Below are 115,343 nucleotides of genomic sequence, written 5' to 3'. Positions count from 1 at the left end.
TGGGAACGATTTTGTCCGCAGCAATGAGCGGGTGACGTCCTCTTTTGATTTTCAGAAAGCCCCGATCATTCATGCGCGGCAGCGTAGCCTTCATCTCATGTCCAAGTCGCGCCTTTGCAAAAGCAAAATCCAACTTGCCGAGCAGCTCCTGATTATACAATAAATCCTCTACATGCTCAGCCGCTTTGGCCGTCAGCATTTGCAAAATTTTCTCGATTTCACGCAGTTCCGCCGCTCTCAGCTCACGCAGCTTGTTGTTCATGACAACCGTCGCTTCCGGCTCAATAAACAGCGTAGCGCCCGAGCCAGACTGGTCATGCACAATGCCGCCAAAATGCGAGCGGTATTCCTGCTTCACCGGAATGACATAACGGTCGCTGCGCAGCGTAATAATGGCGTCCTGGAGCATTTTCTGCACCGAGGAAGAACGGATCATTTGCTCCAGCTTCTCACGGATGCGCGATTCGCCTCCGCGAAGCTCCCTGCGAATCGAAGCGAGCTGGACGCTCGCGCTATCCATAACCTCACCCTGATCGTCAATGCAATCAAAAATCGCATCCTCAAGCTCCTTATGCTCGCTGAGCTGGTCAGACGTTTCATGCAGCAAAGGAATCGGATCATCATCATGAAGATTTTCCAGATGCCGCTTAACCCGCCTAGCCCCTCTGGACGTCGAGGCAATTTCCATCAGCTCCACCGGATTCAGCGTGCCGCCAATACGCGATCTGTGCAGCGAGCTGCTGATGTTGGTGATGCCGCCAAACGGCGGATTGCCCTTAAGACGGTCTGCCTTATAAGCCTCGTCTGTCGCTTGAAGCATCAGCTTAACCGTTTCCAAATCGGAGCTTGGCGCAAGCTCTTCCGCTTCCGCTTTGCCGAGCGATGTCGCTGCGTGCTGTGTCAATTTATGTATAATTTTGTGAAATTCAAGTGTTGTTAATATTTTACTATCCAAACGTAACACTCCTCTCGCCCTTATATTATAGCCGAATCGGCGCTTTGATGCACGACATGACGTTACCTTCCATACATGTTCCGGCGAAAACTGGCTACAATACGAAGGAATCACAATATCCAGCCTGGTCGACATGTAAAATCCGTTGATAATCACAGGCCGTAATGAAGGATTTCAAATCATTTGAGGAGGTAGTATACATGAGCTTTCTAGGGCATGTTGTTCGGTTCATCGTAGCAGCTCTTGTGTTAATGCTGGTGGGCTTGATTGTGCCACAGTTCAGCGTAGGCGGTTTTTGGAGCGCCTTAATGCTGGCTATCGTCATTGCCGTGCTGGGCTGGATTATCGAAGCGATCTTTGGCAAAAAGGTTACACCGTTTGGTCGGGGCATCGTCGGCTTCGTCGCCAGCGCCATCGTTATCTGGCTTGCCCAATTCATCGTCGGCGGCGTTTCGGTCACTTGGCTGGGTGCCATTCTGGCTGCGCTCGTTATCGGGATTATCGACTTGTTCATTCCCGTCAGCACGCCGTATGAAGCCGGACGCTCCGATAACAACCGCCGCAGCAGCGATCATTAATTAACCGCCATGCGTCGTTAACGAAAAGCCGATTAATGATCAGCCCTTGCCTGTCGCTCCTTGAGTGATGGACAAGGGCTTTTTCATTAAGCCATTCAACAATTTGTCACCTTCTGATGCTGTCAGTTTGGGAAAATTGGGTTACAATAAAAACGATGCGAAAAAAATTCCGATCTTGAAGTATGTAATGTAATCTCATCAACAGATTGTAAGCAGAAAGGGAGCCGAACAAGATGAAAAAGTGGATTTATCTTGCTGCCGTGGTGTGCTTCGTTGCAATCATTGCCGCGTGCGGGACAAGCGGAGGAACGAGCGAGGCGGGCGGCGTTATAGATACAGATGCCAGTGCAGCCGAAGTCGTTGTCAAAGCAAAAAGTTGGGAATTTGAGCAAGCCGAATACAAAATCAAGCAGGGCGAAGCCATTAACCTCAAGCTTGAATCAACGGATGGCGTCCATGGCATCCAGGTTACCAAAACCGATATTACGATTCCAAACAATAAATCCAAAACCATTTCGCTGAAAGCCGGCGAATACACTATTGTATGCAATGTGCCATGCGGCACAGGCCATACTAAAATGCAAGCGAAGCTTATTGTTGAATAAATTTGTATGGATTCAAGCTATTTGAATCCAACATCCAGCCGCCGGACGCTCATCTTTGTTTGAGTACCGGCGGTTTTTGTTGTTTGTGAAGGAACGCTAGCCATTCATGCGTAATTATTCGCCAGGTTTGTGATCGATAAGCGTTTGTTTCAAAGTATCGATCTGGCCAACAATAGAAATCGGATCGAAATAAAAATACGTCTTATAATCAACAGGAATCAAGTTGCCATTTTTCACAGCAGGCAGACTTTTCCAAATTTGTCCATCTGTCAATTCCTTGAACTGTTCCTCCGTTGTTTCTGTGTAGGTGGACAAGAAAATATAATCTGTGTTCGCGAGCTCAGCCAGCTTTTCTTCCGATATTTCCACGTACTGTGCTCCGTTGTCAATGACGTTTTCCTGCACCCAATCTGGGGCCTTGAACTTGAGGGCATTGTAGATCACTTCTCCACCGCGGCCGTAATTATCGCCTAGAACCGCAAGCGTCTTTCCGTCTACCTCAAGCAGGACTGCTGTCGCTCCTGGCTTAACCACGTCCTTCAGCTGATTTCTTGCTTTTTCCGCTTTGTTTTCGTACTCTGCCAGCCATGCATCCGCTTCTTTGCTTTTGTTCAGCAGTGCTCCCATTTGCTTCACTTCTTCACGAACGTTTTTTGTTGAGCCGTACTCGATAAACAACGTCGGCGCAATCTGAGCAAATTTATCGTAATTATCGGCAAGTGTATCGTTAATAACGATCAGATCAGGCTCCATTTCCAGCACTTTCTCCGGGGAAGCTGGGGATCCGATGTCAGTTATAGCGGCTTCCTGCTCCTTCAGGAACGGGCTGCCCATCCACCACTCTTTGCTCCCTCCAATAGGCTGAATGCCAAGAGCAAGCAGCGTACCATGATAGTAACCGGCAATGACTCGCTTCGGATTAAGCGGAAGCTCAATATCTCCCTTGATTGTCTTGACGGTTTTTGTCGCAGGCTCGTCTGCTTGAGCCCCGTTGTCGCTTGGCGTTTCTGAAGCGGCAGTCGACGGAGCCGTCGTATTGGACGAACTTGGCGTATTCGAAATCGAATTACCGCCACACGCGCTAAGGATTAACATGACGCACATGAGCGGACCGATAGATGCGGAAATTTTTTTTGCCAAAACCAACATTGAAACAGCCTCCTAATTGAAATTGATTATCATTCGATCAAATGATAACAATTCTCGGCAGCTAACGTCCATACACAATCATGACGAAAAATCAGTCCGAATGTGCGGACAATAACCTTACAATCTCCTCAAGCTGATATTCCAAGGACAACGTGTCATAGCCATAAAACACCTCGCGGTTCGGCGTGTAAATGCGGCCCTTCCGGACGGCTTCAAGCTTGTGCCATGCATCGGTATTCATCCAGGTCCGCTGATTCGGAAGCCATTGCGAGCCGTAGTCGAACAAGATGAGATGGTCTGCAGAAAATGTAGGCAGCTCCTCTGCAGAGAACGCTTTGTTTGGGATATTCCTGTCTATCAGCTCGCGGCTAACGCTTGCAGGAGGTTTGAGCCCTAGCTCCTCGTATAGTAGAATGCCTCCCATGCTCGTGGATCGGCCATAAACGTAGAGCTTGTCGGACACGATCTTAATTATAGCTACGGTCTCGTCACGCCCGATGAAAGAGGTCAATTGTCGTTTCCCTTCAACTAATTTCTGCTCGAATCGGGTTATCCAAGCTTCTGCCTCACGCAGCTTCCCAACTGCCTCTGCCAGCAGGAAAAACGGCTCGCGCCAGTTGTCGTCCAAATCAGGTATTTCGCACACGGAGCTAATTTCTCGAAGACGCTCCGAATGTGCTGTTTGCTCCCTCGCCAAAATGAGGTCGGGACTTGCCTGAGCCAGCTTTCGAAGTGATTCTTTGCTCATGTCTCCCACCACTTCAAGTACAGTTAAGTCTATACGCTTGGCATGTGCTTCCTTCATCCACGGCTCAATTAGGCCTAGCGCAGGAACGACACCTAACGTCAACATGCACGAGGCCGCGTAGGAAGACAACGCTGCGTATACTTTCGGCTTGGCTCGGTAGGATGACGGCGCCAGCCCGGTAATTTGTTTAAACTTACGGCTGAAATAATATTCGCTTTGAAAACCACTCAGCTTAGCTATCTCGCCTATACTCCTCAACGGAGAAAGCTGAAGCAGTTCTTGGGATTTTCGAATTCTCATCCGGCACAAATAATCTAAGAAGCTTTGGCCCGTTTCCTGCTTGAACACACGGGAGAAATATTCCGGGCTGATGCCAATCATCGCCGCAAGCCGATCTCGCGTCAGTTTTTCCTGGTAATGGTCGCGAATATATTGGACGACGTTGTCTATCCAACGACCCCCATTTTCTTCATCAGCCTGTACAGATTGTTTATTAAACACTAAGCTCAGCAATTGATAAAATATAAGCTGGCTTCTAAGCGAATTATGCTGGCTATTCAGGGATGCCGCTTCATGCAGCTCTGCTCCCAGCTGTAAAGCGCGCTCTGGGGCAAGGAGCGGTATCTCCCCACCCATCCAATGCGCATCGGCTACCCGGCCATACACACCTTCGCTTTCTAAGCGGCCTGCAGCATCAATCGGGGCAATCGTGATAAAGGTTATCCGATCCAGCTGCAGCGTCTCTTCATAAGGATTGTTGACGTGCATGCCGCTACCCGCCGGGCAATAGAAAGCCGTTCCTGCCTTGAGAAAAAATTTACTTCCGCCCATCTGAATCTCACCGCGCCCCTCGCGAACGAGCAGCAACATGTCTGTGCTGGTAACATTCCATTCCCTAGGTGATTGAGGCGCATAAGCGAAGGCATTGATTTCTTGAAAAACGAACGTTACCGAAGTCACGACGCTCCCAACGCTCAACTGTCCTTGTACGGAAAGGGTCGTTCGATTCCGCAGCTCCGCCTTGACTCTCGATACTTCCTCACTGCTCAGCGCTCCAAGATATTTCTCCGTTCGATGCTTCCTCCGTCCCAATTCGTCGCGGTATGTTGAAACGATCCGAAAGTATTCGTAAGTTTTTCCGTTTTTGCTAATCGTTTGTTTTTTAAGAAACATAATCCGGCTCCTTATACTCCATATTTTAGGGACTACCTGAGGGACTAACTTTACTTTATCATATTTGATGAACTTCTAAATCATCGCAATGTATTCATGACTTTTTCGATAATGGACTGAAATATCATTTTTCTTTTGCTACCCTGTAAGAAAAATTGATAACTGCCGCACTTTCACTTCCCGCTTCCCTTTGATAAGATGGTCATTATAGCTAAAAGTTAGCGCTTACGGTGTTTATCTCGCAAAAGCCGGAGGGAGAGATACGATGAGCCTTTTAAATGGGCGTGTGGCAATTGTAAGCGGCGCAGGCAGCGGGCTCGGAAGGGCCGCTTCTCTATCGTTCGCAAAAGAAGGCGCAGAGGTCGTGTTGCTTGGCCGTCGATTGAACAAGCTCGAAGAAACATTTGAGGCGATTAAGGAAGCTACCGGACGGGAAGCGCTTGTTATACCTACGGATGTCACCGACGAACAGCAAATTAAGCAAGCCGTTATTCTGGCTGTGGACAAATGGGGCAAAATTGACATTTTGCTCAATAATGCCGCTGTGCTGGAGTCTGGACATGTCATTGAGCTGACTTCTGAAAACTGGCATACGCAGGTCGCTACAAATTTGACAGGACCCTTTTTTTTATCCAGAGCTGTCATTCCATATATGCGTAAAGAACGTTATGGACGCATCATTAACATTACATCGGGCCTTTCCTGGAACGGTGCAGGAGGTTATGGCGCTTACAGTGCAGCCAAAGCTGGCCTTGAGTCGCTAACCCGGACACTCGCTGATGAAGAACATGAATATGGTATTCTCATTAATTTATACAATCCTGGCACGCTTCGCACCGAAATGCATGCCACGGGCAAGGACCCGGCAGTCGTCACACCAGATTTGCTGCGTCTCGCAAGCCTTCCTCGCGGCGGCCCAACAGGCAGTACGGTCAGCTATGGATAATCAGATGATCCGCTCTATAAAAATCCCTTGAATAAAGTACGGGCAAATGGCTCGCGGCTTGATTCAAGGGATTTTTTTGCACTATCGCAGCGTAATATGCAAAAAAAATCCGTTTATCTTCGCTATTCCGGCGCACCGGGCGAGATATACGGATCATTTGTGATAGGCTAGCTTTGCTCGATTAGCTCAATCCATTCATTGTATTCGTTTTGCAGCAAGGAGTACTCGTGTGCCAGCTTGCCATGCTCGATAGCAAGCTTCTCGTGCTCTGCTCTCAGCTGCTCCGTCGATTGAACGGCCTCAGACCACTCAAGCTCAAGCTGCTGCCTGCGCTGATCTACTTGTTCGCTCTGCAGGGCTGCCGCAGCGGCTTGCGCCAAAGCTGCCTCCAGCTGCTCCTTCAAATGCTCCTCGCCAGCTTGCCGCTCGGACTCCTCCGCAACCATACGATTTATTTCATCTGTCAATTGCTCGGAGCGCTTGCGCTCTTGCTCCATTTGCTCATCCAGTTCCTGCTGTTTATGAAGTAAAACATCGAGCTGCTGAGCCGCAATTCGCTCTCGTGCCGCAATCAATTCAAGCTGCTCTGTAAGCTCCTGCTCATGTCGAGCCAGCTGTCCCAGCCTTTCGTCCATCTCCAGCTCATGGAACTCTGCCTGTTCTACTTTCGCCTGAAGCTCCTCCAGCTTGCTTTGCCAAGCAGCCTGTTCATCCTTGCGGTGCTGCTGCGCTCTCAGCTCCTGTTCACGGTAATGCTCGTCGAACTGCTGCTTCTGCTGCTCTATTAGACTAGCATATTCAGCTTGCTTCTCATGAAGCTGCTTCCTTAACTCCGAGCAATCACGTTCCAGCTGCTCCGACTGCTCCAGTTGTTCAAGCTTCAACAACTCCAGCTGGTCGGCAAAATCCTGCTTGAGCTGGCTCGCAACCTCATCCCGCTGCTGTTCAAGCATAGCAAGCTGCCGCTGATGCTCCTGTGCAAGCTCTGCTTGAACAGCTTCGCTTTCCCGCTGCTTGGCTTCGAGCGCTTGTTCCTGCTCACGAAGCTTGAGCGTAAGCTCTGCCTGAGCAGCATCTCCCTCACGCTTTCTAGCCTCCAGTGCTTGCTGTTGTTCACGAAGCTGCAGCTCAAGCGCTTCACGCTCTTCTTCATGCTGGATTTCGAACTCCAGCTGTTTTTCTTCCGCATTGTTTTTCCATTCTTCATGAAGCCGCGCTTGGGCCTCAAGCTGCTGTTCAAATGCCGCAAGCCGCTCCCGATACTGCTGCTCCTGCTCGCTTCTAGCCTGCTCATAGTGAGCTTGAAGATCTTGCTGCAACTGTTGAAGCTTGCTGAGTTCTTCCTGCAGCTCCATAACACGCAATTCAGCCTCATCCGCTTTAGCCGCTTCATTCGCCAAATATTTAGCCTGCTCAGCGATTTGTGCTTCTGCTTCCTTCAATCTGTTGCCTAGCTGTGCACGCGTTGCGACATGCTGCTCATTTATAACATGCAGCTCGTCCAGCTGCTGACGTATTTCGCTAAGTTCGGCGTCACGCTCCTGGCGCTCTTGCTCTAGCACTGTAAGGGATGAGCGCAATGCTTCTTCCTGTTCCATAGCTTGCAATAAGTGGTCATCTGCCACGGTAATACGCTGTTCAAGCGCGGCTTTTTCCTTGGCTGCGGTTTCTTGAAGCTCCGAAACAGCTGCTTGCAGCTTAGCCCGTTCTTCTTCCCAATTTTTATATCGCAGAGCGAGATCAGCCTTCAAGGCTTGCTCCTGCTCCGTTAACTCTTTCATATGTGCGGAAACCAGCTTTTCAACGTTAGCAGATGCTTCTGCAAGCAAACGCTGCTCATACTCGTCAAGCTGTTGCTGCTGCTGTTCAGCCGTATTAGACAGCTCCAGCTTCCATTCCTCTTCACGCTGCTCAAGCTTCGCCTGCCAGCCTTGCTCCAGTTGCTTCACACGCTCAGCTAGCTGATGTTCAGCAAGCTCTATCGCTTGGGCTTTAGCTGCACGCTCAGCAGACAATATCGCTTCCGCTTCTTCAAGCAGTTCTGCCGCGGTTGCCTGCTCGCGTTGCAATTCTGCTTGTGCTGAAGCTCCCAGTTCCGCTAGCTTCGCTGCTGCTTCTGCACGTTCACGTTCGACCTGTGTTCGCGAAGCCGCTTCGGCTTCTGCCAGCTTCGCTGCTGCTTCCGCTTGTTCGCGTGCAAGCTCTGCCTCGGCAAAGCTCTTCGCTTCCACTAGTTTAGCTGCAGCATCAGCCTGCTCACGTTCCATTCGCTCTTGCAAAGCTTTCTCGACTTCAGCGAGCTTAGCCGCCGCTTCGGCACGTTCGCGCTCCAACTGCTCCTGTGCAGACGCTTCCGCCTCTGTCAAAAGCTCCGTTGCTGCCGCGCGTTCTTGCTTCAGCGTCTCTTCCGCTGCCGCTATTGCTTCCATCAGCTTCGCTTCGGCTTCTACACGTTCGCGCGCCACTTGCTCTTGAGCGGCATGTACTGCCGCTTCCGCTGCTGCCAGCTTGGCCGCTGCTTCCTCACGCTCACGCTTCAGCATCTCTTCCGCTACGCTCTGCGCTTCTGTGAGTTTCGCAGCCGCAGCCTCGCGCTCCCGCGCAACCTCTCTTGCTGCGATGCTTCTTGCTTCGCTGGCTTTCGCTTCGGCTTCCGCCAGTTTAGCAGCTGCTTCTGCACGTTCGCGCTCCATCTGCTCCTGCGCAGACGCTTCCGCCTCTGTCAACAGCTCCGTCGCCGTCGCGCGTTCCTGCTCCAGCGCCACCTCCGCTGCCGCTTTTGCTTCCAGCAGCTTCGCTTCGGCCTCTGCCAGCTCACGCTCCAGCTCCGCCTTCGCAGTCGCTTCCGCCGCCGCTAAACTTGCGGCCGCTTCCGCACGCTCTTGAGCAAGAGCGGCTTCTGCTGTGGTCAGCTTCTCCACCGCTTCCGCACGCTCATGTGCAAGCTTCGCTTCCGCTGCCTCGCGCTCACGCGCCAGCTGCTCCTCGGCGATCAGTTCCGCCTCGATCAGCTTTTCCTCTGCTTCCGCTATTTTCGCTTCATTCTCGGAAATTCTCGCTTCCGCTGTGGTCAACTTCGCTGCTGCTTCAGCACGTTCACGCGCAAGCTTCGCTTCTGCCCCACTCTGCGCTTCCGCAAGCTTCGCTGCCGTTGCTTCACGCTCAAGCAGAAGCTGCTCCTGCGCAGAGACTTCGGCTTCGGTCAACTTCTCAACCACTTCCGCGAGCCGCTCTGCCGCTTCGGCACGCTCGCGTTCCAGTTGCTCCTCGGCGATAATTTCCGCCTCGATCAGCTTTTCTGCTGCTTCCGCACGCTCCCGCGCAAGCGCCTCATCTGCGGCACTCTTCGTCTCCGCCAGCTTCGCCTCTGCTTCCGCACGCTCCCGAGCAAGCGCCTCATCTGCGGCACTCTTCGCCTCCGCCAGCTTTTCTGCTGCTTCCGCACGCTCCCGCGCAAGCGCCTCATCCGCGGCACTTTTCGCCTCCGCCAGCTTCGCTTCTGCTTCCGCACGCTCCCGCGCAAGCGCCTCATCTGCGGCACTTTTCGTCTCCGCCAGCTTCGCCTCTGCTTCCGCACGCTCCCGCGCAAGCGCCTCATCTGCGGCACTTTTCGCCTCCGCCAGCTTCGCTTCTGCTTCCGCACGCTCCCGCGCAAGCGCCTCATCCGCGGCACTTTTCGTCTCCGCCAGCTTCGCCTCTAATACTCCAAGCTTCGCTTGGGCTTCGGCACGCTCACGTTCCAGCAGCTCTTCCGCAACGATTTCCGCTTCGATCAGCTTTTCGGCTGCTTCCGCCAGCTTCGCAGCCGCCTCAACGCGCTCGCGCGCCACTTGCTCCTCGGCAGCTGCTTCGGCTTCCGCGAGCTTTTCCGCTGCACTCGCCTGCTCCCGCGCAAGCGCTCCTTCAAGCGTCAGCTTCTGGGCAGCAAGCGTCTCCGATGCTTCCTCGCGCTGACGCGCAAGCGCTTCCGATGCTTCCTGCTGCTGCGCAGCCAGCCGTTCATCCGCTTCCGCCAGCATATCCTTCAGCTGGTTTTCCGCTTCCGCGAGCGCATGCATCAGCTCCTCGGCAGCCTTCTTTTTCGCCTGCTCCAGCTCTGATTCAAAAACCTCCTGCAGCTCCTGCAGATCGATTTCCGCCTTTACCTGCAAAGCCTGATACTCCTCGCGCAAGCTTGCCATCATCCCTTGGAGTTCTCCAAGCTGCTCGGCAAGCACAAGCCGCTTCGCCTCAGCGTCATGCAGCGACTCATTATCGCGGCGCAGGCGAAACACTTCCTCAGTCATCTGCACAGCCGCAAGCACTGCGATTCTCGGCAGGTCCAGCTGTGGATAACCTTTGGCAATTTTATTCATGCTATCATCTATCATTCCGGCAATACGCCGCATATATTCTGAGTTGGAATGGCCCTTCAAACGATATTGGTGCCCATATATATCAACGGTTACTACAGTTTGCTCAGTATCCATAAAACATTATCCTCCTATAGGTGTTTCTCGCTCCCTTATCAATCAGCAGGATTGTTTCCCAATCCTTATATATAGAAGAACATATCACATAGAGTCTTATATTATAGTTGTATTATATCAAGGTGAAACGGCTGTCGCCATCCTTTGGCGGCGCGATTCATTCCGAGAAATATAGAGAAAGGATAGCTTTAGGACATACCTTCCTATATTTCAAAAATAAGCGTAAACGACTGCTTCTGTCTCAGACATAAAGCTTGCCACATCATTATATTTCAACCTAAAATCCAACACTGACTCACAAGCAAATATTTATCCATGTTTCGACTAACAAAAAGAACAAGTTTTGATGGCATGACGACAAGGGCTTTCACCTGGAAAAAACGTCCAAAGGCCTGCTCCTGCTGAAAAACAAAGCAAAAAGCCGTATCGATAGTCCACAAGGAACTATTTCGATACGGCGTGGAAGGTTTCCTGCCTATTTTCTTAATTCTGCTGCAAAAGATTGTTCTAATCCAGCAACGACCTTGCCATGCAGCTCGGTCACTTCTTCATCGGTCAACGTGCGTTCTGCATGACGGTATACGAGTGAGAGCGCTACGCTCTTTTTGCCCGCTCCCAGCTTCTCGCCCGTGAAGACGTCGAACACGCGTACGGACTCGAGCAGCTCGCCAGCCGTTTGCCATGCAAGGGCAGTCAGCTCGCCTGCAGGCACTCCCATATCCAGCACGACGGCAATGTCACGCTGCATAGCAGGATAACGCGGCAGCGCCTTGTAGACGATTTCGTCGCCAGCCAGCTGATAAAGCGGTGCAAGCTCGATTTCCAGCACATACGTATCCGCCAGATCGCTTTCCAGCTGCAGTGTTGGGTGAAGCTGACCAACGTAGCCGATGACTTCTGTTCCATGCTCGGTTTCCAACTGAACAGCCGCCGTTCTTCCCGGGTGAAAATGTTCCGGCTGCGCCGCGGCATAGCTTACCTTATCGGTAATGCCGAGAACGGCAAACACCGTTTCCAGAACTCCCTTGGCATCATAAAAATCAACAGCAGCCGCCTTGCGGTTCCACTGCGGCTCTACACGGTTTCCTGTCAGCAATGCCGCGAAGCGATGCTTCTCCTGAGGAAGACGCGTCAGCTTCTCTTCTTCTGTATGAAACACGCTGCCGATTTCAAAAATGACTGCCGACTCGTTTTTGCGATTGCGATTGTATGCTGCTGTTTCCAGCAGCTGCGCGATCAGTGTCGTCCGCAGCACGCTGCGCTCCTCGCTCATCGGCATCGACAGCTTCACAGCCTTCGTCGATTCGCCCGACAATGCAGGGAACAGCTGTGTCCGTTCAGGGCCTGTAAACGAATAGCTGATGACTTCATGAAGCCCAGCATCCGTCAGACGCTTGCGCAGCTCGCGGCGAATCGCTTGCGGCTTCGTCAGCGCACCTGGCGTTACATCGCCGAAAATCGGTGTAGTCGGAATGTTGTCATAGCCGTAAAGGCGGGCAACCTCCTCAATCAAATCCACGTCATACGAAATATCGCCGCGGCGCGACGGCACTTCCACTTGGAATACGTCTTCCTCACTCACGCTGTAGCCGAAGCTTAGACGATTCATAATCGTTTGCACTTCAAGGCTGGACAGCGAGGTGCCGAGGTAACGGTTGATTTTAGCCAAAGCTACTTCAACGACTTGCTGCTTCGCCGGAGCTGTCGTCACTTCTACGATGCCCTCCGTAGCGAGTCCGCCTGCAAGCTCCGTAATCAAGGCTGCTGCACGGTTTAACGCCGGAATAACGCGGCCCGGGTCCACTTCCTTCTCGAAACGAATGCTGGATTCTGAGCGAAGGCCGAATTGGCGCGATGTTTTGCGAACCGTTCCACCATCAAATCTGGCCGATTCCAGCAAAATATTAACCGTATCGCCCGTTACCTCTGAATTGGCTCCACCCATCACACCCGCAAGCGCAATTGGCTTCTCGCCGTCTGTAATGACGAGCATATGCGGCTCAAGGCGGCGCTCTTGGTCATCTAGCGTCAGCATCGTTTCGCCTTCATGTGCCAAACGCACATCGATCCGTCCACTTTTGACCTGATCTGCATCAAAGGCGTGAAGCGGCTGGCCATACTCCAGCAATACAAAGTTCGTTACGTCAACGACGTTGTTAATTGGACGAATGCCTGCGGCAATGAGGCGGTTTTGCAGCCATAGCGGAGACTCGCCAATTTTCACGCCTTTAATGTATCGTGCACTGTAGTGGAAGCACTGCTCAGGAGCGCTGATCGTAACTTGAACGTGACTGTCTGTACGCTCGGATGCGTGAGCAATAGCCGGCTCAGGAATACGCACCTCGCGCCCAGTCAAAGCGCCGATTTCATACGCTGTGCCGATTACGCTGAGGCAATCCGAACGGTTCGGCGTCAAATCCAGCTCCAGCACTTCGTCGTTCAGCCCAAGCACGCCCTCGATTGGCGTTCCGATTACCGTGTGCGGCGGCAATACGAGAATGCCTTCCTGCTGCTCCTTCGGCAGCAGCTTGTCGTTAATGCCAAGCTCTTTCGCCGAACAGATCATGCCCTGCGATTCTACTCCGCGAAGCTTTGCGCGCTTAATATGCAAATCGCCTGGCAGCTTTGCCCCGACGGTAGCGACTGGAACGAGCTGTCCCGCATCGACATTTTTGGCTCCGCAGACGATTTGCAGCTCTTCGCCCGTGCCTACATCTACTTTGCACACATTCAGCTTATCCGCATCCGGATGCTTCTCGCGCGATTTGACATAGCCGACAACGACGCCTGTCACTCCCTTATTGCGGGATTCCACTTCGTCGATCTCAATGCCTCCGCGCGTCATTTTTTCTGCAAGCTCTGCGCCCGTAAAGCCCGATAAATCAATATATTCATTCAACCATTGATACGAAATTTTCATCGCTTTGCTCCCCTTCCTTTCCTGCTACATTCTCGCGAATTGTTGTAAAAACCGAAGATCGTTCGTATAGAAATGACGAATATCGTCAATGCCGTATTTCAGCAGCGCAATGCGCTCTACACCCATACCGAAAGCAAATCCGCTTACTTCGTTCGGATCGTAGCCGCCCATCTCCAGTACGCGCGGATGCACCATGCCGCAGCCGAGAATTTCCAGCCAGCCCGTCTGCTTGCACATCCGGCAGCCATGTCCGCCGCATTGCGCACAGCTTACGTCAACCTCTGCGCTTGGCTCCGTGAATGGGAAGAAGCTTGGACGAAGACGGATTTGCGTTTGCGAGCCGAACATTTGCTGGGCAAATTGCAGCAGCGTGCCTTTCAGATCGCTCATGCGAATGTTCGGCGCAATGACAAGTCCTTCAATTTGATTGAACTGGAAGGAATGCGTCGCATCGTCATCATCGCGGCGGTACACCTTGCCCGGACAAATAACTTTAATCGGCTTGCCCTTCATCGCCTGCATCGTTCTCACTTGAACGGGCGATGTTTGCGTACGCATCAGAATATCATCTGTAATGTAAAACGAATCCTGCATGTCGCGAGCTGGATGGTTTTTCGGCAAATTCAACGCCTCGAAGTTGTAATAATCCGTCTCAACTTCCGGGCCTTCCGCGATCGTATAGCCAAGTCCAATGAAAATATCTTCAATTTCCTGCGCTACCTTGTTAAGCGGATGTACGGCTCCAGTTGGCAATGCTTTGCCCGGCAGCGTCACATCGATCGTTTCTCCGCGCAAGCGAGCTTCTGTCTCGGCTTGTTGGAAAATCGCCTGCTTCTCTTCAATAACCGCTTCAATCGCTGCACGCACGTCATTGCCGACTTGGCCGATAATTGGACGCTCTTCTGCGCTAAGTCCGCCCATGCCGCGCAAAATTTCAGTCAGCGCGCCTTTTTTCCCTAAATATTTTACCCGCAGATCGTTAAGCACTTGCGGATTGTCTACCTGCTGCAGCTCCTGCAGCGCTTCGCCGCGCAAAGCCTCCAAACGTTCCTTCATCTGATGCTCGCCTCCTCATTCTTTTAAACAAACAAAAAAGGCCCCTTCTTCCCGCAAGGGACGAAAGAACCGTGGTACCACCCTAATTCGAACAATCTGCTTTCTCCCCTCTATACAGACAGGGACAGCAATAGCTTGCTCCTCAATCCCGTTAACGGCGGGAACCGAAACATTCCTACTTGCGGGCATGCAGCACCTGCTGGCGCCACGCCGGGTTCAGAAGTCTGCTCAGGAGCGAACTTCAGACAGCCTATTTTCACGAAAGACGCTCTCAATCCATGGCGACTTCTCCCTGTGTGAAGGCACTGCTTACTTTTCTCCGTCTCAGCATTTCAACTCATATGGATACAATATCTTTTACATTATAAGCAAATGCATGGCGCGATGCAATAACTGCCTTGCGATTATTGTTGATTTAGGCTCCCGAAATCGGAATCCTGCCTTTAGTAAAGCTCACGCTATCCGCCTTCCATACGCCATTCACCTTGATTATTTTGGTGTCTCGCATAATGTATTCCGTCTCCCAGGCATCATGGCCAATGTCCAGCGATTGAAGGAAGCTTCCTGTTGTTTTGGTCCTATAGCTGCCAGTCGTTACAGGATCTTTAAACGTATAATTATACTCTAGGCCTTTATTTTGAATGATGACATTAATGAGACGGTCTGTAAAATAAGGCTTGAAATAAGTGCGAATCTGCTTAATCGATGACACATCGGCTGCTTCGTTTAATTTGTCGGACAGCTGCTTCAAGCGGGCTGCGGATGCTTTTTCAGCGGCAAGAAGCTTAACTGGCTCAACATATACAACAATCTGTTTCCCTTCGAGCACAATCGTTGCCGCTTGGCCATATGAATTCCAGTCCACACTGGCCCCTAGTATTTGGCTGACGAACCTTAAGGGAACATAGGTCGTGTTATTGATTAATTGTGCCGGCACATCGAGCTCCGTTTCAACCTGATCGACAAGCACCTTTTTAGAGTTGATGGTGAGCAGCATTTCGATATCTTCTTTTTGGATTTCAATCGTCTGGAGCTTCTGGTTCCACTCTACAGCAGCCCCCATATTTTGTGCAACATCGCGTAGCGGAATAAGCATCCGGTTGTCCTTCAATTTTCCATTGTTAAGCTCTACCGGCCGATCAGCAGCAAAAACAGGCGCGGAAAAGGCCGGAAGAGCCAGCAATGCCGCTGCCATTAAGCCCAAAGCGAATTTTTTCAACATCATAACCTCCGTCATCAAAAAATAGCTGTTGTCTTTACCTCTATTTATTTAGACGTGGAGCTTCTAAAAAAGTTACTTTGCTAGCTACTAAAGGGGATTATTCCTTATTTGGACCTCAAGCTATTTTTCAGCATCGCCAAAATTTTATTTCTCGGCTTGGATGCTTTTTGTACCAATTGCGATACTGCACCATCCGAAAAAACAATCTTTTTCATGCTCCCCCAGCGTTCCTGCTCCATCTCGAATGACGCTCTTGCTTCCTCGAAAGCAACCGCCTCATAGAAATGAATGCTTAGAGGTTCTATATTCAAAAACCGGGAGCAAAATTCCACTACACATTGACGTATCGTTTCTTCGTTTATTCGCTCATCAGGATGCCACATTTCAAATGATCTGGGCTTTACTCCCTTTTCATTAAGAGGCAGATTGTTAAAGGGGAGTTCATAAAAATCCTCGTCGCCAGTCTTGTCATAATAATAATGATAGCTGATGCTGTTACCCAATAAACACTTGTTTATTTTCTCAACAAAAGCCTTTTCTGATCTATCTTTTTTCAAGTCTTTAACGGCCGATTCTAAATATACCCTTGTGCAAATACAGGTGCTGCCTAGCCTGTTATATTGCTCATCTTTCTTCTCATACAGGATAATATCCTCCCATCCCGTCAAATCATCTAAGCCATAAACTCCCCACCAATAGTTCATCGAGGTTACTTTAACATAAATCTCTTTTTTTATTTGATTCAAACTTCATCCCACCTTTAATTTGCAATTCGACAAGAAAAATCTTCTTCCTTATCATAACAGGCTCACAAAAAGCGCCATCTTTGAAAGATGACGCCAATTGCTTCAAGCAACTGTTAGCTTAACAGCGTTTGCTTGACATATTGATTGAATTTCCTGAACTGCTCGATTTCACGCTCATGTGTCACTTTGAAATCTGATGCTTTTTTCGAGCGGCTTTTCAGCGTAATATCCAGCCCTTCGAGCTGCAAATAATAGCGGGTGCCAATATGATAATGACGGCCCTCATAGAGACAGGATGCCCCGAGATAATTTTGCAGCCACTCTGCCTTAGCCGGCTGCTTGTCCCAGTTGTCCGTCAGCCAAGCATACAAATCAGGCTGGAAACTGGCGAGCATGCCGCTATATCCGCCACCACCCAGCTGCATCACTTCGAGTACATGAGGGTTGTTCGCTACAAATATGTTAAGCGGAGTGCCTTCAGCTGCCTTGATTTTCTCCTTAATTTGCTCAAGATTGTTGCTGCATTCCTTCATAAAAGTGAATCTGCCCGTATCTGCGCACCATTTAACGAGCTCAGGCGACAATAGGCGATGATAAGGAATCGGACATTCATAAAGCCCGAAGGTCACGTCAGGGAACGTTTCCAAAATCGTTTGCGCACGCTTTTTCCAAGCTTCTTCATCTTCATCCTCGGCAGCCAGGCGATTCGTCACGAGTACGAATGCATCCACACCCGTTGCTGAAATTTGCCTAATTTCCTCAAGCTGCTGCTGAAAGGATTCTGAAATATGGCCTGAAGCAACAACTGGCACCCTTCCCGCCGTCTTTTCCTGTACGAAGCGTGCTACAGCTACCCGTTCCGTAAGAGAAAGATGAAGCATTTCACTAGACAAGCAAACCGCAAACAATCCATGCACGCCATTGTCTATGTACCAATTAATCAGTTGTTCCAGAGCCGGATAATCAACCTCATTATCCTTGGTAAACGGTGTAAGCATAACTGGCCAGACGCCTTTCGGCGCTTGCTTCACTTGCATTTAAACCCCGCCCTTCACATTTTTGATCCCTTACATGGTACAACAGAAGTATATGCTTTGAAACCGCTTTAACTTATTTGCACTGATTTTTAAACAAGACCTCCGAAAATATATTCATCAATAAAAAAGAACAAATAAAAACAGCTCCCGCCCCATCTTTACGATGAGCAAGGAGCTGTTCTTTAGACTCGTCTATTGCTGAATAATAGCTTCGGCCTCGATTTCGACCAGCAGGAGCGGATCAATGAGTGCTTTGACTTCTACCATCGTTGCTGCTGGCTGAATCGTGTGAAAAAACTCGCCATGTGCTCTGCCAATTTCTTCCCACTTCGAAATGTCAGTAACGAACATTCGGGTCCGAACGACATCCGACATGCTTGCCCCTAGTTCAGACAAAGCTTTCTCGATCGTTTGCAGAACAAACCGAGTTTGCTCGTAAGGGTCTCCTTTACCCACTACTTCGCCATCTTTCATCGCCGTTGTTCCTGCGACCTCAATCCGATTGCCAACGCGAATCGCGCGGCAGTAGCCCACAAGCGGCTCCCATGGGGAACCCGTGAACACCTGTTTTCTGCTCATCATGATCTCTTCCCCACTTTAAAATTTATGCTTCCAGCGTTCGCTGTCTTCATGCTAAATGTCACTTAACGGCTCCGTCGCTATTTCCACACGCGTTCCTAGGTCCCGCTCGCTCTTTACACGGAGCGACCAGCCCATCTGCTTCGCTCGTTCGCGCATCATGCGAATGCCATAGCGGCCTTTCGCCTCTAACTGCTCGGCGTCCGCACCACGTCCTGTATCCGCTACGATACAGTGAAAGCTGCCCCATGCTCCGCCTTCAAGCGGATAACAGGCAATGCTCACATGCGCCTCATGCGTATGCTTGCGAACATTCATCAGTGCCTCACGCACAATCGCCATCAGCTCAACCTTCTCTTTATCTGACAGTGCATGCTCGGGCAATTGCCAATTGACCTCAGCGGTATAGCCGCCCCCAGCCGCCCGCAGCTCTTCGGCAAGGGAATGAATCGCCGTAAGCCAAGGCCCTTCTGCAGGACTTGCAGCTGTTGATGATTTCAAGTTGGCAATGGACTGGCGAACGTCCTCATAAACGTGCCGGACTGTCCCGCGAATTTGCTCAGTCGTCTGACGAACACCTTCCGGTGTATGGGCATGCTCCAAACTGTCCAGCTTCACGGAAAGCAGGAACAACGACTGCGAAATGCCGTCATGCAGCTCGCGCGCCAGCTTCTCGCGCTGCTCAAATGAAGATTTCGATAGCCGTTCGCGCTGCAGCGCATCCTGCATCAGCTCCAAACGCTTAAACAAACCGCGCAGCAGCGTTAGTGTAACTATAAAAACAAGCACAGGAGCAAGCACATTGCCCAAATCCATTGAAATGTATGGCAGCAGGAACGCATGCCGGACATATTCCCATAGGCCGATTGTAAGTGTCGGAATCCACAAAATCAACCATTTCAACCATCGATAAGACATTTGCTACCGCTCCCTGCTTGCATTAATAGTTTTCAAAATCGATGCTTTCGTCCAGCTTGCCCCCGTTCTTATCAACCACCTGCAGCTCGACCGTCCATTTCCCGGGGAATGGAATGGCCATTTGCTCTGCATGGTATGACGTTCTCACAAAACCAGGAAACGACTCATACGACGTATCCTCAAAAATCGCCAGTGGCACCTCAAGTGGCGCAAGCTGCTCCTTCTCACGGGAATGCAGCACCAGCTTCACCTTTGAAGGCTCCCCCAGCTGCTCTGGCAGCCATATTTTCACCTCGAATTGATTATTTCCTGGCTCATTCGGCGTTATATTAACGGTAAAATGGCGCGTTTCGCCCATCTTATGGAATCGAACTGGCGTATTGTCCGGTATCGGGCTCATATAAGTGAACACGCCGACGATGATCGTTATCGCCAGCATTAGACTTGCATCCACTTTCAGCATAAAGCCGTGTGGCAGCTCTCCCCGCCGAACACGGGCACGAAGCAAAGCGCCTGTGACGATGACGAGTGCGACCAGCGCGATTTTCACCAGCAGCCAAATACCCCAGCTTGTATAAAATAAATAGGACAAGCTTGGCAGCAGCAGCCCTGTAATCGCCGCACCCGTAATGACAAGCAGCGCCATGGAGATCCACGCTGCTGTCGTGAAGCGCTCTGCAAAGCGCCCCGCTTCCTTCCGATCAGCAAGCCATAGGCCAAGTAAAATCATCAATCCCCCGCTCCATAAAGCAGCACAAGCGAGATGGATGAAATCAAGTACGATGCCCAAATTCATATTCGACTGCAATGCAGCCACATGGCCGCTCCAGCTCTCAATAGCGAGCAATACCAGCGCCCATATGAGCTTCAAAGTATCGCTTGCCCTAATAACGATAAAGCCTAGAAGCGATAATATAAGCAGCGCAAGCCAAGCTTGACCGGTATTCGTTTCGGTGAACAGCCTCACCCATTCCGGCCCTCCGCCTCCGTAGCCCTCCATCAAGCTTCGCGCACTGGAGAATACATACAAAATAGAAGCCAGCAGCAGCCCCCGCATCAATGGCAAGCTCCACTGCTGCATCCGTTTGCGCTGCTCATCGCTTCCTAAGCGAATCCCGCTGAACCACAACATCAGTCCTGCCGCCAGCAGCAGCGCGGTGTAATATACGATTCTTGCTGTATAAAATAAGGCTGCTCCTACACTTAGTCCACTGTCGTGGCCGTGATCCATATTTTCCATCTGGTCATGTCCAACCTGCTCATGCGGATTAAAGCTCGCTAGCTCAACCGATTGTGCTGCATGAGCATCAGCAGGCATGATGCCAACTAGCAGCGCAGCACTAAACAGAAGCAAAGCTAATGCTGCATACAAAGTTGTTATTTTGACGGATGAATGCTGTACAAGCTGCTTGCTCCAGGAAATTAAACTTAAAAACATACTGCAAATCCCTTCCTTCAGTTATCCTCTTGTAACAGTTTACCTTACAAGGCAGCAAAGGACAATTCGCAAGACACGGCCGCAACGTTGCATAACCTAACCCAGGAGCGTGCATCATGAAAGAGAAGGAACTGCATTATATATGAAGAAGCAACTATGCACAGGAGGAGGGAATGCCTACATGGTGTTTAACAGCAGCTACACAATCGCTGATTTGAATCATAACGAGGACGCACTTGCAGAAATAAAACAATTAGAGCAACGGCTGTCCGAACAAACCGGAGCAGCCATCACTCTAATTGCTTATAACTATGAGCACGATATTAAGGCTGAACGAACCGATTGATCATTTCAACGAGCAAATCATTAAGCGGCTTCACCTCGTATTCCCCGGCAGCAGGCTCCAAGTGGTCGCCGCCTATTCCGCTGTCATCCGTCAAAAACAAGTACGTCCCTCCCGTCGCCACTGCCATAAAGCGCAGCAAATATTCCGTTTGTACATCTACGCCGCTGGAGGCGACGGGAATAATACGAATGCCATCCGCCGCTGCCGTTTGGATCAGCTCCTGAATTTCATTAACCACTTTAGTGTTATAGTGCGGCGGAGCATCCAATACGAGGAATAACAGCCTTGCTCGCGCCTGCTCGCTCCAGTCATGGCTATGAACGGCATCGCGCAGCGCCGCATCAACCGCTTCTGGATAATCCCCACCGCCATCTGCCTTTTCCGCTGCTAATTGGCGGACAACCTCATCCACATCCTTCGTAAACGGAAATGACTTTACCGTATAATCATCAGATTTATCCTTATAAAAGTTGGCACTGAGCCGTATATCCAATTGTTGTCCATGCTGCTGGCCTACCCTGCCGATTACATCCTTCAGCTCAGCTTCCAAATATCGCAGCTCATCCTCCATCGAGCCGGTCGTATCCACAACAAACATAATATCGACCTGATTGGCGAGCTCAGCTTCGCCTCCCAGATCAACCTTGAGCGTGCCTTGCTCCGGCAAGCTAATCTGGCTTAGGCTCTTTTTGTACTGGCCTGCCTGCACATCGACCCTATAATTGCTTTGCTTATCATTTTGTCCTTTGTTATAGAGTCCGGCAAATAGATATGCTTTTCCATCCGTATTTGTATGCGCTTCCCATACAAGCTGGCGTTGATTGTCACTTAGCTTCACGATGGCATCGGATACTGCACGTCCGCCTGATGTCACAACGACCTCCAACCGGTTAAAAGCCTGAAACGACCAATAGCTGAGATTGTCATCTCCCTCTTTGCTATTGAGCAAATTGCCGAAGCGCTGCCATGCGGCCAAATCATCCCATTCACCAGCTGTAAGCTGACCTGCCTTCACCTCCGCCTGTTGCGAAGTATAGCGTCTGTCTCCACCTTCTGTGCGTTCACTTTCAGTAGCAGGCTCCGAGGCTTCTCCTTTGCTTTGTGAACGGTCTTCTTTGGTGTTGCTGCCTTCTGCACTTTCCGTTGCCGTATCTCCCGTTGCCGTATCTCCCGTTGTCGTGGAATGACTCGTATCGGGGCCGTTGTTCATACTGCTAGAGCATGCTGCTGCCAGCATTAAAACCATAATAATGACCACTGTTCGAAATAAGATGAGTTTGTTTGTCTGCTGCATCTTAAATCCCCCTTCTATCTTTTCCATTTAGACGAAACAGGGGCAATGATTGTTGCATTAATGTATATTCAACATTAAAATGATTAACAGGCTGCAGCGCTGGCTCGTCCAGACTATGTGCGGCGTTTTCTTAGGAGGATAGGCGGATGGAAACGATAGCGTTAACCAGTATTGAAATGACATATCAGCAGGGGACTCGCCAGCTTACTTTCACGAATGCCGACTTATTTTTAGTGACAGACTTCGGCTCTGTATTATGGTATGTCGATGCCAACGGCATTGCGGATGCTGATTTATTGAAATGGTTCAATCAAAGCGAGGACATTCGAATTGAGCTGCGCGTCACGTCACTGGACAATCGCACATTCGAAGGTACTGCTTATTTCCACCCCAATGAGAAGCACTATGCAGCGGCGATTCGCGGCGAAGGCGAATTGCGTCTTATAAATAACGAGCAATAATCGTGGAAGTACCGGAAAAAGAGTCTTCACTGCTTGAAAAAGCCCGCTTCCGATCGCCATTGCCCCCGAAATGATTATCCCCATTATTTATCGAAAAAAGGAGGTACTATCTAACATGTCTATCACTACACGTCTGGTTCAAAATCAGGAAGACCGGGATGCCGTATTTGAAGTAAGGCGTAACGTCTTTGTTGACGAGCAGGGCGTGCCTGCTGCGAATGAATACGATGAATTTGAAGATACGGCCCAGCACCTGCTCGCCCTCAGCGGTCAAGTCCCGGTCGGAGCAGGAAGGCTGAGAGTAGTTGGCGGTGTTGCCAAGCTGGAGCGTATTTGCATTTTGGCAGACTACCGCAAGCTGGGCATTGGTAAAATCATCGTCGAAGCGATCGAGCAAGCAGCCGCGGCCCAAGGACTTACCGCTGCCAAGCTGAATGCGCAAACGCATGCAGAAGGCTTCTACAGCAAGCTAGGCTATCGCACGGTTTCGGACATTTTCTTTGAGGAAGGCATGCCTCATGTCACGATGACCAAGCAGCTTGCGCAGCAGGGTTAAAGCCTGCGCAAATCAAATAAAAAAGCCCTGGACAGCCGCCATTTCAACATGGACGGACTTCCAGGGCTTTTCAATGATTCAGCTGCTGTGAGGCAACTATTATTTGCTATGCGATAATTCTGGCGTTGTCATACGATCGTAGAAATCAACTGCTTTATCCTTGTCTTCGGAATCGCGAAGCGCCATTGCCGAACGTGGATGCTCGTCCAAAATGCCAGTAATCATGTAAGGAATAATGTAGCCCCACTCTTCCTTCTCACGAAGCGGAATCATGTATTTCTCGATCATATCGAGAACTGGGCGTGTTTTGTATCTTGGGTTTTGCAGTTGGGATACGAGCAGCTCTGTGTTGCAGTTGCCTGCTGCGCGGCCCATGCCATATACGGACGAATCAAGCAGCTCAACGCCGCCTTCAGCAGCAATAAGCGTATTTGCGAATGCAAGCTGCAAATTGTTGTGCATATGTGCGCCCAGACGTTTGTTCGGAAGATACTTGCGGAATTTTTCCGTCAAGTAGCTTACATCATTCGGCTTCAGGCTGCCGTAGGAATCAACGATGTATACAACATCAACGACGCTGTCATTGATCAATTCGAACGCTTCCAGCAGTTGGTTTTCCATCACATTCGACAAGGCCATAATGTTCAGCGTCGTCTCATAACCACGGTCACTGAATAGTTTAACAAGCTCAAGACCCTTGTCCACATCTTTCGCATAACAAGCAACACGGATCAGATCAAGCAGGCTTTCACTGCGCGGCAAAATATCGTTCTCGTCTACACGGCCTACGTCAACAAGTGCCGACAGCTTCGTAGTTCCTTTATTAGGGATAACCGTTCTGAGAAACTCGTCATCCAGAAAACGCCAAGGGCCTGCACTTTCTGCGCCTTTGAGCAGCTTTGGCGAGTTTTTATAGCCAATTTCCATATAATCAACGCCAGCATCGTTCAGGCTTTTGTACAAGTGCTGGACAAACTCTACGCTGAAATCCCAGTTGTTTACTAATCCGCCATCGCGAATAGTGCAATCGACGATTTTACAATGACTTGTTTTTGAATTCATGTAAAGGCTCCTTCTGACTGTACGTCGCTAATCTTTAACATCCATCATACTTGAAATGCCTAGGAAACGCAAAAGAAATTTGCCCATTTCTGCTGCCTTAAATCGGCCCATTTAGCCACCAAGAAGCTCCTCTGCTTTCGCCTGAAAACGTTCATGAAATTGCTTGACAGCTGGGATATCCATCTGCTGTCCATTGATCCGGTTGTAAACTTGCTCATCCGTCGTCGCCAGCACGTCCAGAAACTGAGAAACAATTTTGGCCGTTACCGTTTCCGGGTGCTCCTTCACCAGCTTTTGATAGCTCGTTTTCACCTCGCTGAGCAGCCGATACGTTTCCATATCGAATATGGGCGTATTGTTGAGACCATAAATATACATCGATAAGTAGCTGTTTAAATAAAGCTGCTCGATTTCCGGGCGCTCCGCCGAGTTTGGATATGTCTTAATGTAGGTTTCCGACAAAACCGCGCGATTCGCCAGCTTATCCCACGTAATGATTAGCCCGGCATCCTTCGCTGATACCTCATTCGATTCTACCGCCCGCAGAAAAATATAATCATTCATCTGCTGTGATACATAATTTTTGTAAACCTTTTGCAATTCAAAATCAATGATCGGATAAATGGAGCCCTCCACCATAATCAGCTTGTAGCCGCCCATCAGCTTCGTAATAACGAGCTGCTTCACAGCGGCATCCTGAATTTCGGCGGCGTTGGAAGCCGTAATCGGCCATTGCTGCTGGAGCAGCACCTCCTGCACATTTTTTTCAAAAAAAGCGTCCTGCGTACGTTCCAGATCATTGTTATAATACGCATTCAGCTCGCGTATCATCGTATCCGCCCGCTCCTGACCCGCTTTCGACATATTTTCATTCAGGAACGAAACAATTTCGAACGGTTCCTTCGCATTTTGCACCGTCTGGCGGTATTGCTCCAGCAAATTGTCTTTCTCTTGGGGGACACCTTGACCAACTGGCGAAACCTGTGCACCAGCATGGTTCTCCCGCCGTTCCTCTGTATTTTTATTGTTGCCACTGCAGCCGGCAATAAATAATGCAAATATAAGAACAAAAATATTCCATCTATAGTTACGACTACGCACGTCGTTATTCACCTCAATCGTCATGTTCACCTGGCCCTCTCACCCTAATAGTATATGCCACATTATCGTCAATATCCAATAGACGCATGAACAGAGCGGAAGTTACGGCAAAAAAGCGCGGAAGCAGGCCTCCGCGCAAACTTTTTTTCGAAACACAACCGTATCCTTTACTTATCTTCAAAATATCTCCTGATATTACAGCGCTTTGACCTGATTAACCTCATGCTGGGCCTCGGCCGAATAATGCCCCGACTTCACAACCTTCGTTGTCAAATATTTCTCGTTATAGACAGAGGTTTGACCCCAAAGCGGAACACGGCGGGCAATGTGCATACCAGCTTCACGAAGCGCCTCCATTTTGCGCGGATTGTTCGTAATAATCGATACAGGCTGCGAGCGAAGCAGCTTCAAGATAGCTATGGATTCGCTGTAATCGCGAGCGTCCTCGGCAAAGCCCAGCTCCAAGTTCGCATCAACCGTATCCAAACCTTCCTCTTGAAGCAGGTAAGCCATTGCCTTGCTGAACAAGCCAATGCCACGGCCTTCATGATTGGCCAAATAAAATAATGCGCCCGTTCCATGCTCGGTAATCATTCGCATCGACTGCTTAAGCTGAAAGCCGCAATCACAGCGATGGCTGCCAAAAATATCGCCGGTATGGCAAATGCTGTGCATCCGAATCAGCGCATCTTCGCCTTCGGCAAAATCGCCATAGACGAGCACGCTGGATTGCTGAAGCTCCGCATAATGCCCATTCGCCAGCTCGTTGTAAAGATCCGCGTCGCCTTGGATGCTATTTTTCTCCCGCTTCAGCCAGCTGTACCACTGAAAAATCTTCGTCTCGCCGTCAAGCTCGACAGGAAGCTGAATCGGTCCGACAACATGGATATCGTGCGAATCGCCTTCAATTGTTTTTATTTTGTCATTTATAATAGAACGAATGGATGGTTTAATCATTAGTGTGCACCTTCTTCATCTGTATTTGATATAATAGGTTGAAAGGCTAAGCTTCATCTGCTATAAATGCACCTTGCCTTATTAACAATCATAGGGGAACAAACTTTCGCTTACCATTAGTAACTAATTATATATTCGAAATTCCATTACGTCAAGTTATGTGCATTCAAAAAGTTTGCTTGTATATAAATATTATTAAAGCTATACTTAATAGCAAGTTATAATGAGGTGATCTACATGGAGAAATCCGGGCTTTGTCCGCGACTGCACAAAGGAATGGACATTATAAGCAAACGATGGACCGGCTTGATTGTTTATCAGCTGCTGTCCGGGCCGCAGCGTTTCAGCTGCATTCAAGGCGCCCTTCCCATTAGCGGCAGACTGCTGTCTGAGCGGCTCAAGGATCTTGAGAATGAAGGCATTGTAAGCCGCGCCGTCTTTCCAGACATTCCAGTTCGCATCGAATATTCGCTTACCGAAAAGGGACACGCACTGGAGCCGGTCATTCGCGAATTGCAGCAATGGTCATCCGATTGGGTAGCGCCTATGTCCATATCCAAGTAAAATGATAACGAAGCAACCTCGGTCCGTCATTGGGCCGGGGTTGTTTTGCATTTCCGGGGACGCTTCGCGGAATTATAGCAATCTACTACAGCAACAAATAAGCGTTATGACAACAGTCGCATAGATGCCGCTCAGCATGCTGCCGCTGCCGCAAACGAATAACCCGTCCCTGCTCCATTATGAATTTAACGATGAATTCGAGGTGATTAACATTTGATCTCGCTACCTTCCATTATCGTTTCCCTGTTTGCTTTCCTCTTCACGATTTTGCTCGTTTTGTGGCGTCCCAGAGGGCTGAATGAAGCGATTCCTGCTACGTTCGGCGCCATCCTCGTCCTATTGAGCGGAACCGTCTCGTTGACCGACCTTGCGCATGCAGCCGCTTTTTGAAATCGATTCTGCTTTTCGTCTTCTCTGTCCGACTCAGCTTATTTGCCGCCTCATTTTCGCCTTCGCCATGTATATCATTATTTATGGCCTGTACAATATCGGCCTGACGAAAGGACTCGTGCAGGTGTTCGAGCCACTCGTCACTGGCAGCCTGACGAACGCAAGCATTTTGATCGGAGGACTCGTCTCCTCCATGTCTACGCTTGTCAACAATCATCCCGCGCTCATGATCGGCACGACCACGCTCACTGAAATGAACCTCGATTCGCTTACACTCAAAATCGCCTACCTCGCCAGCGTCATCGGCAGTGATATCGGCTCGCTAATTTTACCGATAGGCACGCTAGCCTCTCTCATTTGGATGAATCTCGTGCGGAAAGCCAAAGTAAAAATCAGTTGGATGGATTATGTTAAAGTAACGATTGTCATCACTCCTCCTGTGCTGCTGTTTACCCTCATACTTCTTGCTTTATGGGTTGGATGGATTTTCCCTATGCACTAGCTCACGATAACTTGTACTTGAGCGGACAGGCCGCAAATAAGCTCCTTCTTATAAACCCGCAGCTATTTCTGCGGGAAACGGGCGCTGCCGCCAAAAGATGACAGCGCCCGTTTCCGCTTGAGGCAGCAGCACTAACCTTTTAATTTACTACTAAAGGTTTACAAATGAGCAATAACGGTTTAATATATACCCCTAGCCGAATTCTGGCACTCTATTATTAATCGCTTAATTTTTCAATTGAAAAAGCGGGGGAACCAACAACGTGGTTGAAGCGATAGCTTGAATCGCAAGGGGTGAATCCGGTGCACTCGCGCACTGGTAGGGCAGCTCTCTGGCCCGAATCCGACAGCTAACTCCGTAAGCGAACGTGAGGAGAGATGAATATGATTGTCCTTCATGCGCCGGACGCTCCGCCTAAGGCGAAGCACGCAATGAAGCTTACGGTCAAACGTATTGAGCTGTTTGTCATTCCAGCGCTCAATGTAGACGCCGCTGGAAGTCGCGCCTGCTTGCGGGTAACGACAGACAAGGGCATTGGCTTTGGCGAAACATTTGTGGACGAGGTGGAACGCCCTAACGATTGGGGTCTGTGGTGCAGCGCGCTCAGCAGCTTTATCGGCACCTTGTCCATTACAGGACGTTCGCTTCGAAGCGAGCAAGCCGATCATCACAGTGTGTACAACCTGTTCGATCACGCGATTCATCATCTCAAAAATTGGACGACAGAAATTGAATCGGATGACAACGCTTCCGAGGAACCTATTTTACTTAGTCGCTCATTATTCTACCTATCTATTTTTTAGCATACTTTGGATTACCTTAACACAAAGGAACCTTCCCCGCCTTGTTTCAGTCGGCAGGAAAGGTTCCCTTTTTTTTCTATCGGCTATCCATCCTCTTAAATAAAATCGGTCATCGAATGGACAGCCAGCTTGCCCGGAGAGGCGGCGATAAAGGCCTGATCCCCTTGCGGATTTCGCGCATAAAACGTTATCGTACGTGGTTCGTTCGGCAGCAGATCGAAATAGTTGTCACTGAAAATGCCTTCGATCGATGAAGATAGCCTAACCTGCTTTGCCAGCGTATCCGTCTCCAGAACATAGGCGGTACCACCACTGTCCTTCACTTCGCTTACCTTAATAGCAGGGGCTGTAAGTTCAAGCTCATTCATCGGCCTGAAATAATGCTCCTTCTCTTCTACAAGCAGTCCACCATGCTTCAGCTTCGCCGCGAGAACGACCGAGCCTGGCTCAATCCCTTCCGAAAGCAGCCCCTTCAGCTCGAAGGAGCAGGCAATGTGGCCTTTATTCGGCTGAAGCGATACCGGAACGGAAAACTGCTTCAGCACCTCGCCGCCGAATGAACGCAGCTCTAGCGTAAGCTCGCCGATGAAAGGCTCATTTTGATCTGACAATACATAACAATCGACGCGACTGCCGTTGGTATCGTCAAAGGACAGCATAATGTCGCGGAAGCTGCGCCCCGCATAATATTGCAGCGCCTTCCAGCGCCCGTAATAGTCCATTCCCGCCCATGATGCGACAGGCCAGCAATCGTTCATTTGCCAATACAATGACCCCATGCAAAATGGCTTTTTCCGGCGGTGCGCCTCAATCGCCGTCTTCATCGCCTCCGCCTGCAAAACCTGGCTCAAATACAGAAACGCCGGAAAATCCTTCGGCTGGCGCAAATACATATCCATATATTCCTTGATCAGTTGGTTGCCGCGCGCGTTTTTCTGATGCGCCAGCATGACCTCCGATTCAATCGCCATATCCGCTTCCTCCGCATACTGCTGCACCGTTTGCAGCTCAGGGAACGATTGGAAACCGTATTCGCTCATAAATCGGCCGACATGGACGTTGTATTTTTCAAAAGGCTCTACGTTATGCCAGACGCCCCAGTAGTGAATATCGCCGCTTTTGGACAAATTGAAAGCATGCTGCTCCCCGTCTCCGCTCAGCCCGCGCATCGGCGATGAAGGCCAGTACGCGATACCATTGCCAAACCCCGCGACCGCCTGCGGCAATATCCGGTGGAAAATCGCCTCATAATCGGCCCACAGCTGCTCTCGCTGCTCCGGCGTATAATCGCGTTTCCAGCCCCAGCCCATATTTTCATCATAATGCGACCATGCCGTATCGATTTCATTGTTGCCGCACCATAAGGCGATACATGGATGATTGCGCAGACGCCTTACGTTTTCCTCCGCCTCCAGACGAACATTTTCTAAGAAGGCCTCATCTCCGGGATACATGCTGCAAGCGAACATGAAATCCTGCCAGACGAGCAAGCCATACTCATCGCACAGCTCATAAAACGCATCCGCTTCATAAATGCCGCCACCCCATATACGGAGCATATTCATATTCGATAACGCAGCACTCGCAATTTCATGACGGTAGCGCTCATACGTCACGTCAGGCAGAAAGCTGTCATTCGGAATATGATTAGCGCCTTTGGCGAACACCGGAACGCCGTTTAGCTCGATATAAAAAGCATGGCCCTGCTCGTCTTGATCGGTTACCAGCCTCACTGCCCGCAAACCCGTCGTTACTCTGCGGCTGCTAACGGACTGCTCGACTCCATCCTTTGCTTGCACAAGCTGCGCTTCAAAATGATACAGCTCCGGCTTGCCGAGACCTCTGCACCACCAAAGGCGCGGCTGCGCAATAGTAGCCGCCAGCTCCACTGTCTGCAAGCCCGCTGCCAGCTGAACCTGCTGCTCCCAGCGCCTGCCGTCTGCATTTATCCGCAGCAGCCCTTGCCAAGCCTGCTCGCATTCGACCTCTACGACAATTTTTAGACTCGCTTGGGCAGACGTTATTTCCTGCTGCTCGATATATAGATCGGTCAGTCGCACATCTGACCAGGCAACGAGCTTAACTTCCTTCCAAATCCCGCTCGTCACAAAGCGTGGACCCCAGTCCCAGCCATAATGATACGGAGCTTTGCGGGCAAAAACACTGATTTTCTTGTCGCCAAGTCCGCCAAGTTCTGACTGGTCATTCGCCGCCGGAAGCGGGTAACCCAGCTTCTCAAGCTTTGGCAAATCCTCGTGAATAGGCGAACGAAATTTGACTGTTATCACATTGCCTTCCAGCTGCAAAACCGGCTTTACATTGATTTTCCAGCTGCGGAACATATTATCCGCCGACAGCATATGCTTGCCATTTACGTACACATCCGCATACGTATCAAGTCCTGTAAAAACCAGCTCAAGATGCGATTGTTCCAGCATTTCCGGCGTTACGCCGAACGTCGTCTCGTATTCCCAATCCTGCTTATCAATCCACTGCAGTCCATGCTCATTTGTACCGTAAAACGGGTGGCCTATTTTCTCATGCTGCAGAAGATCCATATGCACGTTGCCCGGCACAATTGCGGGCAGCCACTCCGTCTCGCCGCAGCCTCTAAAGCTCCAATCGGACAAAATCGTATTCGCTTCGTTCATCGCGTCCTCCAAAATCGTTATATAAGTTTAGTTAAAATGAAGTTCAGCCTTGCCAGCGTTGAGCGCTGACACTTCCAGCGTCTTAGATCGCAGCGGCTGTCCGTCTGCTTGCTGCAAGGTGACCGTAACCGATTCACCCGGCAGCAGATCAAAATAATTGTCACTGAAGCGGACGTTGCCCTGCAACACAGCGATTTTTACCAGACGCGCTGCTGCGCCCGAAGCGGCTACTGTAACCGACTGCTCCTTCTCATTAAACGTTGCAGCAAGGGTGCTCTCCGGCAAGCTGAGCTCCAGATGGTCGCGCAAATAATAATAATTGTCCGGTGCGTCCCACTGTGGAGCGGAAAGCTTCACAATGACCTGCTCCGGCGCAGCACCGCTTAGCACTTCTGCCTCCGTCAGCTCGCCAATTTGTACCGCCGTGTTCGGCGGCAGACTGACGTCAAAGCTCTGTTCATACAACAAGCTGCCATCGAGCGCATAACACTGAAACAGCACTTCTCCCTCATACGCTTCCAGCCGGTCATTGACCGCCCATACGCGAAGCGGCTGTCCTGGCTCATAATCGAGCGACAGCAGGAGCGGATGGTAAAACTTTTTCGCATAATAAAAAGAAGCTTTCGGCAGCAGCTCATAGTCAATCAGCGACCAGCTCGTGCCCGGCCAGCTATCATTATGCTGCCATACGAGCGACCCGCTAGTGCGGTGCTTATTGCGCCTATAATGCTCAATGCCGTATTTTAAGCCCTCCGCCTGCGTAAGCATGGAGAAGTTCATATATTCTTCGATATTTTGCGGAATGCCCGTATAGCCTTCCATGAGCAAAATGCCCTTCTGATGGTTCGTATCCTTGTTGCGATGCGCCATCTCTACGCTGCCCCAATAAAATTCGCCTTCTGGGATAAAGCGCTCCAGCGTATAGCGGTTCGCAGAGGCGTGCATGCCGAACTCGCTGCTGAACAGGGTAAAATCTTTTTTATAATTTTTGAACGTGACGCCTTCAATGCTGTAATCAAGCAGCGGCGCCTCGCCGAATTTGCGCGGGTACACCGAGCCGTGCCATACTTGCCAGTTATGTCGGTCTCCGACGTCAGGGTCGTTGGCATCATTGCCGCCATAAGGCGACGAGGGCCAATACGGCCTGCTGCTGTCATACTGCTCCAGCACTTCCGGCAGCAGTTCATGATAGATGCTCTCGCCATAGAAGGGACAAGTAATATCCCCGCCAGCCGACTTCATGTCATACAGCCAGTCAATTTCGTTGTTGCCGCACCATAAGGCAAGCGACGGATGATTGCGCAGACGCTTCACATTATCGATTGCTTCCTGCTTCACATTTTCCATAAAATTACGGTTGAAATCTGGGAATAGCGCGTTCGCAAAGGCAAAATCCTGCCAGACGAGCACACCAAGACGGTCGCATTCCTCGTAAAAAATATCCTTCTCATATATGCCGCCAGCCCAAATGCGCAGCATATTCATATTGGAATCAACAGCCAGCTCGATTAGATCGGTGTAGCGCTTGTCCTTCACCGCTCCAATAAAGCTGTCTGCCGGAATCCAGTTAGAGCCTTTGGCAAACAGCTTGACGCCGTTCAGCAGGAAAGCAAAAGCGGGGTTTCCGGCTTCATCCTCCAGCTGCAGCTCAATCGTCCGAATGCCGCAGGGCTTGCGATAGCTGTCTACCTGCTCGCCATCCGCGAACAGCTCTACTTCCAACTCATACAAATACGGCTCCCCAAGGTCGTGCGACCACCACAGCTGTGGCTGCTTTACTGCCAGCTCTGCCGATGCCTCGCGTCCTCCTTTTACGGAAAGTCCTGCGGATGCCACAACCTCTCCTTCTCTCGTAAACAGCTTGATTTCAGCAGTCAGCTGCGCCTGCTTATGATAAGCAACCGTATCGACTGCTACTTTCAGTGCCGCTTCTTCCTTGCCAGCCGATAATGTTTGGACAAATACGCTGCCCAGCTTAGCGGCGCGCCTGCGCTCCAGACGAACGCCGCCCCAAATACCGACGGTGACCATTCTTGGACCCCAGTCCCAGCCGAAGTTCATCGCCGCTTTGCGCAGCCATGGACGTTCCTTCGTATAGGAGGACCACTGGAATTGCTCCTTGTCCTGATGATGCAGATGCAGCGGGTCAAAACGCACAGCAATGGCATTTTTGCCCGGACGCACAACCTTCGTCACATCAAAAGCATAAATACGGTGCATATTTTCCGCTGTCCCTATTTCCAATCCATTGACGAATATCGTCGCAAATGTATCCAAGCCTTCAAAAATCAGCTCATGCCGCTCCCCTTGGCCCTCATGCACCTCATAGTCGAACTGCGCGCGGTACCACCACTCCTTCTGTTCGATCCAGCGGCATTTGATGTCGTTATGTCCAAAATAGGGATGCTCAATAATGCGCCGTTCAATCAGTGTGGAATGTACATCTCCGGGAACTTTCGCCGTCATCCAAAAACGGTCGTCAAGTCCAGGTGCCGCCAGCTGAAGAGGAGGCTTCTCCCCTACTTCAAAATGCTGCAATCGAAAATCCGTTATTTTCATATGGCTCTCCTCCTCCAATTTATCTCTATATGTGAGTTGAAAAAGAGTACGTAAAGCGCGGAGAAGGCCCGCCTCCAATCGCTTGCGATTTTTCAGCCGGGCCTCTCCGCGCTATGACTTTTTCGCCGCACTTTTTTACATTTTCGTTAAGCTATACTTATTTGTTCAGCTTCGCTTCTGCGTCTTTCCCTTTATCGAGCAGCGTTTGGTAAGCCTCTTCAAGCGTTGCTTGCCCAAACATAACCGCTTCCATCTCGGATTTGTAGGTTTTTACGAAGTCCTCCGCACCTGCTGGAGCTGGATAGAAAGGCAATGCTTTCGGTTTTGCCGCTTCAAGCAGCTCTTTAGCAAACAAGTCGCCGGACGCAAGTGTCGGCTCGAGCTCTTTGAACACCTCTTCGTTGATTGGAATACCGCGTGTCAAACCGAGCGTCTTGCCGGATTCTTTGTCGGAAACGAACCATTTAATAAACGCTTTCGCCTGCTCCTTGTTCGCCGAGCCTTCGCTCACAGACAGGAAAATCGTCGATTGAGCCCAGCCACCGCCGGCTTCGCCGATCGGAATGTTGTTCACCCCAAGCTTGCCAGGGAGCAATGACTCAATAACGCTTGCCGAGCCGACAGATGCGGTTCTCAGCATAACTTTGCCTGAAGCCATAGAATCGAGCTGCGGATCGTTTTCCTTAAAGGAAAGCTGCTGGTCCGCCGCAGGCACTATGCCGTCTTTGCGGAAGTCCGCATAAATTTGCTGGAACTTCATCCAAGTATCTTTATCGAGATTAAACGTTGTACCGTCTTTGAAGATCGGTCCTTTGCCTTGGGATGTTTGGTAATACTGATAAAATTCCCAAATGTTAGTCATGTCGTCAATGCCGTATTGGCCCTCTGGCAGCTTCTCATGCGCTTCTTTCGCATAAGCAAAGAAATCATCCCACGACCAGTCGTTCGCCGGAAGCTTAACACCAGCCGCTTCCAGCGCCTCTTTATTGTAGACGATGCCTTGTCCGTTGTAGCTGAGAGGAACGCCGTACACCTTGCCGCCAATTTTGATATTTTCCAAAACCTGCGAATCTACCACTCCTGACAGATCAATATCGGACAGATCGGCCAGCAGGCCGCGTTTCGCATAGCCTTGAATGTAAGCCGCATCCATCTGCAGCACGTCTGGCAGTGTGTTCGATGCCGCGAGCGTCGGCAGCTTTTCCCAATAACCGTCCCATGCTGTATACTCAGGCGCAAACGTCACGTTCGGGTTCTTGGATGTATACAGCTCCAAATCCTTAAGCGTTGCATCATGTCTTGCCTGCGAGCCCCACCACATCACCTTCAGCTTTGCCGCAGCATCCGCATTTCCAGCAGACGAAGCCGCTGGCGCAGTGCTTGCTGTAGCTGCGCTGCCGCCGCTGTTAGAGCCACAGCCGGAAAGAACGAGGGGAACCGAAATCAGAGTAACGGGAAGCCATTTCAACCATTTTCTTTGTGTTTTCATACGTAGAACACTCCCTCTTTTATATAAATGTTGGTGAAACCGTTTGTTAAAAGACTTTTGACGCTTTACCCTTTGATACCCGTTGTCGCAATGCCCTCTACAAAATGCTTCTGGGCGACGAAGAACAAAATCGCCGACGGGACGACAGACAATAGCGACATCGCAAGCAATTGGCCCCATTGGACTTCGAATTGGTCAATGAACATCCGCAGCGCAAGGCCAACCGTAAACTTCTCGACTGAGCTGAGGTAAAGCAGCTGCGAGAAGAAGTCATCCCAGCTCCATAGGAAGGTGAAAATCCCTACGGTAACGAGCGCCGGCTTAATGAGCGGAGCAATGATGCGGAAGAAAATGCCGTATACCGATGCACCATCAATTTGCGCCGCTTCATCAAGCTCGCGCGGAATGCCCCGTACGAACTGGACGACCAGGAAAACGAAGAAGGCGCCGCCGCCGAAGAAATGCGGGAGGACAAGCGGAACGTAGCTGTCAGTGAACCCTAGCTTGTTGAACAATATATATTGTGGCACGACGGTTACCTGAGCCGGCAGCATCATCGTGAGCAGCAATATCGAAAACCAGAAATTGCGAAGCTTGAAGTTCAGACGCCCAAACCCATAGCCGACGAGCGCTGCTGTAGCAACGCCCCCAATGACATTCCACACTTCCATCATCAAGGTGTTGGCGAAGAACGTAGCGAAAGTAAACTGTGGCGAGAAGTTCCAGCCATTCGTATAGTTTTCCCACATGAAAACGGTTGGCCATAGCGACGGCTCCCCAAGCTCAGCCGTGCTTTTGAACGATGCTCCGACCCACCAGATAACCGGATAAAGCATAAGCAGCGAGAAAGGGAGCAAAATCAAATGGCTGCGCAGTGCAGCTAATTTTTCTGATCTCATTTGGCTTTCCCCCCATCCGATTCATAGAATACCCAATACTTCGATACTAAGAAATTAATCGCCGTAAAGGCCGCGATAATGACGAGCAATATCCAGGCAAGCGCCGATGCATAACCCATCTCATACTGCTTGAATGCCTTCTCGTATAGGAACAGCACGTACATATAAGTCCCGTTCGCCGGGCCGCCCTGCGTAATGATGAAAGCCGAGGTAAACATTTGGAAGGCATTGATAATGCCTAGCACAAGGTTGAAAAACATTACTGGCGAAAGCATAGGAATCGTAATTTTGAAAAACTGGCGCAGCTTGCTCGCTCCATCGACGGAAGCGGATTCATAAAGGTCTTTGGGAATCTGTTTGAGGCCTGCTAGAAAAATAACCATTGTTGATCCGAATTGCCAAGCATTCAACAAGATTAATGTGCCAAGCGCCGTATCCGGGTTGGATATCCAGCCAATGCCTTCAATGCCGAACCAGCTAAGCACGTGATTGACGTAGCCATCTAGGCCGAACATGTTTCTCCACAGCGCGGATACCGCGATGCTGCCGCCGATTAGCGAAGGAAAATAAATCGCCGTCCGGTACCAGTTAAGCCCTCTTACCTTCTTGTTAAGTAAAATCGCAACCATTAGCGAGAAAAACAGCTTAATCGGAACGGCCAGTAAAACGAAGGTGAAGGTGACCGTTAGCGATTTCATAAACAGCCGATCTTTCGTAAAGATGCTCTCGTAATTATCCGTTCCGGTCCACGTTGGCGAATCCAGCAGCGAATAATCGGTGAAAGACAAGTAGAACGATTGTAAAATCGGCCACAGCGTCAGCAGCAGAAAACCGATTAGCCAAGGAGAGATAAATACGTAGCCAGCAATATCGTGCCCCGTAATTTTCCAGCGGCTTTGTTTTTTATTAAGCATGGCAAGACCTCTTTTCAGCGCGGGATAAATGGTCGAACTTTGTTGAACCCTGTATATCGTAAACCAATAGTAGTATGAAAGCGTAAACATTGTCAACCTAAATTTTTGTTGTTGTTATGTTTACAATAAAAAATAAAAGTTTATTTAAAGCGTTTACAACAATAACAAATAGAAAAACTCTGCTGATTGCACAAAAAAGACGGTTACACGAGGATCTCCCCGCTAACCGTCTTACGCACGCCATTTTTTGCTTTGATGAGCTATAACTAGAAACCTAACAAATACACTTCTACTGATTTACAGGATCGCCTACACTCTCCCGAATAATTAAATCGCTTTGCAGCAAAATTTTCGCATATGGCATATGCCCGTTTTCCAGCCGCCATTGCAGCAGTTCAACGGCCTTTATGCCAAGCGCCTCTTTCTCTGCATTTACCGTCGTAATCATGGGCGTTTCGCCTAATATTTCAAGATTGTTGTCAAAGCCTGTTAAGGAGCATTGCTCAGGAACCTGCTTGCCAAGCCGCTGCAATGCGTTCATTGCGAGCAAGGCGATTTGGTCATTCGCACATACGAATGCAGTTGGAAAACGGCTCGCCTCCAGCCCTTTTAGACTGGACTGCAGCAAATTCAGATTAAACTCGTCCAGCGTCGGTTTTACTTTAAGCAAGCCCTCATTAGGCGCATAGTCAAGCCCGCTCTCGTCCATAACCGAGCGGAAGCCACTCCAGCGGTCAATAAAGCTGCGGGAATAGCCGAGCTCCCCAATAAATTGAATCTGGGTATGGCCTTTGCCGATCAAAAACTTGACCAGCTTGCGAATGATATCATAGTTGTTCATAAAGATGCTGTCGCATTCCAGCAGCTCGTCTTCATGGTCAACTAAAATAAACGGAATCGCCTTGTTGCGCAGCTCGACCAGCATCGGTGTAGCGATCAAGCCAACACCAATAATGCCCATTAAGCCTTCAGGCTTCATGACGAGGTTGAAATTTCGCGGCGAATCATCCGATATGAGAACGGAGCCCAGCCCCTTCGCCTCCAAGCTTTTGGAAATGCCGTCAAGCACCTTGCCCCAATAGCCCGATTCCTTGTTTTGGCTGCGAATATTCGGAATGAGAATGCCGACGATTTGGTGCTCTTCCTCGTCATTCTGCTTGCTGCTTGGCATTTTTTTGGCGCTTTTCTGATTCATGTAGCCGAGCTGTGAAGCCATTTCAAATATCTTACTGCGCGTAACGGCGCTAATGCCCGATTTTCCCGATAAAGCTTTGGATACCGCATATTTAGATACGCCTACCCGGTCCGCTATTTCCTGCATCGTAATCTTTTTTTGCTTCCCCACGGCAAATCACTCCAAGTCTAAACCACTGTAGTCAACTACTATTTTGTAAACCAAACAATTTATTGATTATCATAACAAATCCACTCCTCCCTGTACACAAGGTAATGTTTAGGAAAATTTTACTATTCAGTGGCTGCGGCGGCGCGGCGATCGATCGCCTTATCCGACTCGCCCGCATTGCGGCTCGCTTCCTCGCGGTTGCTCTGCATTTCTTCAACCGATTTTGTTTTCAGACGCGCTGCTCCTTCATAGCTGCGTACCGGAATGGCAAGGCCATTTTCCAGACGTTTTTTTGCGGCAGCAATTGCCTCTCCGTATTGCGGAAGCCATTGCTCCTGGGCAACGAGCATTTCATCGACCATCTGCCAAATTTCATTTGGATTGCACACCGCTCCAACCAGCGGGTCCATCATCATCGCTTGGCGCAGCAGCTTGTCATCGCCCTGAATCGCTGCTTCTACAGCCAGACGCTGAACGGAAATGCTGACATTGCACACAGCCGCGCAGCCCAGCGGCAAATCGCCAACATGCGGCATGCTGATGCCGTTGCGATCCGCGTAGCCCGGCGCTTCAATAATCGCATCATCCGGCAAATTGGAGATCACGCCATTGTTGACGACGTTGAAGTGGCCGCGATACACCCGTCCCGTCTCCAGCCCCTCGATAATATACGAGCCATGCTCCTGGCCGCGATGCTCCTTGGTGTACGCTTTAGGTTCTTCCTTCATCCAGTTCGGGAAATCCGTCTCGAACCAGTTGCGCCCTTCTGTACATACGCGCAAGTAGCCGCCCGTTTCACCGTTAATCCACGTTCCAAGATCGATCCAGTCGCGAATTTCCTCCGGACGCTTGCGGTACCAAGGCACATATTCGCTCAAATGGCCGTTGGATTCCGTGCTGTAATAGCCGAAGCGGCGCATCATATCGATGCGGACCTTCTCGGTTTTGCTGAATTCCGGATGCTGTTCAAATGCCTCCAGCAGCTTGCCCGTCATATCCTCGCCATTATGTTTAATTTGCACATACCACGTTTGATGATTGATTCCTGCACAAATAATGTCTACCTCTTCACGCGGAAGGCCAAATACTTCAGAAATTTGCGCATGTCCGCCCTGAACACCATGGCATAAGCCAATCGTCCGTACACCGCCATATTTATTGCATGCCCATGTAAGCATCGCCATTGGGTTAGCATAATTCATCAGCAGGCAGTTCGGCTCCGCCACCTCGCGGATATCCTTGCAAATATTCATCATTTCAGCGATGCCCCGCTGTCCATACATAATGCCGCCAGCACAAATGGTATCGCCCACACATTGGTCTATGCCGTATTTGAGTGGGATGTCGACATCGGTCTGAAAAGCTTCCAAACCACCGACACGAATCGTTACAAAAATGTAACGTGCATCCTTCAGCGCTTCCCGGCGATCAGTCGTAGGCTCGATTTCAATTGCTAGGCCGTTCTCATTAATATCCCGTTGGCAAAGCTGGGTAACCATGTCGAGATTTTGCGGATTAATATCCTGAAAAGCGACTTTGATGTTGTTAAACTCTGGAACGGTCAGCAAATCACGCAGCAATCCCCTAGTAAAACCAATACTTCCTGCTCCAATAAACGCAACTTTAAATGACATTGATTTACGCCTCCAATGGCTCGCAATATAGTGTTGAACAATACGCTAATTGTAGCACCGGCAGCGTGGAGGCGTTTGCACAATTGTAACTTCTATTTTACTTCTTTGTATAAAATTCTAACTTTATAAGATGAACAATTGACTAACGGGCGGCGATAGTCTCCACTACGAGAATGCTTGGACTTCCCGCCGCTGTTGTCTCAGCGCACCAACTTAGTATGCCATTTCAGCGCTCCACTTCCTTGCGCACCGCGCGGCGATAGGCCAGCGGCGTTTCGTTCGTATATTTTTTGAAAAGGGTACTGAAATATTGGCTGCTGTTCACGCCGACATAATGGCAAATATCGCTGACCGGAATATCGGTCTGCTCCAGCAGCATTCGCCCCTTCTCCATCCGAAAGCGCATCACATAATCCATAACCGAGCAGCCGGTTCCTGCTTTAAATATGCGGTGAAAATACCCCGGATGCAGCCTTACAGCCGCCGCGATATCCTTCACCTGAATGTCGCGGTCATAATTTTGCTGAATAAAGGCGATGCTCGCGCCCACATAAAACTCCGCCGCATCATGCGACTGGCTGGAGGCCTCCTGGGCAAGCCTGCCAATCTGAACGAGCAGCTGCGTTAGTTGAAGCGCTGTGAGAAGCTGCTCCGCCCGCCGCTTGCCGTCCAGTTCCAGCACGAGCGCCTTCAGCATTTGATACACATCGCTCGGATCGTAAAGCAGCAAATAATCGTGCTTCACTGCGAACAGCGCCGCGAGCGCATGGTCTGTCTCTGCCAGCCGCTTAAGGGAAGGGAGGCCCACACCTGTATGGCTAAAAATAAATTCAACATTGAGCATCCGGCATGCGGTGCCCTCCGCAACGTGAAGGCGGTGAGCGACCATCGAGTCGATGACGATGAAATGCCCTTTTTCCATCGGGATGGATTTATTCAGCAGCTCTACCGTGCAATCGCCCGATATGACATACATAATTTCCACAGCGCTGTGCTGGTGGTAAGCCATTTCGAAGCCATTCCATTCCTTAAAATAATACGCTACCACTCGCGGATATTGCTCGGCCTGCATTAATTGCCCTTGGAAAATGCCCCGTCTTTCCATTTCATCGACCCTCCTCTAATGTGAACGCTTCCCAGGCTGCTACAGCAGCCTGCCATTATCTTTAGCGAACCACAGCCGCATCGTTAGCATGCTGAGTACAATAGACGTCAGCGACGACGAAGCCGACATCGCAAAGACGATTAAAATTTGATAGCGCACCGCCTCAATCGGGTCTGCCCCGGCGACGATCATCCCTGTCATCATGCCTGGCAGCTGCACGAGGCCGACCGTCTTCATGCCGTCCAGCGTCGGAATGAGACTCGAACGCACCGCCCGGCGCACTGCTTGGCGAATCGCCTGCTTCGTCGTCGCTCCAAGCGCAAGCAACGTCTCAATCTCGCCCCGCGACGCTTCAAGCTCCCGTTTCATATGGTTTAAATACAAGCCGCATACGATCATGGAGCTGCCGATTATCATCCCGCTGACCGGAATGATATACCGTGGCTCAGCCTCAATAATACGAAGCGAGAGCAGCAGAGCAAGCGTTACTGCCTCTGTGCCTGCCAATGCCAGCGCAATGCGCAGCCGGATGCCCTTAACCGGCATGGCTCGGGAGCCGGCATTCCACGACGCGACCGTAATCATCGAAATAATAATGAGCACAATAAAAATCGGATGATTCGTTTCAAAAATAAAATGAAGCAGAAAACCGATAAACAATAGCTGCACAGCCGAGCGAATCGTGCCTGTAATAATTTCCTTCTCTAGGCCAAGCTTTTGCTTCATCGAGATAAATGTCGTAATCGCGACGAATACAAGCGTGCAGGCGAGCGCAATATTATTCATGCCCAGCATCCTCCTGCTCCGGCGCATGCTGATTATCTAAAAAGCTGCGCGCCTGCTCCGACCCCGGATTTGTGAAAAAAGCTTCCGTAGCGCTTTGCTCCAGCAGCCTGCCTTCCGCCATAAACCAAACACGCCCGCTTACTTGCCGCGCCTGCTCTAGATCATGGGTAACCCAGATGAACGCCGTACCCTCTTCTGAGCACCATGCGCTTAGAAACTGCTCCACCTGCCGCTTGCTCTTCGGATCAAGCGATGAAGTCGTCTCATCAAGCAGCAGCAGCGGGGAACGAAGCAATAAGGTCCGCGCCAGCGCCGTCCGTTGTTTTTCCCCGCCAGATAAGCTTTCCGCCTCTTTGCTCCAATCGATATGTCCAAGGCCAACGCCTTCCATGCAGCGCCTTGCCAGCGCTTCATCGAACGGCTTCCCTTGCAGCTCGCTGACCGCGCGCAAGTTGCGCTCGACCGTTCCCGTCAGCATGATCGGCGTCTGTGCCACGTAACACACGCTGCGCCGCCACTCCTCGGGCTTCCACTCGCTGCTTGTCCGTCCTTGCAGCACAAGCGCTCCCGCATCCAGCTTACCAAGCAGCGACACGATGCGCAGCAGCGTGCTTTTGCCCTGACCGGATGTGCCCAGCAGCGCAATACGCTCCCCGGCCTGCACCTGCGCTGTAATCCCCTCAAAAAGCCATTCGGGATTTTTTCTATATTTTGATACCTTATCCAATGTTAATAAGGGGGCCACCTAACTCTCTCCTTCATCCACAGCCTGCATTTCACCATTATACTCTGCTCCCCGCCTGCTCGAAAGAGAACGGCCTGACAACGATTGCGGCAGCAGATCAGCTGGATCCGCTCTAACAGACAATTGTGTCTTTTTCGCGACTATGCTTCGGCTATTGTGGCAAGAAACGGGGGTTTTCTAGTTGACAACAATGGAGGTCGCATGCGATGATAATGATAATTGTTATCAATAATGAATTAAATGATAAAGATGAGGTGTTGAGCCATGGCATTTCAGCAACCATATAGCATTCTGATTGTTGATGATGAGGAGCATATCCGCAAGCTGCTCAAGTTATTTTTGAAAAAAGAAGGCTGGATCGTCGAAGAAGCCTCGGACGGCATCAACGGCTTGTTCAAGGCGATGCAATACAATTATTCAATGATTTTGCTGGATCGTAATTTGCCGGGAATGGACGGGCTTGAATTTTGCCGCGAGCTCAAGAAGAAAAAATCAACGCCCGTCATTATGCTTTCCGCCTGTGGTGAAGAGGTTGACCGGCTCGACGGCTTCCAAGCAGGCTCCGACGATTATGTCGTTAAGCCGTTCAGCCCGCGCGAGCTGATGTACCGCATTAAAGCGATCGTTCGCCGCACCTCGGAGTTTGCTTATCGCGCCTTGCAGCGCAAGCAGACGCCTGATCTCACGCTGCCAGGACTCGTCTTCGATTATGATTCGCGTCAAGTTATTGCCGGAAATAGCAGAGTGAAGCTGACCTTCCGCGAATATGAGCTGCTGCGGTTTATGGCAGCCAACATCAATCAGCCCATTTCCCGCGAGGATTTAATGCGGAGAATTTGGGGGTACCAATCGCTCGGCGATTACCGGACGATTGATACCCATGTGAAGCGGATCAGAGAGAAGCTGAACCGTGTCCACCCCGAATCCGCTTCCTTGATTCAGACGGTTTGGGGCATTGGCTATTGTCTGATGAATCCAGCGGCAGAGACCATTTAAGCGGGCGGCTGCAGCAGGCAGGAACCCTCCCCCTCCTATAATGGCATGCTTTCCTGCCCGCTGTGCCACGCTGCTCCCCGGCTTTGACCCTCCCCGCTTGCTTCAACAAGCAAAAGCTCCGCTTGCGCCAATTAGCGCGAGCGGAGCTTTTTTTCAAATAACCATATGAATGGTTATTGCTTAATTCCATTACTTAGCCAGCTGCTCCCGTACTTGCTCGGTCGCTTGAATCATGTTGCGCAGCGATGCCACTGTCTCATCTACACCGCGGGTCTTAAGTCCGCAGTCCGGGTTAATCCAGAACAACTCTGGCTCAAGCACGTTCAGCGCGCGTTTGATCATGGATGTCATTTCCTCTACTTCTGGCACACGAGGGCTGTGAATATCGTATACACCAAGGCCAATACCCAGCTCATACGTGTGCTCCTCGAAGCTGTGAATCAGCTCGCCGTGGCTGCGGGATGTTTCAATGGAGATAACATCGGCATCCAGCGCGCGAATAGAATCAATAATGTCATGGAACTCGCAATAGCACATATGCGTGTGGATTTGCGTCGTATCCTTAACGTCAGAAGTGGACAAGCGGAAGGAAAGCACAGCCCAGTTCAAATATTGCTCCCAATCTTCACGTTTAAGCGGCAAGCCTTCACGAAGGGCAGGCTCATCCACCTGAATCATTTCAATGCCTGCTTCCTCCAGCGCCTTCACTTCTTCTGCCAAGGCAAGCGCGATTTGGTAAGCGACCTGCTCACGAGTTAAGTCGCTGCGGACGAACGACCAGTTCAAAATCGTAATCGGGCCCGTCAGCATGCCTTTCACCGGCTTAGAAGTCAGCGACTGAGCATAAACGGTCTCTTCGACAGTCATCGGCTTGCTGAACTGCACATCGCCGTAAATGACTGGCGGTTTTACGCAGCGCGAGCCATAGGATTGCACCCAGCCATTTTTCGTGAAAGCAAAGCCTTCCAGCTTCTCTCCGAAAAACTCGACCATATCCGTCCGCTCGAACTCCCCATGAACGAGTACATCAAGACCGATCTCTTCCTGCAGCTTGATCCAATGCTGAATCTGCTCCTTAATGAATACGCGATATTGCTCCTCGCCCAAATCACCACGGCGCCATTGCTGTCTCGCTTGGCGAACCTCCGCCGTTTGCGGGAAGCTGCCGATTGTCGTTGTCGGCAGGAATGGCAGCTGCCAGCGTTCCTTCTGACTTACTTGGCGCTCTGCAAATACCGCCTTACGCTCCGACGGCTGTGCATCTATGCTCGCTACAGCGGCGTGGACGCTTGCACGGCCACGGGACGGCGATGCGGCAAGCGCAGCCAAAGCGGCCGCATTGCGATCAAATGCCTCTTTTACCGCTGCTTCTCCTTCATTCAGCGCTGTTGCAAGAACTGCGATTTCCTCCAGCTTCTCATTGGCATACGCCAATGCGCCTGCAAGCTCAGCTGGCAGAGCCGTTTCAAGAGCCGCCGATACAGGTACATGCAGCAGGCTGCAGGAGGAGCTTACAATGAGCCGATCGTTTGGCACGACTTTAGCAATACGGGCAAGCAGCGCTTTGCGCTCCTGAAGATCCGCCCGCCAAATGTTGCGGCCGTCAATAACGCCTGCACCCAGCACCTTGTCCTGCGGGAAGCCAATTGACTCAAGCTGCTGCAGGTTTTTTTCAGCCCCAGCTGTGAAGTCCAGTCCTAAGCCCTGTACAGGCAAAGCCGCGATTGCAGCATAATGCTGAACCGATTCGAAATACGTTTGCAGCAGCAGCTTGAGCTTAGGTGCAGCTTCATGAAGCTGTGCATAAATGGATTGCACAAGCGCCAAATCTGCGTCAGAAACGTCCGTTACGAGCGCAGGCTCGTCCATTTGTACCCACTGTACACCCTCTTGCTCCAGCTCGCGCAGCACCTGTGCATACAGCGGCACATACTGGGCAGCAACCGTAGCAAGCTCAGAAGCCGCATAGCCTTTAGACAGCTTGAGGAACGTATAAGGTCCAACAATGACCGGCTTGCCTTCGATGCCAAGCTTTTCCTTTGCTTCGCGGTAAGCGATCAGCGGACGGTTCTCGGTCAGCGCCGGCGTAATGCCTTTCAGCTCAGGCACAATGTAGTGATAGTTCGTATTGAACCATTTGGTCATCTCGGATGCCGAAGCGGTTTTATTGCCTCTCGCCATTGCATAATAGGTCGTTACCGATACTGGGCCGCCTGTATAGCCAAAGCGCTCAGGCACGACGCCAAACATAGCAGCCGTATCTAGAATGTGGTCATAATACGAAAAATCATTTACCGGAATCAGATCAATTCCGGCCTGCTTTTGCAATTGCAGATGGTTTAGACGAATCGTCTCCAGCTGCTTCAAGAAAGCCGCTTCCTCCAGCTTGCCGCTCCAGAACGCCTCCAGCGCTTTTTTCCATTCTCTGTTTTCACCAATACGCGGATATCCCAAACTGCTGCTTTTTACTTGACTCATTGTTATTGCCTCCTGTTTTTCATTATTCATCCTTGTGGATGGATGTATTAATTCTTTGTTATTTCATCAGCAAACTCAGATATATACTTATGGCATTGCGAGCGAATTTCTTCGCAGCTGCCTTTCCCTATACATCCGATTTGCTGCCAGCCAGAAACCAATCAAAAAGGGACGTCCTACCCTGTACAGAAATGTGGGTAAAGACGCCCCTCGTTTCAACAAACGATGGCTGCCATCTTTAACACCTCCCTATCTCCCGTAGGTACTGCAGTGTATAGAATAAGGCAGGTCTCCTGGCTCCAGCATCATCATCGCTGCGCTCGCCTTCCCGGCATCATGCCAGTGGCTTTATTGCGCAAAACTCCGCTGTTACAGTGGCGGGACCGCGCCGGTGTTGCACCGGACTTCCCTTTTAAGCTCAAGACGTTACGCAAGAGCACCCTATTCCTCGCTATTTAGTTGGTCGATCTTTATTTATACAAGCGTAAACGACTTTGCCGTCCTCTGGCGGCAAAACTTTCGTTTCGCGATGAAATATAGAGAAAGAATAGCGAAATGATATACTTTCCTATATTTCAAGGTGAAACGGTTTTCGCCGTCCTCTGGCGGCGCGGCTCGTTTCATTCTGAGAAATATAGAGAAAGGATGGAAACATCATATCCTTTCCTATATTTCAAGCAACATGTATAAATATACACACATTTGTGTTTTTATACAACAAAAGATTTTACAGCCGCTTTAAATTGTGCGAGCGTACGTGGCGCCTGCTGTTCTCCCCTCAGCTTTGCCGGCAATGCCTCCCAAGCTTCCAGCACCATTGGCAGTGCCAATCCAAGGCTTCTGAGACGCTCGCCTTCGCGAAAAACGGTCTCCGGCGTGCCCTCCAATATACAGCAGCCCTCATTCATGATGAATATCCAGTCAGCCCACGCATAAGCCATATTCATGTCATGCGTAGCCATCACCGGCGTTATGCCGCTGGCATGAATCCGGTCCAGCTCAGCCATCAGCCGCTGCTCCGACAAAGGATCAAGATAAGCAGCTGGCTCATCGAGCAGCACCAACTCCGGCTCAAGCGCCAGCACGCCAGCAAGAGCGACGCGCTTCTTTTGCCCCAGGCTGAGGTGATGAAGCGGCTTATGCGCCAGTTCCTGCAAATTCAATTGCTGGACGATGCGCGCGGCACGCCTTTCTATTTCATCTTCATGAAGCCCCGCATTGCGCAGCCCATAGGAAATATCCTCATAAGCGGTATTCAAAATGAGCTGATGCTCCGGGTCCTGAAATACGAGGCCGACGCGCCGTCTCAAACTGGCGAGCTCTCCCGACTTGTAAGAAAGCGGCTCGCCGCGCCAGCTGACAAAACCGGATTGCGGGCGATTAATGCCAATAAGCTGCAAAAAGAGCGTCGACTTGCCCGAGCCATTATGTCCGCACAGCGCTATCCGCTTATTCGCGGGAATGCGCAGCTCCAGCCTGTTTAAGGCAGCTTTGTCCGTTCCGGGATAAGCATAGCTTACTTGGTTCATTTCCATAATTGTTGATGCCCGGTTGTTGTCCGCCAGCTTATTCACCTCCATAACGAAGCCATAGCTCTGCTGCCAGTAAAATCGTTAAGCCTAACCCAGCTTCCGCCCAATACCGGAGGCGAACCGTCCGCTTTACAGCAGGCGCAAGGCGGATTTCATTCGTAAATCCTCTTGCCATCAGCCCATTCGACAGCCCCTTGTATCGGTGCATCGTCTTGACGAAGAGCCGCACAGCAATAGCCGCCGTATCGCGCAGCTTGCCCTTAAAGCTGTTTTGACCGCCGCGCGCGCTGCGCGATCAGCATAGCCCCCGCCGTATCCAGCAGCAGAAAGATGAAGCGATACATAATAATCATGAGCTCCAGTACAATTTGCGGCATTTTCAACCGCTTCAGCACTTGCAGCAGCTCGGGGAACGGAGTCGTCAAGGTGATGAAAAACATACAAGCCAAGCAAGCAAGAATACGCGTGAAAATATATCCTGCCAGCGCTACGGATGCCTCCGGCACATACAAGCTTAGCAGCTCCCATGAAACGAGCACCCAACCTGCTTTCGCTGCTGCCAAGTTTCCTGCTGCGCTGCCGCTAATGCTGCTGGTACTGGTTAATTCAATAAGCAGCGCTGGCAAGCTGAGAATAAACAGCAAGCAAGAGGAGAAAAGCAGCGCCGCATAAAGCTTGGCGGGCACTTTCGCATAGCCGACCGTCCACAGCACAAGCCATCCGAAAATGGCAAGCTGCACGAGCGGATGAGCGAGATAGGCAAGCAGCAGCAGCAGGGCTGCAAGCCCGCATTTCCAAAAGGCGGGTAAATCCCGCAGCTTATTGGAATAAGAAATCGTATCGATCCATTTCATCATTGCTGCTTTGATTTCTCCGACTTCCCTTTAAAAAGGCCGATCACATAGCCAATTATGCCAGCGCCAATCGCAGCTTGCAGCGCGAACAGCATGCTTTCCGTTTCTCCCGGCACCTCAGCCAGCGGAGACGCCCAAGGCTCATAATGCGGCGCAATCGTCTGGATCATTTCCTCCGCCGCGCCATCTGCGCCGCCAAACTCGGCGTTAATGAATATTAATGGCGCAACAGCAAGTAAAACAACTATGGCTAAAATCCAAATATTTTTGGCACTGCGGCTCATTACACGCGATCCCCTTTCATTCTCCGCTTCAAAATAGTCAGCTCGTCCGTATTAAAAGATTGCAGCCAGTTCCAGATCAATACCGTCAGCAAGCCTTCACTAACAGCTAGCGGAACTTGAGTAATAGCAAAAATACCGCCAAATTTCATAAAGGAAGCGAGAATGCCGCCTTCGACAGCCGGAAAAGCAACTGCCAGCTGAACGGAAGTGACGATATAAGTAGCCAGATCGGCAACAGCAGCAGCGGAAAAAATCGCTATGCCTTGCTTGCTGCCTGAACGCATCAGCAACCGATAGACCGCATAGCCCGCAGCCGGACCCGCAACCGCCATTGAAAAAGCGTTCGCCCCAAGCGTCGTCAGCCCGCCATGCGCAAGCAGCACCGCTTGAAATAGTAATACCATTGAACCCAGTACACTCATCGGCAGCGGACCGAACATAACCGTTCCAAGCCCGGTTCCCGTCGGATGCGAGCTGCTGCCTGTAACGGAAGGAATTTTCAGCGCAGACAGCACGAAGGTGAAGGCAGCCGCCAAGCCCAGCATCAGCTTAAGCTCTGGCGCTTCCTTTGTCATTTTTCGAATGGCACGTACGCCCAGGATGAAAAAAGGAATAAAGGCCGCCCACCAAAAAATCGCCCACCCCACAGGCAAAAATCCTTCCATAATGTGCATCGCATAAGCGGATTGCGGCTCATTCACCAGTAAAAAAAGCGTGAAGCCGATAACCAGCAAAGCGGTGCTTGCTGCTGTCTTTCTTTTTAACTTGACCATTCGTTTCAATACCCTCCCCATTCTTCTTAGAGCCTGTGAAAAATAAAAAAAGACCGTCTTCCCTTGGGCGGGAAACGGTCATGTGTACGCAGAAATAGACGGTTGCGCCAGCAAACAGACTGGTAGCAATCGCTTTCGTTCGTACACCTATCCTTTCCGCGAAGGCACTGTGGTGCTGGAACGAGGTAGGTCTCCTGGCTAGCAGATCATCATTTTCCTTCGTCTTCCCCGGCTGCCCTAAAGCATAGGCCAAGTGACTCCTGCTGGTGAAGGAAAACTCCCTGATTACAGTGGCGGGACCGCTCGGGATTTGCACCCGATTCCCTGTTACCCTTTGACGTGCGCAAAGGCACCTCGTTCCATGTCAATCATTTTTCAAAATATAGGAAAGGATATGATTTTTCAATCCCTTCTCTATATTTCTCGGACTGAAACGCGCCGCGCCACCAAAGGACGACGACAGCCGTTTCACCTTGTATTCATTGGTCATTTTGTAGTTTGATCTTATCACAAAAGATTCAGGCTGTCCCCTAAAATTGTATATGGCCATCCTTGCTATTAGAAAAAGGACAAAATTACGCCTACAACAAAACCGCATATTGCGCCGTTGACGCGAATCCACTGCAAATCGTTGCCGACCTTTTCCTCCAGCATCGAGACGAGCGCCTTGTCATCCATCCGCTCGAGATTATCCCGAACGAGCGCACCAATGCGATAGTGATTGTTCTCAATAAGTCGAACGAGATAGCCGCGAATGCCTTCTTCCCAATTGGCGAGCATTTCTTGCTTGCCGCTCAAATAATCCGTAGCAAAACGGTATCCCTGCACAATCGCGCGCCCACCGCTGCGATGCTGCTCCTCCAGCTTGTCCAGCACGAGCTGCCTTAGCTCCTCGAGACGCAAATGGATGAAGCGTTCCGTTTCTACGCTGTCCACACCCTGTTCAATGAGCTGTTTCAGCTTGAGCATCAGCTCTTCGTTATCGGCAAGCTTCTCCGCCTGGGCCCTTACCTCAAGCAGCAGCTTCTGCCGATGCGGGCTTCCAGGATGAGAAAGCTCCTGCATAGTAGAAAGCAGCATGTTCTGAATCAAACCGCCGAGCTTCTCCTCGTTCATAAAGCCGACGAAAGCTTGCAGCGCAAAGCCCATAAAGCCGCCAACCTTAAGCTCCTCCAGCTTCTTGAAGGCGAGCTTGCCGAGCATTTCCTCGGTTTCACGCTTGCGAATCCAGTGGCCTACATGCTCAAGGCCGTAATCCAGCGCCCGCTCATCCCAGCGCTCATGGACGAAACGATCCGCCAGCTTGCGGACGATTGGCGTAAAATCCTGCTTTTTCACATAATCCGCCAAAAAGCCATGCAGCACGCTGCTAACTCGCTCCAAAGGCAATCGTTCCACTGCCGACTGGGCAAAATCAACGGCGGCCAATCTAAACTTGCGCTTGCCAATCAGGCGAGTCGCCGCCGACGCAGCCCCTGCGAACAGCTGAAAGCCTGACAGCTTGCGGGTAATGCTTTCTTTATTCAGCAGTTCATTTTCCATGGCGCTGATGAGCGAGTTGACGATTTTCGCCCGGTTTTTGAGCAATAAGGACGTATGTGGAATGGGAATGCCCATCGGATGGCGGAACAGCGCTGTCACCGCAAACCAATCGGCAATCCCGCCGACCAGACCTGCTTCGAAGCCGCTTTCCAGCAAATGCGTCCATGCGTTGTCTGGCAGCCACCATCTCGTTGTAATAAAGCCTGCCCCCATAACGGCAAGCGAAATACCTGCTATATATCTTGATTTCATCGTTGTCCTCCCTAATCGCGGCGCCCCAGCGCCCTCCTGTTGCATATTACCCTATTATACCAGATAATGAGGTGGCAAGCGTAAACGGCTGTGCCAGCCTTCGGCGGCACAAGCTCGTTTCGCGTAGACATATAAGCATTATAATAAGAGTAAAACTTATTGTTCTTATATTTCAAGCGTAAACGGCTGTGCCAGCCTTCGGCGGCACAAGCTCGTTTCGCTTTTTCACATCATCGTTCGCTTACCAATAAAGGAGATTACCTGTGTGGCCAGACTACGAACCATCTTTCTGAAAATGACACCGCCGCAGATTCTTACGCTCGGCTTTCTCGCGATTATTGCGGCGGGTACCCTATTGCTTTCCCTGCCTCATGCTTCGGCAACCCATCAAGCGACGCCGCTCATAGACGCGTTGTTCACAGCCACTTCCGCTGTTTGCGTAACGGGACTTGTCGTCGTCGATACCGGCATCCACTATTCGACCTTTGGCGAGCTCGTTATCCTCGTGCTGATGCAAATCGGCGGACTTGGCTTTATGACGATGTCTACGCTATTCGCCCTTGCCCTGCGCAAACGGATATCGCTGCGCGAGCGGCTGCTGCTGCAAGAATCAATGAATCAATCTTCGCTGGAAGGGATCGTCCGCTTCATTCGGCGCGTGCTCATTTATGCTTTTGTCATAGAAGGTGTTGGCGCCCTTGTTCTCGCACTTCGCTGGTCAACGGAAATGCCTTTCGGCAAGGCATTGTACTACGGCATTTTTCATAGCGTGTCGATGTTCACGAACGCTGGATTTGATATTATGGGGCCGATGAACGGCAAGTTCAGCAGCTTTGTCAATCATGTCAACGATCCCATCATTAATGTGATCGTCATTGCGCTCATTTTTCTCGGCGGGATCGGCTTTATCGTACTGGCGGAAATGTGGGATTATCCGAAAACGCGCAAGCTGTCCTTTCACTCCAAGGTTGTGCTGTATGCGACAGGCATTTTGTTTGTAGCAGGGGCGGTTATTATTTTTATATTCGAATTTACGAATGCCAAAACATTAGAGCCGCTTAGCCTGAGCGGCAAGCTATATAGCTCGTTGTTCCAAAGCATATCGCCGCGTTCGGGCGGTGCAAATACGCTCGATATTCCTTCGCTGCGCCATGCGACGCAGTTTCTCATTATTTTGCTCATGTTCATCGGTGCGTCTCCCGGCTCTGCGGGCGGCGGCATTAAGGTGACGACGTTTGCGATCCTCATCGGAGCGGTGTTTGCGATGATTCGCGGCCGGGAGGATGTCGTCTTTTTCCGCAGAAGACTGGCAAAGGACCGGGTGTACAAGGCGCTGACGATTACGATTGCTTCGCTGGCGGCAATTATTTTGTTTACGATGATTTTATCGACGACCGAGGATGTCGATTTCCTCGTTCTGCTGTTTGAAGTTACCTCGGCGTTCGGTACGACCGGGTTGTCGCTTGGCTTGACGCCGCATTTGACTGTAATCGGCAAAGTGTTAATTATTATTATGATGTTCGCTGGGCGGCTCGGCCCGCTGACGCTGGCGTTCACGCTCGTTCCGGCGCAGGAGAAGAAGGAGCTGTACCGCTATCCGGAAGGTAAAATCATGATTGGATAATGAACGACGTGGAAAAATCATTTTTCAAGGAAAGGTTTTTCATGAAAAACAAGCTTGCTTCTAAAAAAATCAAAACGCTTCTGTTGTGCTTTGCAGCAGCTATAGCTGCGTTAATCTGCTGGTTTTCCAGTGAAATTTGGTTATTCAGCTTGAAGGATGAGGCGAAGCCCGCTGATGCGATTTTAGTGCTCGGCACCGCAGTCTGGGGCGATCAGCCATCCCCTGTGCTGCGGGAACGCCTGAATCATGCCATCAAGCTGTACGAGCAAGGCTACGCAAATTATATTATTTTTACCGGAGGACGCGGTGCTGCGGATGAGCTTGCAGAATCTGAAGTATCGCGAAGCTATGCGATTGAAAAGGGCGTAAAGCCTGAACATATTTTAATTGAAAATCAATCGCGGATTACGGAGGAAAATTTCCTATACGCGCTAACGGCTGCAAAGCACCACGATCTTCGATCTTTCATTATTGTCAGCGATCCGCTGCATATGAAGCGGGCGCTCACGATGGCGGACAGGCTGGGAATGACGGCCTACTCCTCCCCCACCACGACTTCCGCATACAGCAGCCTGCGAACCAAGCTTCCCTTTTTCTTTCGCGAGCTGTTTTATTATACAGGCTATCGCATTTTATATACTCTGAGCTAGCTGAATCTATTCAGCACTCAGGGTATTTTTTTGCTTAAAAAAATCTAGTATTATACATTTTTGGCATGCAGAATCCGATGAAAAAGAATAGGTCTATTTTACTAAGATGCTGCAAGGGAGACTGCTGAATGCCCGATAAGTTGAAGAATATGTTAAAGCTGCTGCAAGAGCTATGGTTTGTGCCTTTCGTCGTTTATACCGCCGGGCTTGTGTATGTACAGGGCTCCTTTCATCCTTATTTGGGTGATCTGTTTATATTTAAGGATATTTTATCGTTTTATCCTGTTTCTCAAAGCCTATATTGGATTAACGGTATCTATATTTCCTTCTTTTTAGCGCTTCCTGTTGTGACGATAGCTGTACTTGCGTCCCGAAAGGATCGGAGAAAGCCTCGCAGGGCGCCTAATCGGTCGAATGTGAGACTCAGACGTTTTCTATATTTCGTATTCCGCAATCGAAAGCATCCCTTATTATCACTAATTCATGGCCTTTTATTTCTTAGTTTTATTATTACTATGATACTTTTTCAAATTTTAACCTTGGATAAAGATTTAAATCTACCGCTGACCGTGCAAAATATATTCTTCTATAGCGCTTTTTTTCTTATTTTTTATTTTTCGTATCAAACCGCTTCCTATTTCAAAATGAATGCACCGGCAACAAAGCTAAGTATCATTTTCGTTACAGCTATCATATTGATTTTTTCCATATACCTCAGCGGTATCCATGCGCAATATATTAATATTATGAAATATGAGGCTCAGAAGAGCAAAATTGAAATGTCCAGAGTCACTTTGGTAAATGAGACGCTGACACTCATAAAAATGGACATTTCATCCGATTATTACATCGGCTATCATACAACCTCCAAACGATCTATTTTTATAGCAAAGGATAATATTGATAAAATCGAAAATTTTCAAGCTTCTTATGCAGGAAAAAAACGGCTTGCTGATCCTTCTGCTTTAAACGATGAAGAGGACGCTATTATTAAAACGTTACAAAACTATTATGATTTTAAAAGCCAGGCGGCGAAACGCACGAAAGCTTGTACACAAACGTGCGCCTCATTCGACGCATTTAAGAAACTGCAATCAAATGCCTACATTAGCAACGCCTCGGATTCCATTCGGTTAAAGTATTTGCAGAACAACCCTTATCGCGGTAAAGAGGAAGAGGACTACTACGGTGTAGACTTCTCCTTGCCAGAGCGAATTGAAAGTGAAGCTCGCTTAAAAGCCGTCTATGTCAAAGAATATTGGAAAGACGACATTTTCTATATAAAATATACGCTGCAAAACGTCGCTGATTTGGATAAAAACCCGTGGATCATCATTAAAGATGAGGAAGTAGTTTTTGACTTTCAATAAAAAAGCTCAAAAGGATCGAGTATAGCGTGGACACGTACTGATGAAGGCTGTAGCAACAAAAGAATATCAAATAGAAATTTGGCGGTCACAGCAGCAGCTATTTGTTGCAGATAAAGGCGGCTGAGCAGGTTCGCGGACTCAGAAGCCGCTAATTGCCTCCTTTATAATCATTTATAGCGAGAAAAACCAACTTAACGGCTTTCCTGTCCGTTTGCCCTCCAAAATCGCTTAAAAATGAGCAAATAGCTGCTGCTGAGTCCGCCTAAACCAAAAAAGGCAGCGTTCTGGCCATTTTCCTTGCTCATGACTATCGGCTGCCTTTTTCAATATTAAGTTAAGCGCTTTATCTAGCATGAAAAAATGCTCCTATGAGCTTATGTTTTCTACCTCGACGGAGACGACATTTTTCAAACGCCGCAAATCCTCGTAGACAGAGGTTGTCGGGTGCAAATCCCGCGATGACAGCACAAGCTGAATCTCTTTGCGGCCGTCGCCAATATCTTTGATTTTTGTATGTTTGATCTGGTGCTCCGATCGAATTCTCGTCATCAAGCCATCCAGCTCAGCCGAACGGTCAAACGTCATACAGACCGATAGGTCGCGCTCGCGCAGCTTTCTCGGTCCTAATGCCCGCACGATAGAAGGCACCAGATTAACAGCTAAAATGATAAATCCTGCGGCCGTGAATGCTTCCTTATAGAAGCCTGCCCCTGCCGCGATCCCAAGCGCCGACGCCGACCACACCATGGCAGCCGTCGTCAGACCGGAGATGACATCGTTATTACGTCTGAGGATGACGCCTGCGCCGATAAAGCCGATGCCGCTCACAATTTGCGCCGCCAGCCGCATCGGATCCATGTTGGTCATGCCAGGATGGGCAAGCTCAGTCGCCGCTTCGATCGACACCATCGTAATCAGGCAGCTTGCAACCGCGATCACCATGCTTGTCTTGATGCCTAGTGGCTTGTGCCTGAGCTGACGGTCTACCCCAATCAGCAATCCGAGAAGCAAAGCCGCCCCCAATTTAAGTGCAAACAAATGCAATCACCCCTCCTGGGGGAGCATCCTCTTTATTGTGCATGCGCCCCTCGCGCTCAGCGCCGCTCTGAGGTTGCTGATTTCTAAACCTGTTGGCAGGAGGCTATGCAGCATAAAATCAATGTCCTACTAGCCGTTAACTGCCATGCGCAAGTCATCCAAGCCATCTATAAAATTACTGCCCGTTTATCCCATTGCCATCGCTTGGCGACAGCCGAATATGAAACGTCCGGTCATAAGGCGTCAGCACGTTGACGACCAGCGTCTGGCAATCTGCCGGGAATGCAGCGCCGCGAATCGATTTAGCCCAATGCTCATCCGCACCGCCGTCCATTTCAATCCAATCATCGCCAGCCGTAAATTTTACAGTGCCTGCTTTCCAAAATTGCGTGCCCGTTTCGGCAGGAGCCAATTCGCCGCCAGCCAATTGCCCTTCCTTTCCGAATATGAAGGAAATTTGGGTCAAAAGCACGTCTGGCTTGTCGCATTGCACACGGAGACGCCAGCCGTCCGGCGTTTCAATGAGCTCAATTCGTACATCGTGCTGCTGAAGATGCGTTACTTCACGCAGCTGATGCGGCAGCAAATACCATGGGCTGACAGTATTGCTCGCGATTTCAGGCAGACGATCAGTTGCGATCGGCCCGTAGTAGCCCTTTGATTCCGTCCCCTTCAGAACGAAGCCAGATTCAAGCTGCTCCATATCGTTCATTTTGATAAATCCCGGCTCGAACGAGCTGCTGACCTGCACACCAAGCAGCCGTGCCGCTCCATGCCGAAGTGCAAAAAACGAATTCGTCTCCGTCATGACCGTAACACTCGTTCGCCCTTCCCGCTGCCGGGCAACCGGTGCGCCGAATTCGGGATGCAGACGACTATGATAGATTTTTCCGCCATGACCGGCCGACTCCATCTGTTTTAAATAATGCTGCCGATTAAATTTCCCGTTGATGACAACCCGGTAATGATCCGGCAGTCTGCCGCTTTCCACACCTGGCTCTCTCAGTTCCGGATGAAGCAAAAACCCGAGCAATACATTGTTCGGGATAGGTCCCGGATGGTTAAGCGCCTCGATTCCGAGCTCAGCCAAGGCAGCGAACAAAGGATTCTGATCGCGATGCGCCATAAGGCTGGATACGAGTGCATAGCTGGACATATCAAACAATTGTCCAAAGTCCTGGCGTCCAGAATAATCCGTAACGACTTCTCCATCCGGGTGGATAAGATAAGCCATCATCCGCAAATTGCGGCGAACCGGCTCGAGAAGCTCGGGCCTGCCAAGAAGCTCAGCCGCATGGAACAGCATGACGTCGCTTACACCGTTATAGATGCCATTGCTGCGCTCCGTCCATTCTCCATCCTCCGTGCAATCCATGCCTTCAGCCAGCCATTGATCGGCGCGTGCCGTCAGCTCCGCATGGCCTGTCAATCTGTGCAGAAAGGCAAGAGCCGCTGTCAGCACCCAACGATGGTTCGGCGTATGGCAGCCGCCGGTCAGCAGTGCCGGCGCAGAACGCTCCAGAAACTTTCTAATGTCCGCTCTAACCCGTTCCAGCGCAGCCCATTCATGCTTCACCAACAGTTCAAGCAGCCCAGCAAGTCCAACGACGGCGAAGGCGGTATCGGGCGGCGAATGCATATTGGTCCAACCGGGCGATATCGTGCCGTCCTCGTGCTGTTCGCGGACAATGAAGGCTGCCGCCAGCTCCAGACGCCGCAGCAGCTGTTCGTCATGATAATAGTTGGAGCTTTCGTTAACAAGTGAGCATGCCCATATCGCCATAAACGTTGGCGTTCCCATGTGGGTCGGCCAAGCAACCCCATTGTCCGGATCGGCTACACCGCCGTAGAAGCGGCTGCCGCTGTCCATTATTTGATTATCGATTCCTTGCGTGACCCAGCCATCGTTTACGGCAACCAGCTTCTTGTACTTCAGATGCATGTTCATCTTCCTTCCTCTTACTCCTTTGATCCGCTAAGCGTATGCCTAATGACAGTCAGCTCCGCCTCAATCCGCTTAGGTATTTCTTCGTACAGCGTTTCCCACGGAACGAACAACGGCTCACGCTCCGCAAGCTCGTAAGGAACGAACTCAAACGATGGCATGAACCGGTGATACGCCTGCTGATAGGCTCGAACTAGCACATTCGTCTCTTCATCATACTGCCCCTGCGCCTTGTACCACTCCGGCAATGTAAGACCGTCCAGTCCGGCATCGCGGTCTGTCGCGGTACGCACGTTCGGAAGCAGCTCGAAAATAATCGGCAGCGGCGAGAAGGCGTGCTTTCCAGGCTGCGAATACAGGCTAACTGTTTTCCCCTCCAGATTGGAGCGGTCAGGCAGCAGCGCCTTCATGTATTTGCCGTGAAAGCTCGCTTCCGCATCCACTACGGCGCGGTCCTTGCCTATATTAACCCATACATGCTCCAGCTCGTACAGATGCTGAATGTCATAATCCCAATAAATCGCGAATTCGATCACATAATCGACATTAGCATCCAACCGTTCAAATTTACGCCGAAACGACGGCGATTGCTCGCCTTCGTGCAGGACGGAAACGCCGACCCGCACCGGATAGAACGGCTCTTTTTTATCAAAATATAGCCGTGGGGCATAGGATGCCAGATGCTTAATGTCCATCGTCCTACACCTTGCGCTCGGACAGCTTGGCGAGCAGCAGCTCGTGGCTCTGTTCGATTTCCTCCGGTGTACATGCTGCTTTTAACTCATATACCTTCACAGGGGCTGCCTCGATAATGGGGAGGAAGCGGTCAAAATAGCTCATGTCGCCACTGTGCACATACGGACACCAGTGATCCGACAACCCGACCGTTTCATGAATATGAATGCCGACCACATTGTCCTTAATGGCTTCCATATCCCGCGCATTATCGTACAAGCCCATACGTTCCATCATCATGCCGTGGCCAAAATCGTACCACAAGCCGACCGGAGCGCCCTTCAGCCGATCAAACACCGATTTCGCCTCACGCAGCGTCGGCATCTGATAACAGCGCGAACGCGTCTCGATGCCAATCGATACGTCCCAGCCCTTAGCCGCGATCTGGTCGCAAATATCTTCCAGACTATTGCCAATGCGCTGCAAATAGTGCTCCGACAACGATTCCCTGCGCTCCAGCATCTCGATCCACAGCTTTAAGTAAGCGGAGGAATCCGGGCCTTGTTCATGGTAAATTTTTTTGAGCTCATTATCGATGTTATAGTCGAACGGCACTTCGCCCGGATGCACGACAACCGCTTTCGCTCCATAACGATTCGCATATTCCGCCGTACCGATCAGCAGCTTGATGGCACGCTTTCGCTTCTCCTCATCTTCAAAGCCGAGCAATACAGAATCGGTACCGTAATCGGGGTCCGCAACGTGCGGAAACGTATTATGAACACTCGATACTCCGATTTCTCCCCGTTCAATCATTGGCTCAATCGTCGACAGCAGCTCCTGCGTAACGTTATAGTTCAGCTCAACGTAGCGAAAGCCGAGTTCCCGAATTTCATCGATCATGCTGCTGCCGACGTTGTGACGTTTAATATTCCAGCATGTCGAGAACGAATATTGGCCTTTATCCTTTCCCATAAGCTCCTCCTGAAATATAGATTCGGTTAACCTTTGACCGCCCCGAGCATAACGCCGCTAACGAAATACCGCTGCAGCCACGGATAGACAATCATGATTGGCACAGTTGCGAAAATAACGCTCGCCGCCTTCAAGCTTTCCGGCTGCAGCTTCGCCTGTCCGTTTGCGCCTTCCATTACCAGCAGCTCACTGACCATGTTGTTTTGCACCAGCTGATAAAGCTTCAATTGCAGCGGATACATCTCCGGACTCGTAATATACATTAACGTATCCGTAAAACCGTTCCAGCGACCTACCGCATAAAACAAGCTCAGCGTAGCAATAACGGGCAGCGACAGCGGCACGATAATGCTAACCAGAGTGCGGAGGTACGAGCTTCCGTCAATCTCCGCTGACTCCTCCAGCGAATCGGGAATATTTTGAAAAAAGGTGATCAAAATAATTAAGTAAAACGGGCTAATGAGACCTGGCAGCATAAGCGCCCATATCGTGTCGAGCAAGCCCAAATTGCGCACGAGCATATACTCCGGAATAAGTCCCCCGCTGAAAAACATCGTAATGATAATAATGAACATGACCAGCTTGCGGCCCTTTAATTTCGTTTTGGCAAGCGGATAAGCCGCCGCAATCGTCATTAACATGCACATGATTGTAAATAAAACCGTCAGCATAACGGTAAAACCGAGTGAACGAATCATCGACTTGTCTGAAAATACCTGCTTGTAGGCATCCCAGTTGATTTCGACAGGAATAAGGCTGACCTCACCAGACATGATGGAACGCGTCGAGCTGAGCGAGATAGCAATTATATGAAGAAACGGAGCCAAACATATCAGCACGAATAATAAAATGGCGATCGTATTGACAATATCAAATGATCGGCTGGCCTGTTGATCTCTCATGTCTTATCGCTCCTTTCCAATTTGCATCAAAATAAAAGTTTATAATCAAGGTGAAACAGCTGTCGCCGTCCTTTGGCGGTGCGGCGCGTTTCAGTCAGAGAAATATAAGCCTATTTATACGTGTAAAACTTATAAATTCTTATATTTTAAATAATGCTTTGGTCTGCCAGTTTTTTGGATAAGTAGTTGGCGCCTAATACAAACACAAGTCCAACAACTGCCTGGAACAAGCCGACGACCGTAGCAAGCGTATATTGTCCAGATTCAATGCCGATACGGTATACGAAGGTGCTGAGCACGTCCGAATAATCCCGTACAGCGGTATTTCCGATAATATAAGGACGTTCAAATCCGATGGCGATCATATTGCCCACATTAATAATGAGAAGCGTAACAATCGTCGGCTTTAAAGATGGCAGCGTAATGCTCCAAATTTTTCTCAGTCTGCCCGCTCCGTCGACGTCAGCCGCCTCGAACAACTCCCTATTGATACCTGTAAGAGCCGCCAAATAAATGATCGTACCCCAGCCGGCACTTTGCCATACGCCGACGATCAAATACGTAATCAACCAATCGTTTTTGTCCGTAAGAAAAGGAATCGCTTCAAAGCCTAGTGAAGTTACGAAATTGTTAATCATACCGGATTGGGTACCAAACACTTGGTAGACGATCCCCCCGATAATAACCCAGGAAATGAAATGCGGAATGTACAAAATCGTTTGTGAAATCTTTTTAAACCAAACCGTTTTGAGCTCATACAGCATAATGGCCAGAAACAAAGGAGCCGGGAATGAGAAGAGCAGGTCCAAAAAGTTAAGCATGAGCGTATTGCGCAGCGTCTTGTAAAAGTCCGACATTGCGAATACTTCCTTGAAAGCATCAAGCCCTATCCATTCAGAACCATTAATACCTTGGAAAAAGTTAAAATCCTTAAACGCGATAATGATGCCATACATCGGTCCGTATTTAAAAACTAAGAAATAGGCAACCGGTAAAATAAGCAGCATATATAATTGCCAGTATCTGCGTAAATACACGCGCGTGTTCAATATAATCCACTCCTATCTGCTTACGATTAAGCCCGGAGACGGGACTTTAGAAATATCCATCGTCCCCGAGCTGCTTAATGCAGGCGTTCTATTTATTTCATAGCCTCATAAGCTTTCGTGCGTTCATCCAAAATCGCTTGACCGCCGTTTGCCATATAATCCTTCATAATCGATTCGAATGTGCTTTCGAATTGATCCGGCTTCACCATCGTTGCTTTAACGACAATTTCATTGAACTTGTCACGCAGCGCCGAACCATATTTGGCTTGTGCTTCGATCGGATGGTCGAACAAGACAGGCTTGATCGTATCGGATCGAGAAATCGTCAGCGCATTGCGAGTCTCTTCTTGGAATTGCTCAGGCATACCTAGTACATAAGCCTCTACGTTGCGGTCCGTATCACCCAACTGTTTACCGTTGGAGATAATCGCCATGTCACCCCAGTTGTATACACGATTTTTCACATCATCAGGAGCATCGGCTTTGGCTACCGGGATGCCGTCTTGCAGAGTGTAATTTTCGCCCTCTACGCCATTTTGCATGTTGAGCAGGTTATTTTCCGAAGCCATCCAATCCAGGTACTTGATTGCCTCTACCGCGTTCTTGCTGCTTTTAGGAACCATGAGGTACAGACCAACTGGCGCATATTCCGGCTTCGGATGCTTGCCCTCGGAATCCGTGTATACATCAACGGAGGACAGCTTCGCGTCTGGAATGTTCGCTTGCAGCGTCGAATACAAGCCATCCGGATAGAATGGGTTCATATCATCTTCGCTGAAGAAACCGACCAAGCCTTTAGCAGCATCTTCGTTCAGCTTCTTCTTATCTTCATCAAGGCTGAAGTCTTTGCTCATCAGTCCTTCGTTGTAAAGCTTGTTCATAAATTGCAAGCCGTCTTTAAAGCCAGGCAGCAAGATCGGGAAGTCATTTGATCCGAGCTGCTGCGTCAGCGTGTAACGTTGTTCTTCCGTAACAGGCTGAATGAAGGACCAGAGAAGCGGCTCATATTGAGCAGATGCTAGCGCCATTCCGAGCGGAATAACTTTGCCGCCAGTTTGACCCGGGTCTTTTTCTTTAAACGCTTTCAAAGTCGTGTAAAGCTCATCTGTCGTTTGCGGCACAGGCAGGCCTAGCTTGTCGAGCCAGTCTTGACGGACGAAAGACGAATATTTCCCTAAATGCGCACGTTTCGCTGGCAGTGCAAATTGCTGACCTTGATAGTTACCATAAGCGAGTGTGTCTTCGCCAAGGAATTTTTTGAGGTTCGGACCGTGCTGATCGAGCAGCTCGCCAAGGTCAGTCAAACCGCCTTGCTGAGCGTAACGGTAAAAAGTACCTGAATCATATGTGAATACGATATCCGGAACATCACTTCCGCTCGCCATTAGAACGTTAAGTTTCTGAACTTCCTCCGAACGTGGAATCGGTACGAATTGAACATCAATGTTATTTGGCTTGCCGAAGTTGTCCTGCACGTAATTCGTTAAATAGTTATTTGTAATCGTCGAACCAGAAGGAGAATTGCCCCGATCGAATACTTCCACCTTAAGTGTTACTGGCTTACCGGAGGTCGCTTCGCCCCCTGTTGCTTTGTTTCCAGTTTCATTGTTGCTGCCGCATGCGCTAATCAGCATAGTACCTGCAAGCGTAAGCGCTAGCAAAACGCTGGCTTTCTTTTTCCCCTTCACAACTTTCATCATTTGATTCAACCCCTCTTTCTTTTCCGTTAATTTGCTTCCTGCACTCGATTATGAACCGAAGAATGAAGCACATTTGAACGCGCTTTCAATCGTGGCTTGCAAACCGTGATTAGGAATTGGCCTCAGTATGACACGGCTTGCAGTGCGCTGACAATAAACCAGTTTCGGAGCGGCAAACCGTTACACCGAACCCTTGCCCAGTAAGGCTTTTGACCAATAGAATAGATCATTTTCCCGACATAAACCGTTTTCCATTAACGCCGAAAAAGCCCGTCATAAAGCCATTTCCGACGATAAACAATATTCCGGCTAAACAAATAGAGCAGCAGTCCGAACAAACTTCCTTGTTCGGACTGCTGCTTCTACAAGCCACTCATTAATTCGCATATACATGCGCTTGAAAGAACTGCAACACTATTGCTTCACTCACCTTAGTTCAAAACAGAAGGGCGCATTTTGAGCTTTCGGAATTCGCCCGGGGTCACACCGGTTATCCGTTTGAATACCCGTCCGAAGGTGATTGAGTTGGCGTAGCCAACTTGGAGAGCAATACCTTGAACGGTCTCATCGGTATTCGCCAGCAAACGCTCAGCCTGCTGTATTCGAAGCTGTACAAGAAAATCGACAAACTTCATATCGTACTCCAGCTTGAACAGATAGCTGGCATACTTGCCCGATATTTGAAAGCGGTCGCTCAAATGATTGAGAGACAGGTCTGGATCGGCGAAGTTTTCCTGAATGTAGGCTCTCATATCGGTTATCATCGTTTTGTAGCTTTTCGTCTCACTCATCGCCACATAAGCATCGAATAGATCAGCCAAATATTCTAGCAGCAGTTCCTTCATTTCTGCCAGAGTCGAGGCTGCCTTTAGCTTGGCAAGCAGCGCAGATGTTCGATCGCCTTCTAGAAATTCATTCAGTGATTCCGACAGATCCTTCAGTTCACGGCTCAGCATTTGCATAAATATCTCCATGAGCGAATGAATATCTTCATCTTTGAGCGTATCCGTGGTTAGTCGCTCGAACAATTGCTCGAACGTATTGCGCCAGCTGTCATTCGTCAGCCTAAATTCCTGCACACAATCGGTACACATTTGGATGTAATTAAACGTACCGTATTGTCTGCCCTGCGGAATATCACCGCTGAACGTAATCGCTTCGCGTCCGATACAGAGCTGATATTCCATACCGGTTAGGGCATCGCGGTAAGATTGTCCGATTCGGCTCCATTCGTTTACGATCGAACCAATCCCAATCGATAGTCTAAAACGCAAATGCTCCCCTACCCATTGCCGCGCAACGACCGCAGAAGCGCGAAGCTGATCCAGCATTCGGGAATCGTCATCCGCAACCGCGAACACAAAGGCGATGAGATCCGGCGCCAGCCATTCTCCCCAGCCTTGCAAGCCTTCGTTGTGGGCCAGCTCTTGCATGACATTACCGAGTGCAAACTTCAGAACATTTTGCTCGTTAAGCGTGTTTTCGGACTGAAAATCATTGTAACGGTTCAGCCTCACGACCATAACGGCATACCGTCCGGCGCTTGGCAGCAAATCCAGCTTGCGCATCCGCTCATTAGTTTGCCCATTTTGCTCCCCGCTAATAAGCTCATTAAAAAGCTGCCTGCGCTGAAGCATCATGCTTTCACGCTGCTTCTTTTCGTGATCCAACGACTGAACAATTAAATTTTCAAGCGCGCGGTCAATCATCGTCAGATCATCTGTCAGAACCGCTCCCCCGTCGCCGCTCCGCAGCTGCAACGCTTGTATTCGATTCATCATTAGACGTATAGGCTTATAATTGCGGCGCGTAACCCAAATAATATAAAAAATTGCCGCTGCAAAAGTAAGAACCGCCATAATTACCCATGCATACGAAACGACCGATACCCAACCGAGCAATTGGCCCGCCTGAATACCGCTCTCGAACGTCCAGCCTAAAGAGGCTGACTCAATTGTCGTCAGTACACTGCCACCGTCGGACACATCTGAGCCATTGATGACAGGAAAAATTATGTTATCGGCCGTATCGGTAATTCGCATGAATGAAACCTGACGGCTTGTCATGCTGCCAATCAATTGCTCAACCGCGTACAAATTCACATTAATGACAAGCAGACCTTCTTTTCCAAATGGGAAAGGAGCCCGCTTATACATCGTAATTACCCTAATCGGCTCCAGTCGGTCGTATTCCCGATATTCACGGCTGACCGACCACCCTTGATAATCACGTTTTGCTTTCGCTTGCTGAATAAAATCACGGTCGCCGAACTCCTCAAGCTCGGTTTGTCCGCTCTCCGTCAGCACCATATCGTCAGATTCCCTGTACAGGTAGATGGATTCGAGCAAGTCGCTTCCCTCCAAAAGCGAACGCAAGCTGTGAACGACGCCGTATCTCACGCCCGTTTCGAGCGAGCCGTTTAAAAATCCCGCGTAGTTGGAATTTTTGACGGCTTCATTCATCGCATTGTACTCCACCCCGCGGATGGCGCGTTCGACGCTATCCACCACATAGCCGGTGGTGATGTTGTCTGCTTTTTCTGTCTCGGACCGCGATATTTCATTAACCGCGATGAACGATAGAAAAATGATCATTGACACGGTAAGCACCAAAATTGGAAAATAAGATACAAGCAACCGGAAGTACCAGTTGTTAAGCTTAAGCATATTCAGCCCCCTACAAAGAGTAAAATTATTGTAAGCGTTACCATTTATCATAATAATCACAGGTTAAGCGGTTTACTTTGTGATTCTATTGTAGCACAGCCCATCTTGAATCGAAATACTTTTCAACAGCCAAAATAGTCGTTCAGTTGTGGCCTCATTGAAAAATAGCATCGTGCTGAATCATGCTCTCCAACCGAAAATAAGAGCAGCGGCTGACGAATCGTCGCCCACTGCTCTCATAGGGGTAAATTATATTGTGCCATGCTTTCAAAGCTGTCTGTTTGTCCAGTAAAAAAAATGAGTATCTTATAACATCCGTTATTGTACCCTACAGTAGCCATTAAATCCAACGCATCTTAAGCGTCGTTTATAATGATTTCCGACATAACGTGTGGTTAATGATAGCATCAATAACCTTATCCCATTCGCAGTGATGAATTTCATGTCCTGAGCCCTCAAGGGCAAGCAATAAGCTGCTCGGGATCGTATTCGCAAGTGAAATTCCATGTTCATAAGGAATAATCGGGTCCTCTGTGCCATGTATTATGAGCGCGGGGACATCGATTTCAGCCGTTCTAGCCAAATAGGAAAAATCGCCTGTCACCACGCCATGATTGTTGATATTCGCCATATTGCTGCTTCTTTCTACCTCTTGTTTAGCCAACTGATATACGCGATCCTCATCGAGCGGATGCTTTGAACCCACTAGAACTTTCCACTTACTAACTGCAAAAGCAATAACAGCTTCATCATTAGACCAGTCGATCTCTTCAGAATTAGCGAAAAATTGCGCCACCTTCTCTTCCATTGGAGGAAGACCCTCGGCAAAATTGGATGTTGCAATAAGCGAGACGGTAAGCACTCTTTCGCGATGACGCAGAGCGAGAATTTGCGTTAGCATGCCTCCCATCGACATCCCGACGATATGCGCTTGCTTAATGCTGTAAGCATCAAGTATACCAACTGCATCATCAGCCATATCTTCAAACGTATACCCCGGCTTGCCAAGCTCGTATACGGTAGAACGCCCAACATCGCGGTTATCAAAACGAATAACAAAACGTCCAGCAGCTGCAAGGCGCTGACAAAATTCATCTTCCCACCACACCATTGATGCTTGGGCTCCCATAATGAGCAAAATAGCGGGATCAGCGGGATCTCCAAAGCTTTCCGTACATATTTTAACACCGTTAAGGTTTAGCAGTTGTTCACTCATTTTATAATTCCTCCATTACTAAAAATATAAAAAAACACAGGCCAGCTGCCTGTGCTTTCAGTAATCGAGAATAGGAGCAGCGGCTGACGCATCGTCAACCACTACTCGCATATCACTAAATAAGGTTACCATGAGGTAAACTATTCTTCGATTACTACGCACAGAACATAGCCGTAACACGTCTATTCCATTCCTTGTGCAGAGCCAAAAATCGAAAAATTAGTTTAACACACGTAACCCTCCCGTTCCTATAGATTGGGATTATTTTACCATGCGCATTTTTTATCTGTCAAATGATAAGCATGGCTGGACTTCTTGGATTGTATCGTTAAGTAATATTGTGCAAAGCGTGAACGGCCTCTTGTTTGTCTCTTAAAAATAATACCTGCTTGCCGTTATTGCATTCATAAATAAAATCCTTCAAGCTCTTGCTGTCATAGGTATCAAAATCTCCAACGATGGCCAGCTTCACCTTGTAGTTCACATATTTCTGTAAAATCTCGCCCGCTAGCCTCGTTTTGAGCTCGAAGAAATCTTCCGTTAGGTTTGCTTTTTGAAGCATGATTTTATGACATTCATAATTGTAATTAACAGAAGCCATTAAATCCAAAGCATCTTGAACATCGCGGATAATCACATCCGAGCTTTCTATAACCGCAACTTTAGAGCTGCCTAGTTGGTCGATGGTTATGTTCATTTTTCATTCGCCTCCCATATGTAGTGTAACACCATATTCTTTCCGAAAAAAGATAAACTTCCACGCTTGACTTGGTGTTAACACTAGGTTGTAGCATGGTACTGATCAAATCAATGAACAGGTCAGGAGAGATTGACATGACAGTAAATCATAATAAAGTCGCACTTATAACAGGTGCTAATTCAGGTGTAGGGTTTGAATTGACGAAGCGAATGCTGTCCGAAGGCTGGGAAGCCATTGCCCTGATTCGTTCCGGCTTCCCAAATGAGGAGCCACTGATTCTAGAAGCTTTGAAAACTAAACAGTTGAGAATATATAGAGCAGATTTGTCTGATTTTGCAAGCCTTAAACAAACACTGGATCAAATTAAGAAAAACGAAGAGCATATCGAGGTACTTTTCAATAACGCTGGAGTCTCTTTAGGTGAGATGAAATATACGAAGCAACAACGCGAAATGCATTTTGAAGTGAATACGTTGGTGCCTTATATCATCTTCATGGAGCTCAAGGAGCTTTTACTGAAGGGAACGATGAAAACCATCGTCAACACGTCCTCCAATTCTTTATTATTTCTCAAGAAGTTTGATTCCAATACTTTGGATAAACCTACCCAATTTAAAAAGATTGTCGGCCCCTACGGTGCCAGCAAGCTAGCCCTTTCACTGTGGACGAAAGAAATCGCCCCTTCCTTATTAGCAGAGGGCATCCAGATTCGCAGTGTCTGTCCCGGAGGCAATAAAACAACGATGACCAAAAATTCAGGGATGCCAGCATATTTGATCTTGATACGGAATCTATTTTTCTCCCATCCAAGCGTTGGCGCTTCCCGTTTGTATGACGCGGCATTCGGGGATTTTACGCAAAAGACGGGCATCTTCCTTCATAAAGGCAAAGATACAGCGCTCAAGTTCACTACTCAAAGCCACAACGTCCTTCATAAAGTTAATATGATTTATAAAAAAGAATTTGGAGCACGGTAAGCTGCTAGGGTATGTGAAGGAGTGTTATAATCAATCAAAGTACCCGATTACGGGTACTTCCAAGTTTTTGTTCGTCTAATTGAAAGCGGGTGACGACGTGTTAGAGAGCTTCTCCATCAAGCAGGTGTCGCAAAAAATCGGGTTAACCGAGGATGCCATCCGTTATTATGAAAAAATTGGACTTCTCCCGCCGATCAAAAGAAAAGATAACGGTCATCGCCTATTTGACTTAGAGGATATTGAGGTGATGGAGTTAATTACTTGTCTGAAAAAGACGGGAATGCCTTTAGAGGAAATGAAAGCCTATATTCAGCTTCCTTTTAAGGAAAATATAAGCGCTGTGCCCGAATTGAAGGCTACGTTTCAAGAATACAGACAAAAAATTACCGCTCAAATTTCTGACCTTCAGCGCATTTTACAATTCATCGATTTTAAGCTGGATAATGATCAGTCTTTATTAAAAAGCGAGAAAACGGAAACGCCCAGACAATTTCTTTAATGTTCCATTTACAAAAGGGAGGATATTTATGCTCAATTCATTGCCATCCATAGATCGAAGAGTCCACAAATCGAAAGCAGCTCTAAAGCATGCCCTGCTCGAAAACATGCTGCATAAATCGTTCGAGGATATTTCCATTACAGATATCGTGAAATCTGCCGATTTGAATCGTGGCACTTTTTATAAACATTATGCGTTAAAAGAAGAGCTGCTTGAAGATATTTTGGCCGATGTGATGACTGATCTTATCCAATCCTACCGTTCTCCGTATCTGCATTATCAAAATTTCAACATCCAGAGCTTGAATGCTTCAGCTATTAAAATTTTTGATCACGTGCTTGCCAATGCTACTGTTTATACCTTATTGGTGACAACGAGTATATTGGCGAATTTCCGTAACACCGTTTACGAAACGCTCAAAAGGCTGTATTTGGATGATGTTACCGAAATGTCTCCAAACCCGAAAATCGATAAAGAGCTGCTTGCCTGTTATCAGGCAAATGCAGTCCTCGGCCTAATTACCGAATGGGTGCAGAGCAACTTTAAATATAGCTCTTCGTATATGGCGGAACAGTTATTAGAATTTACGCGATTAAACCGCGCTCATGAAGTTTACCGTTCGAATCTCAGCCAAGCATAAGGCCTGCCTTGCACATACATCTCCGCCGCCTTATTGAACTGGAATTCGTCCTTTTTCTTGCGACCGTCTTGTGTAATAAGGGGATTGAGGAATCCGCACTCCTATGGCTGACCCTTGCATTCCCCCGACAAATGGTTTAATAAAATGATGGTTTCGACCAATTCGTATTGGGCTCACTGACACCGATACTAGTCTTTGCATAATCAGCAGGGGTTTCGATGACATCGACAATTAGTTGCGCCACAGCTTCTCTCGTAACTTGGGCACCTACAAAAGGTTCTCCTTTCTGAGTTAGGTGATAGGCTTCATTGCCTGTCTGATTATAAAGCCAAGTTAAACGAAGAATCGTGTAGTCTAAGCTGGAATTCTCAATGATGTCTGCAGCATGACGTTGGCGACTAATACCCGCAGTGCCCACCATGCGTTCGTTCCATTTGCCAAATGCTCCTGGTACCTCGCCATAAATCCCTAAAATAGACGCCGCAATTAAAATGTTTACATTGCAAGCCTCCATTGCTTCTACAACTGCTTTAACGCCTACAAGGGAATTTACATCGTTAAGATATACAGCATCCCCCCCTTCAAGGGCCTTCTTAACAAGATTGATGTCGGTATAATCTCCGTCCATTATTTGTTCTCTGCTAGCATCTGAAATTTTGATTCGTTTTGATCCATGACGGGCGAACAATACTAACGAATGATTCGTTTCTTTTAAGATCTTCTCGATAACAAGATGAGAAATTTGACCCGCAGCTCCAAGAATTAGAATTTTCATTATCCGTTTCATTCCTTCCAGTATTTATTCATAATTCAGCGTTCTGGACTAGAATACCGGTAATGTGATAAGCCATGGCCACTAACATAAGAGCGGTCATCGTCACATCAATGACCAGCCTGAATAACATTTTTGGACTCAATCCGTTTCCCTCTTTCACAAATCATCAATCGCTCTACTTCCAATCGCTATTTGTTTACTCTTCGTGAATAATCAGATCCAGCAGGATAACGTTCTCCCAAAATCTTGATTTTCGAGAGCACTTCGTTCAAATAAATGAGTTCTGCAGTGGTCAGCTTCACGTCCAATGCCCCTATATTTTCCTCTAGTCGTTCCAACCTGCGCATCCCAGGTATTGGTACAATCCATGGCTTTTGGTCAAGCACCCAAGTGATTGCGATTTGAGCCATCGTTGCATTCTTTTCTGCGGCAATCTTTTTAATCAGTTCCACTACTACCTGATTTGCTTCGATTTTCTCCGGTTGGAAGCGAGGTTGCTTGCTTCGGAAATCGTCACTGCCAAACGATGTATTTTTATCAATCGTTCCAGTAAGAAAGCCCTTCCCCAGCGGGGCAAATGGAACAAAACCGATTCCCATTTCTTCCAAGAAGGGCAAGAGTTCTTCTTCAGGGCTTCTCCACATCATGGAGTATTCACTTTGAATTGCGGCAAGCGGCTGAATTGCATGTGCGCGTCGAATAGTTACTACACCTGCTTTAGAAAGGCCCCAATGCCTGATCTTCCCTGCTTTAATTAAGTCTTGGATGACAAATCCAGTCCTGGGCGCCTTAACAGAAAATAGCCTATTCTTCTCGCACCGCGACCCAGAAATCGTAAAAGCGCTCGGAAGTATGAAGCTTGATATTTAATCGATATAAATCACGAGGCTGCTGCCGCTCTATTGCTGCGACCTTCGGCAATTCTCATAAACTGTGCCGTACATGCTTTTCGAGATACTTACTCCAATCCCGTAGCATCCGTTTGATTATCGTAATCTGTCCGTCTGTCTATCTATCATACAAAAAAAGTACAACCTTCTCATTTTTCATGAGTGGTTGTACCTTTCCTAATCCAAATGGACCTTTTCAGTGGCCACGCTATCGCCAGAAGCTCTTTTAGCAAGATGACTTATTAGTTGCTGATCCAGCCGCCGTCGACAGGCAGCTCAACACCTGTTACGAATTTGGATTCGTCCGATGCCAAATACAAGTAAGCATAGGCAATATCCAGCGATTCGCCGGCATGTGGAGGCAAAGGAGCCAGGCTTTTGTAATGCTCGCCCATTTCAACCTGAGATTTAATGCCCGCTTTCTCGACCATACCAGTAAACACCGCTCCGGGATGAACGGAATTGACACGAATATTATCTTTGGCAAACCACTGCGCCGCATGCTTGGTAAGCGAGCGTACAGAACCTTTCGATGCACTGTATGCCGCGCCCTGCGCATCAGCAATGCCGCCGATAATCGCTGCAATGGACGACGTATTCACAATCGAGCCTCGTCCATTTTTTTGCATATGAGGGATAACTGCCTTCATGCCGAGCCATACGCCTGAGCTGTTAATCGACATCACTTTATCCCAATCCGCCAGCTCGGCTTCCAAAATGCCCTTGGCGATATGAATGCCTGCATTGTTAACGAGAATATCGATTTTTCCGTATTTGGCAATCGTTGCTTCCACAACCGCGTTCCACGATTCTGGACTGGATACATCCAGCTTCAGTGCAATTGCATCTCCGCCATTTTCCACGATCTCGCTCACTTTAGCCTGCAACGCTTCCTCGACTACATCCGTTGCGACTACCTTTGCGCCCTCTTTGGCAAATAATTGCGCTCCAGCAAGCCCCATGCCGCTTGCCGCTCCTGTAATAATGGCTACTTTCCCTGTCAATCTACCCATTCTAATCATCCTTTCTATTTGACAACTTTAGTATAAGGAGGATTTAGAGCGTTCTCAATCGGCAAATGAAAGCGCTTTTGTATGTTTAGCAACGGTTTATTACCGTTTTGTATGGTAATCTTTTTTAACGAACAAATGAGGGCAAAAGTGTTGATTTTCAAAAAATGGATACCTGATTTTCGGCGACGCGAATGGTATCAATCATTTTATAATCATAATATCACTTTGAAGGAGGATATTATGGCAACTCAATACGAAGGCCCCAAAAATAAAAAGCGCCCGGATTTCCGGACGCCATTCCTTTATGATCTACCCTATTATATTACTGGTAATGCTAAACGGCCCTTAGTCTCGTGGGTTTCAGTAAGATGCCTGCTTGACTGGGTCCCGTTCACTGTTTAGCTCAAGCGTCCGCGCTGTTGAAGTATGAATTTCGCGGATAAGCTCTGGATTTTTCAAAAGCGGCACACCATAAGAAGGAATCATTTCTTTTATTTTCGGTTCCCACGCCTTTATATGCTGCGGGAAGCATTTTTCCATCAGCTCGAGCATGACGGAAACGGCGGTAGAGGCACCCGGCGAAGCGCCAAGCAAGGCAGCGATCGAGCCATCAGCAGCATTAATGACTTCCGTACCAAATTGAAGCGTTCCTTTGCCAGCAGCCGTATCTTTAATCACCTGCACACGCTGGCCTGCTATCACCAACTCCCAATCCTCGCTTTTGGCGTTCGGGACAAATTGGCGTAAAGCTTCCATGCGCTGTTCTTTCGATTGCATAACTTCCTTAATCAGATATTGGGTCAATGACATATTTTTCACACCTGCCGCCATCATGGTGACCAAATTATCCGTTTTTACGGAAGCTAGCAAATCCATCATTGATCCGTTTTTCAAAAACTTTGGCGAGAAGCCGGCAAACGGTCCAAAAAACAACGATTCCTTCTTGTCGATAAATCTGGTGTCAAGATGCGGAACCGACATTGGTGGAGCACCAACTGGAGCTTGGCCGTATACTTTTGCATGATGCTGCGCTACAATTTCCGGCTTCTGACACACCATAAAAATGCCGCTTACCGGGAAGCCGCCAATGCCTTTTCCTTCAGGAATGCCGGATTTTTGCAGCAAATGCAGGCTTCCGCCTCCGCCTCCGATAAAGACGAATTTTGCAGTACGGCGTTCGATGGCACCGTTATCTACATTCCGTACTTTTAATTCCCATGATCCATCGCTCGCACGTTTAATATCATCAACATTATGCTTGTATTTGATTTCGACGTTTTTACTCTTTAAGTGGGCAAACAACATGCGCGTTAAAGCGCCAAAGTTGACATCCGTACCGGATTCAATTCTTGTTGCCGCTATAGGCCCATTCAAGGTCCGATCCTTCATAATCAGCGGAATCCATTCTAGCAGTTTTCCTGGGTCTTCGGAAAATTCCATTCCTTGAAATAGAGGGTTGTTAGACAACGCTTCAAAACGTTTTTTCAAAAAGGTTACATCTTTTTCCCCTTGTACTAAGCTCATATGAGGCAATGGCGTAATAAAGTCCCGCGGATTACGGATTAGCTTGCTTTCTACAAGATAGGACCAGAACTGCTTGGAAACCTGATACTCTTCATTCACTTTTATAGCTTTGCTAATATCTACGAGACCGTCCGGTTTTTCGACGGTGTAGTTAAGCTCGCACAGTGAAGAATGCCCCGTTCCTGCATTATTCCATTCGTTAGAGCTTTCTTCTCCTGCGCTTGCGAGCCGCTCAATTACTGTAATTTCCCAGTCCGGTACTAATTCCTTCAGCAGTGACCCCAAAGTCGCACTCATGATACCGGCACCAATTAAGATAACGTCTGTTTTGGTTTGTCTGTTGCTCATTTCTACCGTCCTTACACGCTATTATTTGAAGAAAAGATGTAGGCTCTCCTGCCTGCTTAAGCTGACATACGACCTAGCCAAACACCTTTTCTGGTTCACTTATAACCTGGTCAAAGTGCATCACGATCATTAATGTATTAAGATATTTACTATTATAAAGCCTTTACATATCATTCACAAGAATAGGGAACATGTTACAATATTATCGCCCCAACGTCGTACCCTCAGTTTTGGATATCCGATCATCCCCAATAAGCTTTACTCTCAAACAACTTGAAAAAAAAGCAATTTCAACAGCAAAAATCAGCCTGAGAGTAGAAAACAGATGTTCTCAGGGGTGAAAGGAATTTCCAACTTCATTTGAGACACCCTTTTTGAAGAACTGTAAATTCAAAAAAGGAGCGATTATACCATTTGAACATTAGTACTATCATATCACAAAAACCACTAACTGTTAGTACTGATTTTGAACATAGCTGTAACGTTTCAAAATGAACCATTGCTAGCATTTATGGTACGGTTCCCCATAATAATTATGAGCCTGCAATTTCAGCCTTCTATAAACTGCAATGTCCGTCTGTAATGATAATCTGCGAGCCCTTTAGCAAATAGCTGATCCGGAAATCCTCGATGAAGCAGCTTCAAGCCACCCGAGGTTAAAGCGATATGATGATGAAACCGATAAAATAACATTCGGTTATGGTCGAGATTATCGTTTTTTAAATAGCGGTAAAACTCCCCAAAACGCAGCTCTAAAAAACTGTGTTCGTGCTCAATATCAAAGAATTCAGCTCCTTCGATATCGATTAAATAAGGTTCTAACTGGTCAGTGACCAATATATGATCTGGACCTAGCTCCCCATGTATAAATCCATAACGACTTCTAGGCTTAATTCGGGATTCAAGCTCATGCAATTTTTCAAGCAGCCTGCATTCATTTTTTTTGATGCTTTCAATGTGATTGGAAGCATAGGATAACTGCACTTTCGCATTTTCCAATTGTAATAAATGACAGCTCCCCGAATGATTTCCGACTTGATTTGGCTTTCCGTAGCTATGTCTTTCGTTGGCGTGCATCCCAGTAAGCATATGTCCGACCCTCTCAAATAATCGGTCTTGAACGGTTGTATCGGAGTGGTGAAAATATACTTCCGCCTTATGTCCATTTACGTATTCCACGAGGGCGTAATCAAAATTGTAACGGCTTCTTTCCTTATTCAAATCATAAAGAGCAGGGGTCTGAATGCCATGTTCCCTTAAATATCGATTGTTCATTTCAAATAAATCACTGCCATAAGATCGGTCAGTTATCGCTTCGTTAGCTATTTCCTCTTGAAAAAAATTCATGGTAAGATCCCATACATATAAAATGCAGGAAAAACGATTGGTGCAGTCTATTTTGTAAACTACTTTTTGTGCACCACCATGCATTTTGGATACATTTGCAACTACATAATCGATGCCAAAAACCTTCCCCATATACTCCTGCAAATCATCAAGCTTGAGATGGCAAAATAAAGCCACGGAACAACACTCCATTCTTCTTTTTTGCCGGTACCCCAAATTTATTACAAATTTCACCAAAAGTATAGACTGTTTCTTTACGCTCTGTTATGATGTTGAATAAGTTCTCGAAAAAAATAGTCATACATAAAAGCCTATTAAAAATAAGTAACCGCCAACAACGGCCCCATAAGAGGAGCCACCTTGGCGGTTACTTTTTTAGTCTAAAATACGAAGACTAGCGGTTCATCCATCCGCCATCTACACAGAGGACGTGGCCGTTCATGTAGTTCGATGCGGCGGAGGCGAGGAAAATCGCCGGCCCCATCATGTCTTCGGATTCGCCCCAGCGAGCGGCAGGAATACGGTCGAGAATTTGCTTGCTGCGAACTGGGTCCTCGCGAAGCGCCTCGGTGTTGTCCGTGCTCATGTAGCCCGGAGCAATCGCGTTCACCTGTACATTTTTCGAAGCCCACTCGTTGCCAAGCGCCTTGGTCAGACCAGCAACCGCATGCTTGCTTGCTGTGTAGCCCGGTACATTAATGCCGCCCTGGAAGGAAAGCATCGACGCGATGTTAATGATTTTGCCTGAGCCCTGTTCGATCATATGGCGGCCAGCCAGCTGGCTTAGCACATAGACCGAGTTTAGATTAACGTCGAGCACAGCCTGCCAATCCTCAAAGCTGTGATCAGCGGCAGGCGTGCGGCGGATAATACCCGCGTTATTAACCAAAATATCCAAGCGGCCAAGTCCCGCCAACGTTTGGTCAATAATGCCCGGCAGCAGGCTGCGATCAGATACGTCGGCTTGGATCGATACCGTTTTGCGGCCAAGCGCCTGAATTTCCTTCTCTACATCTGCAGGAGGCGTGCTGTTCGTAACCAGCGCAATATCTGCTCCCGCTCTCGCCAAGCCTACAGCAATCGCCGCGCCCAGACCACGTCCGGCACCTGTCACAATCGCTGTTTTTCCTGTCAAATCGAAAAAGCTCATCTTCACACCATCCTTATCTATCCTTCAAAATCAGGCCTTTTCAATACGCACGCCCTGCTGCTCGTATTTGGCAGCGACAGCCGGATCAATGTGCGAATCGGTAATAATCGTATGGACATCCTTCAAAGCGGCGAACGTAAGAAGCGCGCCCTTGTCGAATTTGCTGTGGTCGGCTACGCAATAAATATCGCGGGAGCATTCCATATATACCTGCTTTAGCTTGGCAAGCTCCTCGGTGAAAATCGTCAGTCCGTACTCCAGGTGGATACCTGTCGTCGATAAAAACAGCTTGTGAACATTCAGCCGCTTGACCCACTCCTGCCAGTCTGTACCAATGAGCAGATTTTGAAAACGATAGCCGCCGGGAATAACGAGGCGGATCTGCTCCTTCGCCGTCAGCTCGCGAATAATGAGCAGATCGTTCGTAAGCACGGTCAGCGGCATGTTTTTCAGCCGCCTCGCGATTTCCAGCGTTGTGCTGCCCGCATCCAGCGCGATAATATCATTTTCAGCAATATGGGTTAACGCCTGCTCGGCGATTGCCGCCTTCTCTTGTTGATGCTTGCTGTTCGGATATTGCAAAGGGAACAAGCTCTCATCATCTGGAGGGAGCACCGCTCCGCCATGCATGCGCTTCAGCAGTCCCTTCTCCTCCAGCTTTTCCAAATCCTCGCGTACCGTCTTTTCCGTCACCTTGAAACGCTCGCTCAGCTCGGATACTTTGACGCTGCCCTTCTCCTCCAGCTGAATAATAATTTGTCGATGACGTTCAGCGGCAAGCATGTTACTTAAGCTCTTCCATTTTCACAGCATCCATATCCGTGAACGTGTAGTTTTCTCCTGCCATCGACCAGCAGAACGTATAGTTGCTTGTGCCTACGCCCGAATGGATCGACCATGGCGGCGAAATAATCGCCTGCTCATTGGCAACGACCAGATGTCTCGTCTCCGAAGGCTCACCCATCATATGGAATACGCGTGCATCCTGATTCACATCGAAGTAGAGATAAGCTTCCATGCGGCGGTCATGTACGTGTGAAGGCATCGTGTTCCAAACGCTTCCTGTTTTGAGGCTCGTTACGCCCAGCATTAATTGACAGCTTTGAATGCCATCGCCATGGATATACTTGTACAATACGCGCTCGTTGGACGTTTCCAGGGAACCGAGGTGAGTTGGATTCGCTTCTTCCATCGTCATTTTGCGAGTCGGATATTCTGCATGTGCCAGCGCCGAACAGAAATACAGCTTCGTTGGATTGGCTTTGTCCTTGCTTGCCAGTTGAACATCGCGCTTGCCTTTACCTACATATAAAACATCAAGACGGCTAAGCTCGTATGTCTCGCCATCAACGGTAATAACGGCATCGCCGCCAATGTTCAAGAAGCCAATCTCGCGACGCTCCAGAAAATATTCGGTTTTCAGCGTATCTCCCGCTTCCAGTGCCAGCTTCTCGTTCACAGGGAACGCGCCGCCAACAACCATACGGTCATAGTGCGTGTAAACCGAAGTAAGGCGATCCTGCTCAAACAGGCTTTCGATCAAAAACTCCTGACGAAGGCGCTCCGTCGTATATTGCTTTACATCAGTTGGGTTAGTTGTGTGGCGAATTTCCATATTAATTGTTCCTCCTCAAGGATAATAAAATAAAATGGTCAGGCGCACCTGAATAGGTTTGAAAATGTTCGTTTTAATAATAACACACTTTTTCAAACTTAAACAATACAAATTACAGCATTCTTCGTTTACATTCACTTTCAGGGCCGCAACCACGCTATTCAAAAATGCCTTTTTTTATGTTAGGGTATATATCATCAAAGATCGCCATTTAGGAGCGGAGCGAGCAGCATGTATTCTTTATTTCGCAATGAAAAAATACAAATGGTCGGCATCGCGCTCGCAACAGCTATCGGAGCCGAATTCAGAATCACTCCGTTCAGCGGGGATTTTTACCGCATTGGACTCGGCGTCAGCATCTTTTTATTTTTCCTGCTGCAATTTCGCCATCTCTCGTTTGTAAAAACGGGCTTTCTGGCCGGCATTGCCGCTGTCATTTTCCAATCCGTGGAGTGGCTGATCTACACTCATTCCACTTCGATTTTAGCGAGCCTGCAAAATAATGCTCCCGCCGCCCTCTACTATACCTTCTTTGCCTGGTGTCTCGGCAAGCTGCTGGGACGCTCCAAGGAAATTCAGCCGCTGGCGCTGGGCGCACTCGTTACACTCGTGGATTTCTCCTCCAATTTACTGGAGCTTGTGTTTCGAAATATTTTTCTGGGCACAGCACCCTATCACTTCAATGAACTGGCCCTGCTTCTCATTACGGCGGTTATTCGCAGCTACTTTGTCATCGGGCTGTACAACAGCATCGCCATCCAGCAGTTCAAAATGCTTCATGCCGAGCAAGAGAAACGTATGGAGCAAATGCTGAATGTCGGTTCCAGCTTGTATGGGGAAGCGTTCTACCTGCGGAAATCGATGGATAATATTGAAGGCATTACGGCCAGCAGCTTTGATCTGTACGACAAGCTGCGGCAGGAGCAGCCTCAGCTTGCCAAGCAAGCCCTCGTCGTCACCCAGCAAATCCATGAGGTTAAAAAAGATACACAGCGTATTCTCGCCGGGCTGCTGAAGCTGTTCAATAATGAGACGCTTACCCAGATGAGCCTCGTCGAGGTCGTGCATTATGTATGGAAAGGCAATGCGGAATACAGCGAAATGCTGGGGAAGAAGGTTGCTTTTCAGCAGCGGGTAGCGCTTGATCTAATTACGCCACATTACATTGCGCTGCTCACTATTCTGAACAATTTGGCGGCAAATGCCGTTGAAGCCATTGAAGCCAGCGGCTCCATTGACATTGAAATCAGCCAGCATGGCGGCAAGCTAATCATGATCGTTGCCGATTCCGGCAAAGGCATACCGCCAGAGGAACTCGCGCTCGTGTTCGAGCCGGGCTTCACCACTAAATTTGATCAAACTGGAATCGCGGCTACAGGCATCGGATTGTCGCATGTGCGTGATATTATTTCTTCATTTGAGGGCTCGATTCGCGCAGAGCAGCTGAATGATGGGCCGGGCACCGCTTTTATCGTAGAGCTGTCGCTTGCTGCGCTAAACAAACCGGATACAACGCCAAACTTGAAGGAGGCACTCCATGTCCATTAGCTTCGTAATCGTAGATGATGATGCAGTCAGTAGGCGTATGCTGCACAATATTATTGAACAATCTGGTTTAGGCGAAGTATTGGGTACAGCTGGAGGAGGAGTCGAGGCTGTGATGCTGATCGATGAGCTAAAGCCCGATGTTGTGCTGATCGACATGCTCATGCCCGATCAGGACGGCATTACGACGATCGACCAGCTCCGGGCCATCCGCTACGGCGGCAAGTTTATTATGATCTCGCAAATCGATAACAAAGATATGGTTGGAAAAGCTTATCGCAGCGGCATTGAATTTTTCATCCATAAGCCCATCAATCGCGTTGAAGTACAAGCTGTCCTACATAAGATGAATGAAAGCTGGAAATATGAGCGTTATGTAACGGAAATGAAGCAGTCGCTAGCCAAGCTCGATATGATAGAGCGCCCGCCAGCCGCACAGGAGCGCAGCATCCGCGAAGCCGCACGCCACATTTTAATGGATATGGGCATTATTAGTGAAGCGGGCAGCCGCGATATGATCGCCGCTGTCGAATATTTGGCCGCGCAGCAGCAGCCCGCTGCTTTCCCGCCTTTAAAGGGATTGTATGAGGCAGTCGCGCGCGCCAGCAAGCAAAGCCAAAGCGACATTGACAAGGAAAGCAAAGCAATTGAGCAGCGGATGCGCCGCGCCGTCATGACCGCGCTAACCAATATCGCCTCAATCGGGCTGACGGATTACAGCAATCCCAAGTTTGAGCATTATGCCCCGCTTTATTTTGATTTCAAGGATGTCCGGCTCAAGATGAAAATGATGGACGAGGAAGCCACGCCCGATAAAGGCAAGGTCAACATTAAGAAGTTTCTTCAAGTGTTTTTTATGGAAGCGATGGAAAAAATCAAATAGGCGAACGCGGTCAGGCTAACCCTTTTCTCTCCAAAAAGAAAATGGAAAGCCGATAGGAAACGATTAGCAGCAAGCAGCTTGCCGCTAGAAAGGCTGCATTCACTGCCGCAGAAAAGCTTAGAATATCCGTGATTGCGGAAGACAAAGTAACAATAAAAACCAAAGGAATAGATACGGTAATAATGCTGACTACCTGACTTGCCCTAAAACCAAGCCAATAATAAATGGGATAATAAAGGGAAGCATAACAAGCAATAATCAATAAAATAATTGGAACATAAGAGGACGCATACGCCATTTCCCTTCCTACTATTAATGAATTGAGGATGTATACGAGAACACTGACGAAGATCCCTATAAGGGCAAATAATAGCACAGCTGCATATTTCGCCTGCACGATCGATTTGCTGCTGACAGGCAGGCTAGCAATGACGATCATGCTTTTATTTTTGCTATCTAGGTTAGCGGAAATGGTCATGAGCATAATAGCTGAAAGTGCCGCCACAAAAATAAAAGAAGTGTTGTTAAACAGCAAGAAACCGAATAAATACACATACAACAGCACAAGTAAAAAGTAATAGCGCAAAATAAATAGATCCTTACGTAATAGCAGCAGCATGACTTTTTCCTCCCCTAGCAGTGAAATACATAATATCCTCCAGCGTAGGCCGGCTAAGCTGCGCGCTGGTTCCCACTATGGCAGCTATTTCATGTCCCCTGTCTGTCAGCCCTTCAAATCCAACTAGCGATTCGCGAACACCGATAAACACTGCGTTGACACTTGGAGCCTCAAGCAAGCTTAATGGCCCTTTCACCAGCACATACCGCTCCTGAATTTGCTCCTTGGACTCATTAAAGACCAGTCTGCCGTGATGCAGAAAAGCAATATAATCAGCAATACGGTCCAGATCGGTCGTAATATGGGTCGAAAATACGATTGATTTCCGTTCATCGAGCATGATTTCAGCCAGTAAATCCAGCAGCTCGCGCCGGAAAACAGGATCAAGTCCCGCTGTCGGCTCATCCATAATGAGCAGGTCCGCATGATGAGATAGCGCGAAGGCTAGACCCAGCTTCATTTTCATCCCCTTGGAAAGACTGCGTATTTTCATTTTGGGCGACAGCTCAAAGCGATCGAGCAACCGGGAAAAAGCATTATCGTCCCATTTTTTATAAAACGGGGCAATAATATTTTTCATCGACTGGATCGATAAATGCTCGTAATAATGGCACTCATCGGATACAAAGCCGATTTGCTGCTTAATCTCGGCCTCCTGCAAGCTTTGGGACTGTCCGAAAATAGTGATTTCCCCTGTTCCCGGCCGGGTAATGCCCATAATCATTTTAATTAATGTTGTTTTGCCTGCTCCATTCGGGCCAATCAGCCCGGTTATGTACCCCTGCTTGAACGTACAGGACAGGGGCTCGATACTGAACAATTTATACTGCTTGGATACGTTGTTCAGCTTAATAATGTCATTCATGTGTCCATGTCTCCTTCCTCATAAAGCAGCTGGATATGCTGCTGAATTTCAACCAGACTCAGGCGTAATGCCTTCCCCTCCTTAATGACTGCCAGCATCTGCTGCTCCAGCCGCTTCATCCGCTGCTCCCTAACAAAATCAGCGTTAATGCCTGTTACGAATGAGCCTTTGCCAACAACAGAGTCAATAAGCCCTTCCTTCTCCAATTCCTCATAAGCCCGCTTCGTTGTAATGACGCTGATCTGCAAATCCTTAGCAAGCTGCCTAATGGAAGGCAGGGGTTCTCCTGAACTAAGCGTCCCATTCAAAATGAGGCTGCGAATTTGCTGGGTGATTTGTACATAGATCGGATCATTCGAAGCGTTGGATAAAATAATGTTCATTTGCATCACCATGCTTAGCTGTTTAATGTATATATAGTATATATACACTATATGCTTCATATATGTCAATAACGCTTGGCTATACTAAGCTTCAAGCGAAATTGGCGCCTATTTTTCTTTTTAACAAATAACTTCCACCGACGGCGTAACCTTATCTGACAGGAATGATGACGAAATTGTAAATGTAAAACGCTTACAAATTTCTCCGACATTATTTTGTGTCGGATTTTATTATTTTATATAGTCGGATTATTAAAATAGGTGGCAGAAGGTTAATAAGTCTAACATTAATGGAAATGGGGTTTTCATTTATGAAGAAAATCGGATCACTTTTAATTACCGGCCTGCTTGCTCTTACCCTTAGCGCTTGCGGCAGCAGCAACGGAAATGCACCAGCCGCCTCCGAAGGCACGGGTACATCGAATGAGGTTGTAACGTATACCATTGGAACAGATGCTACGTTCCCGCCATTTGAATACGAGCAGGACGGCAAATATGTCGGCATCGACATCGATTTGATCAACGCTATTGGCGAGCTGGAAGGCTTTAAGGTTGATTTGAAGCCGATGAACTTCAAGGGCATTATCCCAGCCATTTCTGCTAATCAGCTTGACGCTGCCATTGCCGGAATCAGCATTACTGAGGAGCGCAAGCAGGTTGTGAACCTGTCCGATACGTATTTTGAAGCAGGTTTATCGCTAGTCGTCCATTCGGATAATGACTCGATTACGAAGCCAGAGGATTTGAAGGGCAAAGTCATTGCGATTAAAAAAGGGACAGCTGGCTCTAAAAAAGCCGAGGAATTAGCAAAAGAATACGGCATAACCCTTAATTATTTTGACAGTAGCCCAGCGATGTTCCAAGAGGTTGTCAACAAAAATGCCGATGCTACCATTGAAGATTACCCGGTTATCTCCTACAAGCTGGCGGTTGATTCAAACGCTAATCTGAAAATCGTTGGCGAAAGGCTTACAGGCGACCAGTACGGAATCGCAGTTAGCAAAGACAACGAGGAACTGCTGCAAAAAATCAATGATGGCATCAAGAAGCTGAAGGAAAGCGGCAAATACGATGAAATCATTAACAAATATATAGGAACGTCTGCAAAATAACGACGAAGACATCCTGTGAAATGAAGGAGCTGTGGATTTCATGATGTCCTCGTGGCAAGTTATTGTGGATGCGATGCCTTTGCTGTTGCAAGGGTTATGGATAACGGTCAAAATTGTTGTAATCTCGCTGCTGATTGCATTCGCAATCGGATTAATTACGGGATTAATGAATACATCATCGAATAAAATTTTAAAGTTTATTGCAACGCTTTATATCGATATTATTCGCGGTACGCCGCTGCTCGTTCAAGTCTTTTTCATCTATTTCGCCTTGCCAGCCTTTCTCGATATCCGCATACCTGCGGAGACGGCTGGGATCATTGCGATCAGCGCCAATGCCGGCGCCTATATTGCGGAAATTTTCCGCGCCGGCATTTCGTCGATCGATAAAGGACAGCGGGAAGCTGCTCGCTCGCTTGGTCTGAGCCAGGTGCAGACGATGCGCCTCGTCATTTTGCCGCAGGCGTTCCGCCGGATGATTCCCGCTTTCGTCAATCAGTGCACGATCAGCATCAAGGATACGTCGCTGTTGTCGGTTATCGGCATTAAGGAGCTGACCCAGAGCGGTGAAATTATCATTTCTACCAACTACCGCGCTTTTGAAATTTGGGGAACGGTCGGCGTCTTGTATTTCATCATTATTTACGGTATTTCACGCCTGTCCCGTGTGCTTGAAAGGAGGCTGAGCCTGAAATGATCATTGTAGAAGGTTTGCAGAAAAAGTTTGGTGACAACGAGGTGCTGCGGGATATTTCCACCACTATTACCGAAAAGGAAGTCGTCTGCATCATCGGCCCTTCCGGTTCAGGCAAAAGCACCTTCCTTCGCTGCCTTAATTTGCTGGAAGAAGTAACAGCCGGTGTTGTGAAAATCGGCGAGGTGACTGTCACGGCGCCAAAGACCAATATCGATAAGCTGCGGCAAAATGTCGGCATGGTGTTCCAGCAGTTTAATCTGTTTCCGCATTTGACGGTGCTGGAGAACATCATGCTTGCGCCTAAGCATATTAAGAAAGCGAGCAAGGCGGAGAACGAGAAGCAGGCATTAGCGCTGCTGGATAAAGTCGGTCTTGCTGCGAAAAAAGATGAATATCCCGCTCGATTGTCTGGCGGACAGCAGCAGCGTGTGGCAATCGCTCGCGCGCTGGCGATGAATCCGCGGGTCATGCTGTTCGACGAGCCAACATCCGCGCTGGACCCGGAAATGGTCGGCGAGGTGCTTCAGGTCATGAAGGATTTGGCTCATGAAGGCATTACGATGGTCGTCGTAACGCATGAGATGGGCTTCGCCCGCGAAGTAGCCGACCGTGTTATTTTCATGGATGGCGGTTATATTGTCGAGCAAGGTTCGCCCGCTGCGATTTTCGATGCGCCGCAGCATGAGCGTACGCAAGCTTTTCTAAGTAAAGTGCTCTAGGCTGGGATACTTGTTGTAAAAAAGATTGCTGTAGATCAATTGCTGCAAATCAAAAAGAAGCTTTCGCCCCATTATTGACGGGTAGCGAAAGCTTCTTTCTTTTATCCCAATCGGCGGCTCTTCTCCTCGGGTCGAATCGTTTATACGAGCGTAGCGAGCACTTCCGGCGTGAAAGCTTGAAGCTCATTCATTCGGCCTTCGCGTATTTTCGTGGCCCATGCCGGATCGCCCAAAAGCGCGCGTCCAACGGCTACAAGATCAAATTCATCGTTGTCCAGCCGCTCCAGTAAAGCATCAATATCCGTATGCCCCGCCCCTTTGCCTTCTGTGTAAAGCGACACATAATCCGTATCCAGCCCCACAGAGCCAACTGTAATCGTCGTTTTGCCCGTCAGCTTCTTCACCCATCCTGCAAAATTAAGCTCAGAGCCTTCGAACTCAGGCTCCCAGAAGCGGCGCGTCGAGCAGTGAAAAATGTCCACCCCCGCTTTCACCAAAACACTCAGCAATTGCTCCAGCTGCTCCGGCGTATCGACAAGCTTCGCGTTGTAATCGTTCATTTTCCATTGCGATATGCGGATGGCAATCGGATAGTCAGGGCCTACGGCAGCGCGGATAGCCTGGATAACCTCTACGGCAAATTGAGCACGTTTCATCATGCTGCCGCCATAGCGATCCGTCCGCACATTCGTTTGCTCCCACAAAAATTGATCAATGAGATAACCGTGAGCACCGTGCAGCTCGATACCGTCAAAGCCAATTTTTTTCGCATTTACTGCTGCATCCACATAAATCTGAATAACGTTTGCGATTTCTTCTTCTGTCATCGGCTCGCCCACTTTATTACCATCCAGATCAAGTCCTGATGGACCGATCGACAGCGCATCCGGATTGGGCTGGGAGCCAGCAGGACGTGCAATGCCCATATGCCAAATTTGCGGAAAAATTTTGCCGCCAGCTTCATGCACTTGTCTGACCACTTCCGCCCAACCGTTTAAAGCGGCTTCTCCATAAATATGCGGCAAAGTTGGCTCACTCGTCGCAGCTGGGTGGTTAATGACGGTTCCTTCGGTCACTATAAGTCCAACACCATTTTCGGCGCGGCGACGATAGTAGGCAGCGACATCGGGCCCTGGCACACCATTTGGTGAAAAACCACGTGACATAGGCGCCATTACAATACGGGTCGGTATAGTCAAATTATGAATCGTATAAGGTTGAAATAAGGCTTCGGTTAAATGCGTTTCCTGCTGTTTATTGCTCAAAAATAACGCCTCCTCTATTTTCGCTGATCGTTTTCTTTCGATGAGCGGCCGCCACTTGTACACTTAATTGCCCTTCGTTGCACGCAATCAAATGGGGTACGAGTGAAATATTAACAAGGTTTTTAGCCTCTTTCAACAGACAAGTTGCTCATTTTGTTGCTTAAGCGAAGCAAGAAGAAAATTGTCGCCTTTCAAAAAATTACTGGTTGGTTAAACAACACATGTTTATAATAGGAGGAGACTTAGATGTACGAAAGAGGAGGCTTTGAGAATGTCAGGCGTTTTTGCTCCAAACCCAAATGATCCGCGTGTCATTCGAACACGCCAATTAATTTTAGATGCTTTCATGTGGCAATTAAATCATATGGACTTTCACACGATGACCATTATGGACATTACAAAAAAAGCGACGATTAATCGGGCGACGTTTTATGCCCATTTTCCAGATAAATATGCCTTGCTTGAAGCTTTATTAGCGGATGCCTTTATGGAATATGTTCTGAAGCGGGTTGATGCCCGGGCGCGTTTGACGGAGGAAACGGTTCAGGAGCTTATTTTTTCATTATGCGATTACCATGAATCCAGCAATAAATGCCTCAAGAAATACGATTCAGTCGCACCTATTATTGAAAAAAATATTAAAAAGCAATTGGATGATTTTATTCTTCAACTGCTGACACAAGGAAATCCCCACAAGGATCAAAAAACGCTGGAGCATGCTGCTACCTTGTTAAGCTGGTCGATTTATGGCATCACCTATCAATGGAACCAGGAAGGCAGACAGGAGTCCCCATCCGCCTTAGCCAGCAAAATCGTTCCATTAATCATCGGTGGGATTACCCAATTAAATGCAGCAGAAGCGCCATAACCGCCCACCAACGGGCGCTAACTAACAGCTGACAGCTTCACGACAACTATTTCTGGGCGATTGAACAAGCGCTGGGGAACGATACTGTTGCCAAGCCCTCTGCTGACCAGCATATTCGTTTCCCCGTTCGCATATTGGCCTGCATCGTACACGGGCAGAAAGCCCTGCCCCGGAGCGACGAGTCCGCCAATGAATGGCAGCCTGACTTGCCCGCCATGGGCATGTCCCGAGAATGTCAGATCCATTCCAGCACGAACATAGACGTCAAACAATTCGGGACGATGGGACAATAATATCGTGTACGGCCCGTTTTCCGTTTGCTTTCCCACTTCCGCTTTCGTAATGGCATTCGTATCAGCCATCCCGGATATCTTAGAAAAGTCTTCGATGGCTGCTTGAATATTCTGCTCAGCCGCCTCCGCATCATGTCCGCCAATCGTAGAAAATTTCGGATCATCGATGCCGAGCAGCCGGATCTCTCCAGCTCCAATTCCATTATTACTTCCAACAGGAATGCTTTCCGCTTCATTCCGCAGGACATGAACGCCAAGCTCCAGCAGCTTTTTCTCCAGCTCCGGGTAACGTGCGTAAGCATATTCATGATTGCCCGTCACATAATAAACAGGCGCCAGCTTAACGATTTCTGCCATTAGCTCAAGGCTTTCCGCCTCGCCTCCACGCCTGCTATCAATTAAATCGCCTGTAACGACGATGATGTTCGGCTGCTGATTTTCCACCTTGCGAACGAGCCGCTGCTGATTGTCGCCAAATCTTTTGCCATGCACATCGGACAGCTGCACAATCGTAAAGTCTTTCAGCCCCTGCGGCAGCTTGGCCGACGAAAGCTGAAATGACGACACCGTCAAAGCATTATTTTGAAAATAAAGAAAAACGACGATAGCAGCTACAGCGGCTATGAATATCCCTACTCTTTTTAACGGCTTGCGCATAAGCTCCTCCTCTTCTTTCTCTTCCTCTATCATTTCCTACTCTTTCCTCTTATCTATTATACCTGTTTCTATTTCTGAACCAAGCGTAAATGGCTGAAGCCGTCCTCTGGCGGCAAAGCTACTGTTTCGCGATGAAATATAAGCCCATTATAAGTGTGAACCTTATAAATTCTTATATTTAAAAATAAGCGGGACGCCCGCATGCGCCCCGCTCTTGCTCTATTGCCTTATACGTTAACCTTTTTCACGGCTTCGCTCATTTCATGTGTCTGCTGCCGAAGCAAACTCGACGTTTGCGCGACCTTCTGGAACATGACCGACTGCTCGCTGGTCAAGCGATAAATTTCATCGGAGCGTTCCGAAACGCCAGATGCAATATGCGAAATCGCATGGACGGACGCCGCAGCTTCCTCAGAACCTGCTGTCATCTCCTCTGCCGATGCGGATACTTCTTGAATGCGATGCGTCACGATGCGGAAAGCGTCCACCACATGCGTAAAAGCCAGCTCTGCTTCCGTCGTAATCGCCACGCCTTGGCCAATCTCTTTCGCGGTAACACCCATCTGCGTGCCGATTTGCTGGGACTCCTGCTGAATGCCAAGCAGCAAATCCGATATCATCTGTACCGATAAGCTTGAAGCCTCCGCCAGCTTCCGCACTTCATCGGCTACAACGGCGAAGCCTTTGCCATGTTCGCCTGCATGGGCCGCTTCAATCGAAGCATTCAGCGCCAGCAGCTTCGTCTGGGTGGCAAAATCCCGAACCGCTTGCAGCGCCCCGCCAATTTCCTGCGAGTAGCCGCTCAGCACTTCCACCATCGCCACCACATCGCCGGCTACGGAAGAAATATTCTCCATCTGATTTTTCATCTCTGTCATGCTTTGCTTGCCGGATTGTGCTGTAGCCAGCGCACTTGTTGCCGCATCCGAAACCGCGGTAGAAGACTCGGATACGCTGGTGATTCCTTTAGCGATTTCCTCCATCGCATTCGCGCTGTCGCTTGCGCCTTGCTTCTGCGTATGTGCGCCCTGCCGGATATGCTGCACGGAATGGTCAACCGTCTTGCTCATGACCAGCATCTCCTCCGCATTGCGGCTGAATTGCTCCGTCGAATCTACTAAAATATCCGTCGTTGCCGCGACACCTGCCACCATATCGCTAATAATTTTATTCAAGTTGCCGGACATATGAATCATCGCTTTAAACGTACTGCCGATTTCATCCTCACTTCTGAGATGATACGCCGTCAAAATCTGATTGGCCTGCGCCAGCTCGCCATGCGCCATTTTATCCACACTGGCCTTCAATACTTTCAGCGGTCTGAGTCCCTTCACGACGAAGCGCAATACGATCGCTATGCCTGCAACCGTAATGAACAGCAGCAGCGCATAAAAGGGAATGCTCGACTTAATAATATCCGATTCAATATCGCCAATAACCGAAACAGCCGTATCAATGCCGATGACGCCAATGAATGCGCCGCTGCTGTCCAATATGGGAGCATACGATGAAATATATTTGCCGTATTCCTCATTATCAATAATCTGCGAGCTGGCCGTTTTCCCTTGCAGCAGCTCCTGAACCGCATCGCCCGGCATATCGGTCACTTCATTGATCGGCGATGCCTTATCTACATCCTTCATGCCGTCTACCATAATAAGCGGCGTGCCCTTGTCATCTATTTTCACGAAATACACATACATGGCGCCAATGCGCACCCGAAAATCATCGAGCTCATCACGTATGGTCAAAAATAAATCATTTTCCTTCGGTTCTTTGGCAAACTCAGCATAAGTAGCTGTATCCAGCTGGTTGACGTAGCTCTGGGCAATCTGGATGTTATAACTGGAAATGGCCTCCTGAGCAGCTGACTTCATGTTCGCCAGCTGCAGCAATACACTGCCGCCAGAGATAATAATAATGACTAGCGTAACTACCGCAACAATGCGTGCCACTAAACGTTTCCTGAAAAATCCGATCATCCGATCCTCTTCCTCTCGCATCAAACCCAGCCTTTTTTACTAGTCCGCTACCCAAAACTAACATGCTTCAAGCACTATGTATGGTGAAAATATTAAACGAATATGTCGAAATTCGCAAGAAATTATTGGGCCATCGCTTGCAATCACTTACGAAATAAGAGCGGATTTCAATGTGTATTTTTTCGAAATAGCTGTATAAGCTACATTTTTTTATCTATAGCAGCCAGTTCTCTCATAAAAGGCGTTATAGCAAAAACATTTTCAATATCATCCTCATCAAGTTTCGCCCAATAATAAATGGTATTTATATGAATATTAATATCCCTTATTAGATGATATTTTATGAGCTCAGCCATATTTTCCTCGACCTTGTTTCCCAAAATCGCATCGTTGTATGATTCAACAATAATGATCATTAAAGCAAATTTTTCTTCGAGGTTTAAATCCATATTTTCATAAGCATGCAGGAATTCACCGATTCTAGTGGAATCAGCAACTTCATATTCCCAGTCTTGTGTGAATTCACCTGGAGCTGGCAACTTCATTTTCTCTACAAGACCCTCCACAGCGCTTCGGGTAACATATCTGGGATGACTATTGTTCATAATTAAATGCCACCTCTATTATTCATATTAAAAATAATGATCGGAGCAAGCGTCGTGCGCTTCGTTTCAGGGGTTTGCTCCGATCACAAAGACACAAGGATAGACTTGATGGACACAGCAGCCGCTATTTCAACAAAATCACGGGTTAAGGCACAGTCTGCGGACTCAGGAGCCGTTAATATGCTGCCAAAAGCCATTTTGACGGGATGAGGAGGGCAATAACGGATTTCCTGTCCGCTTACGGCCAAAAATCGGATCAAAAGCCAGAATAGCGGAACCTCAGTCCTTCAAAAAAGGGGGGGGGGTATCCCTAGCTGTGTGGTCCTAGCAACAATCGCATGCGGCGGTTCCTTAAGCTTTGAATCGTTAGATGAGATTGGCCTCGAATAAGAGTTAAGCAAGGAGCAGCATGCCGACTCTAGTTTGCAAATACAGCCTAGAAAAAAGGCGGAGCCCATAAGCCCCGCCGTCTACCTCTACCTCATATATTCTATAACGGCAGCTTGCAGCAGTTGTATAAGATCCGCATTCATATATTCGTATTCATCGGGAATGTAGAGGCAAATGACCCGCTTCTCGCTCAAAGCATGGGGAAACTTCTCCTGCATACGGCGCAAATGCTTTTTCTCCATGACAAAAATAACATCAGCCCAGCCGATGTGGCCTTCGGTCACTCGCACTCTAGCCTGCGGCTCCGTTCCGGCAGAACGCACCTCATGTCCATCAACACCATTCAGCACCGTTTCAGCTGTCAAGCTGCGCCATTTGTTCCGGCTGCATATAAATAATAGCTTGCTCATCCTACAGCTCGATGTTCGTGTAATGCTCCACGACCGGAAACGGATCATAATAATGATGCAGCAGCCGCTTCCATTCCAGATATTCCGTGGAACCGCGGAAGCCCTCTGTATGATCCTCCAGCGTCTCCCATTTCACGAGTAACAGGTATTTATTTTGCGCCTCCAGGCAGCGCTGCAGCTCATGATGCACGTAGCCTTTCATGCTGGAAATCATTTGCGAAGCTTCCTTGAAGCTGGCCTCGAACGAATCTGCGAGCCCCGCCCTAACCTGTAAAATAGCAACTTCCAAAATCATAAATGCATGGCCCTCCCGTTGTCTTTTTCTTCCTGCTATTATCATGCTGCCGAAACAAATTGAACGACACCGATAGACATCAACATTAATAACAATACAACAACAAAACCGATAGCGAATTTCAGTCCGCCAGGCAAGCCTTGCCGTTTTCCGTGCTCTTGCTCCAGCTTCTCCAGCCGCAGCTTAATTTCATCCAGCTCTCTTTCCTTGTTCTCCTCCATCATGCGCCACCTCTTCCTCTCATTGGTAACCTTATTCTACCACAAAAGGAATCACTAATTTCCCCACTGCTTATCAAGCAGCTGCTTTAATCGGCCGGGAAAATCCGTAATAATGCCATCAACCTGCATGTCTAACAATGCCAGAAAATCTTGCTCTTCATTCACGGTATAAGGATAGACAGCGATATTTGCCTTTGCCGCTTCCGCCGTATCCTCGGCGTCAATACCGCTATAATGCGGATGCAGCGAAAATACATCACTGCCCATAAGCCCGGCATAAGCCGCCGGCGCAATTAACGACGCAGCATAAAGCAGCCCGATTCGCAGCTCAGGCATGCGTGCCTTCAGCCGTGCCAGCAGCTTATGATCGAAGGAGGAAACAATCGTGCGCTCCATACGTCCGGGCTGCTGCAAAAAAGCGTCCAGCGCTTCATCAAGCGCGCCGTTATAGGAGTCTTTCGCTTCCACATTAATTTGAATATGCTCCGAAAGCAGCGCATAAACCTCCTCCAGCAGCGGTGCCCGTTGACCGCGAAACGCTTCGGCAAATTTGCTGCCCGCATCCGCCTTGCTAATCGCCTCATAATCCATGCTCCGGATCAGGCCAGCTTGCGTCGTCGTCCGATCCAGCGACGCATCATGGCAAACGACCAGCTTATCATCGGCTGAAAGATGAATGTCCAATTCAACCATATCACAGCCCTGATCGGCGGCTAATTGGAAGGAAGCGAGCGTATTTTCCGGGGCTTCGCCGGCTGCTCCCCGATGCCCGATAATAAGCGGGCGCTTCGCTTTTTCTCTCTTCTCTCCGGCTTCTCCTGTTTGCTGCTTATTCATTCTTCCACTATCCTCTCTCCAACGTATTTGTGCAAATATAAGCATTTATAAGTTTCACCCTTATAATGGGCTTATATTTCAACGCGAAACGGTAGCTTTGCCGCCAGAGGACGGCGACAGCCGTTTACGCTTGCTATTATAGCAAATCATAGCCGCTCATCCATTCCATATTTAGCCATATTAACATAATCTTATTATCTTCATTACATTCTAATAACATTTTCCTCCTATGCTTATAAACGGAAACTCTCCCAATTTGAAAATTGAAAGGAAGATGTTAGATTGCAATTTTCACAAGGTACGATAGAGAAGCGACGCACACACCAAAAGCGAATCTCCTCGCAGTCCTCTATTCATACGGCACGCAAAAAACTGCAATGGCGCGAACAATCGCTTGGTTACCTTTTTCTTGCCCCGTCTATTGCGGCGTTTGTCGTCTTTCTATTTTATCCGCTCGTTCGCTCGGTCTACTTAAGCACACATTTAACGGACCCGCGCGGCCGAATAGCCGCCTATGTCGGTCTAGATAATTTTACGCAGCTGCTTAACTCCTCGTCCTTCTGGAATTCACTTGGCGTGACGGCTTTATTCGCTTTGCTTACTGTACCGGCTGGTCTCGTGCTTGGGCTCATTACGGCCTATTTAACGCATGGAAAGCTTCGCGGGATGAAAATATTTCAGTGGATCTTCTCCATGCCTGTCGTATTATCCGTCAGTACCGCCTCGGTTATCTGGATGATCCTATACCATCCGAGCGTCGGCATGCTCAATTATTTGCTCGGCCTAGCCGGATTGCCGGGCATTCAGTGGCTAACTGATCCTTCTTGGGCACTCGTATCCATATCGCTGATGACGATTTGGATGAACTCCGGCTTCAATTTTATTATTTTAATGAGCGGCATGCAGGGTATTTCCGAGGAAATTATGGACAGTGCGAAGATCGATGGCGCATCACCAATACGAACGCTCATTTCGATTATGATTCCGCTCGTATCGCCAACGCTATTTTTCTTAACTATCGTGTCCCTCATGCACGCGTTTCAAGCGTTTGGCCAAATTCAGCTGCTGACCAAGGGCGGTCCAGCAGAATCGACGCAGGTCCTTGTCTATTCAATCTACAAAGAAGCCTTCATTAACTATCAATTCGGGACGGGAAGCGCCTTGTCGCTTGTGTTGTTCGTCATTATTTTGCTGCTAACGGCTGTACAATTTTTGTTCGTCGAAAAGAAGGTGCATTATCAATGAGATCCATAAAGCTGCTGCATACCAGCGGACTTTATGCCGCTTTAATCGTCATGTCGCTGCTCGTCACCTTTCCGCTGCTGTATACCTTTTTGCAGTCCTTTATGACAGGGGAAGAAGCTTCGGCCTATCCGCCGCACTTTTTTCCATCAGGCCTGTATCTCGGAAGCATTACGCAGGTGCTGGATATGGTTCCAATCGGCACCTTTATTGGGAACAGCTTTTTGACCGCTGTTATCATTACGGCTGGACAAGTTGTTACAGCAAGCCTCGCGGCTTATGCCTTTGTTTATATCCGCTTCAGCGGTAAAGCACTGCTGTTTATGCTGTTTCTGTCCACGATGATGATTCCGAGCGAGGTCACGATCATTCCTAATTATTTGACGATTCGCTCCTGGGACTGGCTCGATTCCTATCAAGGACTGACCATACCTTTTCTGGCGTCGGCATTCGGTGTATTTCTGCTGCGCCAATTTTTTCTCCAGCTGCCGAGGGAATTGTTTGAAGCAGCGCGCATTGACGGCTGTGGACATATCCGCCATTTTGCCCGTATTGTGTTTCCACTATCGATGCCTGCGCTTGCGTCCTTGTCCGTCTACGTCTTTCTGAATGCCTGGAATATGTATTTGTGGCCGTTACTTACGACGAACAGCGACAGCATGCGAACGGTGCAAATCGGCATCAGCATGCTGCAATTTGAAGAGCTGACAACCTGGAATTTGGTGCTGACCGGCGTTTCGCTCGTCCTGCTCCCTTCCCTCCTGCTGCTCGCCATCGGCCTGCGCCCGCTAGTCAGAGGCATTACCGCAGGCGCGGTAAAAGGGTAAGGCTGAGGGATAAAGATGATATCTTCGCAGTCCTTCAGCAAAAATCGGTGTATGGATTCTGCTTCTATCCCGAAGCATTCCTAATAAATTCAAATTAGCGTGACGAAAGGGAGAATTATAATCATGAAATGGAACAAAATGCAGCTGCTTCTGCCGTTTACCGCGGCGACTCTATTGGTGGGCGCTTGTTCAAACGCCGGAACAACGACGAACGCAGCTACGGAAGCTAATCAGGCAGGTACGGCTTCGACTGCTCCAGCAGCCTCGGCAAATGGAGATGCCGCAGCGGAACCCGTTAAAGTTCTCTGGTGGCATTCGATGGGCGGCGAGCTTGGAAAAGCGGTCGATCAGCTGGTTAGTGATTTTAATGCATCCCACAGCGATATTCAGGTTGAAGCGGTTTATCAAGGCACTTACGATGAAAGCTTAAATAAAATGAAAGCGTCCATGGATTCCAAATCGGGCCCCTCCGTCATTCAGGTGTACGAAATTGGCTCCCGCTTTATGATAGATTCCGGCGCCATTACACCAGCGCAGCAGTTTATTGATGCCGAAAGCTACGATACGTCGAATTTGGAGCCGAATATTGCGGGTTATTATAATTTCGACGGCAAGCAATATTCGATGCCTTTCAATACATCGAATCCGATTCTCTACTACAATAAAGATATGTTTAAAGCAGCTGGACTCGACCCGGAAAAGCCGCCAGCAACGTACGAGGAGCTGAGCCAAACGGCTGAGGCGTTAACGAAAGCAGGCAATACCGGCGCTTCCTTCGCTATTTACGGGTGGTTTATGGAGCAGTTCCTCGCGGGTCAAAATGCCGACTATGTCAACAATGGCAACGGCCGTGATACAGCAGCTACCGAATCGCTCGTCAACAGCGCCCAAATGGTGAAAACGCTCAGCTGGTGGAAAGAAATGGTAGATAACAAAACAGCGTCAAATCTAGGTCGTAAAACGGATGATACGAAAAAAGCATTTATCGCCGGACAAGTCGGCATGACGATGGATTCCACCGCCAGCCTTCGCGGCATCGTGGATGGAGCAGCAGGCAAATTCGAGGTCGGAACAGCATTCATGCCGAAGCCTGCGGGTACGACAGATGGCGGCGTCATTATTGGCGGGGCCAGCCTATGGATTATGAATAATAAAACCGATGCCGAGCAGCAAGCCGCTTGGAGCTTTATTAAATATTTGGCAGAGCCGCAAACACAAGCAAAATGGCATATTAACACGGGCTATTTCCCGATTACAAAGCTTGCTTATGACGAGCAAATCGTGAAGGACAACCTTGCCAAATACCCGCAGTTCCAGACAGCGGTTGACCAGCTTCATGCCACGAAGCTAAGCTCCGCTACGAAAGGCGCGGTAATCGGGGTGTTCCCAGAAGCTCGCCAAATCGTAGAGTCGGCTATTGAAGAAGCCTTCACAGGCGGCAAGGCACCACAAGCGGCACTCGATCATGCTGCTGCGCAAATTACAGAGAAAATCGCTACCTACAATAAAACAACAGCTAAATAATAGCTATTGCTGACACGGTTAATGAAATGGGCTGCATCTATTTTGTTTGGCAGCAGGAGGAGCTAGGGCGTTGCGAGGATTCGCTTTCCTTCGAGCTTGCTCCCCATGCATGCCGATTGGTCAAGCTCACTCAGCTGGCATATTATCCAGACATACAATTATCATAGAGACAGCACAAAGAAGCTCTCCTTCCACCATTCAGGTGGAACGGGGGCTTCTTTGCGCTGCAATGTTTTAACTGATGTCTGGCGAAGTCGCCTTTTACACAAATTCATAATCCGATTGTTGTATTTTTATTTGTTTTAATGTATATTTATACATAACAAGTTTTGAACGGAGGAATAGGAATGCATAACAAATTAAATGGTTCAACGGCTGACTTGCTGGAAGCCGCTCATCAATCGATTTTATTTACAGCCAAACGGCCGGAGCTCGTTATGGATCGCGGAGAAGGCATGTATTTATGGGATACAGACGGCAAAGCATATTTGGACTTTAGCGGCGGCTGGGCAGTTACGAGCCTCGGGCATTCGCCTAAGGTTCTGCAAGCTGCCATTGCGAAGCAAGCAGGTCAGCTCGTTCACGCAAGCCCCGGCTTCTATAACAAGCCGATGATTGAATTTTCCAAGCTAATGACGGATATTTCTGGCTTTGATAAAATCTTTTTCGCCAGCAGTGGCTCGGAAGCAAACGAAAGTGCGATTAAGCTAGCCAGAAAGCATGGTGCGAAAAACTTGAGTGGCGCATATGAAATTATTACATTAACCAACAGCTTCCACGGCAGAACGCTGGCGATGATGTCCGCAACAGGCAAAGCCCAATGGGAAAGCCTCTACGCCCCTAAGGTTCCCGGCTTCAAGCATGTGCCGATTAATGATTTCGATGCCTGCTTTGCGGCGATCAGCGACCGGACCTGCGCAATTATGCTGGAGCTCGTACAAGGAGAAGGCGGCGTCTATTCAGTCGATGCGCCATATTTGCAGGCACTGCGTAAAGCATGCGATGTGTACGGCATCCTGCTTATTTTTGACGAAATTCAGACCGGCCTTGGCAGAACAGGCAAAATGTTTGCGAGCGAGCATTACGGCGTCAAGCCTGACGTTATGACCTTAGCCAAAGGAATCGGCGGCGGCTTCCCGCTATCCGCGATGCTGACGACGAACGAATATGACCTGTTTGAGCCTGGTGATCAAGGCGGAACCTACACGGGCAATCCGCTGGCTATGGCAGCGGGCATGGCTGTCGTGCAAGAAATCTTAAGGCTTGATCTGCCAACCAATGCCATGCTGATGGGCCAAACCATTAAGGAGCAGCTAGCAAGCCTCGCTGAGAAATATGCCATCAGCGCTATTCGCGGCAAAGGGCTTTTGCTCGGCTTCAGCGTTCCGGAAGGAACAGCGGCAGCGCTGGCCGCAGACTGCATGGAGCAAGGGCTCATCATCAATGCGCCTAACGCCTCCACCATTCGACTCATGCCGTCGCTGACCGTCACTGAAACGGAGATCGACGAAATGCTCTTGATGCTGGAGCGTTCCCTCATCAAGCTTGAGCTTTATGCAGCACAAAAAGAAACGGCAGCCGTCAGAGCATAAGATTTGCCGCGAAACAAAAATAATTACCCAGTCACGATTATAGAATTCATTTTATATAAAAATAAAAGGCACCCCCTAAAATGATGCTGGAAGCCGCAATTTGTAAGCGAGCTGTTCCAATCATCTATTTTATAGGGTGCCTGTTTGATACAAGGCTATTGTCCAGCAAATTTCCTTGCTGGGCAGTTTAGCTTCAAGCGTTGATTAAAATTTAAAATAGTTTTTCGCATTGTTATAGCTGATGTTGCGGACAATGTCGCCCAACAGCTCACGGTCATCCGGCACTTCGCCGTTCTCCACCCACTCGCCAAGCAAATTGCACAAAATCCGGCGGAAATACTCATGCCGCGTATAAGACAGGAAGCTGCGGGAATCCGTCAGCATGCCGACAAAACGGCTCAGCAGACCGAAGTTCGCGAGCGCCTTCATTTGCACGACCATGCCGTCCCGCGTATCATTGAACCACCAAGCGGAGCCCAGCTGGATTTTGCCCGGGATGCCGTCGCCTTGAAAGCTGCCAATAATCGATCCAAGCACTTCATTGTCCATCGCATTAAGCGAATACAGAATCGTGCGTGGCAGCGCCTCATCCTTCGCAAGCTCATCGAGCAGCTTAACGAGCGGATAAGCAAGCGGACTGTCGCCGATGGAATCATAGCCCGTGTCCGGTCCAAGGCGATTAAACATCGCCGTATTATTGTTGCGCGCTGCATTAATATGCAATTGCATCGCCCAGTCATGCTTCGCATACAGCTTGCCGAGGAAGACCAGTGTATACGTTTTGTATTTTTTCTCATCCTCAAGGCTTACACGGTTTCCGGCAAGTACGCTTTCAAAAATCGCCGCCGCCTCATCCTTCGTCGTCTCTCCGTAAGGCACATAATCAAGTGCATGATCCGAAACGCGGCAGCCCACCTCGTGGAAAAAGGAAACTCTTGCTTCCAGCGCGGCTAACAACGCCTCATAGCTATCCAGCTTTTGGCCCGCAGCCTGCTCCAGCTTCGCGACCCATTCCAGGAAACCAGCGCGGTTAATTTCCAGCGCCTTATCTGGACGGAAAGAAGGCAGCACCGCTACCGGAAAGTCCGGCAGCTCCTTAATTTTCAAATGATATTCCAGCGAATCCGCAGGATCATCCGTCGTGCAGACGACCTCTACTTTGGAGTTCACGATAAGATCGCGGGCTTTGAAGCCCTCGCCCGCCAGCTTCGCATTTACTTTTTCCCAAATAACCGGAGCATTGCGCTCATTAATAATTTCTTCAACGCCGAAGAAGCGCTGCAGCTCCAGATGGGACCAATGGTAAAGCGGATTGCCAATCGCCTGCGGAACCGTCCGAGCAAAAGCCAAGAAGCGGTCATAATCGCTGACGCCCTCGCCACCCGTGACATATTTCTCTTCAATGCCGTTCGAGCGCATCGCCCGCCACTTGTAATGGTCGCCATACAGCCAAGCTTCCGACAAATTCGAGAAGCTGATATTATCGTAAATTTGCTGCGGGCTCAAATGGCAATGATAATCGATAATCGGCATGTCCTTTGCATAATTATGGTACAAATCCCGCGCCGTTTCATTTGCCAGCAAAAAATTGTCGTCCAGAAACTTAGCCAAGTTAGTCCCTCCTGAATTTAACTAGTTCGTCCACCTTCACAGCCAGTCCCGTCTGAATCGATTTATTGGCTGCAATTCCTGTCAAAATCGAACGGGCACCGTCTACATGATTCGCCGCGCGATTGAACTTATCCTCTACTGGCGTGCCAAAAATATCGTTGAGCAGTACTGGATCGCCGCCGCCATGGCCGCCAACTCCTTCTTCTACTTCCACATTGTAAGGAGCGCCAAACATTGGATACACGATGATGCGCTTGCCTTTCAGCGCGCCCTCTTGCGATTTTTCGCCGCCGGAATTAACATAGGATTGCTCGACAATTTCCATTTCGATCCGGCCCTTCGTGCCGTTGAACGCAATGCGGTAGCCTTCCCATGGCAGATAAGCATTGAGTGAATAAGTCAAGATCGCATTGTTTTTGTAGCGTACCATTACGCCCATCGTATCTTCGATGTTAATGCCGTCGCCAAAAACGCTTTGGTCGCGGCGATAGCCGTCCTCATGCTCAGCATCCAAATACATCGCCTTGAGGTTTTCATTGCTGTCCATATGCAGCGCAAACGGATCTTCTGTCGCGTTCGGATGGCCCGTCGCACGGTCGTAGAACTTCGTTTCGCCGCGCTCTTCGGCATTTTCCTTTCCGTAGAACAGCAGGTCGCCGAAAGCAAATACCGTATCTGGCTGCGAGCCGATCCAGAAGTTCACCAGATCGAAGTGATGCGTCGATTTATGGACAAGCAGGCCGCCGCTGTTATTTTTATTGCGGTGCCAACGACGGAAGTAGTCCGCGCCATGCTGCGTATTGAGCAGCCATTCAAAATGCACGGAATTAACTTTGCCGATCGTGCCTTTCTCAATCAGCTCTCTCGCCTTCGTATGATGCGGCGCATAGCGATAGTTGAACGTTACACGAACATTTTTGCCGGTACGCTCAACAGCGTCAATAATTTCCTGGCATTTCTTCTCATCTACCGTCATCGGCTTCTCGGTAATAACGTCGCAGCCCAGCTCCATAGCACGAATGATATACGTATGATGCGTGCGATCTACGCTAGTCACGATCACGGAATCCGGCTTTTCCTTCGCGATCATTTCATCGAACTGCTCCGCCTTGTAGGTGTTTACAGCATGGTAATCATATTTATCGGTTAAACGCTTATTGGCATGGTCAAGTCTCGTTTGGTTCGTATCACAAAATGCAAGCAGCTCCGACGTATCTCTGAAATCGGTTGCAATTGCAGCGTAGAAAAACTCAGCTCTTCCTCCCGTTCCTACCAATACGTACTTTTTCTTTTGTGTCATTGCGGCTCACCCTTTGTCTGATTTTTTTGATCGTTTGATACGCTTTCATTTTATCGCATATAAGTGTTATAATTCTCCTCATATAGTGCTTAATTCGCAAAATATGCCGCATATTTTGTGTTTTATGCGAAAGGGGCTTTGAAGGCTATGATCGAAAAAACGCCAGCTTCCTTTGATTATGGAAGCTTAGCAGATTTGTACATTGAATATATGAAGCGCTCCGAGCCCTTCACGATGCCAAATGATCATTTTCATGACTATTATGAAATTTATTATTTGCTCAGCGGCAAGCGGATTTACTTCGTCCATGACCGCTCTTATCCGGTGGAGCAGGGCGATCTGATCTTCATTTCCCGCCATGTCGTTCATAAAACGCTGTACGCTGGCGAAGCCTCGCATGAACGGGTCATTATCCACTTCGATCAGCATTTCCCAGAGTCCTTCACGCCCGAGCTTCGCGGGCTGATTTTATCGCCGTTCGAGCAGCATATTCATGTGCTGCGGCTGCCTCGTCAGGAGCAGCTAGTTATGGAGCAGCTCATTCGCAGACTGTTGGAGGAAATTCAACAACGCCCTCCTGGCTTTGAGCTTTATCCGCCAATCGCGGTTACCGAGCTGCTGCTGCATGCGGCCCGTTATTTGCAAAAGCACGAATTCGTCCCGCTCTCCCATGCCACACCAATGCATGCGAAAATTACCGAAATCGTTCGTTACATTAACCACCACTTCAGCGAAGAGATTAGGCTGAGCGCCATTGCCGAGCAATTTTATATCAGCTCCTATTATTTAAGCCGCATCTTTAAGGAAATTACCGGATTTTCCTTCTCCACCTACTTGACGATTACCCGCATCAAAGAAGCCCAGCGCCTGCTGCGCGAAACCGATCAGTCGATCACTGAGATTGCCGCCGCCACCGGCTTCGACAACTTCTCCCACTTCGGCAAAACGTTCAAAAAAATAACGCGCCTTTCGCCGCGGGATTATCGCAAGCATTTGTAATAGCAATTATCCTAATAAAAAAGCAGCAACACTACACTTCTCATACGCCCAGTGGTGCTGCTTTTTGCTTTATTTGTCCAGTCTAGCACGATTTTGCTTTATTTTGAGTCGTATTAAAACCGTGTCTTGTACTTTGTCCACTCTTCTTTAATTTCAGAAATCTTCTCTAGACTGCCATATTGGCAGAGCTGTTCAACAGCTGTTATAAAAGTATTACTCCAAATCGCATTTTGATTATTATAAAGTTCTCTTAATGCATCTGTGTAGCCAGTACTTTGTAGATAAGCTAATTCAATTTGTTCTTTACTGAATTCCCCAGCCTTTAGGGCACTTTTAAAATCATGTTCTGATGTTATTTCTCCTACAATCTTAACAGCTTCTTCAATTTCTTCTATCGGCAAGATGGATAATAAATTTGCAAAATTGCAGAATGCTAAACTGTAATCTTCAAGGGGATTTGTCATTTTCATTCTAACGATCTTCCATATTCCATGTTTAGCAGTCCAATCGGAGACCATTTTACGAATGTTCTCATCATCCTTATCTTTATTAAATGCCCAAGTGTTGAACGTAATTTGGGCCACATCATCTGGATAGGCCATTAATTTCGAAAGATCCATATGAGCAGAAATATAGTTTTCCGCCCATTCCCCCTTTTTACTACCAATATTATTTAATTGTGAGGCAATCAACAGATCATCATTATGAGCAGATAAAACAGAGACAACTTCATCATTATCATTATCATTATCTTCCCTTATTAATACTTTAAATATTTCAACTATAAAAATTTTCATCTGCTTAGTAAATTTCGTAAAATCTTGATGCCAATCAAGTACAAATTTCAATACTTTCATGTTCTTCTCGACCTGCTCTGGAGCTATATCCAGCCACAATTGATGATAAAACTCTTCACGATTCAAATCAGTGACAAGCTCTCCATATACCTTTCCCCCCTCTTCATCGCTGTCCAAAATCGCAGTATAAAATTTCTGAAGCTGCTCGTTGGACACTTTTAAAGAAGGCACAGCATATTGAAAATAAGTATCGAAATGTACAGAAGAGCAAATTAGTTTATTTTTGTTCGACAATAATTTATTTACACTTGAACCCCCGAGAACGGGAAATAACTTGGTCAATAAGGAAATATGAGTTGGAAATTGTACGTTTAGCTTTTCCAGTTGTTCTTTGGGAACTGCTTCGTCTCTTTGCCCTCCGAGGAATAGACTTGAGTGTTTATAAATAAACGCAAATAATTCAGGATTATCAATCTTAATCGCTAATAAGGCTAGAAGATCCTTCGGGTTCGTTTCTTTTTTTAACATGGGCATATGAACCATCGCGATATTCGCAACCCTCTCCATATTCCTTGGCGTGAATTGAAAGTGATTAGCAAGTTCATCCAAATAATCGATGTAATCATTTTCAACTTCAATTTTAAAATCGTTTATAATCTTCATCATTGATGTTTTAAAAGCTTTAATCATCAGGTAGGAATCAACTCTTGGCAAGTAAAGCGGCACATGAATAAACTTTGAAATGTATTCAAGCCCTACCTTTTCCTCATAGTCTTTAGAATAGAGCTGGGATAACGATTTCGCTACATGCTTCTCATCCATAGCAAGAACATAGGTGATATTAGGAAAATCGGCAATAAGCCGCACTAATTTAAAGATCATTTGAATTTCCTTATTGTCCAGACGGTCTATATCGTCTATGAAGACGACCATAGGTATACGAGCTGTTTTCAGTAAATCAATAATATGCTCCCTCATACCTTGAGCATCTTCAAAATCCTTGGAAAATTCAGGATTGCTCATATAATCTTTAAAATTCACAATAAACCCCGGCGGTCTTATGCTGATAGTTGTCAAGAATTTCGAATACTTCTTTAACCCATAAATAAGCTTCTGCTGGGAATTAGATTGATGATTTTCCAGATGCGATATTAACAGCTTTAAAAACTCAGGAATGATATTGTTTTGATCCTTCCCCATATACCAAGGATGGAAACGAATAATCTTCTCTTTACTAATATGCTGCTTTTCAATCAAATCAAAAATAGAGGATTTTCCTGACCCCCACGGCCCATATAGCCCAATAGTCAAAGCATGATCCGTAGGAATAGCCATACGATCTATGAGGATCGCTGCCAAATCTTTCGCAAACTTCTCACGACCCAAGCTGTCAGTTCCATCAATGCCTAATGATGGACTAGAATGAAATTGGTACTTCCGTGCTTTGTCTGCAGCATCAGTCTCGGGCTCACCTTTTTTAGCAAGCAGCTTTTTGATCGTCAAAATGATTGCATATAAAGAAATGGCTATTACATTCACATCATATAGATCAGACCAAACTCCCCCGGAAAATAGTCTGTTCTGATCATTAAATCCATAATCCAAGATGATTGAGATTAACACTGCCGGCAGCAGTTTCCGACGTATAGTTTTGAATAAAAATAGGCTGACATGCTGCTTAAATTCAAAATAAACAATGGCTAACCAAATGGCTGCGTACATAATGACAACAAGCTGGATAACGTGATTTGTTGGGGTGGTATTTAATATGGGTTTAAACGCTAAGCGGATGCATAAGAGGACCGCATATGATATCGATGTGCTAAACAAAATAAAGAAACCAAGTTTAGAAAGGTTAGTTTTTCCTTTTCCAAAATAATCTTTTAATCTTTTGACCACACTAACTCCTTCACTCATTTCCTCATTTACCCCTCTCACATAACTTCCTTAATCATACAAATGATATTTTTCTAAAGCAATGATCCCTATATAAAATAAAAATATTCCGTTTCTAGCATGTGTTAAGGGATACTTTTTGACATCATTATTTCATAAGGTTAACGAAAAAAAATACGTCGTAATCTTATACACACAAAGTCACTTAATTAGACTAATAAATTTGAAATCTCTATGATAAATTTACTGTGATGTCTCAATTTTGTATACTAGGTTGGGAGAAGTGATGAGATGATTAAAATTGGTAAAATTAGCTACTGGCATGTACATGCTTGGGATTATACGAAGGAAGCGCAGGCGCATCCAGGTACAGAAATTACAGCGGTTTGGGATGAGCTTCCAGAGCGCGGCCAAGAGGCTGCTGATAAGCTCGGCGTTCCCTTCTACAGCAATTTGGATGAGATGCTCGCAAGCGACATTGATGCGGTTATCGTAGACGCTCCGTCCAACATCCACCGCGACGTTATCATTGCGGCAGCCCGCGCTGGCAAGCATATTTTTACGGAGAAGGTTATCGCTCCTACTCTTAAAGAAGTTAATGAAGTTATCGAAGCGGTGTCTGCTAATAATGTGAAGCTTACCGTTTCCCTTCCAAGGCTGAATGCAGGCTACACGCTGGCGATTCAGGACATTTTAGCGCAAGGTCTACTTGGCAAAGTAACGCTTGTTCGGGTTAGATTGTCGCATGATGGCGCTACGAAAAACTGGCTGCCTGAGCATTTTTACAATTTGGAGCAATGTGGCGGCGGCGCTTTGATTGATCTGGGCTGCCATCCGATGTATTTGACTCGCCTGTTCCTCGGTGAGCAGCCTGTTGAAGCATCTGCCCAATACGGCTATGTAACGGGAAAAGAAGTAGAAGATAATGCAGTCGTGCTGCTTAAAACAGCATCCGGCGCAGTCGGCATCGTTGAAGCGGGCTTCGTCAACGCATTTTCGCCTTTCACCATCGAAATTCACGGTACGCAAGGCACGCTGATGTATGGCACACCGGATGACCGCCTGCTGCTGCGGACGAACTTGAATGGCGAGGATGCTGCGAAGGAATGGCAGGAGCAGGCGCTGCCAGACTCGCGCCCAGGCGCTTTCAACCAATTTGCCGATCATATTGTAAGTAATACAGAAGCTGAGGAAAATGTACGGCTTGCGGTTGAATTAACGAAGCTGGTTGAAGCGGCGAACCGCTCCGTGCGCGAAGGAAAATCGATTCGTATCGATGAGCTGGCGCAATAATAGACTACCGGATTATTTTTCAGCAATAACGGCTTGAAGGGAGGTTTGGCGCGATTGCAACCTTTTCCATACGAAGTGATGCGTGAGCGTCAGGATGCGCTCGAGAGGCTTGATCTTCGCATCCGCTGGGGTTATTACGATATTCATGTGCTTCGTTTTCACCTGACCCAGTTTCTTCCCGGCAAAATCGTCAACTTTCACAAGCATGCCGAGTTCGAGTTTCATTTTATTCCGCAAGGCAAGGGGACCGTTATTCTAGTCGATATGCCGTATGCGCTGAACGAAGGCATGTTTTATTTGACGGGACCTGATGTGCTTCATTATCAGGAGGCAAGTCCGGATGACATTATGGATGAGCTATGCCTGCATGTCGATATTATCGATCGCAGATTGCAGCCTGGCCCTCCGACTGTTACGGAAGCGGATGACTGGGAAGTTGCCGAGGCGGATGATTGCATCAGCAAGCTACGCACGCTGCCCCTGTTTCCGGCAGAAGATGTGCATCAGGCTATGCCTTTGTTTCTGGAAGCTTATGAAGCCTGCTCGCGGCATTATACGGGCAGCTATACGACGATCAGACAAAATGTCATTCAAATATTGCTGCGGGCGGTGCGCGCTTATGATACGGTGAAGGAGCCGGAACAGGCCCACTTACCCACTCGCGATATGAAGGCTTACCGCTACCGTCTCGCTATGGAATATATGCAGGCCAACTACTCCGGCGAGGTCACGCTTGAGGATGTAGCCGACAAGCTGAATTTAAGCTCGCGGCATATTCAGCGGGTGTTCAAGGAGGCTGGGGACGGTCAGTCATTCAGTGCCACACTCGAAAACATGCGCCTCAAGGCGGTATGCCATGCGCTTGCCGAAAGCACGCAGTCGATTGAAAAAATCGCCCAGCAAGCTGGATTTGCCAATGCCAACTATTTGCATGCGGTGTTTCGCAAACGTTTTGATATGACCCCTTCCGAATACCGCGCGCAGCAGCTGTCCATCATGTAGTAAAGGATGATAATCGCAATGTCCAAGACGCTAAAAATCGGAATTATCGGCAGCGGCGGCATCGCAGGCGCCCATGCCAAAGCCTACAAGCAAATGCTTGGCGTAGAAGTTGCGGCTGTAGCCGATATTATTCCGGGCCGAGCCGGGCAATTCATCGAGCATTGGGAGCTGCCCCATGCGAAAGCTTATGACGACTACCGGCAGCTGCTCGACACGGAGCTCGATGGCGTCAGCATTTGTACGCCGAATGTCGCCCATTTTCAAACGACGGTTGATGCACTGAATGCAGGCAAGCATGTCATGCTAGAAAAACCTATGTCGGTCACGCTTGAAGAAGCGGTGACGATGGCAGAGACAGCGCTCAAAACAGGCTATATGCTCAACATTGGCTTCCAGCCGCGCTATGACCCGAATATGGCGATCATTCGTGATCTCATCTCGTCCGGCGAGCTGGGCAAAGTATATTATGTGGAAACGGGCGGCGGACGCCGCCGCGGCATGCCGGGCGGAACCTTTATCCGCAAGGACATTGCCGGAGCTGGTGCAATGGCTGACATTGGATGCTACTCGCTCGACATGGCGATGAATGCGCTCGGCTATCCGAAGCCGCTGACGGTATCGGCGTTTACGTCTAACCATTTTGGCACGAACCCGCTGTACCATAAGGAAGCGGACAAGTTTGATGTCGAGGATTTCGGCGTCGCGATGATTCGTTTCGAAGGCGACATTGTGCTCAATTTCAAAATCTCTTGGGCGATGCATATGGACTCGCTTGGCGCCGCCCTTTTTCTCGGTACCAATGCCGGGCTCAAGGTTACGCCTTCCGGCTCCGGCCCTTGGAGCGGCGTATTCGATGGCAGTGTAGGCTCCATCACGATGTTCCATGATGTACAGGGACATCATACGGAAAGCCCGATTCCGGTTATTCAGCACCAAACGGATCTATTCCACGCCAAGGTGTGGGATTTTGCCGAAGCTGTTCGCGACGGCAGACCGGCCCCTATTCCTGGCAGCCAAATCGTTCGCAATCAAGCCGTTATTGATGGCATTATCCGTTCTGCTCAGACGAAAAAGGAAGTCGATATCTTTTTGCCTTCCCCGTTTGCGTAAAAGCCTGTTGAAAGGCAGCTTCACTGCGTGAAAGATTTGGTTTTCGATCGCTGTTGCTATTAGATTTCTTTGAATTAGACCGCTCCAGCGGTGGAAATCCAAATTAACAAGTTATTTAAAGCATGCGCAGAAGCGCTGCAACCCAAAATTCAAGGAGGTTTTTTATTATGTCTAAAACTCATCGTATTGCTATTATCGGCTGCGGCGGTATCGCAAATGGCAAGCATTTGCCAAGCCTTACCACAATTAAAAACGTGCAAATCGTCGCTTTCTGCGACATCGAGGAGCATCGCGCTCAGGAGGCTGCCGCGAAGTATGGTGCGGAAGGCGCTCGCGTATACACCGACTACACTGAGCTGTTAAAGGACGAAACCATTGAAATCGTTCACGTCTGTACGCCAAATGATTCCCATGCGGTCATCGCGATCGCTGCGCTGGAAGCTGGCAAGCATGTCATGTGCGAGAAGCCAATGGCGAAAACAGCAGCTGATGCGAAGCTCATGATGGAAACTGCGCGCCGTACTGGCAAAAAATTGACGATCGGCTACAATAACCGTTTTCGTCCAGACAGCCAGCAACTGAAGAAAATTTGTGCAAATGGCGAGCTGGGCGAAGTGTATTACGCGAAAGCACATGCGATTCGTCGCCGCGCCGTACCAACATGGGGCGTATTCCTTGATGAAGAAAAACAAGGTGGCGGTCCGTTGATCGATATCGGTACACACGCACTGGATTTGACGCTGTGGATGATGGACAATTACAAGCCGAAGGTTGTACTCGGCACGGCTTACCACAAGCTGTCGCAGCGTGAAAATGCAGCCAACGCTTGGGGCCCTTGGGACCCTGCCAAGTTTACCGTTGAAGATTCCGCTTTCGGTATGATCGTCATGGAAAATGGCGCGACTATCTCCCTTGAGTCCAGCTGGGCGCTGAACACACTGGATATTGACGAAGCGAAATGCTCGCTCTCCGGTACAGAAGGCGGAGCTGATATGAAAGGCGGCCTGCGGATCAATGGCGAAAATCATAGCCGTCTTTACACGACGGACATTGAGCTGAAATCCGGCGGCGTAGCTTTCTTCGACGGCGCAGATTCCGGCCGCGACTCCGATCTGGAAATGAGAATGTGGCTGAAAGCGATTGAGGACGACACCGATCCGGTCGTTACACCAGAGCAAGCGTATGTCGTGTCGCAAATTTTGGAAGCCATTTATGAGTCGGCTCGCACGGGCAAAGCAGTTTATCTGTAAAAGCTGTTTCATAAAGCCAAACCTAAAACATATAAGCCTGCCCCCATCCGGACACGGAAGGAGCAGGCTTTTTTTCACTAAACAATTACAATTATGGCCATCATTCATGTTATCATAGAACGATAGTTATTTCCGAAGGAGGAGCGAGCACATGCTTTTTATCGGCATTTTACTCATCTGCTTTGGTTTATTACTGGCCGTACGGCCTGCTCTAGCATGGTCACTCACCGAAAGCTGGAAATCCAATGACGGTACCGAGCCTTCAAGCCTGTATCCTTTATCCACACGATTTGGCGGCATTCTATGCACGCTTGCTGGTCTTGGTGCTATCCTTGCTTATTTAGCTTAGGAGATCATGATTGATCATTTAACGCAAATTTAGCCGTTCCGCACAAGCTTAGCAGCTCGGAAGGCTACGCAGATAGGAGAATTCAGTTGCAGGGCTATCTAGAAAAAAGAGATCTGGAACGTACGGCTGTCCGCATTTTCATCCGTCTCTACAACCAAAATTATGCCAACAAGCTCCGGCTGCTCTATCAGCGCGAACGCCCGGATGCCGTGCTTCAGCATCGAAACCATCAAATCATTGGCGTAGAAATTACTCACCTGTTCTATGATTCTGAAGAGGCGAAAAGGCTGCTAGGCCGCTCCCAATCGCGCAATCTTAATCAAGAGGTTGTCGAAATGCTGATCGCCGAGCTGAACAAGCGCATCCAGACGAAGGAAATGAAAATAAACAACTACGCAACCGCGTATCCAATTGCCTTAATCATTCGAAATGCTTCCCCAGCCTTCGGCATGTCCGACATTTTGCGTGCTAAGGAGCTGATTTATAAGCCGCAAGGCCGCTTTACCCATGTATGGTTTTTATCTCGCGATGGATCAGACGAGTGGTTGATGAAGGATTTGCAGCAGCTGTAGGCCTGAGCTTTAGAGCCGCCCTGCCCTTACACTCACATCCATATCCGCACCAATTTTACTATAAGCGTAAATCCCCCAATCCCCGCTCATGCCATCAGCCTCTAATTGTTCAAAGGTATGCGTAATTTGTTCTCCTTTGCGGATAGGCTTAGACATCACAAGCTCCTCTTCATTACGTTTGATTCTCAAATAAATCGTAGAGTCTCCCTTGTTTTCTACCGAAATGCTCAAAACCTTCCCGTCCGCCGGCCATGTTGTAAGCGAGCCCGTGTAGGCACTTTTACCACGCTGGTTAGTTAAACTAATCAGTTCTTTTTTGTAAGACGCATCTTCTGCCCTGTCCAGGCTCTCCGTGACTTGAATGCTTGATGCTGTCGAGATTGCATTTGAAGTTGCAGTTGGTACTGATTCAGCAGGCGCAGAAACTTGCACTGCCTCATTGCGATTGCCAAAGCCTAAAAAAGCGATCAGGATTAAAAGTACAGCAGCATTGAAAATCACTATTCTTTTATTTTTCATAACAGCATGATCCTCCGAAAGTATTTTTCAAAAACTTCGCCTCTCTTATGACCTTCACACCTCAATCTGCTCATACAGCTGCCTCCTTTCCATTTTTTCGAGCGAGATATCGGCATGAAGGCTTAGGCAGCATTTAAGGTCGCAATCCCTTTATTTTCTCATTCGCGAATTTCCATGTCTATCCTTTATTCATGCTGCCGCCGCTGAATGCGGCTTGCACAGCGATGAAATAAAAAAACGATGGAGCAAACGGCAGCACGCCGTTATTCCCATCGCTTATATGATTATTATATTTACAAGTCCAAATTGCCTTACAAGCTAGCTTTCCCTCGAAAATACTTCTTCACAACCTCATAAGCCAGCTTCGGCCTGCGATAGCGGTCTACAATGCCTTTACTGTTCTGCGTACCGGCGCGTGCGAGCAGCCAGCCCGTTCCTTCGGTTACCCGGCAATCGCAAAATTGCCAGATGAACATGCCGGACATGTACTCTCGCGACGTGTACGCCTGCAAATTCGCTTCAATAATATCTGCCTGCCGCTCCTCCGTACCGCGTACCCGATTGGGGTCGCGCAAGCCATAATGGCCGTCGCCGCCGAACTCGCTCATAATCATTGGCTTGCCCGCACCGCCTGCGGCATCGGCCCAGCCTCGCGCCGCATCGCACAGCTCGCCTGGATCTTCATCGCCGTACCAGCCTGGGTATAAATTACAGGACACAATGTCCGCAAGATCAAAGCATATTTCCTTCTCGCGGTGATGAGAGGCAAACGTTAGCGGCCTGCTGTTATCAAGTGCCCGAATTTGCTCCAGCTGCCGTTTGTAGTGAACGCGCCCTTCCTCCAAGTCACTGGCGCATTCATTCAGAATGGCCCAAATGACAATCGATGGATGATTAAAATGCTGCTCCACCATCTCGCGATTAACCTGCTCACACTGCCAAATAAAATTCGGATTGCGCATTTGCTCAATCGACAAGCCGCGGGCATGATTTTCTTCCCATATCAGCACGCCCTGCTCATCGCATAAATCTAGAAACCGCTCATCATTGGGATAATGGCTCGTACGCACCGCGTTGGAGCCCATATCAAGCATCAACTGTAAATCATGTGCCATGAGCGGCAGCGGGAAAGATGAACCCGTCAACGGATGATCCTCATGCCGATTAAATCCTTGAAGAACGATATCCTCGCCGTTCAGCTGAATGCGTCCACGCTCCGTCGTAACCGTACGGAAGCCTACGCGCTCCACCAAATCATCAATAGGAGCCGCTTGACCTTCGATTTGCAGCAAAACCTGCAGCAAATATAAAGCCGGATTTTCATGCGACCAAGACTGCACCTGATCAATGCTGAAAACGCCGCCTACACTCGCCGTCTCTCCCGGCTGCAAGCTTACGCTGCCAAGCTCCAGCGTCTGCCTTGCAATCGTCGCCGTCAGCTTAGCATCAAGCTGCACCTGCGTATGCTTCTTCGATAACGACGGATAGCGAACGTAAGCGCGAATTTCTACCTGCCAGCTGCCAGCACTCTGCTGGCCTGCTTCCGTTTCGGATTCTATTTCTGTTTCTGTTTCTGTTTCTGGAGATAACATTTTCAAGGGGGTGAATGATATACGCTCAACAAACAGCTCCTGAATTTCCTCCAGCATGACAGGACGAATAATTCCGCCGTATGTATAATAGTCGTTAGGAACGTGAAGCGACGATGCTTCGCTAAAAGAATTGTCCACGAGCACGGCAAGCTCATGTGTACCAGCTTCAACATCGCGAATGACGGCATCAAATGCCGTATACGCATTATAATGACGGGCAACCGGCTTCCCATCGAAAAATACATTTGCTGTATGGCTCACGCCTTTAAAAACAAGGCGAAGCGACGTCCGTTTCTCCACGGTCACCTTGGTGCGGTAAACGCCTCTGCCGCTGTATGTCAGCAGCTCCGGATGCGTCTCCCAGCAGCCGGGTACTGCCAGCTTATATCGATATTCCAAGGCTTCCAGCTGAATCTCACCATCCGGAACCGTGACAAAATCCCACATACCGCCGAGTTCTCTTACTTTTCGAATGACATTCGTTTGAAATAATCTGGACATGCTATGCCTCCTTAATCTCGCTTCAATGCCCCTAGCGTAAACGCTTTAATTCTATCATTATTCCCGTTTTTTGCAAGGACTGAAATCCCCCTTAAGCGTGGAAAAAGCCCTCTTTCCCCATTATAGGAAAGAAGGCTCGCCAACTCATTCATATATGCTCCAGCTTTCTCTTGGAACGCTGTTTTAAGCTTCGCTTAGCGCTTTTGCGGCATAGCGGTTTTCAGGAATCGGCAGCTCCAAATTGCCACGCAGCGTATCATGCTCATACTCCGTCCGGTAGACGCCCCGCTCCTGCAAAATCGGTACGACTAGATCGACAAAGTCATCCAGCCCCTTAGGCACAGAGGAATGGATAATGAAGCCGTCGGCGCCCTCTTCCTCATGCCAACGCTGAATTAAATCAGCGATTTTCTCCGGCGTACCGATAAAGTCGGTGCGCGGGGTTGCTGCGCCTAGCGCAACTTGACGCAGCGTCAAGCCCTGCTCCCGGGCTTTGCTCTTGATTTTGTCCGTACCGCTGCGGAAGCTGTTGCTGCCGAGATCGCCAATGTCCGGGAACGGCTCATCCAGCGGAAACTGCGAGAAGTCGAAATGCTCGAAGAAACGGCCCAAAAATTGCAGCGCCTTATCAATCGACACGAGGCTAGCGAGTTCCTCGTATTTGCGGTCTGCTTCTTCCTGCGTGTGTCCGATAATCGGAGAAATGCCAGGGAAAATGCCAATTTCATCCGCTGATCGGCCGTACGCTGCCGCTCTATTTTTCACATCGAGATAAAAAGCTTTCGCTTCCTCCAAAGACTCATGCCCCGTAAATACCGCATCGGCGCTTTTCGCTGCCAAATTGCGTCCATCCTCCGAGGAGCCCGCTTGAAAAACAACTGGATGGCCCTGCTTCGAGCGGGCAATATTAAGCGGCCCCTGCACGGAGAAAAACTCGCCTTTATGATCCAGACGATGCAGCTTCTCCGGATCAAAAAACACACCCGACTCCTTATCCCGCACAAAAGCATCATCTTCCCACGAATCCCAGAGGCCGCGCGCCACCTCCAAATATTCCTCGGCGATGCGGTAGCGCTGCGGATGCGTCGGATGATCCGCCTTGCTGTAGTTTTTCGCCGAGCCTTCAAGCGGTGAAGTTACGACATTCCAGCCGCCGCGTCCACCGCTAATATGATCGAGCGAAGCAAACTGCCGGGCTACGGTGAACGGCTCGCTGTAGGACGTCGACAGCGTACCGACCAAGCCGATCTTCGACGTGACCGCCGCGAGCGCGGAAAGGATCGTCAGCGGCTCAAATCGATTCAAAAAATGAGGCAGCGAATGCTCGGTAATGTAGAGCCCATCGGCAATAAATACAAGGTCGAACTTGCCTGCTTCCGCCTTCTGCGCCTGCTGCTTGTAAAATTCAAAATTAACGCTGGCATCCGTAATGGCATCCTTATGTCTCCAAGCCCCAACGTGACCGCCAACCCCATGAACAATCGCACCCAATTTGATTTTTTTCCGCTTAGCCATAACCGATTCCTCCTCCGGATTTTATGAAGACAATAATGCCGTTTCCTGAAGCTGCAGCTTGTAGCATTTCACCAAAACATTGCCATTGTACATTTCCTTGTCCGTTGCCCGTTCAAAGCCAAGCCGCTCATAAAGCTTAATGGCCGATGCCATTAAATCAGAGGTGTGCAGATGCAGCGTGGAAGCTCCGAGAGCCAGCGAGCGGCGAATGCTTTCCTTGATCAGCTCTGTAGCAACGCCAAGCCCGCGAGCCTCCGGCGCTACCGCAAGCAAGCGGATAATCGGCGACTCAATTTTCAGCTCTGGACGCCCATAGGCGGTAGCCGAAGAAGTGAACAGCAGCACGCTGCCAACGATTTCCCCATTCACCTCCGCAATAATGCGCGCCTTAGGTCCTTCCTTATCAACCGATTCAATAATAGACGCCTTATAATCGGACCAGCGATCTGGCGACATAACAGCCTCGTACTGCGAATAAGCAGCTACAACGATACGCAAAATCGCC

At 48.7% G+C, this 115,343-nt stretch carries 103 protein-coding genes, 1 pseudogene and 3 riboswitches (2 of these 107 cut by a window edge); of the genes and pseudogenes, 34 read left to right on the top strand and 70 right to left on the bottom strand.

Annotation, left to right across the window (positions count from 1 at the left end; all coding sequences use genetic code 11):
• Window positions 1-955: the 5' end (the start) of an endonuclease MutS2 gene (locus WH37_RS23635; RefSeq protein WP_046233080.1), read on the bottom strand. It extends 1,415 nt beyond the left edge of the window; 955 of the gene's 2,370 nt are visible here — the first part of the coding sequence; its start codon is at window positions 953-955; the stop codon falls past the left edge of the window.
• A 200-nt stretch (window positions 956-1,155) separates the two neighbouring features.
• Here WH37_RS23635 and WH37_RS23630 point away from each other — a divergent pair, with 200 nt between their 5' ends.
• Window positions 1,156-1,533: a phage holin family protein gene (locus WH37_RS23630; protein ID WP_046233079.1), complete on the top strand. Its 378-nt coding sequence runs from the start codon at window positions 1,156-1,158 to the stop codon at window positions 1,531-1,533.
• Between the two features lie 233 nt (window positions 1,534-1,766).
• Window positions 1,767-2,138, top strand: coding sequence for a cupredoxin domain-containing protein (locus tag WH37_RS23625; RefSeq protein ID WP_046233078.1), 372 nt, complete (start codon window positions 1,767-1,769; stop codon window positions 2,136-2,138).
• A 114-nt stretch (window positions 2,139-2,252) separates the two neighbouring features.
• On the opposite strand, the gene WH37_RS23620 is transcribed toward WH37_RS23625, so the two are convergent.
• Both WH37_RS23620 and WH37_RS33925 read right to left on the bottom strand, forming a co-directional pair.
• On the bottom strand, window positions 2,253-3,287 hold the full coding sequence (locus WH37_RS23620; RefSeq protein ID WP_052737169.1) for an ABC transporter substrate-binding protein: 1,035 nt from the start codon (window positions 3,285-3,287) through the stop codon (window positions 2,253-2,255).
• Window positions 3,288-3,378: 91 nt separating this feature from the next.
• Entirely contained in the window at window positions 3,379-5,208 is a 1,830-nt protein-coding gene (locus WH37_RS33925; protein ID WP_052737168.1) for an AraC family transcriptional regulator, read from the bottom strand.
• Window positions 5,209-5,473: 265 nt separating this feature from the next.
• On the opposite strand from WH37_RS33925, the gene WH37_RS23610 reads away from it, so the two are divergent.
• Entirely contained in the window at window positions 5,474-6,154 is a 681-nt protein-coding gene (locus tag WH37_RS23610; protein ID WP_046233077.1) for an SDR family NAD(P)-dependent oxidoreductase, read from the top strand.
• A gap of 167 nt (window positions 6,155-6,321) precedes the next feature.
• Here WH37_RS23610 and WH37_RS33920 read toward each other — a convergent pair whose 3' ends face one another.
• The 9 genes from WH37_RS33920 to WH37_RS23560 all read right to left on the bottom strand — a co-directional run bounded on the left by WH37_RS33920 (window position 6,322) and on the right by WH37_RS23560 (window position 20,539).
• Window positions 6,322-10,623: a hypothetical protein gene (locus WH37_RS33920; protein WP_052737167.1), complete on the bottom strand. Its 4,302-nt coding sequence runs from the start codon at window positions 10,621-10,623 to the stop codon at window positions 6,322-6,324.
• Window positions 10,624-11,098: 475 nt separating this feature from the next.
• Window positions 11,099-13,543, bottom strand: coding sequence for a phenylalanine--tRNA ligase subunit beta (gene pheT / locus WH37_RS23595; RefSeq protein WP_046233076.1), 2,445 nt, complete (start codon window positions 13,541-13,543; stop codon window positions 11,099-11,101).
• Window positions 13,544-13,567: 24 nt separating this feature from the next.
• Complete coding sequence (pheS, locus tag WH37_RS23590; protein ID WP_046233075.1) at window positions 13,568-14,599, bottom strand: phenylalanine--tRNA ligase subunit alpha; 1,032 nt, start codon at window positions 14,597-14,599, stop codon at window positions 13,568-13,570.
• 415 nt (window positions 14,600-15,014) lie between these two features.
• Window positions 15,015-15,824 (bottom strand): copper amine oxidase N-terminal domain-containing protein, encoded by an 810-nt coding sequence (locus WH37_RS23585; protein WP_197091394.1) that lies wholly within the window; start codon window positions 15,822-15,824, stop codon window positions 15,015-15,017.
• Between the two features lie 101 nt (window positions 15,825-15,925).
• Entirely contained in the window at window positions 15,926-16,567 is a 642-nt protein-coding gene (locus WH37_RS23580; protein ID WP_046233074.1) for a hypothetical protein, read from the bottom strand.
• Between the two features lie 113 nt (window positions 16,568-16,680).
• Window positions 16,681-17,604 carry a dihydrodipicolinate synthase family protein gene (locus WH37_RS23575; protein ID WP_046233073.1) on the bottom strand — a complete coding sequence of 308 codons (924 nt, stop codon included), beginning with the start codon at window positions 17,602-17,604 and terminating at the stop codon, window positions 16,681-16,683.
• Window positions 17,605-17,796: 192 nt separating this feature from the next.
• The gene (locus tag WH37_RS23570; RefSeq protein WP_082110972.1) at window positions 17,797-18,183 is read right to left on the bottom strand and encodes a RidA family protein; all 387 of its coding nucleotides are present in this window, start codon (window positions 18,181-18,183) and stop codon (window positions 17,797-17,799) included.
• A gap of 54 nt (window positions 18,184-18,237) precedes the next feature.
• Window positions 18,238-19,101 (bottom strand): sensor histidine kinase, encoded by an 864-nt coding sequence (locus tag WH37_RS23565; RefSeq protein ID WP_046233071.1) that lies wholly within the window; start codon window positions 19,099-19,101, stop codon window positions 18,238-18,240.
• Between the two features lie 22 nt (window positions 19,102-19,123).
• Window positions 19,124-20,539 (bottom strand): copper resistance D family protein, encoded by a 1,416-nt coding sequence (locus WH37_RS23560; RefSeq protein WP_052737165.1) that lies wholly within the window; start codon window positions 20,537-20,539, stop codon window positions 19,124-19,126.
• 142 nt (window positions 20,540-20,681) lie between these two features.
• Here WH37_RS23560 and WH37_RS35705 point away from each other — a divergent pair, with 142 nt between their 5' ends.
• Complete coding sequence (locus tag WH37_RS35705) at window positions 20,682-20,885, top strand: hypothetical protein (protein ID WP_143088597.1); 204 nt, start codon at window positions 20,682-20,684, stop codon at window positions 20,883-20,885.
• Here the strand turns inward: WH37_RS35705 and WH37_RS23555 are convergent.
• Window positions 20,863-22,179, bottom strand: a complete 1,317-nt coding sequence (locus WH37_RS23555; RefSeq protein WP_052737164.1) for a vWA domain-containing protein — start codon at window positions 22,177-22,179, stop codon at window positions 20,863-20,865. The genes WH37_RS35705 and WH37_RS23555 overlap by 23 nt on opposite strands.
• A 146-nt stretch (window positions 22,180-22,325) precedes the next feature.
• Between WH37_RS23555 and WH37_RS23550 the strand changes: the two genes are divergently transcribed.
• Together WH37_RS23550 and WH37_RS23545 are read left to right on the top strand one after the other, a co-directional pair.
• Window positions 22,326-22,640, top strand: a complete 315-nt coding sequence (locus WH37_RS23550; protein WP_046233070.1) for a hypothetical protein — start codon at window positions 22,326-22,328, stop codon at window positions 22,638-22,640.
• A gap of 115 nt (window positions 22,641-22,755) precedes the next feature.
• A complete protein-coding gene (locus tag WH37_RS23545; protein ID WP_046233069.1) occupies window positions 22,756-23,196 on the top strand; it encodes a GNAT family N-acetyltransferase in 441 nt (146 codons plus the stop codon).
• 99 nt (window positions 23,197-23,295) lie between these two features.
• Here the strand turns inward: WH37_RS23545 and WH37_RS23540 are convergent, their stop codons facing one another.
• The 3 genes from WH37_RS23540 to WH37_RS23530 all read right to left on the bottom strand — a co-directional run bounded on the left by WH37_RS23540 (window position 23,296) and on the right by WH37_RS23530 (window position 26,316).
• A complete protein-coding gene (locus WH37_RS23540; protein ID WP_046233068.1) occupies window positions 23,296-24,258 on the bottom strand; it encodes an aldolase catalytic domain-containing protein in 963 nt (320 codons plus the stop codon).
• 111 nt (window positions 24,259-24,369) lie between these two features.
• Window positions 24,370-25,389 carry a hypothetical protein gene (locus WH37_RS23535; RefSeq protein WP_143088596.1) on the bottom strand — a complete coding sequence of 340 codons (1,020 nt, stop codon included), beginning with the start codon at window positions 25,387-25,389 and terminating at the stop codon, window positions 24,370-24,372.
• Window positions 25,390-25,554: 165 nt separating this feature from the next.
• A complete protein-coding gene (locus WH37_RS23530; RefSeq protein WP_046233066.1) occupies window positions 25,555-26,316 on the bottom strand; it encodes a GTP cyclohydrolase II in 762 nt (253 codons plus the stop codon).
• A 237-nt stretch (window positions 26,317-26,553) separates the two neighbouring features.
• Here WH37_RS23530 and WH37_RS23525 point away from each other — a divergent pair, with 237 nt between their 5' ends.
• The 4 genes and pseudogenes from WH37_RS23525 (at window position 26,554) to WH37_RS23515 (ending at window position 28,575) form a co-directional block, all read left to right on the top strand.
• Window positions 26,554-26,880 carry a winged helix-turn-helix transcriptional regulator gene (locus WH37_RS23525; RefSeq protein ID WP_046233065.1) on the top strand — a complete coding sequence of 109 codons (327 nt, stop codon included), beginning with the start codon at window positions 26,554-26,556 and terminating at the stop codon, window positions 26,878-26,880.
• A 213-nt stretch (window positions 26,881-27,093) separates the two neighbouring features.
• Window positions 27,094-27,270 carry an ArsB/NhaD family transporter gene (locus tag WH37_RS35700; RefSeq protein WP_143088595.1) on the top strand — a complete coding sequence of 59 codons (177 nt, stop codon included), beginning with the start codon at window positions 27,094-27,096 and terminating at the stop codon, window positions 27,268-27,270.
• A gap of 49 nt (window positions 27,271-27,319) precedes the next feature.
• Window positions 27,320-27,772: pseudogene (locus WH37_RS23520) on the top strand (ArsB/NhaD family transporter); the annotation flags it as partial.
• A gap of 212 nt (window positions 27,773-27,984) precedes the next feature.
• Window positions 27,985-28,151, top strand: a riboswitch (cyclic di-AMP (ydaO/yuaA leader).
• Between the two features lie 4 nt (window positions 28,152-28,155).
• Entirely contained in the window at window positions 28,156-28,575 is a 420-nt protein-coding gene (locus tag WH37_RS23515) for a hypothetical protein (RefSeq protein WP_046233064.1), read from the top strand.
• A 95-nt stretch (window positions 28,576-28,670) separates the two neighbouring features.
• Here WH37_RS23515 and WH37_RS23510 read toward each other — a convergent pair whose 3' ends face one another.
• From WH37_RS23510 to WH37_RS23465, 10 genes are all read right to left on the bottom strand, one after another.
• Window positions 28,671-31,226, bottom strand: a complete 2,556-nt coding sequence (locus WH37_RS23510; protein WP_046233063.1) for a beta-mannosidase — start codon at window positions 31,224-31,226, stop codon at window positions 28,671-28,673.
• 27 nt (window positions 31,227-31,253) lie between these two features.
• Window positions 31,254-33,785, bottom strand: coding sequence for a beta-mannosidase (locus tag WH37_RS23505; RefSeq protein ID WP_046233062.1), 2,532 nt, complete (start codon window positions 33,783-33,785; stop codon window positions 31,254-31,256).
• Window positions 33,786-33,942: 157 nt separating this feature from the next.
• Window positions 33,943-35,274 carry an ABC transporter substrate-binding protein gene (locus WH37_RS23500; protein WP_046233061.1) on the bottom strand — a complete coding sequence of 444 codons (1,332 nt, stop codon included), beginning with the start codon at window positions 35,272-35,274 and terminating at the stop codon, window positions 33,943-33,945.
• Between the two features lie 65 nt (window positions 35,275-35,339).
• Window positions 35,340-36,173 carry a carbohydrate ABC transporter permease gene (locus WH37_RS23495; protein ID WP_046233060.1) on the bottom strand — a complete coding sequence of 278 codons (834 nt, stop codon included), beginning with the start codon at window positions 36,171-36,173 and terminating at the stop codon, window positions 35,340-35,342.
• Entirely contained in the window at window positions 36,170-37,087 is a 918-nt protein-coding gene (locus tag WH37_RS23490) for a carbohydrate ABC transporter permease (RefSeq protein WP_046233059.1), read from the bottom strand. The genes WH37_RS23495 and WH37_RS23490 overlap by 4 nt, the downstream gene beginning before the upstream one ends.
• 289 nt (window positions 37,088-37,376) lie before the next feature.
• Window positions 37,377-38,432 carry a substrate-binding domain-containing protein gene (locus WH37_RS23485; RefSeq protein ID WP_082110970.1) on the bottom strand — a complete coding sequence of 352 codons (1,056 nt, stop codon included), beginning with the start codon at window positions 38,430-38,432 and terminating at the stop codon, window positions 37,377-37,379.
• A 122-nt stretch (window positions 38,433-38,554) separates the two neighbouring features.
• Complete coding sequence (gene melA / locus WH37_RS23480) at window positions 38,555-40,066, bottom strand: alpha-glucosidase/alpha-galactosidase (protein WP_046233058.1); 1,512 nt, start codon at window positions 40,064-40,066, stop codon at window positions 38,555-38,557.
• A 226-nt stretch (window positions 40,067-40,292) separates the two neighbouring features.
• Complete coding sequence (locus tag WH37_RS23475; RefSeq protein ID WP_046233057.1) at window positions 40,293-41,171, bottom strand: AraC family transcriptional regulator; 879 nt, start codon at window positions 41,169-41,171, stop codon at window positions 40,293-40,295.
• Window positions 41,172-41,210: 39 nt separating this feature from the next.
• Window positions 41,211-41,957 carry an ABC transporter permease gene (locus tag WH37_RS23470; RefSeq protein WP_046233056.1) on the bottom strand — a complete coding sequence of 249 codons (747 nt, stop codon included), beginning with the start codon at window positions 41,955-41,957 and terminating at the stop codon, window positions 41,211-41,213.
• A complete protein-coding gene (locus WH37_RS23465; protein ID WP_231594337.1) occupies window positions 41,950-42,684 on the bottom strand; it encodes an ABC transporter ATP-binding protein in 735 nt (244 codons plus the stop codon). Before WH37_RS23465 ends, WH37_RS23470 begins: the two co-directional genes overlap by 8 nt.
• Before the next feature lie 282 nt (window positions 42,685-42,966).
• Between WH37_RS23465 and WH37_RS23460 the strand changes: the two genes are divergently transcribed.
• The gene (locus WH37_RS23460) at window positions 42,967-43,698 is read left to right on the top strand and encodes a response regulator transcription factor (RefSeq protein ID WP_046233054.1); all 732 of its coding nucleotides are present in this window, start codon (window positions 42,967-42,969) and stop codon (window positions 43,696-43,698) included.
• A 189-nt stretch (window positions 43,699-43,887) separates the two neighbouring features.
• Here the strand turns inward: WH37_RS23460 and metE are convergent, their stop codons facing one another.
• The 7 genes from metE to WH37_RS23430 form a co-directional block, all read right to left on the bottom strand.
• Complete coding sequence (gene metE, locus WH37_RS23455) at window positions 43,888-46,176, bottom strand: 5-methyltetrahydropteroyltriglutamate--homocysteine S-methyltransferase (RefSeq protein ID WP_046233053.1); 2,289 nt, start codon at window positions 46,174-46,176, stop codon at window positions 43,888-43,890.
• A gap of 266 nt (window positions 46,177-46,442) precedes the next feature.
• Window positions 46,443-46,635: riboswitch (cobalamin riboswitch) on the bottom strand.
• A gap of 251 nt (window positions 46,636-46,886) precedes the next feature.
• On the bottom strand, window positions 46,887-47,756 hold the full coding sequence (locus WH37_RS23450) for an energy-coupling factor ABC transporter ATP-binding protein (protein ID WP_046233052.1): 870 nt from the start codon (window positions 47,754-47,756) through the stop codon (window positions 46,887-46,889).
• Complete coding sequence (locus WH37_RS36655) at window positions 47,743-47,937, bottom strand: hypothetical protein (protein ID WP_052737162.1); 195 nt, start codon at window positions 47,935-47,937, stop codon at window positions 47,743-47,745. Before WH37_RS36655 ends, WH37_RS23450 begins: the two co-directional genes overlap by 14 nt.
• Window positions 47,938-47,968: 31 nt before the next feature.
• Window positions 47,969-48,565, bottom strand: a complete 597-nt coding sequence (locus WH37_RS23445) for a CbiQ family ECF transporter T component (RefSeq protein WP_052737161.1) — start codon at window positions 48,563-48,565, stop codon at window positions 47,969-47,971.
• A complete protein-coding gene (locus WH37_RS23440; RefSeq protein ID WP_046233051.1) occupies window positions 48,562-48,846 on the bottom strand; it encodes an energy-coupling factor ABC transporter substrate-binding protein in 285 nt (94 codons plus the stop codon). Before WH37_RS23440 ends, WH37_RS23445 begins: the two co-directional genes overlap by 4 nt.
• Window positions 48,846-49,619: an energy-coupling factor ABC transporter permease gene (locus WH37_RS23435; protein WP_046233050.1), complete on the bottom strand. Its 774-nt coding sequence runs from the start codon at window positions 49,617-49,619 to the stop codon at window positions 48,846-48,848. Before WH37_RS23435 ends, WH37_RS23440 begins: the two co-directional genes overlap by 1 nt.
• Window positions 49,620-49,786: 167 nt before the next feature.
• A riboswitch (cobalamin riboswitch) is annotated at window positions 49,787-49,991 on the bottom strand.
• 186 nt (window positions 49,992-50,177) lie between these two features.
• A complete protein-coding gene (locus tag WH37_RS23430) occupies window positions 50,178-51,413 on the bottom strand; it encodes a DUF445 domain-containing protein (RefSeq protein ID WP_046233049.1) in 1,236 nt (411 codons plus the stop codon).
• Between the two features lie 295 nt (window positions 51,414-51,708).
• On the opposite strand from WH37_RS23430, the gene WH37_RS23425 reads away from it, so the two are divergent.
• From WH37_RS23425 to WH37_RS23415, 3 genes are all read left to right on the top strand, one after another.
• Complete coding sequence (locus WH37_RS23425) at window positions 51,709-53,037, top strand: TrkH family potassium uptake protein (RefSeq protein WP_046233109.1); 1,329 nt, start codon at window positions 51,709-51,711, stop codon at window positions 53,035-53,037.
• Window positions 53,038-53,078: 41 nt separating this feature from the next.
• Window positions 53,079-53,687 carry a YdcF family protein gene (locus tag WH37_RS23420; RefSeq protein ID WP_046233108.1) on the top strand — a complete coding sequence of 203 codons (609 nt, stop codon included), beginning with the start codon at window positions 53,079-53,081 and terminating at the stop codon, window positions 53,685-53,687.
• 128 nt (window positions 53,688-53,815) lie between these two features.
• Window positions 53,816-55,057, top strand: coding sequence for a hypothetical protein (locus WH37_RS23415; protein ID WP_046233048.1), 1,242 nt, complete (start codon window positions 53,816-53,818; stop codon window positions 55,055-55,057).
• A 228-nt stretch (window positions 55,058-55,285) separates the two neighbouring features.
• Here WH37_RS23415 and WH37_RS37130 read toward each other — a convergent pair whose 3' ends face one another.
• The 11 genes from WH37_RS37130 to WH37_RS23365 all read right to left on the bottom strand — a co-directional run bounded on the left by WH37_RS37130 (window position 55,286) and on the right by WH37_RS23365 (window position 67,920).
• Window positions 55,286-55,411, bottom strand: a complete 126-nt coding sequence (locus tag WH37_RS37130) for a hypothetical protein (RefSeq protein ID WP_269431341.1) — start codon at window positions 55,409-55,411, stop codon at window positions 55,286-55,288.
• A 12-nt stretch (window positions 55,412-55,423) separates the two neighbouring features.
• On the bottom strand, window positions 55,424-56,101 hold the full coding sequence (locus WH37_RS23410) for an MgtC/SapB family protein (protein ID WP_046233047.1): 678 nt from the start codon (window positions 56,099-56,101) through the stop codon (window positions 55,424-55,426).
• Window positions 56,102-56,270: 169 nt separating this feature from the next.
• Complete coding sequence (locus tag WH37_RS23405) at window positions 56,271-58,043, bottom strand: hypothetical protein (RefSeq protein ID WP_331458070.1); 1,773 nt, start codon at window positions 58,041-58,043, stop codon at window positions 56,271-56,273.
• Window positions 58,044-58,054: 11 nt separating this feature from the next.
• Window positions 58,055-58,735, bottom strand: a complete 681-nt coding sequence (locus WH37_RS23400) for a hypothetical protein (protein WP_046233046.1) — start codon at window positions 58,733-58,735, stop codon at window positions 58,055-58,057.
• A 4-nt stretch (window positions 58,736-58,739) separates the two neighbouring features.
• Window positions 58,740-59,690 (bottom strand): sugar phosphate isomerase/epimerase family protein, encoded by a 951-nt coding sequence (locus tag WH37_RS23395; protein WP_046233045.1) that lies wholly within the window; start codon window positions 59,688-59,690, stop codon window positions 58,740-58,742.
• 26 nt (window positions 59,691-59,716) lie between these two features.
• Window positions 59,717-60,592, bottom strand: a complete 876-nt coding sequence (locus WH37_RS23390) for a carbohydrate ABC transporter permease (RefSeq protein ID WP_046233044.1) — start codon at window positions 60,590-60,592, stop codon at window positions 59,717-59,719.
• Window positions 60,593-60,738: 146 nt separating this feature from the next.
• Window positions 60,739-61,599: an ABC transporter permease gene (locus tag WH37_RS23385; RefSeq protein WP_046233106.1), complete on the bottom strand. Its 861-nt coding sequence runs from the start codon at window positions 61,597-61,599 to the stop codon at window positions 60,739-60,741.
• A 134-nt stretch (window positions 61,600-61,733) separates the two neighbouring features.
• Entirely contained in the window at window positions 61,734-63,338 is a 1,605-nt protein-coding gene (locus tag WH37_RS23380; RefSeq protein ID WP_414812231.1) for an extracellular solute-binding protein, read from the bottom strand.
• Window positions 63,339-63,772: 434 nt separating this feature from the next.
• Window positions 63,773-66,007, bottom strand: a complete 2,235-nt coding sequence (locus WH37_RS23375; protein WP_046233042.1) for a helix-turn-helix domain-containing protein — start codon at window positions 66,005-66,007, stop codon at window positions 63,773-63,775.
• A gap of 367 nt (window positions 66,008-66,374) precedes the next feature.
• Window positions 66,375-67,223: an alpha/beta fold macrolide esterase gene (mle, locus tag WH37_RS23370; RefSeq protein ID WP_046233041.1), complete on the bottom strand. Its 849-nt coding sequence runs from the start codon at window positions 67,221-67,223 to the stop codon at window positions 66,375-66,377.
• A gap of 328 nt (window positions 67,224-67,551) precedes the next feature.
• Window positions 67,552-67,920, bottom strand: coding sequence for a DUF4180 domain-containing protein (locus WH37_RS23365; protein WP_046233040.1), 369 nt, complete (start codon window positions 67,918-67,920; stop codon window positions 67,552-67,554).
• 137 nt (window positions 67,921-68,057) lie between these two features.
• On the opposite strand from WH37_RS23365, the gene WH37_RS23360 reads away from it, so the two are divergent.
• The 3 genes from WH37_RS23360 (at window position 68,058) to WH37_RS23350 (ending at window position 70,039) form a co-directional block, all read left to right on the top strand.
• On the top strand, window positions 68,058-68,900 hold the full coding sequence (locus tag WH37_RS23360) for an SDR family NAD(P)-dependent oxidoreductase (protein ID WP_143088590.1): 843 nt from the start codon (window positions 68,058-68,060) through the stop codon (window positions 68,898-68,900).
• Window positions 68,901-68,997: 97 nt separating this feature from the next.
• Window positions 68,998-69,399, top strand: a complete 402-nt coding sequence (locus tag WH37_RS23355) for a MerR family transcriptional regulator (RefSeq protein WP_046233039.1) — start codon at window positions 68,998-69,000, stop codon at window positions 69,397-69,399.
• 28 nt (window positions 69,400-69,427) lie between these two features.
• Complete coding sequence (locus tag WH37_RS23350) at window positions 69,428-70,039, top strand: TetR/AcrR family transcriptional regulator (RefSeq protein WP_046233038.1); 612 nt, start codon at window positions 69,428-69,430, stop codon at window positions 70,037-70,039.
• Window positions 70,040-70,175: 136 nt separating this feature from the next.
• Here WH37_RS23350 and WH37_RS23345 read toward each other — a convergent pair whose 3' ends face one another.
• The 8 genes from WH37_RS23345 to kduI form a co-directional block, all read right to left on the bottom strand.
• Complete coding sequence (locus tag WH37_RS23345; RefSeq protein ID WP_052737160.1) at window positions 70,176-70,814, bottom strand: NAD(P)H-binding protein; 639 nt, start codon at window positions 70,812-70,814, stop codon at window positions 70,176-70,178.
• Window positions 70,815-71,002: 188 nt separating this feature from the next.
• Window positions 71,003-71,581 carry an aldo/keto reductase gene (locus tag WH37_RS23340; RefSeq protein ID WP_269431343.1) on the bottom strand — a complete coding sequence of 193 codons (579 nt, stop codon included), beginning with the start codon at window positions 71,579-71,581 and terminating at the stop codon, window positions 71,003-71,005.
• A 365-nt stretch (window positions 71,582-71,946) separates the two neighbouring features.
• Complete coding sequence (locus WH37_RS23335; RefSeq protein WP_046233036.1) at window positions 71,947-72,717, bottom strand: SDR family NAD(P)-dependent oxidoreductase; 771 nt, start codon at window positions 72,715-72,717, stop codon at window positions 71,947-71,949.
• A gap of 360 nt (window positions 72,718-73,077) precedes the next feature.
• Window positions 73,078-74,589 carry a malate:quinone oxidoreductase gene (locus WH37_RS23330; protein ID WP_046233035.1) on the bottom strand — a complete coding sequence of 504 codons (1,512 nt, stop codon included), beginning with the start codon at window positions 74,587-74,589 and terminating at the stop codon, window positions 73,078-73,080.
• Between the two features lie 549 nt (window positions 74,590-75,138).
• Window positions 75,139-76,068 (bottom strand): phosphotransferase, encoded by a 930-nt coding sequence (locus tag WH37_RS23325; RefSeq protein ID WP_046233103.1) that lies wholly within the window; start codon window positions 76,066-76,068, stop codon window positions 75,139-75,141.
• A 262-nt stretch (window positions 76,069-76,330) separates the two neighbouring features.
• Window positions 76,331-77,086, bottom strand: coding sequence for a 2-dehydro-3-deoxy-D-gluconate 5-dehydrogenase KduD (gene kduD, locus WH37_RS23320; protein ID WP_046233034.1), 756 nt, complete (start codon window positions 77,084-77,086; stop codon window positions 76,331-76,333).
• 30 nt (window positions 77,087-77,116) lie between these two features.
• Window positions 77,117-77,869, bottom strand: coding sequence for a DeoR/GlpR family DNA-binding transcription regulator (locus WH37_RS23315; protein WP_046233033.1), 753 nt, complete (start codon window positions 77,867-77,869; stop codon window positions 77,117-77,119).
• Window position 77,870: 1 nt separating this feature from the next.
• Complete coding sequence (gene kduI, locus WH37_RS23310) at window positions 77,871-78,701, bottom strand: 5-dehydro-4-deoxy-D-glucuronate isomerase (RefSeq protein ID WP_046233032.1); 831 nt, start codon at window positions 78,699-78,701, stop codon at window positions 77,871-77,873.
• 231 nt (window positions 78,702-78,932) lie between these two features.
• On the opposite strand from kduI, the gene WH37_RS23305 reads away from it, so the two are divergent.
• Together WH37_RS23305 and WH37_RS23300 are read left to right on the top strand one after the other, a co-directional pair.
• Window positions 78,933-80,249, top strand: coding sequence for an ATP-binding protein (locus WH37_RS23305; protein WP_046233031.1), 1,317 nt, complete (start codon window positions 78,933-78,935; stop codon window positions 80,247-80,249).
• Complete coding sequence (locus tag WH37_RS23300; RefSeq protein WP_052737159.1) at window positions 80,239-81,129, top strand: response regulator; 891 nt, start codon at window positions 80,239-80,241, stop codon at window positions 81,127-81,129. The genes WH37_RS23305 and WH37_RS23300 overlap by 11 nt, the downstream gene beginning before the upstream one ends.
• Window positions 81,130-81,139: 10 nt before the next feature.
• Here WH37_RS23300 and WH37_RS23295 read toward each other — a convergent pair whose 3' ends face one another.
• The 3 genes from WH37_RS23295 to WH37_RS23285 are packed head-to-tail and all read right to left on the bottom strand — an operon-like array spanning window position 81,140 to window position 82,996.
• Window positions 81,140-81,748 carry an ABC-2 transporter permease gene (locus WH37_RS23295; RefSeq protein ID WP_046233030.1) on the bottom strand — a complete coding sequence of 203 codons (609 nt, stop codon included), beginning with the start codon at window positions 81,746-81,748 and terminating at the stop codon, window positions 81,140-81,142.
• Window positions 81,729-82,613 (bottom strand): ABC transporter ATP-binding protein, encoded by an 885-nt coding sequence (locus WH37_RS23290; RefSeq protein WP_046233029.1) that lies wholly within the window; start codon window positions 82,611-82,613, stop codon window positions 81,729-81,731. The genes WH37_RS23295 and WH37_RS23290 overlap by 20 nt, the downstream gene beginning before the upstream one ends.
• Window positions 82,610-82,996, bottom strand: a complete 387-nt coding sequence (locus WH37_RS23285) for a GntR family transcriptional regulator (protein WP_046233101.1) — start codon at window positions 82,994-82,996, stop codon at window positions 82,610-82,612. The genes WH37_RS23290 and WH37_RS23285 overlap by 4 nt, the downstream gene beginning before the upstream one ends.
• A gap of 311 nt (window positions 82,997-83,307) precedes the next feature.
• On the opposite strand from WH37_RS23285, the gene WH37_RS23280 reads away from it, so the two are divergent.
• Genes WH37_RS23280 through WH37_RS23270 form a run of 3 tightly spaced genes read left to right on the top strand, consistent with a single transcriptional unit; the run spans window position 83,308 to window position 85,524 of the window.
• A complete protein-coding gene (locus tag WH37_RS23280) occupies window positions 83,308-84,108 on the top strand; it encodes a transporter substrate-binding domain-containing protein (RefSeq protein WP_046233100.1) in 801 nt (266 codons plus the stop codon).
• 40 nt (window positions 84,109-84,148) lie between these two features.
• Window positions 84,149-84,805: an amino acid ABC transporter permease gene (locus tag WH37_RS23275; RefSeq protein ID WP_046233028.1), complete on the top strand. Its 657-nt coding sequence runs from the start codon at window positions 84,149-84,151 to the stop codon at window positions 84,803-84,805.
• Window positions 84,802-85,524 carry an amino acid ABC transporter ATP-binding protein gene (locus tag WH37_RS23270; protein ID WP_046233027.1) on the top strand — a complete coding sequence of 241 codons (723 nt, stop codon included), beginning with the start codon at window positions 84,802-84,804 and terminating at the stop codon, window positions 85,522-85,524. The genes WH37_RS23275 and WH37_RS23270 overlap by 4 nt, the downstream gene beginning before the upstream one ends.
• A 140-nt stretch (window positions 85,525-85,664) precedes the next feature.
• Here the strand turns inward: WH37_RS23270 and WH37_RS23265 are convergent, their stop codons facing one another.
• Window positions 85,665-86,789 carry an NADH:flavin oxidoreductase gene (locus tag WH37_RS23265; RefSeq protein ID WP_046233026.1) on the bottom strand — a complete coding sequence of 375 codons (1,125 nt, stop codon included), beginning with the start codon at window positions 86,787-86,789 and terminating at the stop codon, window positions 85,665-85,667.
• 271 nt (window positions 86,790-87,060) lie between these two features.
• Between WH37_RS23265 and WH37_RS23260 the strand changes: the two genes are divergently transcribed.
• Complete coding sequence (locus tag WH37_RS23260; protein WP_046233025.1) at window positions 87,061-87,657, top strand: TetR/AcrR family transcriptional regulator; 597 nt, start codon at window positions 87,061-87,063, stop codon at window positions 87,655-87,657.
• Between the two features lie 17 nt (window positions 87,658-87,674).
• On the opposite strand, the gene WH37_RS23255 is transcribed toward WH37_RS23260, so the two are convergent.
• The 7 genes from WH37_RS23255 to WH37_RS23225 all read right to left on the bottom strand — a co-directional run bounded on the left by WH37_RS23255 (window position 87,675) and on the right by WH37_RS23225 (window position 93,347).
• Window positions 87,675-88,607 carry a metallophosphoesterase gene (locus tag WH37_RS23255; protein WP_046233099.1) on the bottom strand — a complete coding sequence of 311 codons (933 nt, stop codon included), beginning with the start codon at window positions 88,605-88,607 and terminating at the stop codon, window positions 87,675-87,677.
• Between the two features lie 227 nt (window positions 88,608-88,834).
• Window positions 88,835-90,589: a methyl-accepting chemotaxis protein gene (locus WH37_RS23250; RefSeq protein WP_046233098.1), complete on the bottom strand. Its 1,755-nt coding sequence runs from the start codon at window positions 90,587-90,589 to the stop codon at window positions 88,835-88,837.
• 200 nt (window positions 90,590-90,789) lie between these two features.
• A complete protein-coding gene (locus WH37_RS34935; RefSeq protein ID WP_052737158.1) occupies window positions 90,790-91,194 on the bottom strand; it encodes a hypothetical protein in 405 nt (134 codons plus the stop codon).
• Window positions 91,195-91,670: 476 nt separating this feature from the next.
• Window positions 91,671-91,994, bottom strand: a complete 324-nt coding sequence (locus WH37_RS23240; RefSeq protein ID WP_143088589.1) for a low molecular weight protein tyrosine phosphatase family protein — start codon at window positions 91,992-91,994, stop codon at window positions 91,671-91,673.
• Window position 91,995: 1 nt separating this feature from the next.
• Window positions 91,996-92,289 carry an antibiotic biosynthesis monooxygenase family protein gene (locus tag WH37_RS23235; protein ID WP_046233023.1) on the bottom strand — a complete coding sequence of 98 codons (294 nt, stop codon included), beginning with the start codon at window positions 92,287-92,289 and terminating at the stop codon, window positions 91,996-91,998.
• A 41-nt stretch (window positions 92,290-92,330) separates the two neighbouring features.
• Window positions 92,331-92,513: a hypothetical protein gene (locus WH37_RS23230; protein ID WP_143088588.1), complete on the bottom strand. Its 183-nt coding sequence runs from the start codon at window positions 92,511-92,513 to the stop codon at window positions 92,331-92,333.
• Between the two features lie 51 nt (window positions 92,514-92,564).
• Window positions 92,565-93,347: a glycerophosphodiester phosphodiesterase gene (locus WH37_RS23225; protein ID WP_046233021.1), complete on the bottom strand. Its 783-nt coding sequence runs from the start codon at window positions 93,345-93,347 to the stop codon at window positions 92,565-92,567.
• Between the two features lie 282 nt (window positions 93,348-93,629).
• On the opposite strand from WH37_RS23225, the gene WH37_RS23220 reads away from it, so the two are divergent.
• From WH37_RS23220 to WH37_RS23205, 4 genes are all read left to right on the top strand, one after another.
• Window positions 93,630-94,592, top strand: a complete 963-nt coding sequence (locus tag WH37_RS23220) for a carbohydrate ABC transporter permease (protein WP_143088587.1) — start codon at window positions 93,630-93,632, stop codon at window positions 94,590-94,592.
• Window positions 94,589-95,416, top strand: a complete 828-nt coding sequence (locus WH37_RS23215) for a carbohydrate ABC transporter permease (RefSeq protein ID WP_046233020.1) — start codon at window positions 94,589-94,591, stop codon at window positions 95,414-95,416. Before WH37_RS23220 ends, WH37_RS23215 begins: the two co-directional genes overlap by 4 nt.
• Before the next feature lie 123 nt (window positions 95,417-95,539).
• Window positions 95,540-96,940: an ABC transporter substrate-binding protein gene (locus WH37_RS23210; RefSeq protein ID WP_046233019.1), complete on the top strand. Its 1,401-nt coding sequence runs from the start codon at window positions 95,540-95,542 to the stop codon at window positions 96,938-96,940.
• A 347-nt stretch (window positions 96,941-97,287) separates the two neighbouring features.
• Window positions 97,288-98,532, top strand: coding sequence for an aspartate aminotransferase family protein (locus WH37_RS23205; RefSeq protein WP_046233018.1), 1,245 nt, complete (start codon window positions 97,288-97,290; stop codon window positions 98,530-98,532).
• A 204-nt stretch (window positions 98,533-98,736) separates the two neighbouring features.
• On the opposite strand, the gene uxaC is transcribed toward WH37_RS23205, so the two are convergent.
• Entirely contained in the window at window positions 98,737-100,143 is a 1,407-nt protein-coding gene (uxaC, locus tag WH37_RS23200) for a glucuronate isomerase (protein WP_046233017.1), read from the bottom strand.
• Between the two features lies 1 nt (window position 100,144).
• Window positions 100,145-101,443 carry a Gfo/Idh/MocA family protein gene (locus WH37_RS23195; protein ID WP_046233016.1) on the bottom strand — a complete coding sequence of 433 codons (1,299 nt, stop codon included), beginning with the start codon at window positions 101,441-101,443 and terminating at the stop codon, window positions 100,145-100,147.
• 147 nt (window positions 101,444-101,590) lie between these two features.
• Here WH37_RS23195 and WH37_RS23190 point away from each other — a divergent pair, with 147 nt between their 5' ends.
• Entirely contained in the window at window positions 101,591-102,442 is an 852-nt protein-coding gene (locus tag WH37_RS23190; protein WP_046233015.1) for an AraC family transcriptional regulator, read from the top strand.
• A 113-nt stretch (window positions 102,443-102,555) separates the two neighbouring features.
• Here WH37_RS23190 and WH37_RS23185 read toward each other — a convergent pair whose 3' ends face one another.
• Window positions 102,556-105,156, bottom strand: a complete 2,601-nt coding sequence (locus WH37_RS23185) for a KAP family P-loop NTPase fold protein (protein WP_046233014.1) — start codon at window positions 105,154-105,156, stop codon at window positions 102,556-102,558.
• A gap of 270 nt (window positions 105,157-105,426) precedes the next feature.
• Between WH37_RS23185 and WH37_RS23180 the strand changes: the two genes are divergently transcribed.
• The 6 genes from WH37_RS23180 to WH37_RS23155 all read left to right on the top strand — a co-directional run bounded on the left by WH37_RS23180 (window position 105,427) and on the right by WH37_RS23155 (window position 110,711).
• A complete protein-coding gene (locus WH37_RS23180) occupies window positions 105,427-106,428 on the top strand; it encodes a Gfo/Idh/MocA family protein (RefSeq protein ID WP_046233013.1) in 1,002 nt (333 codons plus the stop codon).
• Between the two features lie 54 nt (window positions 106,429-106,482).
• Window positions 106,483-107,430, top strand: a complete 948-nt coding sequence (locus tag WH37_RS23175) for an AraC family transcriptional regulator (protein WP_231594336.1) — start codon at window positions 106,483-106,485, stop codon at window positions 107,428-107,430.
• A gap of 18 nt (window positions 107,431-107,448) precedes the next feature.
• A complete protein-coding gene (locus WH37_RS23170; RefSeq protein ID WP_046233012.1) occupies window positions 107,449-108,540 on the top strand; it encodes a Gfo/Idh/MocA family protein in 1,092 nt (363 codons plus the stop codon).
• Between the two features lie 167 nt (window positions 108,541-108,707).
• Entirely contained in the window at window positions 108,708-109,790 is a 1,083-nt protein-coding gene (locus WH37_RS23165; protein WP_046233011.1) for a Gfo/Idh/MocA family protein, read from the top strand.
• Window positions 109,791-109,941: 151 nt separating this feature from the next.
• On the top strand, window positions 109,942-110,139 hold the full coding sequence (locus tag WH37_RS23160; RefSeq protein ID WP_046233010.1) for a DUF6199 family natural product biosynthesis protein: 198 nt from the start codon (window positions 109,942-109,944) through the stop codon (window positions 110,137-110,139).
• A gap of 86 nt (window positions 110,140-110,225) precedes the next feature.
• A complete protein-coding gene (locus tag WH37_RS23155; RefSeq protein ID WP_046233009.1) occupies window positions 110,226-110,711 on the top strand; it encodes a hypothetical protein in 486 nt (161 codons plus the stop codon).
• Window positions 110,712-110,720: 9 nt separating this feature from the next.
• On the opposite strand, the gene WH37_RS23150 is transcribed toward WH37_RS23155, so the two are convergent.
• The 4 genes from WH37_RS23150 to WH37_RS23135 form a co-directional block, all read right to left on the bottom strand.
• Window positions 110,721-111,230, bottom strand: coding sequence for a hypothetical protein (locus tag WH37_RS23150; protein WP_046233008.1), 510 nt, complete (start codon window positions 111,228-111,230; stop codon window positions 110,721-110,723).
• A gap of 311 nt (window positions 111,231-111,541) precedes the next feature.
• Complete coding sequence (locus tag WH37_RS23145; RefSeq protein WP_046233007.1) at window positions 111,542-113,323, bottom strand: glycoside hydrolase family 2 protein; 1,782 nt, start codon at window positions 113,321-113,323, stop codon at window positions 111,542-111,544.
• 183 nt (window positions 113,324-113,506) lie between these two features.
• Window positions 113,507-114,838, bottom strand: coding sequence for an LLM class flavin-dependent oxidoreductase (locus WH37_RS23140; RefSeq protein WP_046233006.1), 1,332 nt, complete (start codon window positions 114,836-114,838; stop codon window positions 113,507-113,509).
• 21 nt (window positions 114,839-114,859) lie between these two features.
• On the bottom strand, window positions 114,860-115,343 hold the 3' portion of the coding sequence (locus WH37_RS23135) for a GNAT family N-acetyltransferase (RefSeq protein WP_143088586.1). Its footprint extends 50 nt past the window's final position; only the last 484 of its 534 coding nucleotides appear in the window; its start codon lies beyond the right edge, outside the window; its stop codon occupies window positions 114,860-114,862.

Origin of the sequence: Paenibacillus algorifonticola, from assembly GCF_000971975.1 — a bacterium.
Lineage (GTDB): Bacteria > Bacillota > Bacilli > Paenibacillales > Paenibacillaceae > Pristimantibacillus > Pristimantibacillus algorifonticola.
This window is presented reverse-complemented; position numbering and strand designations above follow the sequence as displayed.

Excerpts from the sequence above, each read along its gene's own strand:
- WH37_RS23630 (WP_046233079.1), top strand. The coding sequence starts at position 1,156 with ATGAGCTTTCTAGGGCATGTTGTTCGGTTCATCGTAGCAGCTCTTGTG.
- WH37_RS23625 (WP_046233078.1), top strand. The coding sequence starts at position 1,767 with ATGAAAAAGTGGATTTATCTTGCTGCCGTGGTGTGCTTCGTTGCAATC.
- WH37_RS23620 (WP_052737169.1), bottom strand. The coding sequence starts at position 3,287 with ATGTTGGTTTTGGCAAAAAAAATTTCCGCATCTATCGGTCCGCTCATG.
- WH37_RS33925 (WP_052737168.1), bottom strand. The coding sequence starts at position 5,208 with ATGTTTCTTAAAAAACAAACGATTAGCAAAAACGGAAAAACTTACGAA.
- WH37_RS23610 (WP_046233077.1), top strand. The coding sequence starts at position 5,474 with ATGAGCCTTTTAAATGGGCGTGTGGCAATTGTAAGCGGCGCAGGCAGC.
- WH37_RS33920 (WP_052737167.1), bottom strand. The coding sequence starts at position 10,623 with ATGGATACTGAGCAAACTGTAGTAACCGTTGATATATATGGGCACCAA.
- pheT (WP_046233076.1), bottom strand. The coding sequence starts at position 13,543 with ATGAAAATTTCGTATCAATGGTTGAATGAATATATTGATTTATCGGGC.
- pheS (WP_046233075.1), bottom strand. The coding sequence starts at position 14,599 with ATGAAGGAACGTTTGGAGGCTTTGCGCGGCGAAGCGCTGCAGGAGCTG.
- WH37_RS23585 (WP_197091394.1), bottom strand. The coding sequence starts at position 15,824 with ATGATGTTGAAAAAATTCGCTTTGGGCTTAATGGCAGCGGCATTGCTG.
- WH37_RS23575 (WP_046233073.1), bottom strand. The coding sequence starts at position 17,604 with ATGCAAGTGAAGCAAGCGCCGAAAGGCGTCTGGCCAGTTATGCTTACA.
- WH37_RS23570 (WP_082110972.1), bottom strand. The coding sequence starts at position 18,183 with ATGAGCAGAAAACAGGTGTTCACGGGTTCCCCATGGGAGCCGCTTGTG.
- WH37_RS23565 (WP_046233071.1), bottom strand. The coding sequence starts at position 19,101 with ATGTCTTATCGATGGTTGAAATGGTTGATTTTGTGGATTCCGACACTT.
- WH37_RS23560 (WP_052737165.1), bottom strand. The coding sequence starts at position 20,539 with ATGTTTTTAAGTTTAATTTCCTGGAGCAAGCAGCTTGTACAGCATTCA.
- WH37_RS35705 (WP_143088597.1), top strand. The coding sequence starts at position 20,682 with ATGAAGAAGCAACTATGCACAGGAGGAGGGAATGCCTACATGGTGTTT.
- WH37_RS23555 (WP_052737164.1), bottom strand. The coding sequence starts at position 22,179 with ATGCAGCAGACAAACAAACTCATCTTATTTCGAACAGTGGTCATTATT.
- WH37_RS23550 (WP_046233070.1), top strand. The coding sequence starts at position 22,326 with ATGGAAACGATAGCGTTAACCAGTATTGAAATGACATATCAGCAGGGG.
- WH37_RS23545 (WP_046233069.1), top strand. The coding sequence starts at position 22,756 with ATGTCTATCACTACACGTCTGGTTCAAAATCAGGAAGACCGGGATGCC.
- WH37_RS23540 (WP_046233068.1), bottom strand. The coding sequence starts at position 24,258 with ATGAATTCAAAAACAAGTCATTGTAAAATCGTCGATTGCACTATTCGC.
- WH37_RS23530 (WP_046233066.1), bottom strand. The coding sequence starts at position 26,316 with ATGATTAAACCATCCATTCGTTCTATTATAAATGACAAAATAAAAACA.
- WH37_RS23525 (WP_046233065.1), top strand. The coding sequence starts at position 26,554 with ATGGAGAAATCCGGGCTTTGTCCGCGACTGCACAAAGGAATGGACATT.
- WH37_RS23515 (WP_046233064.1), top strand. The coding sequence starts at position 28,156 with ATGATTGTCCTTCATGCGCCGGACGCTCCGCCTAAGGCGAAGCACGCA.
- WH37_RS23510 (WP_046233063.1), bottom strand. The coding sequence starts at position 31,226 with ATGAACGAAGCGAATACGATTTTGTCCGATTGGAGCTTTAGAGGCTGC.
- WH37_RS23505 (WP_046233062.1), bottom strand. The coding sequence starts at position 33,785 with ATGAAAATAACGGATTTTCGATTGCAGCATTTTGAAGTAGGGGAGAAG.
- WH37_RS23500 (WP_046233061.1), bottom strand. The coding sequence starts at position 35,274 with ATGAAAACACAAAGAAAATGGTTGAAATGGCTTCCCGTTACTCTGATT.
- WH37_RS23495 (WP_046233060.1), bottom strand. The coding sequence starts at position 36,173 with ATGAGATCAGAAAAATTAGCTGCACTGCGCAGCCATTTGATTTTGCTC.
- WH37_RS23490 (WP_046233059.1), bottom strand. The coding sequence starts at position 37,087 with ATGCTTAATAAAAAACAAAGCCGCTGGAAAATTACGGGGCACGATATT.
- melA (WP_046233058.1), bottom strand. The coding sequence starts at position 40,066 with ATGTCATTTAAAGTTGCGTTTATTGGAGCAGGAAGTATTGGTTTTACT.
- WH37_RS23475 (WP_046233057.1), bottom strand. The coding sequence starts at position 41,171 with ATGGAAAGACGGGGCATTTTCCAAGGGCAATTAATGCAGGCCGAGCAA.
- WH37_RS23470 (WP_046233056.1), bottom strand. The coding sequence starts at position 41,957 with ATGAATAATATTGCGCTCGCCTGCACGCTTGTATTCGTCGCGATTACG.
- WH37_RS23460 (WP_046233054.1), top strand. The coding sequence starts at position 42,967 with ATGGCATTTCAGCAACCATATAGCATTCTGATTGTTGATGATGAGGAG.
- metE (WP_046233053.1), bottom strand. The coding sequence starts at position 46,176 with ATGAGTCAAGTAAAAAGCAGCAGTTTGGGATATCCGCGTATTGGTGAA.
- WH37_RS23450 (WP_046233052.1), bottom strand. The coding sequence starts at position 47,756 with ATGGAGGTGAATAAGCTGGCGGACAACAACCGGGCATCAACAATTATG.
- WH37_RS23445 (WP_052737161.1), bottom strand. The coding sequence starts at position 48,565 with ATGATGAAATGGATCGATACGATTTCTTATTCCAATAAGCTGCGGGAT.
- WH37_RS23440 (WP_046233051.1), bottom strand. The coding sequence starts at position 48,846 with ATGAGCCGCAGTGCCAAAAATATTTGGATTTTAGCCATAGTTGTTTTA.
- WH37_RS23435 (WP_046233050.1), bottom strand. The coding sequence starts at position 49,619 with ATGGTCAAGTTAAAAAGAAAGACAGCAGCAAGCACCGCTTTGCTGGTT.
- WH37_RS23430 (WP_046233049.1), bottom strand. The coding sequence starts at position 51,413 with ATGAAATCAAGATATATAGCAGGTATTTCGCTTGCCGTTATGGGGGCA.
- WH37_RS23425 (WP_046233109.1), top strand. The coding sequence starts at position 51,709 with ATGACACCGCCGCAGATTCTTACGCTCGGCTTTCTCGCGATTATTGCG.
- WH37_RS23420 (WP_046233108.1), top strand. The coding sequence starts at position 53,079 with ATGAAAAACAAGCTTGCTTCTAAAAAAATCAAAACGCTTCTGTTGTGC.
- WH37_RS23415 (WP_046233048.1), top strand. The coding sequence starts at position 53,816 with ATGCCCGATAAGTTGAAGAATATGTTAAAGCTGCTGCAAGAGCTATGG.
- WH37_RS37130 (WP_269431341.1), bottom strand. The coding sequence starts at position 55,411 with ATGCTAGATAAAGCGCTTAACTTAATATTGAAAAAGGCAGCCGATAGT.
- WH37_RS23405 (WP_331458070.1), bottom strand. The coding sequence starts at position 58,043 with ATGAACATGCATCTGAAGTACAAGAAGCTGGTTGCCGTAAACGATGGC.
- WH37_RS23400 (WP_046233046.1), bottom strand. The coding sequence starts at position 58,735 with ATGGACATTAAGCATCTGGCATCCTATGCCCCACGGCTATATTTTGAT.
- WH37_RS23395 (WP_046233045.1), bottom strand. The coding sequence starts at position 59,690 with ATGGGAAAGGATAAAGGCCAATATTCGTTCTCGACATGCTGGAATATT.
- WH37_RS23390 (WP_046233044.1), bottom strand. The coding sequence starts at position 60,592 with ATGAGAGATCAACAGGCCAGCCGATCATTTGATATTGTCAATACGATC.
- WH37_RS23385 (WP_046233106.1), bottom strand. The coding sequence starts at position 61,599 with ATGCTGCTTATTTTACCGGTTGCCTATTTCTTAGTTTTTAAATACGGA.
- WH37_RS23380 (WP_414812231.1), bottom strand. The coding sequence starts at position 63,338 with ATGAAAGTTGTGAAGGGGAAAAAGAAAGCCAGCGTTTTGCTAGCGCTT.
- WH37_RS23375 (WP_046233042.1), bottom strand. The coding sequence starts at position 66,007 with ATGCTTAAGCTTAACAACTGGTACTTCCGGTTGCTTGTATCTTATTTT.
- mle (WP_046233041.1), bottom strand. The coding sequence starts at position 67,223 with ATGAGTGAACAACTGCTAAACCTTAACGGTGTTAAAATATGTACGGAA.
- WH37_RS23365 (WP_046233040.1), bottom strand. The coding sequence starts at position 67,920 with ATGAACATAACCATCGACCAACTAGGCAGCTCTAAAGTTGCGGTTATA.
- WH37_RS23360 (WP_143088590.1), top strand. The coding sequence starts at position 68,058 with ATGACAGTAAATCATAATAAAGTCGCACTTATAACAGGTGCTAATTCA.
- WH37_RS23350 (WP_046233038.1), top strand. The coding sequence starts at position 69,428 with ATGCTCAATTCATTGCCATCCATAGATCGAAGAGTCCACAAATCGAAA.
- WH37_RS23345 (WP_052737160.1), bottom strand. The coding sequence starts at position 70,814 with ATGAAAATTCTAATTCTTGGAGCTGCGGGTCAAATTTCTCATCTTGTT.
- WH37_RS23335 (WP_046233036.1), bottom strand. The coding sequence starts at position 72,717 with ATGGGTAGATTGACAGGGAAAGTAGCCATTATTACAGGAGCGGCAAGC.
- WH37_RS23330 (WP_046233035.1), bottom strand. The coding sequence starts at position 74,589 with ATGAGCAACAGACAAACCAAAACAGACGTTATCTTAATTGGTGCCGGT.
- WH37_RS23325 (WP_046233103.1), bottom strand. The coding sequence starts at position 76,068 with ATGGGGAAGGTTTTTGGCATCGATTATGTAGTTGCAAATGTATCCAAA.
- kduD (WP_046233034.1), bottom strand. The coding sequence starts at position 77,086 with ATGAGCTTTTTCGATTTGACAGGAAAAACAGCGATTGTGACAGGTGCC.
- WH37_RS23315 (WP_046233033.1), bottom strand. The coding sequence starts at position 77,869 with ATGCTTGCCGCTGAACGTCATCGACAAATTATTATTCAGCTGGAGGAG.
- kduI (WP_046233032.1), bottom strand. The coding sequence starts at position 78,701 with ATGGAAATTCGCCACACAACTAACCCAACTGATGTAAAGCAATATACG.
- WH37_RS23305 (WP_046233031.1), top strand. The coding sequence starts at position 78,933 with ATGTATTCTTTATTTCGCAATGAAAAAATACAAATGGTCGGCATCGCG.
- WH37_RS23300 (WP_052737159.1), top strand. The coding sequence starts at position 80,239 with ATGTCCATTAGCTTCGTAATCGTAGATGATGATGCAGTCAGTAGGCGT.
- WH37_RS23295 (WP_046233030.1), bottom strand. The coding sequence starts at position 81,748 with ATGCTGCTGCTATTACGTAAGGATCTATTTATTTTGCGCTATTACTTT.
- WH37_RS23290 (WP_046233029.1), bottom strand. The coding sequence starts at position 82,613 with ATGAATGACATTATTAAGCTGAACAACGTATCCAAGCAGTATAAATTG.
- WH37_RS23285 (WP_046233101.1), bottom strand. The coding sequence starts at position 82,996 with ATGAACATTATTTTATCCAACGCTTCGAATGATCCGATCTATGTACAA.
- WH37_RS23280 (WP_046233100.1), top strand. The coding sequence starts at position 83,308 with ATGAAGAAAATCGGATCACTTTTAATTACCGGCCTGCTTGCTCTTACC.
- WH37_RS23275 (WP_046233028.1), top strand. The coding sequence starts at position 84,149 with ATGATGTCCTCGTGGCAAGTTATTGTGGATGCGATGCCTTTGCTGTTG.
- WH37_RS23270 (WP_046233027.1), top strand. The coding sequence starts at position 84,802 with ATGATCATTGTAGAAGGTTTGCAGAAAAAGTTTGGTGACAACGAGGTG.
- WH37_RS23260 (WP_046233025.1), top strand. The coding sequence starts at position 87,061 with ATGTCAGGCGTTTTTGCTCCAAACCCAAATGATCCGCGTGTCATTCGA.
- WH37_RS23255 (WP_046233099.1), bottom strand. The coding sequence starts at position 88,607 with ATGCGCAAGCCGTTAAAAAGAGTAGGGATATTCATAGCCGCTGTAGCT.
- WH37_RS23250 (WP_046233098.1), bottom strand. The coding sequence starts at position 90,589 with ATGATCGGATTTTTCAGGAAACGTTTAGTGGCACGCATTGTTGCGGTA.
- WH37_RS34935 (WP_052737158.1), bottom strand. The coding sequence starts at position 91,194 with ATGAACAATAGTCATCCCAGATATGTTACCCGAAGCGCTGTGGAGGGT.
- WH37_RS23240 (WP_143088589.1), bottom strand. The coding sequence starts at position 91,994 with ATGAGCAAGCTATTATTTATATGCAGCCGGAACAAATGGCGCAGCTTG.
- WH37_RS23235 (WP_046233023.1), bottom strand. The coding sequence starts at position 92,289 with ATGATTTTGGAAGTTGCTATTTTACAGGTTAGGGCGGGGCTCGCAGAT.
- WH37_RS23230 (WP_143088588.1), bottom strand. The coding sequence starts at position 92,513 with ATGATGGAGGAGAACAAGGAAAGAGAGCTGGATGAAATTAAGCTGCGG.
- WH37_RS23225 (WP_046233021.1), bottom strand. The coding sequence starts at position 93,347 with ATGAATAAGCAGCAAACAGGAGAAGCCGGAGAGAAGAGAGAAAAAGCG.
- WH37_RS23215 (WP_046233020.1), top strand. The coding sequence starts at position 94,589 with ATGAGATCCATAAAGCTGCTGCATACCAGCGGACTTTATGCCGCTTTA.
- WH37_RS23210 (WP_046233019.1), top strand. The coding sequence starts at position 95,540 with ATGAAATGGAACAAAATGCAGCTGCTTCTGCCGTTTACCGCGGCGACT.
- WH37_RS23205 (WP_046233018.1), top strand. The coding sequence starts at position 97,288 with ATGCATAACAAATTAAATGGTTCAACGGCTGACTTGCTGGAAGCCGCT.
- WH37_RS23195 (WP_046233016.1), bottom strand. The coding sequence starts at position 101,443 with ATGACACAAAAGAAAAAGTACGTATTGGTAGGAACGGGAGGAAGAGCT.
- WH37_RS23190 (WP_046233015.1), top strand. The coding sequence starts at position 101,591 with ATGATCGAAAAAACGCCAGCTTCCTTTGATTATGGAAGCTTAGCAGAT.
- WH37_RS23185 (WP_046233014.1), bottom strand. The coding sequence starts at position 105,156 with ATGAGTGAAGGAGTTAGTGTGGTCAAAAGATTAAAAGATTATTTTGGA.
- WH37_RS23180 (WP_046233013.1), top strand. The coding sequence starts at position 105,427 with ATGATTAAAATTGGTAAAATTAGCTACTGGCATGTACATGCTTGGGAT.
- WH37_RS23170 (WP_046233012.1), top strand. The coding sequence starts at position 107,449 with ATGTCCAAGACGCTAAAAATCGGAATTATCGGCAGCGGCGGCATCGCA.
- WH37_RS23165 (WP_046233011.1), top strand. The coding sequence starts at position 108,708 with ATGTCTAAAACTCATCGTATTGCTATTATCGGCTGCGGCGGTATCGCA.
- WH37_RS23160 (WP_046233010.1), top strand. The coding sequence starts at position 109,942 with ATGCTTTTTATCGGCATTTTACTCATCTGCTTTGGTTTATTACTGGCC.
- WH37_RS23150 (WP_046233008.1), bottom strand. The coding sequence starts at position 111,230 with ATGAAAAATAAAAGAATAGTGATTTTCAATGCTGCTGTACTTTTAATC.
- WH37_RS23145 (WP_046233007.1), bottom strand. The coding sequence starts at position 113,323 with ATGTCCAGATTATTTCAAACGAATGTCATTCGAAAAGTAAGAGAACTC.
- WH37_RS23140 (WP_046233006.1), bottom strand. The coding sequence starts at position 114,838 with ATGGCTAAGCGGAAAAAAATCAAATTGGGTGCGATTGTTCATGGGGTT.